Annotated in this window: 91 protein-coding genes (2 of these 91 cut by a window edge); 37 read left to right on the top strand and 54 right to left on the bottom strand. The window is 46.7% G+C overall.

What is annotated here, in order from left to right:
* Positions 1–123, top strand: the end of a protein-coding gene (locus DXD78_RS07225; protein ID WP_008664485.1) for a diacylglycerol kinase family protein. 249 nt of this gene lie to the left of the window's left edge; the window shows 123 of its 372 coding nt (coding positions 250–372); its start codon lies off the left edge, out of view; the stop codon is at positions 121–123.
* Here DXD78_RS07225 and DXD78_RS07220 read toward each other — a convergent pair.
* The 3 genes from DXD78_RS07220 to DXD78_RS07210 form a co-directional block, all read right to left on the bottom strand.
* Positions 99–1,076: an MFS transporter gene (locus DXD78_RS07220; RefSeq protein ID WP_009038365.1), complete on the bottom strand. Its 978-nt coding sequence runs from the start codon at positions 1,074–1,076 to the stop codon at positions 99–101. The genes DXD78_RS07225 and DXD78_RS07220 overlap by 25 nt on opposite strands.
* Positions 1,057–1,878 (bottom strand): 3-methyl-2-oxobutanoate hydroxymethyltransferase, encoded by an 822-nt coding sequence (gene panB / locus DXD78_RS07215; RefSeq protein ID WP_034523185.1) that lies wholly within the window; start codon positions 1,876–1,878, stop codon positions 1,057–1,059. The genes DXD78_RS07220 and panB overlap by 20 nt, the downstream gene beginning before the upstream one ends.
* Before the next feature lie 76 nt (positions 1,879–1,954).
* On the bottom strand, positions 1,955–2,602 hold the full coding sequence (locus DXD78_RS07210) for an HAD family phosphatase (protein ID WP_005837215.1): 648 nt from the start codon (positions 2,600–2,602) through the stop codon (positions 1,955–1,957).
* 118 nt (positions 2,603–2,720) lie between these two features.
* Here DXD78_RS07210 and DXD78_RS07205 point away from each other — a divergent pair, with 118 nt between their 5' ends.
* The gene (locus DXD78_RS07205) at positions 2,721–4,076 is read left to right on the top strand and encodes an MATE family efflux transporter (RefSeq protein WP_005827703.1); all 1,356 of its coding nucleotides are present in this window, start codon (positions 2,721–2,723) and stop codon (positions 4,074–4,076) included.
* Between the two features lie 151 nt (positions 4,077–4,227).
* Here the strand turns inward: DXD78_RS07205 and DXD78_RS07195 are convergent, their stop codons facing one another.
* From DXD78_RS07195 to DXD78_RS07180, 4 genes are read right to left on the bottom strand one after another with little or no spacing between them, the layout of a single operon-like run.
* Positions 4,228–6,531 carry an FtsX-like permease family protein gene (locus tag DXD78_RS07195; RefSeq protein WP_009038364.1) on the bottom strand — a complete coding sequence of 768 codons (2,304 nt, stop codon included), beginning with the start codon at positions 6,529–6,531 and terminating at the stop codon, positions 4,228–4,230.
* A gap of 19 nt (positions 6,532–6,550) precedes the next feature.
* Positions 6,551–8,854, bottom strand: coding sequence for an ABC transporter permease (locus DXD78_RS07190; RefSeq protein WP_009038363.1), 2,304 nt, complete (start codon positions 8,852–8,854; stop codon positions 6,551–6,553).
* A gap of 21 nt (positions 8,855–8,875) precedes the next feature.
* A complete protein-coding gene (locus DXD78_RS07185) occupies positions 8,876–9,559 on the bottom strand; it encodes an ABC transporter ATP-binding protein (RefSeq protein WP_008664472.1) in 684 nt (227 codons plus the stop codon).
* Between the two features lie 25 nt (positions 9,560–9,584).
* Entirely contained in the window at positions 9,585–11,900 is a 2,316-nt protein-coding gene (locus DXD78_RS07180; protein ID WP_009038362.1) for an FtsX-like permease family protein, read from the bottom strand.
* A 284-nt stretch (positions 11,901–12,184) separates the two neighbouring features.
* Here DXD78_RS07180 and DXD78_RS07175 point away from each other — a divergent pair, with 284 nt between their 5' ends.
* From DXD78_RS07175 to DXD78_RS07150, 6 genes are all read left to right on the top strand, one after another.
* Positions 12,185–12,991, top strand: a complete 807-nt coding sequence (locus DXD78_RS07175; RefSeq protein ID WP_034529839.1) for a metallophosphoesterase — start codon at positions 12,185–12,187, stop codon at positions 12,989–12,991.
* The gene (locus tag DXD78_RS07170) at positions 12,966–13,703 is read left to right on the top strand and encodes a hypothetical protein (RefSeq protein WP_005827685.1); all 738 of its coding nucleotides are present in this window, start codon (positions 12,966–12,968) and stop codon (positions 13,701–13,703) included. Before DXD78_RS07175 ends, DXD78_RS07170 begins: the two co-directional genes overlap by 26 nt.
* Before the next feature lie 307 nt (positions 13,704–14,010).
* A complete protein-coding gene (locus DXD78_RS07165) occupies positions 14,011–15,381 on the top strand; it encodes a sigma-54 dependent transcriptional regulator (RefSeq protein ID WP_009038360.1) in 1,371 nt (456 codons plus the stop codon).
* The gene (locus tag DXD78_RS07160) at positions 15,371–16,678 is read left to right on the top strand and encodes a PAS domain-containing sensor histidine kinase (protein WP_008664461.1); all 1,308 of its coding nucleotides are present in this window, start codon (positions 15,371–15,373) and stop codon (positions 16,676–16,678) included. The genes DXD78_RS07165 and DXD78_RS07160 overlap by 11 nt, the downstream gene beginning before the upstream one ends.
* Before the next feature lie 94 nt (positions 16,679–16,772).
* Positions 16,773–18,224 (top strand): potassium/proton antiporter, encoded by a 1,452-nt coding sequence (locus DXD78_RS07155; protein WP_009038359.1) that lies wholly within the window; start codon positions 16,773–16,775, stop codon positions 18,222–18,224.
* A 115-nt stretch (positions 18,225–18,339) separates the two neighbouring features.
* The gene (locus DXD78_RS07150; protein ID WP_009038358.1) at positions 18,340–20,007 is read left to right on the top strand and encodes a long-chain fatty acid--CoA ligase; all 1,668 of its coding nucleotides are present in this window, start codon (positions 18,340–18,342) and stop codon (positions 20,005–20,007) included.
* Between the two features lie 343 nt (positions 20,008–20,350).
* Here the strand turns inward: DXD78_RS07150 and DXD78_RS07145 are convergent, their stop codons facing one another.
* From DXD78_RS07145 to DXD78_RS07115, 7 genes are all read right to left on the bottom strand, one after another.
* Entirely contained in the window at positions 20,351–22,504 is a 2,154-nt protein-coding gene (locus tag DXD78_RS07145; RefSeq protein ID WP_009038357.1) for a glycoside hydrolase family 97 protein, read from the bottom strand.
* A gap of 21 nt (positions 22,505–22,525) precedes the next feature.
* Positions 22,526–25,024 carry a glycoside hydrolase family 31 protein gene (locus DXD78_RS07140; RefSeq protein ID WP_034529757.1) on the bottom strand — a complete coding sequence of 833 codons (2,499 nt, stop codon included), beginning with the start codon at positions 25,022–25,024 and terminating at the stop codon, positions 22,526–22,528.
* Positions 25,025–25,058: 34 nt separating this feature from the next.
* Positions 25,059–26,864, bottom strand: a complete 1,806-nt coding sequence (locus tag DXD78_RS07135; protein WP_009038355.1) for a glycoside hydrolase family 66 protein — start codon at positions 26,862–26,864, stop codon at positions 25,059–25,061.
* A 13-nt stretch (positions 26,865–26,877) separates the two neighbouring features.
* On the bottom strand, positions 26,878–28,374 hold the full coding sequence (locus DXD78_RS07130; protein WP_009038354.1) for a SusF/SusE family outer membrane protein: 1,497 nt from the start codon (positions 28,372–28,374) through the stop codon (positions 26,878–26,880).
* Positions 28,375–28,393: 19 nt separating this feature from the next.
* Complete coding sequence (locus tag DXD78_RS07125; protein WP_009038353.1) at positions 28,394–29,884, bottom strand: RagB/SusD family nutrient uptake outer membrane protein; 1,491 nt, start codon at positions 29,882–29,884, stop codon at positions 28,394–28,396.
* 14 nt (positions 29,885–29,898) lie between these two features.
* Complete coding sequence (locus tag DXD78_RS07120; RefSeq protein ID WP_009038352.1) at positions 29,899–32,901, bottom strand: TonB-dependent receptor; 3,003 nt, start codon at positions 32,899–32,901, stop codon at positions 29,899–29,901.
* Between the two features lie 249 nt (positions 32,902–33,150).
* The gene (locus DXD78_RS07115; RefSeq protein ID WP_008664452.1) at positions 33,151–34,809 is read right to left on the bottom strand and encodes a DUF6377 domain-containing protein; all 1,659 of its coding nucleotides are present in this window, start codon (positions 34,807–34,809) and stop codon (positions 33,151–33,153) included.
* Positions 34,810–35,015: 206 nt separating this feature from the next.
* Here DXD78_RS07115 and DXD78_RS07110 point away from each other — a divergent pair, with 206 nt between their 5' ends.
* From DXD78_RS07110 to DXD78_RS07100, 3 genes are all read left to right on the top strand, one after another.
* Positions 35,016–36,317 carry a GNAT family N-acetyltransferase gene (locus DXD78_RS07110; RefSeq protein WP_083790062.1) on the top strand — a complete coding sequence of 434 codons (1,302 nt, stop codon included), beginning with the start codon at positions 35,016–35,018 and terminating at the stop codon, positions 36,315–36,317.
* Between the two features lie 34 nt (positions 36,318–36,351).
* On the top strand, positions 36,352–36,819 hold the full coding sequence (locus DXD78_RS07105) for a hypothetical protein (RefSeq protein ID WP_005827650.1): 468 nt from the start codon (positions 36,352–36,354) through the stop codon (positions 36,817–36,819).
* Between the two features lie 245 nt (positions 36,820–37,064).
* The gene (locus DXD78_RS07100) at positions 37,065–37,508 is read left to right on the top strand and encodes an Hsp20/alpha crystallin family protein (protein WP_005827646.1); all 444 of its coding nucleotides are present in this window, start codon (positions 37,065–37,067) and stop codon (positions 37,506–37,508) included.
* Positions 37,509–37,588: 80 nt separating this feature from the next.
* Here DXD78_RS07100 and DXD78_RS07095 read toward each other — a convergent pair whose 3' ends face one another.
* The 6 genes from DXD78_RS07095 to DXD78_RS07070 all read right to left on the bottom strand — a co-directional run bounded on the left by DXD78_RS07095 (position 37,589) and on the right by DXD78_RS07070 (position 45,039).
* Positions 37,589–38,725, bottom strand: coding sequence for an acyltransferase (locus DXD78_RS07095; protein WP_005827644.1), 1,137 nt, complete (start codon positions 38,723–38,725; stop codon positions 37,589–37,591).
* A 312-nt stretch (positions 38,726–39,037) separates the two neighbouring features.
* On the bottom strand, positions 39,038–40,153 hold the full coding sequence (locus DXD78_RS07090) for an ABC transporter permease (protein WP_009038350.1): 1,116 nt from the start codon (positions 40,151–40,153) through the stop codon (positions 39,038–39,040).
* 112 nt (positions 40,154–40,265) lie between these two features.
* Positions 40,266–41,369, bottom strand: coding sequence for an ABC transporter permease (locus tag DXD78_RS07085; RefSeq protein ID WP_008664442.1), 1,104 nt, complete (start codon positions 41,367–41,369; stop codon positions 40,266–40,268).
* 47 nt (positions 41,370–41,416) lie between these two features.
* Entirely contained in the window at positions 41,417–42,874 is a 1,458-nt protein-coding gene (locus DXD78_RS07080; protein ID WP_009038349.1) for an ATP-binding cassette domain-containing protein, read from the bottom strand.
* The gene (locus DXD78_RS07075; RefSeq protein ID WP_009038348.1) at positions 42,852–43,742 is read right to left on the bottom strand and encodes an HlyD family secretion protein; all 891 of its coding nucleotides are present in this window, start codon (positions 43,740–43,742) and stop codon (positions 42,852–42,854) included. Before DXD78_RS07075 ends, DXD78_RS07080 begins: the two co-directional genes overlap by 23 nt.
* 34 nt (positions 43,743–43,776) lie before the next feature.
* The gene (locus DXD78_RS07070) at positions 43,777–45,039 is read right to left on the bottom strand and encodes a TolC family protein (RefSeq protein WP_009038347.1); all 1,263 of its coding nucleotides are present in this window, start codon (positions 45,037–45,039) and stop codon (positions 43,777–43,779) included.
* A gap of 191 nt (positions 45,040–45,230) precedes the next feature.
* On the opposite strand from DXD78_RS07070, the gene DXD78_RS07065 reads away from it, so the two are divergent.
* Entirely contained in the window at positions 45,231–46,124 is an 894-nt protein-coding gene (locus tag DXD78_RS07065) for an AraC family transcriptional regulator (protein WP_034529753.1), read from the top strand.
* A 2-nt stretch (positions 46,125–46,126) separates the two neighbouring features.
* On the opposite strand, the gene DXD78_RS07060 is transcribed toward DXD78_RS07065, so the two are convergent.
* From DXD78_RS07060 to glmS, 5 genes are all read right to left on the bottom strand, one after another.
* Positions 46,127–46,675 carry a methylated-DNA--[protein]-cysteine S-methyltransferase gene (locus DXD78_RS07060; protein WP_005837253.1) on the bottom strand — a complete coding sequence of 183 codons (549 nt, stop codon included), beginning with the start codon at positions 46,673–46,675 and terminating at the stop codon, positions 46,127–46,129.
* A 37-nt stretch (positions 46,676–46,712) separates the two neighbouring features.
* Complete coding sequence (carB, locus tag DXD78_RS07055; RefSeq protein ID WP_005837254.1) at positions 46,713–49,949, bottom strand: carbamoyl-phosphate synthase (glutamine-hydrolyzing) large subunit; 3,237 nt, start codon at positions 49,947–49,949, stop codon at positions 46,713–46,715.
* A 217-nt stretch (positions 49,950–50,166) separates the two neighbouring features.
* The gene (carA, locus tag DXD78_RS07050) at positions 50,167–51,243 is read right to left on the bottom strand and encodes a glutamine-hydrolyzing carbamoyl-phosphate synthase small subunit (protein ID WP_117652668.1); all 1,077 of its coding nucleotides are present in this window, start codon (positions 51,241–51,243) and stop codon (positions 50,167–50,169) included.
* Positions 51,244–51,251: 8 nt separating this feature from the next.
* On the bottom strand, positions 51,252–53,135 hold the full coding sequence (locus tag DXD78_RS07045) for an amidophosphoribosyltransferase (RefSeq protein ID WP_057256483.1): 1,884 nt from the start codon (positions 53,133–53,135) through the stop codon (positions 51,252–51,254).
* Between the two features lie 146 nt (positions 53,136–53,281).
* Positions 53,282–55,126, bottom strand: a complete 1,845-nt coding sequence (glmS, locus tag DXD78_RS07040) for a glutamine--fructose-6-phosphate transaminase (isomerizing) (RefSeq protein WP_057256482.1) — start codon at positions 55,124–55,126, stop codon at positions 53,282–53,284.
* A gap of 365 nt (positions 55,127–55,491) precedes the next feature.
* Here glmS and gltB point away from each other — a divergent pair, with 365 nt between their 5' ends.
* The 3 genes from gltB (at position 55,492) to asnB (ending at position 63,257) form a co-directional block, all read left to right on the top strand.
* Positions 55,492–60,045 carry a glutamate synthase large subunit gene (gene gltB / locus DXD78_RS07035; RefSeq protein WP_370448310.1) on the top strand — a complete coding sequence of 1,518 codons (4,554 nt, stop codon included), beginning with the start codon at positions 55,492–55,494 and terminating at the stop codon, positions 60,043–60,045.
* An 84-nt stretch (positions 60,046–60,129) separates the two neighbouring features.
* Positions 60,130–61,488 (top strand): glutamate synthase subunit beta, encoded by a 1,359-nt coding sequence (locus DXD78_RS07030; RefSeq protein WP_035449289.1) that lies wholly within the window; start codon positions 60,130–60,132, stop codon positions 61,486–61,488.
* 41 nt (positions 61,489–61,529) lie between these two features.
* Positions 61,530–63,257, top strand: a complete 1,728-nt coding sequence (gene asnB / locus DXD78_RS07025) for an asparagine synthase B (protein ID WP_057256479.1) — start codon at positions 61,530–61,532, stop codon at positions 63,255–63,257.
* Positions 63,258–63,325: 68 nt separating this feature from the next.
* Here asnB and DXD78_RS21040 read toward each other — a convergent pair whose 3' ends face one another.
* The 28 genes from DXD78_RS21040 to DXD78_RS06895 form a co-directional block, all read right to left on the bottom strand.
* Complete coding sequence (locus DXD78_RS21040) at positions 63,326–63,418, bottom strand: smalltalk protein (protein WP_005837261.1); 93 nt, start codon at positions 63,416–63,418, stop codon at positions 63,326–63,328.
* A 40-nt stretch (positions 63,419–63,458) separates the two neighbouring features.
* Complete coding sequence (locus DXD78_RS07020; RefSeq protein WP_005827604.1) at positions 63,459–63,962, bottom strand: HU family DNA-binding protein; 504 nt, start codon at positions 63,960–63,962, stop codon at positions 63,459–63,461.
* A gap of 165 nt (positions 63,963–64,127) precedes the next feature.
* Positions 64,128–65,432, bottom strand: a complete 1,305-nt coding sequence (locus DXD78_RS07015) for an FRG domain-containing protein (protein WP_117652666.1) — start codon at positions 65,430–65,432, stop codon at positions 64,128–64,130.
* A 259-nt stretch (positions 65,433–65,691) separates the two neighbouring features.
* Positions 65,692–66,978, bottom strand: a complete 1,287-nt coding sequence (locus DXD78_RS07010) for a DegT/DnrJ/EryC1/StrS aminotransferase family protein (protein WP_117652665.1) — start codon at positions 66,976–66,978, stop codon at positions 65,692–65,694.
* Positions 66,979–67,006: 28 nt separating this feature from the next.
* On the bottom strand, positions 67,007–67,660 hold the full coding sequence (locus DXD78_RS07005) for a sugar transferase (RefSeq protein WP_117652664.1): 654 nt from the start codon (positions 67,658–67,660) through the stop codon (positions 67,007–67,009).
* A complete protein-coding gene (locus DXD78_RS21035) occupies positions 67,638–67,811 on the bottom strand; it encodes a hypothetical protein (RefSeq protein ID WP_155270087.1) in 174 nt (57 codons plus the stop codon). Before DXD78_RS21035 ends, DXD78_RS07005 begins: the two co-directional genes overlap by 23 nt.
* Before the next feature lie 458 nt (positions 67,812–68,269).
* Positions 68,270–69,094, bottom strand: a complete 825-nt coding sequence (locus DXD78_RS07000) for a glycosyltransferase (protein ID WP_035448634.1) — start codon at positions 69,092–69,094, stop codon at positions 68,270–68,272.
* Positions 69,095–69,153: 59 nt separating this feature from the next.
* Entirely contained in the window at positions 69,154–70,068 is a 915-nt protein-coding gene (locus tag DXD78_RS06995; protein WP_227212643.1) for a hypothetical protein, read from the bottom strand.
* A gap of 392 nt (positions 70,069–70,460) precedes the next feature.
* Positions 70,461–71,258 (bottom strand): glycosyltransferase family 2 protein, encoded by a 798-nt coding sequence (locus DXD78_RS06990; RefSeq protein ID WP_035448638.1) that lies wholly within the window; start codon positions 71,256–71,258, stop codon positions 70,461–70,463.
* A gap of 32 nt (positions 71,259–71,290) precedes the next feature.
* Complete coding sequence (locus tag DXD78_RS06985; RefSeq protein ID WP_035448640.1) at positions 71,291–72,394, bottom strand: EpsG family protein; 1,104 nt, start codon at positions 72,392–72,394, stop codon at positions 71,291–71,293.
* Position 72,395: 1 nt separating this feature from the next.
* Positions 72,396–73,625: a glycosyltransferase gene (locus tag DXD78_RS06980; RefSeq protein ID WP_035448642.1), complete on the bottom strand. Its 1,230-nt coding sequence runs from the start codon at positions 73,623–73,625 to the stop codon at positions 72,396–72,398.
* Positions 73,626–73,649: 24 nt separating this feature from the next.
* Positions 73,650–74,147, bottom strand: a complete 498-nt coding sequence (locus DXD78_RS06975; RefSeq protein ID WP_051642924.1) for a DapH/DapD/GlmU-related protein — start codon at positions 74,145–74,147, stop codon at positions 73,650–73,652.
* Positions 74,125–75,270: a polysaccharide pyruvyl transferase family protein gene (locus DXD78_RS06970; RefSeq protein ID WP_117652663.1), complete on the bottom strand. Its 1,146-nt coding sequence runs from the start codon at positions 75,268–75,270 to the stop codon at positions 74,125–74,127. The genes DXD78_RS06975 and DXD78_RS06970 overlap by 23 nt, the downstream gene beginning before the upstream one ends.
* On the bottom strand, positions 75,267–76,772 hold the full coding sequence (locus tag DXD78_RS06965; protein WP_117652662.1) for an oligosaccharide flippase family protein: 1,506 nt from the start codon (positions 76,770–76,772) through the stop codon (positions 75,267–75,269). The genes DXD78_RS06970 and DXD78_RS06965 overlap by 4 nt, the downstream gene beginning before the upstream one ends.
* A gap of 14 nt (positions 76,773–76,786) precedes the next feature.
* Entirely contained in the window at positions 76,787–78,055 is a 1,269-nt protein-coding gene (locus tag DXD78_RS06960; protein ID WP_117652661.1) for a glycosyltransferase, read from the bottom strand.
* Positions 78,056–78,220: 165 nt separating this feature from the next.
* Complete coding sequence (locus tag DXD78_RS06955) at positions 78,221–79,120, bottom strand: hypothetical protein (protein WP_117652660.1); 900 nt, start codon at positions 79,118–79,120, stop codon at positions 78,221–78,223.
* Positions 79,117–80,010 (bottom strand): aldo/keto reductase, encoded by an 894-nt coding sequence (locus DXD78_RS06950; RefSeq protein WP_227201711.1) that lies wholly within the window; start codon positions 80,008–80,010, stop codon positions 79,117–79,119. The genes DXD78_RS06955 and DXD78_RS06950 overlap by 4 nt, the downstream gene beginning before the upstream one ends.
* Before the next feature lie 4 nt (positions 80,011–80,014).
* Positions 80,015–80,254, bottom strand: a complete 240-nt coding sequence (locus tag DXD78_RS06945) for an acyl carrier protein (RefSeq protein WP_117652659.1) — start codon at positions 80,252–80,254, stop codon at positions 80,015–80,017.
* Between the two features lie 12 nt (positions 80,255–80,266).
* Positions 80,267–80,734: an acyltransferase family protein gene (locus DXD78_RS21485; RefSeq protein ID WP_370448309.1), complete on the bottom strand. Its 468-nt coding sequence runs from the start codon at positions 80,732–80,734 to the stop codon at positions 80,267–80,269.
* A 50-nt stretch (positions 80,735–80,784) separates the two neighbouring features.
* Positions 80,785–81,243, bottom strand: a complete 459-nt coding sequence (locus DXD78_RS21430) for an acyltransferase family protein (protein WP_117652657.1) — start codon at positions 81,241–81,243, stop codon at positions 80,785–80,787.
* Positions 81,240–82,970, bottom strand: a complete 1,731-nt coding sequence (locus tag DXD78_RS06930) for an HAD family hydrolase (RefSeq protein WP_117652656.1) — start codon at positions 82,968–82,970, stop codon at positions 81,240–81,242. The genes DXD78_RS21430 and DXD78_RS06930 overlap by 4 nt, the downstream gene beginning before the upstream one ends.
* A gap of 5 nt (positions 82,971–82,975) precedes the next feature.
* Positions 82,976–84,790 carry a Coenzyme F420 hydrogenase/dehydrogenase, beta subunit C-terminal domain gene (locus DXD78_RS06925; RefSeq protein ID WP_117652655.1) on the bottom strand — a complete coding sequence of 605 codons (1,815 nt, stop codon included), beginning with the start codon at positions 84,788–84,790 and terminating at the stop codon, positions 82,976–82,978.
* A gap of 102 nt (positions 84,791–84,892) precedes the next feature.
* Complete coding sequence (gene gmd / locus DXD78_RS06920; protein WP_117652654.1) at positions 84,893–85,990, bottom strand: GDP-mannose 4,6-dehydratase; 1,098 nt, start codon at positions 85,988–85,990, stop codon at positions 84,893–84,895.
* Between the two features lie 33 nt (positions 85,991–86,023).
* On the bottom strand, positions 86,024–87,232 hold the full coding sequence (locus tag DXD78_RS06915) for a GDP-L-fucose synthase (protein WP_117652653.1): 1,209 nt from the start codon (positions 87,230–87,232) through the stop codon (positions 86,024–86,026).
* Between the two features lie 49 nt (positions 87,233–87,281).
* Positions 87,282–88,346, bottom strand: coding sequence for an NAD-dependent epimerase/dehydratase family protein (locus tag DXD78_RS06910; protein ID WP_117652652.1), 1,065 nt, complete (start codon positions 88,344–88,346; stop codon positions 87,282–87,284).
* Positions 88,347–88,349: 3 nt separating this feature from the next.
* A complete protein-coding gene (locus DXD78_RS06905; protein WP_117652651.1) occupies positions 88,350–89,693 on the bottom strand; it encodes a UDP binding domain-containing protein in 1,344 nt (447 codons plus the stop codon).
* Between the two features lie 32 nt (positions 89,694–89,725).
* Entirely contained in the window at positions 89,726–90,214 is a 489-nt protein-coding gene (locus DXD78_RS06900; RefSeq protein ID WP_117652650.1) for a UpxZ family transcription anti-terminator antagonist, read from the bottom strand.
* A 70-nt stretch (positions 90,215–90,284) separates the two neighbouring features.
* Positions 90,285–90,821 (bottom strand): UpxY family transcription antiterminator, encoded by a 537-nt coding sequence (locus DXD78_RS06895; protein WP_057089459.1) that lies wholly within the window; start codon positions 90,819–90,821, stop codon positions 90,285–90,287.
* A 615-nt stretch (positions 90,822–91,436) separates the two neighbouring features.
* Here DXD78_RS06895 and DXD78_RS06890 point away from each other — a divergent pair.
* The 11 genes from DXD78_RS06890 to DXD78_RS06840 all read left to right on the top strand — a co-directional run bounded on the left by DXD78_RS06890 (position 91,437) and on the right by DXD78_RS06840 (position 102,690).
* Positions 91,437–91,796 carry a hypothetical protein gene (locus DXD78_RS06890; RefSeq protein ID WP_034529745.1) on the top strand — a complete coding sequence of 120 codons (360 nt, stop codon included), beginning with the start codon at positions 91,437–91,439 and terminating at the stop codon, positions 91,794–91,796.
* 180 nt (positions 91,797–91,976) lie between these two features.
* Positions 91,977–92,342 (top strand): SH3 beta-barrel fold-containing protein, encoded by a 366-nt coding sequence (locus DXD78_RS06885; RefSeq protein ID WP_009038322.1) that lies wholly within the window; start codon positions 91,977–91,979, stop codon positions 92,340–92,342.
* A gap of 24 nt (positions 92,343–92,366) precedes the next feature.
* Positions 92,367–93,068: a Lin1244/Lin1753 domain-containing protein gene (locus DXD78_RS06880; RefSeq protein WP_005837302.1), complete on the top strand. Its 702-nt coding sequence runs from the start codon at positions 92,367–92,369 to the stop codon at positions 93,066–93,068.
* 59 nt (positions 93,069–93,127) lie between these two features.
* Positions 93,128–93,892, top strand: a complete 765-nt coding sequence (locus DXD78_RS06875; protein ID WP_005837303.1) for a glycerophosphodiester phosphodiesterase family protein — start codon at positions 93,128–93,130, stop codon at positions 93,890–93,892.
* 340 nt (positions 93,893–94,232) lie between these two features.
* Complete coding sequence (gene dapF, locus DXD78_RS06870; protein ID WP_117652649.1) at positions 94,233–95,081, top strand: diaminopimelate epimerase; 849 nt, start codon at positions 94,233–94,235, stop codon at positions 95,079–95,081.
* Between the two features lie 27 nt (positions 95,082–95,108).
* On the top strand, positions 95,109–96,341 hold the full coding sequence (locus DXD78_RS06865; protein ID WP_117652648.1) for an LL-diaminopimelate aminotransferase: 1,233 nt from the start codon (positions 95,109–95,111) through the stop codon (positions 96,339–96,341).
* 84 nt (positions 96,342–96,425) lie between these two features.
* Positions 96,426–97,151, top strand: coding sequence for a hypothetical protein (locus DXD78_RS06860; RefSeq protein WP_117652647.1), 726 nt, complete (start codon positions 96,426–96,428; stop codon positions 97,149–97,151).
* Between the two features lie 78 nt (positions 97,152–97,229).
* The gene (locus DXD78_RS06855; protein ID WP_005827548.1) at positions 97,230–97,586 is read left to right on the top strand and encodes a P-II family nitrogen regulator; all 357 of its coding nucleotides are present in this window, start codon (positions 97,230–97,232) and stop codon (positions 97,584–97,586) included.
* A gap of 58 nt (positions 97,587–97,644) precedes the next feature.
* Positions 97,645–98,913 carry an ammonium transporter gene (locus tag DXD78_RS06850; protein WP_117652646.1) on the top strand — a complete coding sequence of 423 codons (1,269 nt, stop codon included), beginning with the start codon at positions 97,645–97,647 and terminating at the stop codon, positions 98,911–98,913.
* Between the two features lie 108 nt (positions 98,914–99,021).
* Entirely contained in the window at positions 99,022–101,211 is a 2,190-nt protein-coding gene (locus DXD78_RS06845; RefSeq protein ID WP_117652645.1) for a glutamine synthetase III, read from the top strand.
* Between the two features lie 180 nt (positions 101,212–101,391).
* Positions 101,392–102,690 carry a S28 family serine protease gene (locus tag DXD78_RS06840; protein ID WP_117652644.1) on the top strand — a complete coding sequence of 433 codons (1,299 nt, stop codon included), beginning with the start codon at positions 101,392–101,394 and terminating at the stop codon, positions 102,688–102,690.
* 110 nt (positions 102,691–102,800) lie between these two features.
* Here the strand turns inward: DXD78_RS06840 and DXD78_RS06835 are convergent, their stop codons facing one another.
* Positions 102,801–103,385, bottom strand: coding sequence for an HdeD family acid-resistance protein (locus tag DXD78_RS06835; RefSeq protein ID WP_117652643.1), 585 nt, complete (start codon positions 103,383–103,385; stop codon positions 102,801–102,803).
* A 627-nt stretch (positions 103,386–104,012) separates the two neighbouring features.
* On the opposite strand from DXD78_RS06835, the gene trpB reads away from it, so the two are divergent.
* The 11 genes from trpB to DXD78_RS21465 all read left to right on the top strand — a co-directional run.
* On the top strand, positions 104,013–105,191 hold the full coding sequence (gene trpB, locus DXD78_RS06825) for a tryptophan synthase subunit beta (protein ID WP_171029006.1): 1,179 nt from the start codon (positions 104,013–104,015) through the stop codon (positions 105,189–105,191).
* Positions 105,192–105,250: 59 nt separating this feature from the next.
* A complete protein-coding gene (locus DXD78_RS06820; protein ID WP_117652641.1) occupies positions 105,251–106,651 on the top strand; it encodes an anthranilate synthase component I family protein in 1,401 nt (466 codons plus the stop codon).
* Positions 106,652–106,797: 146 nt separating this feature from the next.
* Positions 106,798–107,445: an aminodeoxychorismate/anthranilate synthase component II gene (locus tag DXD78_RS06815; RefSeq protein WP_117652640.1), complete on the top strand. Its 648-nt coding sequence runs from the start codon at positions 106,798–106,800 to the stop codon at positions 107,443–107,445.
* A gap of 64 nt (positions 107,446–107,509) precedes the next feature.
* Positions 107,510–108,505, top strand: a complete 996-nt coding sequence (gene trpD, locus DXD78_RS06810) for an anthranilate phosphoribosyltransferase (protein ID WP_005837316.1) — start codon at positions 107,510–107,512, stop codon at positions 108,503–108,505.
* Positions 108,506–108,509: 4 nt separating this feature from the next.
* Complete coding sequence (gene trpC, locus DXD78_RS06805) at positions 108,510–109,337, top strand: indole-3-glycerol phosphate synthase TrpC (RefSeq protein WP_117652639.1); 828 nt, start codon at positions 108,510–108,512, stop codon at positions 109,335–109,337.
* 96 nt (positions 109,338–109,433) lie between these two features.
* Positions 109,434–110,057 (top strand): phosphoribosylanthranilate isomerase, encoded by a 624-nt coding sequence (locus DXD78_RS06800; RefSeq protein ID WP_117652638.1) that lies wholly within the window; start codon positions 109,434–109,436, stop codon positions 110,055–110,057.
* A 154-nt stretch (positions 110,058–110,211) separates the two neighbouring features.
* Positions 110,212–110,991: a tryptophan synthase subunit alpha gene (trpA, locus tag DXD78_RS06795; protein ID WP_117652637.1), complete on the top strand. Its 780-nt coding sequence runs from the start codon at positions 110,212–110,214 to the stop codon at positions 110,989–110,991.
* Positions 110,992–111,132: 141 nt separating this feature from the next.
* On the top strand, positions 111,133–112,173 hold the full coding sequence (locus DXD78_RS06790; protein ID WP_117652636.1) for an asparaginase: 1,041 nt from the start codon (positions 111,133–111,135) through the stop codon (positions 112,171–112,173).
* Positions 112,174–112,353: 180 nt separating this feature from the next.
* Positions 112,354–114,636, top strand: a complete 2,283-nt coding sequence (locus DXD78_RS06785) for an LruC domain-containing protein (RefSeq protein WP_117652635.1) — start codon at positions 112,354–112,356, stop codon at positions 114,634–114,636.
* A gap of 25 nt (positions 114,637–114,661) precedes the next feature.
* Positions 114,662–115,021, top strand: coding sequence for a PleD family two-component system response regulator (locus DXD78_RS06780; RefSeq protein ID WP_005837322.1), 360 nt, complete (start codon positions 114,662–114,664; stop codon positions 115,019–115,021).
* Between the two features lie 18 nt (positions 115,022–115,039).
* Positions 115,040–115,343: the beginning of a sugar transferase gene (locus DXD78_RS21465; RefSeq protein ID WP_057089623.1), read on the top strand. Its footprint extends 863 nt past the window's final position; 304 of the gene's 1,167 nt are visible here — the first part of the coding sequence; its start codon is at positions 115,040–115,042; its stop codon lies off the right edge, out of view.

Here is a 115,343-nt window from a genome sequence, read left to right as displayed (position 1 = left end):
CAGCATCCCGTGGCAGGGCAAGTAAAAGACATAGCCGCCGGAGCAGTACTGGTATGTGCTGCAACGGCGGCCATTATAGGATTGATTGTATTTATCCCTTACCTCACCCGCTTCTTCTTATAATAAGGATAGGTCAGAAGTACAAAGAAAAATACGGCAAGCATAGCAGCAACAGACGCCACATGGTATATCTGCGCTTTGTCCATCAGGTGGCAAGCCACAGCCATGCCCACCAGCAGCCCTGCCTCCATGAACAAATGGCAAGTGGTGTTTGCCGTTCCACGCTGGCAATGGTGCGACAGCTTGACGAACATCTTCATGAACGGGACTGTAATGAACACCAATACAGCCAATGCCGCCAATGACCAGTAATCGCCCACAAACATCAGTGGCAGCAACGCTCCCGGTACAAAAGCAATCAACTGCATATTGATGGCAGGTACCCATGCACGCGGCAATAAGAAGCGGTCCATATTGCACAACGACACGCCTATCGGAGCACGGAAAGCCACATATACCCTCGATGCGAAAAATATGCTAGCCAGTCCGGCCGCTACGGACAGATAGGTCACCATACGGAAACCATACATCTTATACATTCCAATGCCCAACACAACACCCACCAGCATGCCCAAGCGTGCAGCCCATGCATATACCATGTTTCCTGCGCTGCGGCGCGCGGAAGTCGTTATGTCGATGGCCACCGTAATGCCCGCTGTGGTTGCCAGCCCGAAACATGCTCCCTGCACAGCGGCAAGCAGCAGAAATTTCGTATAACCATCCACAAAGGCATATCCCAGAACAGCCGCCAGCATAATGAGTGCGGAGTAAAGGAGCACGTGTTTCCTTTTATATTCATCGACCAGATAGGCATGGAAAGGACCGACAGCAAACATGGCCACCGCAAAGACCAGAAACATGCTGCCCGCCTGCCCGACGGAAACACCCAACTGCTCTCCCATCACAAAAGGAAGCAAAGGGAAAAGCATATAGACGGATATGAACAGCAACAGATTTGCCGTACACATCCGCCAAAAATTGAGTGTCATGAGTTTGTTAGTACTGTTCTTTCTCATTCGGGAAATCTAAATTCTTCACATCGGAAACATAACGGCTGATGGCATCCGTCATCACTGTATGCAGGTCGGCATAGCGACGCAGGAAACGGGGACGAAAACCGTTATTCATACCCAGCATATCCTGAACCACCAACACCTGGCCGTCCACATCGCCACCGGCACCGATGCCTATAACGGGTATAGTCAGCTCGCTTGCCACGCGGGCAGCCAATGCGGCAGGAATCTTCTCCAATACCAGTCCGAAGCATCCGGCTTCTTCCAGCAAATGCGCATCGCGTACCAGTTTCTCGGCTTCGGCATCATCCTTGGCACGGACCGTATATGTTCCATACTTGTTGATGGATTGGGGCATCAGTCCGAGATGTCCCATGATGGGAATACCGGCGCTGAGGATACGCTTCACCGTACCGATGATTTCCTCGCCTCCCTCCAGTTTGAGGGCGTCGGCATGGCTTTCTTTCATAATACGGATAGCGGAAGCCAATCCCTCCAGTTCGTTGCCCTGATAAGAGCCGAAAGGCATGTCGACAATGACCATGGCACGCTTCACACCTCGAACCACGGATTTGCCATGATAAATCATCTGGTCGAGCGTGATGGGAAGCGTGGTGACATTGCCTGCCATTACATTGGAAGCGGAATCTCCCACCAGAATCACGTCTACCCCGGCACCGTCCACAATCTGCGCCATAGTATAGTCGTATGATGTCAACATTGATATTTTTTCGCCTCTCTGTTTCATTTCGATAAGGCGATGTGTAGTCACTTTACGAGTGTCGTCTGAAATATAACCCATGATAGTATTTACAATTTGGCAATTTACAATTTACAATTACTCAATTTAATTTTCGGCGCAAAGGTAATCCTTTTTCTGATTACTTGTACAATTGAGTTAATTTATCGTAAGTGAATCCCTGAAAGTCATCCAATACATAATGACACAACGGAGCTATGTCTTCACGGGAATTGGTGGTTGCCAACCCTATAACGGTAGCTCCTGAAGCCATGCCGGCTTTCAGCCCGTTGAAGGAATCCTCGAATACATATGTGGTGTCGGGAGTTGTGCCGAAAACCTCCATACCCAACAGAAAACAATCCGGTGCAGGCTTGGAAGCCGTAAACATCTCGGCCGTAAGGATACGGTCGAAAAGAGTCTTTATTTCGGGATGAACCCGATAGACAGCTGCCATCTTCGCTTCGTTGGAGCTGGTCACTACGGCAGTCTTCACCCCATTCCGGTGTAGGTCGGCAATGAAGTCAAGCACTCCGGGAATAAAGTCGAATGACATTTCCTGTTCAAAGCGGTTCAGCCGTTCGGTAATTTCGGCCTGTTCCTTCGCCATGCCCGGAAAAAAGGTATCATAAATATAGACCAGCGTCTGGCCCTTCACCCTGCCTTCAATATCATCCATACCCAAATACTGCTTTCCCATTTCATGCCAGAAGTGACTGTACTGTGTTTCCGTGTCTACCACCACGCCGTCAAAATCAAAAAGTACGGCGGTTGCTTTTGTTGTGTCCATAAACTTTCTTTTACCTAAATCTGTTAATACCAAAACATTATAGTGTACAAAGGTGGGAATAATCTGCGAATCAAACAAATATTTCTTACCTTTGTGCTCCTTAATTGACTCATATCAAATGAACAACGCGCATATATTAGGAACCGAACGTATTGGCAAACTGCTTGTGCAGTACTCCATTCCGGCCATTATAGGCATGACGATTACTTCGTTGTACAACATCATCGACAGCATTTTCATCGGTCATGGCGTAGGTCCTATGGGCATTGCCGGACTCGCCATTACTTTCCCTCTGATGAATCTGGTCGTGGCTTTCTGTACGATGGTATCGGCAGGCGGTTCCACCATTTCGTCCATCCGTCTGGGGCAGAAAGACCTGGACGGAGCAACGGAAGTATTGGGAAACACACTGATGTTCTGCCTGGTCAACGCATTCATATTCGGCAGTGTTTCATTCATCTTTCTGGATGATATTCTGCGCTTCTTCGGTGCCAGCAATGATACGTTGCCATATGCCCGCGACTTTATGCAGGTGATATTACTGGGTACCCCCGTCACTTATACCATGATTGGCCTAAACAATATCATGCGTGCCACGGGATATCCCAAGAAAGCAATGCTCACGTCTATGGTAACGGTAGTCTGCAACATAATCCTCGCTCCCATTTTCATCTTCCAATTTGACTGGGGAATACGGGGAGCTGCAACGGCAACGGTCATCTCGCAGTTCATCGGCATGGTGTGGGTAGTGAGCCATTTCCTGCAAAAGACAAGTGTGGTACGTCTGCAACGGGGGTTCTGGAAGATGAAGAAACGCATCATCAGCAGTATATTATCCATCGGTATGTCACCGTTCCTGATGAACGTCACGGCATGTGTCATTGTGATTATCGTAAACAACAGCCTTCAACAGTACGGAGGAGATATGGCCATCGGGGCATATGGCATTATCAACCGACTGCTGGTACTCTATGTAATGATTGTATTGGGGCTGACGATGGGAATGCAACCGATTGTAGGCTATAACTTCGGTGCGCAAAAGCACGACCGTGTGAAGGCTACCCTGCGCCTGACCATCATTGCCGGAGTATGTATCACCAGTACCGGCTTCCTTATCTGCGAATTGTTCCCCCATGCCATATCTGCCATCTTTACCAGTGATGAAGAGTTGATAGATATTGCTTCCAGAGGCGTACGCATTGCCGTAGCCATATTCCCGCTGGTAGGTGCACAGATTGTCATCGGCAATTTCTTCCAAAGCATCGGGAAGGCGAAAATCAGTATCTTCTTGTCGCTGACACGCCAATTACTGTATCTGTTGCCGGGACTACTGATATTCCCGCATTACTTTGGGCTGGACGGCATCTGGATATGTATGCCGGTATCGGACTTCTTTGCTTTTGTAACGGCAGCGGTGGCATTGTGGATATATGTAAAAAGATTACCCACAGGAATTACCGAAAAAGCGAGGTGAAAGTGATTTATTCTACTGCAAATATTGCATTTTATGTTATAACAAACAAATTGTTCGAAAATATATCATTCATTCAGCCCAAACACATCATCTATTCGCCCCAAACAGATGGTCTGTCTACCCCAAACGCATGATGTATGTTGCGGCAACTTTATTCGCTCTTGATGCTCTTTACCGGATTTTCATTGGCAATGCACCATGCCTTCAATACCACGGTAGCAACGATAAACAACAGCAACAGACAACCTACAAGAATATATCCGCCTATAGGGAATGGCACAACATCAGAGAACTGGCTCGCCCAAAGCTTTCCGGCCCGGCATGCTCCCCCAATACCTATGGCGACAGACGGAATGGCCAGCCAAAGCACATCTCTTGACAATAACAGCAAAATACTTTCCGTCTCCGCTCCATTCACTTTACGAATGGCAATCTCTTTTGAACGCAGGCGGATTTCATCATTCACATAGCCTATCAGTCCCATCAGAATGATAAAGAGTATGGTCAATGAAACCAGCAGGGTGACATCACGAAATACCCGTACAGACTCGGCATAACTGCGCATTTCCTGCTCCACCGAACGGAATACGAGGCTTTTCTGAGGATAAATCCGATGCATCTCTTCATTGAGGCGGGCGAGATTTTCATCCAATGGCTCTTTGAGGCGAACATGCAGGGTGGCAGCTGTCTTCCCCGTCCATTCCACCATCACCGGCAAATTATCGTTGGGCATATCGGCAAAACTGAAACTGTCTAACAGCCCGACAACAGTGCCATAATCATTCACCCGCTTGCCTATGGGGCTGTCTGTCCAATTCATCTTCTCACAAAAGACACTGTTGACAAGCAACTGACCTTCTCCCGTCAAGTTATGCCCCTCTTTCAGTCTCAGACCAATGAAAGGAAGAAAATCACTGTCGAACCAGGTATTACGAGGATAGAAAAGCTCGTTACCCTGATTGTCAAGAATTGGCTGGTTAGAACCGAACCACAATATAGGGCGTTCTGCCGAAGCAACCCCTTCCACATAAGGCAAACTGCCGACAAGACTACGCAGGCTATTGCCATCCACTTCCCGCTGGGTGGTATATGCCACACGTTCAGGACGCCAACCACGGTCACGCGTCGTTACATAACTGTACTGTGAAACGACCATCAGCATCATCCCCAGAATGAATGCCGCTCCGATGAACTGAACAAAAAGCAGTACCCGTTTCCAGCCGCGGCGTCCGGAAGAGTAGCGGCGGAACACTTGTGTCACCGGAATACGAGCGAAAAGCATGGCAGGCAGGCAACCACCTAAAATAAACAGTAACAGTATCACCGACAATGGTGCCCAAAGATTCTGCCAGTCAAAAAGAGCACTGAGAGGTACAGCTGCCAATTCTTCCATTTTTTCGTGGAAAATATACACCAGCAGTCCAATGAGCAGCAAGGCAAGCCCTACTACTATAGCAGTCTCTACCATGAACATGGAAAAGATGCTACTTCCCGAAGCACCGCTGCATTTGTGTACACCGATGGCCTTGGCACGCTGTGTCAGCGAAGCCACGGAAACGAGTACATAATTCAATGCGGTCGTAAAAAGCAGCACGATACCCAGGAAGAACATAATCCAAATCATCTTCCGTACTTGAGGAGTCTCGACATGCAGATTATGGATAGGGACAATACGTACGCTCAATTCTAAACCACTTTCCGGTGGAATATGACGGGCAATAGCTATGGACATACGCTCATTCAGCCAATCAGCATCCTGCGGGCTGCGCAGCCTGAGATAACCGTCGTAGTTTCCGCCGCTTTGCCAACCTAGGTTCCACTTCAGATGCCGCCCTATAGTAGGAAAGGAAATGATTGCCTCTGGACGCCTCTCCAAAGAAGTGTTCAACGGAATATCGGCAAAGATACCCTTCACGAGCAGTGTAGTCTGATATCCCCCAAAATCATAACGCAGTGTTTTCCCTATCGGATTTTCGTCACCGAAGGCCTCCTTTGCTGACTTGGCAGAAAGGAATACGACATCCGGACCCGCCAAATCCTGTGGATTGCCTTCTATCATCTCCAAACCGAGTACAGAAAAATAAAGTGTATCTGCCATCACCGTGGACATATCTAATTGGCGCTCACCCAACTGGAAACTATTATCAAAAAGAGAACAGCTCACTGTGCTACTTTCCACTTGTTCCGGAAACTCTTCGGCAATGGCAGCCGGAATCGGAATGATGGTAAAGCGACTTTCGTTACCTTCCAACACTCCATTTTTCAACCAACCCGTCTTCACAATATAAAGGTTATCCGAATCATGATAAAAGTTATCAAAACTCAACTCGAATGCAATCCGTGCAAATAGAAATACAGACATCAGCAGTCCCAATGCCAAAGATACAATCTTAATGGCATTGGAACCTTGCTTGTGCAACAAGCTTTGTAATGTATAATAAATGTGCCGCCTCATAATTTCCTGAAGTTATTCTTTATTCACTCTTGATACTGTCTACCGGATTCTCATTGGCAATCCGCCATGCCTTGAATACTACACAACCGATGATGAACAATAGTACAATGCATGCAATAAGCAAGAATCCGCAGATACCAAAATCCACTCCCTCCACAAACTGCTCTATCCAGACACCGCCTATATACCAGGCTCCCAGCCCTCCAAGAAAAACGGCCGGCAAGGATATCCAGAATATATCCTTCGAGAAAAGCCGGAGAATGGATGACGCTTCCGCACCATTCACTTTACGGATGGCAATTTCCTTGCTGCGGCGTTGTATCTCGTCATTGATGTAGCCAATCAACCCCATTAACGTAACAAAAAGGATGGTTATGGCAGCCAGTAAAGCCGCATTACGGAAATCCGTGACGGTACTGTTCTGGTCGTCAATGACCTTTTGGAACGAGGAAAATACAATGTCACGGGTGGGAAACAGCTTCTCCATGTCTTCGTTCAAACGCTTGAGGTTATCGTCAAAAGGCTCTTTCAGACGTAATTGGATGTTTCCGGAAAATCGGTCAAGATAAGTTGCATACATAGGTTGCACCGCCACATAAGCGGCATTGGATGTGGCAAAGTCTTTCAGTACACCTACAATATTGCCCGCTATGCGATCGCCGTTGCGCACTTGCCTGCCTATCGGTTTATCTTCCCAATGCATCATTTTCAAAAATGTTTCATTGACCAATATCTGCCCAGGAGCATCCATATTCTTGCCTTCCGCAAATTCCAACTTCATAAACGGGGCATAGTCCTTGCCAAATTCCACCCAACGCATGCTCATCCACTGCCCGTTATCAGTCGTAACCCCTTCTCCACTCAATCCGTCTGTAAGAAGATTACCGCTACAAGCTCCATCTTCCACATAAGGCAAAGAAAGCATCACACTACGATTTGCATCGCTTTCCGCATCCGAGTCAAAGGATACGCCCGAAGCATAAGCCACCCGGTGGTAATCGAATCCACGTTCTTTATTGGTGATGTAATGGCTCTGCATAAGCACCAGCCCCAACAAGCCGAAAATAAAAGAGGTACCGGCAAACTGCACAAACAAGAGCGGACGTTTCCAGCCTTTCTTGCCTTCGGTGTACCGGCGGAAAACCTGCGTCACCGGAATGCGGGCAAAAAGCTGCCCGGGCAACATGCCGCCTATCATAAACAAAATGACTATCACTGAAAGCGGTGCCCAAATGTTTTCCCAAGAGAAAAGACCGGCAAGACTAACGTCGAGCATGTCCTCCAACGGCTCACGGAAATTAAATAGAAGCAGCGCTACGAGCAGCAAGGAAGAAAGCATGATGACTCCGGTCTCCCATAAGAACATACCGAAAATAGTTCCCGTATTTGCCCCACTACATTTATGTACGCCTATAGCTTTGGCACGACGGTTCATGGCTGAGATGGAAATAAGCACATAATTCATCGCCACAATAAAAAGTATGGCGGTTCCCAGCGTCAACAGAATCCATACCATACGCATGGTACTGATACCAAATTCCATACGGTAGTCCTTTATCGGAACCAGACTGATAAACACATCATCGCTCTTGCGCACCTGCTCGGCAAGTTTCTCTATTCGGGTGTTCACATCGTCCAATTGCACCCCCGGGCGCAGACGGACAAAGGACATATAGCTGTCTCCACCTCCCCACCCCCAGTATCCCCAATGATGCTTGAAGGAGGTAGCCAGAGACATCACGACACCACTTCCATAGAAACTGGAGTTTTCGGGAAAATCTTCAAAAATGCCCTTCACGGTCATTGGCATCTGTTTGTTATAGACCACCGTCTGCCCGATGGGATTCTTATCGGCAAACATGCTGCCGGCCAGCTCCCTGCTGATGAAGACCACCTCCGGATTATTCAGCTCGCGAGGGTCTCCACTGACAACATCAATGCCCATAGTGGCAAAGAAACAAGAATCGGCCGTCATGGCATTGGTCTGGAAACGGCGTTCATTGGCAAACCAAGCCGAATTGCTCCACCATTGCTGGGTGACGGTAACACTCTCCACCTCGTCAGGCAGGTTTTCGGCAATGGTACCAGCCACCGGTCCAAGAGTTATATGCGAAGGATGATACTCGTTGTTGTAATACCATACTGTTTTGACAAGACACAAACGTTCATGGTCCTTGTAGCAGGTATCATAATTGAGCTCGAATGCCTGACGGGAAAAAATGAGGATACTGACTGCCAACCCCAGTCCCAAGGAAATAATCTTGATGAGGTTGGAGCCTTTTCCTCGTATCAGTGTCTGAAGAGTGTAATATAGTTGTCTCATGGAAGTTGTTTTAAAAGTCTGTTACAAATCCTGCGCTGCCACACTTGCCACCACACTACCGTCGAAAAGATGTATCGTGCGGTGTGCAAACGAGGCGTCGTGCTGGCTGTGGGTCACCATAATAATCGTAGTACCCTCTTTATTCAGTTCTGTCAACAGATTCATCACCTCAGCTCCGTTCTTGGAGTCCAAGTTACCGGTAGGCTCATCGGCGAGTATCAGCTTGGGATTGGTTACGACCGCACGGGCTATCGCCACACGCTGCTGCTGACCGCCGGAAAGCTGTTGCGGGAAGTGTTTGGCACGGTGGCTGATGTTCATCCGCTTCAGAATATCCTCTACCATGCGTTTGCGCTCACTTGCCTTCACGCCGAGGTACGTAAGGGGAAGTTCCACATTCTCGTAGACGTTCAGTTCGTCTATCAGGTTGAAGCTCTGGAACACGAATCCCAGCTTGCCCTTGCGCACACGGGTACGTTCCTTTTCCTTCAAGTCCGCTACTTCCTGACCGAGCAGCTTGTAACTGCCCTCCGTAGGATTGTCCAGCAGCCCGAGGATGTTCAGCAAGGTGGACTTGCCGCAACCTGACGGTCCCATAATGGCTACAAACTCCCCCTCCTTTACATCGAGGCTGACGTGGTTCAATGCTACTGTCTCTACTTCCGAAGTACGGAATACTTTGCTGATGTTGTTAATTTCAATCATGATATTCTATGTATTAATATTATTATCATTCGCTCTTAATGCTGTTTACCGGGTTCTCGTTCGCTATCCGCCAGGACTTCCAAAGTACGCAGGCTACGATAATCACCAAATTGGCCATCACTACCAGTACGTATACTGCCCAACTGACGGGAATACGCTCCGCGAACTGTTCCATCCACATTCCGTTGACATACCATGCCAATACCGTACCGATGACAACTGCCGGAGCTGCCACAACGAGTATATCCCTTGACAACATTTCCAAGATGCCAGAAGCCTCTGCGCCGTTCACTTTGCGGATGGCAATCTCCTTGCTGCGGCGGCGCACCTCATCGGTGGTATACCCAATCAGCCCCATCAGCATGATGAAGAACATGGTCACTGCCGCCATCAAAGTGGCATTGCGGAATACACGGACAGAATTATAGCTGTTCTCTATCCTTTTCTCATAACCGGTAAAGTCAATAGTCTGGTCATGGAAAGCCTCGGCTACATCGTGGTTCAACTTCTGCAGATTTTCGGTAAAGGGTTCTTTCAAACGGACATGTACCGTTCCATAAAAATTCTTGTTTCCCCGGGCTATGAAAGGCATCTTCTCGGTTCTGAAACTCTCTATCTGGAAATCCTTCAACTGCCCTACGACCTTGAATGTATTCCCTTCGGTATATACCGTACGGCCCACGACGTCGTCTCCCCAACGCATCATCTCGGCAAAGGTCTCGTTCACCACGACTTCCTCTTTATCGCGCGCCATACGTCCCGTCTTCATAGTCATGCCCATCAAAGCAGGAAAGTCCTCGCGCATGAAATAAGAAGAACGACAAGAGAACAGTGCCTGCCCGCTCTCACTATGAATCATCGAACCGCTATATCCGCTAATGGGCGTGCTGTTGGCGCTGGACACCGCTTCCACGTAGGGCAATCCCTTGAAGAACTGATAAGCCGCATCACGCGTCGCTTCATTATCCCAGTAGGCATTGCCTATGGCTATCTGCTTGGGATTATACCCCATATCCTTTTTCAGTACATACTGGTATTGCGACATCACCACACACATCAATCCACTAATGAATGCCACGCCTGCAAACTGGACAAACAGCAACGGACGCTTCCAGCCCTTCTTCCCCTCGGTATAGCGGCGGAACACCTGCGATACGGGAATACGCGCAAAGAGCCGGCCCGGCAATACGCCTCCCACTATAAACAGCAGAAGCACTACCGACAACGGTACCCAGATACGCTCCGGAGCCAACAAGGTGGAGAGCTTTACAACGACCGTGTCTTCCACAAAATCGCGGAAGTTGAGCATTATCAACGCCATCAGCAGCAATGCCGCCACAATGATGATACCCGTTTCCAGCAAAAACATGCTGAAAACCGTGCCACCGCTCGCACCGCTGCATTTATGTACGCCTACCGACTTGGCGCGGTAGCTCAAAGAGGAAATGGAAATCAGCACATAGTTCAACGCCGCAATGAAAAGAATGGCAAAACCAAGAATGCTCATGATGACACGCATCCGCTGCACATCATCATAATTGCGGTATGTATCACGGATGGGCTGCACAAAAGCCGTGTAACCGTACTCTTTCTTATCTTCTGCCGGGCGATATTTGTCTATCATGGCATCAATACGCGCATTGACAACAGATTTGTCGGCACCGGGACGGAAACGGATAAACTCTACCCAACTGTCTCCCCCGCTCCACGAGTAGTTATTCCAGTTGCGGCTCCACAAGGTAGGCATCGAGATAACCGCTTCCGGATTGATTGTGGCGTTCTCAGGCAAATTGGCATAGATTCCCTTCACCGTCAGGTCAAACTGATGGTCATAATTAAGCGTTTTCCCTATAGGATTCTCCTCACCGAACACTTTCCTTGCAAAGCGTTCACTCAAGAAAATAATATCCTTCTGCACCAAGTCCTTTTCGGGATTGCCGTTCAGGACGTCGATGCCCATAGTACGAAAGAACAGCGAATCGGCTGCAATCTTCCTGTCATCAAGACGCACGCTTCCATTGTAAAGAGGAGCAGATACCATAGACGTGCTCAAACTTACTGCCGACTCCACCTCTTTGGGGAAGTTCTCCAAAATGGCCCCTGCCACGGGACCGCAATTCCACTCTTGAGGCTCAAACTTCTCTCCTTTCACCGAGAATATCGACCATACCTGATACAAGTTATCATAATCCTTAAAGCAAGTGTCAAAACTCTGTTCATATGCCACGCGGGAGAAAAGCAGAATACTCATCGTCAATCCCAATCCCAAAGAAATGACCTTGATGATATTCGAACCGCGTCCCCGCAGTAAAGTCTGAATTACATAATAGATTTGTTTCATTCCGTTTATCGTTTATTAGATTTATTTTCTTGCTTTTCATATTGCAGAAAGCGTGCCAAAGAATACACAAACCTGATTATCAGCGCATATCGTATTTCAGAAGAAGACAAAGGTGTCTAATTTTTAGACACTCCCGTCTAAAAATTAGACAGAGGCCGAATCTCTGTTCAGCCTCATAGAACAAAAAAAAGGGAAATTAGAAAAGAATCCATAAGAATGAAAACTTTACCTTTGCCCACAGTTTTCTAAAGATAGAGTATAAACGTAAAATGAAGCACCTGCACATGAAATTCCCCAAACTCTTATATCCTTCATTCCTATGCCTGCTTATAGCCGGCTGCGACATGATAGATTATCACCCTTACGATGTACACATCAGCGGTGAAACCGATGTCAATGCCCACAACATTGCCCAAATAGAGCAGAACTGCCAGAACAAGACAACAATCCGGTTCGTAACAATGGGTGATTCCCAGCGCTGGTATGACGAGACCGACGACTTTGTAAGCCACCTCAACAAGCGGGACGACATAGATTTCGTCATTCATGGCGGAGACGTCAGTGACTTCGGTGTAACAGACGAGTTCCTTTGGCAACGGGACATTATGAACAAACTCAAGATACCCTATGTGGTACTTCTCGGCAACCACGACTGTCTGGGCACGGGCGAAGAGACTTATCGCGTAATATTCGGAGACCCCAATTTCTCCTTCATTGCAGGACGGGTAAAGTTTGTCTGCCTGAATACCAACGCCATCGAATTTGACTACTCCCGCCCCATTCCCGACTTCGAGTTTCTTGCCGCACAGATACGCGACCATGAAGAGGAATTCGATAAAACCGTTGTGTCCATGCATATACGCCCGTTCTGCAACGAGTTCAACAATAATGTGGCACACGTATTCCAGCGTTACATCAAGGAATTTCCCGGACTGCAGTTCTGTACATCCGCACACGAACACCATCGCTTCGAGAAAGACCTCTTTGAAGATGGGATAATGTATTACATGAGCGACTGCATGAAGAACCGCAATTACTATATATTCACCATAACCCCCGACGGATATGAACGCGAAGTGGCATATTATTAATCACCTGGCATGCGCCGTCGTCTTCTTGTCGGTATGCTCTTTTTCTGCTTTTTCACAAGAGAGAGATACCATCTTCATCATAGAACACGATACCGTATGGATGGACCTGCAACCGGATGCCGTCATTGAAAGCCAGACCAGAGAGAACCGTTATGACCGCCGCGTACACCGCTACCGCAGGCATTGGGAGGCCTTGATTCCGACGCACACCAAAATTCAGTTTGCCGGCAATATGGGGTTGCTGTCATTCGGTACCGGATGGGATTACGGCAGAAGAAACCAATGGGAAACAGACGTATTCTTCGGAGTATTGCCCAAATATGACTCCAAACGTACCAAGCTGACATTCACTGTCAAGCAGAACTACCTTCCCTGGAGCCTGCAAATAAAACAGAGCCGTTTTTCTGTAGAACCGCTGGCTTGCGGTATGTATCTGAACACGGTATTCGGCGATGAATTCTGGGTCAATGAACCGGAACGCTACCCTAAAGGATATTATGGTTTCTCCTCTAAGGTACGCATCCATGCATTCTTAGGACAGCGCATCACTTACGACATCGACCCGCAACGACGGTTCACGGCCAAAGAAATCACTTTCTTCTATGAAATAAGTACATGTGACCTATATGTAGTCAGCGCCTTCACCAACAAGTATCTGAAACCCAAGGATTATCTGAGCTTGTCATTTGGCATCAAACTGCAACTGCTATAAATTTTTTCAGTACCGCCATGAGCTCTTACTGAAGTTGCTACAAACTAATTTCTGTTTTACTTAAATCTATTCGTCCCACAATCGTTATATTATCGTCCGACAGCTGTTGAATTATCGTCCAACAGTTATCGGACGATAATTCAACAGCTGTCGGACGATTAATTCTTAGTAAGCAAAAATATAGAATAAAGCGGCATAAGGATTTGCTAAATGAGAAGGAGAATCTTAATACTTTGAAAACTGAGAGATTTACCGAATATAATACAGATAAATCATTAACTTTGCCTGCAGAAAACAGAAATAGTTTATGGCAAAAAAAAATGGAAACATCCTGATTGTCGATGATAACCGAGGCGTACTTACCGCCTTGCAGCTTTTGTTAAAGCCATATTTTGAAGGGATAATCACACTTCCCTCTCCCGTAACCCTGCCCAGCGTATTGCGAGAAAGGTCATGGCAAGTGGTTCTTCTTGACATGAACTTCACCTCGGGCATCAACACCGGCAACGAGGGACTATACTGGCTCCATGAAATAAAGAAGCTATGTCCCACCCTGCCCGTAGTGCTGTTTACCGCTTATGCCGACATTGACCTTGCCGTACGGGGAATCAAGGAAGGAGCCACAGACTTCGTCGTGAAACCCTGGAACAATCAGAAACTGGTGGAAACCTTACTGAATGCCGTATCAGCTTCTGAAACAAAATCTCCGGCCAACGGCCCAAATGCCGGACGTACGGCAGAAAGCAGCCACCTGTTTGCAGATACCCGCAACATGTATTGGGGAAACAGCCCCGCCATGCAGCAACTTCGCCTCTTGGTGGAAAAAGTGGCCTCTACCGATGCCAATATCCTTATTACGGGCGAGAACGGTACCGGTAAAGAGATGCTGGCACGCGAAATTCACTCCCTTTCACCGCGCAACCGGCAGGAGATGGTAAGTGTGGATATGGGTGCAGTCACCGAAAGCCTTTTCGAAAGCGAACTGTTCGGCCACGTGAAAGGCTCTTTCACCGATGCCCATGCCGACCGTGCCGGCAAGTTCGAAGCAGCCAGCCGCAGCACCCTCTTTCTCGATGAAATAGGCAATCTCCCCTACCACCTGCAAGCCAAACTGCTGACCGCCATCCAACGCCGCAGCATTGTCCGTGTAGGCAGCAACACTCCCATTCCCGTAGACATACGGCTGATTTGCGCCACAAACCGCAATCTGCCCGAGATGGTGGCAAAAGGCGAATTCCGCGAGGACTTGCTGTACCGCATCAATACGATACACCTCGAGATACCCTCGTTGCGCGAGCGGCCCGAAGACATCATCCCCCTTGCAGAACTTTTCATCGCCCGCTTCTGCAAGCAATATGACAAGCCCCCCGTCAAGCTGACGGACGGCGCCTGCGAGAAGCTTACGCTCCACCCCTGGTACGGCAATATCCGCGAACTGGAACATGCCATCGAAAAAGCCATTATCATCTGTGACAACGAAACCCTTCCTGCAGAACTGTTCCAGCTGGCACGGCGAACCGGCACTCCCGAAGCAGCCGCATCCACGCTCGAAGAAATGGAAATGCAGATGATACGGAAGACGCTCGACAAATGTAGCGGAAATCTCTCTGCCGTCGCCGCACAACTGGGTATCACCCGCCAGACGTTGTACAACAAAATGAAGAAGTATGGCCTTTAATTATTCATTCCGCGTTGCCGTCAGTCTGGCAGTAGCACTCCTTGCAGGGGTGATGTGGACTGTAGACGTATTTTGGGGCGCGCTCTGTACCGCGCTGCTTCCCATAGCCTTGTACTGGCAGCAGAAGCTATACCGCCATCATGTGCGGAAAGTGCTTTTCATGCTCGACGCCATCGAAAACAACGACAATGCCATCCACTTCTCCGAAACGGAAAACACTGCCGACGCACGACTCGTGAACCGTGCATTGAACCGGGTTGCCCATATACTTTATAATGTGAAAAGTGAAACAGCCCAGCAAGAAAAATACTACGAACTCATCCTGGACTGCGTGAATACCGGTATCCTTGTCCTGAACGACAATGGTGCCGTATATCAGAAAAACAGCGAAGCCCTCCGTTTGCTGGGCCTCAATGTCTTTACCCACGTCAGCCAGCTGAACCGCGTGGATCCGCGTCTTTCGTCCCTTCTTGCCAATTGCCGCCCGGGAGACAAATTGCAAATGCCTTTCAACAACGAGCGAGGCACTGTCAACATGTCTGTCCGCGTCAGCGACATCACAGTCCGTAAAGAACATCTGCGCATCCTCGCCTTGAACGACATCAACAACGAGCTGGATGAAAAGGAAATAGATTCCTGGATTAGGCTTACCCGCGTACTGACGCACGAAATAATGAATGCCGTCACTCCCATAACCTCCCTGAGCGATACACTGCTGGGACTGACCGAAGCGCAAGTTTCCAAAGAAGAAATCAGAAACGGCCTGCAGACTATCAGCAGTACAGGCAAGGGCCTGCTCTCTTTTGTGGAATCATACCGGAAATTCACCCGTATTCCCACCCCCGAACCATCCTTGTTCTACGTAAAAAGCTTTATCGAGCGGATGGTCGAACTCGCCCGTCACCAGCACCCCGATGTCCGGGTCACCTTTCATACGGACATCGCGCCAAGCGACCTTATTCTATATGCCGATGAAAACCTGGTATCACAAGTGGTCATCAACCTACTGAAAAATGCCATACAAGCCATCGAATCGGATAAAAATACAGATAAAGAAGGACATATCAACATACGTGCCTACTGCAACGAAGCGGAAGCCATACTGATAGAAATTTCCAACAACGGACCTGCCATTCCCAATGACATTGCCGAACACATATTTATCCCCTTCTTTACGACCAAAGAGGGCGGAAGCGGTATTGGATTGAGTATTTCCCGGCAAATAATGAGGCTTTCCGGCGGAAATTTATCCTTATTGCCTGGTAAAGAAACCACCTTTATTTTAAAATTCAATTGAACTATTTTAGATTTGTATTTGTTAAACACATTGCATATCTTTGTACTATTAGACATAAGAAACATCACATTTCAAACTATATAGCATAGAATTTATGATATTTACAGCAGGAAACATACTACTTATAGGTTCCATATTACTTTTCGTCAGCATCATTGTCGGCAAGACCGGCTACCGTTTCGGAGTGCCTGCGTTATTGCTTTTCCTTGTCGTCGGTATGCTGTTCGGCAGTGACGGATTGGGATTGCAGTTCCACAACGCCAAGGAAGCACAGTTCATCGGCATGGTTGCACTCAGCATCATTCTGTTCTCCGGTGGCATGGACACCAAGTTTACGGAGATAAAGCCCATATTGACTCCCGGCATTGTTTTGTCAACTGCAGGAGTGCTGCTCACGGCCCTCTTTACCGGATTATTTATCTGGTGGCTGTCCGGCATGAGCTGGACCAACATCCACCTGCCATTGATAACCTCCCTTTTGCTTGCATCCACCATGTCATCTACCGACTCAGCCTCTGTATTCGCCATTCTGCGTTCACAAAAAATGAACCTGAAGCATAATCTGCGCCCCATGCTGGAACTGGAAAGCGGTAGTAACGACCCGATGGCATATATGCTGACAATCGTGCTGATTCAATTCATCCAGTCCTCCGGAATGGGAGTTCCCCAGATATTGGGCTCTTTTGCCATACAGTTCATTGTCGGTGCCGCAACCGGTTATTTCCTCGGAAAGCTGGCCATCCTTATGCTGAACCGGCTGAATATAGACAACCAAGCACTCTATCCTATCCTGTTGCTGTCCTTTGTATTCTTCACCTTCTCCATCACCGACCTGCTGAAAGGCAACGGTTACCTGGCCGTGTATATCGCCGGAATGATGGTAGGCAATAACAAAATCATGCACCGGAAAGAGATTTATACTTTTATGGATGGACTGACCTGGCTTTTCCAAATCATCATGTTCCTCTGCCTCGGTCTGCTTGTCAACCCCCATGAGATGCTGGAAGTTGCAGTCGTGGCATTGCTCATCGGCGTCTTCATGATTGTCGTGGGACGCCCTCTCAGTGTTTTTCTCTGCCTGCTGCCTTTTGGCAAGAGAATCACCCTCAAGTCACGGCTATTCGTATCGTGGGTAGGATTACGTGGCGCAGTACCCATTATCTTTGCCACCTATCCCGTGGTGGCTAATGTGCCCGGTGCCCATGTCATCTTCAACATCGTATTTTTCATAACCATCGTCTCACTGATCATCCAGGGTACCACAGTCTCCTGGGTAGCCCGGCTGCTGGGCCTCTCCACCCCGCTGGAAAAGACCGGAAATGATTTCGGAGTTGAACTGCCCGAAGAGATTGACTCCAACCTGCACGACATGACCATTACACAAGAAATGCTGGAGCAGGCAGACACCCTGAAAGACATGAACCTGCCCAAAGGCACACTGGTGATGATTGTAAAACGTGGCGATGAGTACCTCATTCCGAACGGAACATTAAAACTTCATGCCGGTGACAAGCTGCTTCTTATTTCGGAAAATAGCAAGGAATAAGAATTACAGATAAGTTTCTATCCGTTTCAGGGCAAGAAAAAAGTGGAAACTATTTGCTTTGCATCACTATAAGACCTATCTTTGCGCAGTTTTAACTAAAGTGTGCAACAGCTGAATGGAACAAGAACAAGGGTTCATCGATTATATAGAACAAAGCATTATTAAAAACTGGGATCGCAACGCCCTGACAGACTACAAAGGAATTACACTGCAATACAAAGATGTAGCACGGAAAATAGCCAAATTCCATATCGTATTGGAAAGCGCCGGCATCAGGCCCGGTGACAAGATTGCCGTTTGCGGACGTAACAGTGCACACTGGGCAGTCGCTTTTCTGGCGACGGTTACCTATGGAGCTGTCATCGTTCCCATTCTGCATGAGTTCAAAGCCGACAATATCCACAACATCGTCAACCATTCCGAAGCCAAGCTGCTGTTTGTCGGCGACCGGGCATGGGAAAACCTCAATGAAGAGGCAATGCCCCTGCTGATGGGTATCGTACTGCTGACGGACTTCACTCCGGTGGTTTGCCGCAACGAGCAGCTGATGGAGGCTTTCGAACATCGCAACGTCCTCTATGGCACACGTTTCCCCAAGAATTTCCGCCCCGAGCATATCAGTTACCGCAAGGAGGAATCCCCCGAAGAACTGGCTGTCATCAACTATACTTCGGGCACGACGGGATATTCCAAAGGGGTCATGCTTCCCTATCGCAGCCTTTGGTCCAATGTTGCATATTGCCATGAGATGCTTCCTGTACGTCCGGGCGACCATATTGTATCCATGTTGCCTCTGGGACATGTATTTGGTATGGTGTACGATTTTCTATACGGTTTTTCCGCAGGCGCCCATCTGTATTTCCTTACCCGTATGCCGTCTCCCAAGATTATTGCACAGTCATTCTCCGAAATCAGGCCACGGATCATTTCGTGTGTACCGCTTATCGTAGAAAAGATTATCAAGAAGGATATCCTGCCCCGGATAGACAATAAAATAGGCAAGCTGCTATTGCGGATGCCCATTGTCAACGATAAAATCAAGGCTGACATGCGCAAAAAGGCAATGGAAGTATTCGGCAGTAATTTCGATGAAATAATCATCGGAGGAGCACCGTTCAATGCCGAAGTGGAACGCTTCCTGAAGCAGATAGGCTTCCCCTATACCATTGCATACGGAATGACGGAATGCGGCCCCATCATTTGTTCCAGCCGCTGGGAAACATTGAAACTGGCCTCTTGTGGCAAGGCAACCACCCGCATGGAAGTAAAGATAGACTCTCCCGACCCTCAGAACGTGGCAGGAGAAATAATCTGTAAAGGTGCCAATCTGATGCTGGGCTATTACAAAAATGCCGAAGCGACTTCCCAAATCATCGATGTAAACGGCTGGCTGCACACCGGCGACCTTGCAACGATGGATACCGAAGGATATGTCACTGTCCGCGGACGCAGCAAAAACATGTTGCTCACAGCCAGTGGTCAGAACATCTACCCCGAGGAGATTGAAAGCAAACTGAACAACATGCCCTATGTGTCCGAATCACTGATCGTATTGCAGAAAGACAAGCTCGTGGCTCTTATCTATCCGGATTTTGACGATGCATTCGCCCATGGTATGGAACAATCGGACATCGAAAAGGTTATGGAGGACAATCGGAATGAATTGAATCTGCAATTACCGGCCTACTGCCAGATAACAAAAGTCAAGATACACTTCGAGGAGTTCGAGAAAACGGCAAAGAAGAGCATTAAAAGATTTATGTATCAGGAAGTAAAAGGGTAAGGGGAATGTGTCAAAACCTTCTTTAACGCTTTATTTTAGGCGCGGATGACGCAGATTTCACGGATTTAGTTTATTGAATCCGCATTATTCCGCGTAATCCGCGCCTAATATTATAACATTATAAAAGTCTTCATGTGCTTTTGACACATTCGCATCCTTTTTGTTAACAAAAATAGAAGCAAAGGAATAAACGGCTAATAAGTGTTATAAAACATACTTTTTTAGTTGGATAATTTGCAGATTTATCAAAAGTCCGTATCTTTGCAATGTGTTTTTCATAGTATTAGATTTAAGGTTAATAAAGGTTGGAGTACAGCGGTACTCCTTTTTTTATGCCCGTAAATCAGATATTCCCGGAAAGCCTCTTCAGTCCCTTCAATACAGATTTATCTTTCACCTCCATGATGCTGATGGCATAGCCGCCACCGGAAGCAGCTTTCAGTTTCAAGACCGTTTTGGGAGAAACGATACCTTCACGGATAACATAAGCTTGCGGATTTGTCTTATAATCGGCATCTTTTGCATCGGCATAGACGGTTGCAATATACTGCTTGTCTGCATCCAGGAAGTCCAGTTTCAGAGTTGAAGCATGTCCGTGCTCACTGCTGGTACAACCGATAAACCAGTCATTCGTACCTTTTGCCTTACGGGCAACAGTGATGTAACGTCCCGGCTCAGCTTCCAGATAGCGGCTGTCGTCCCAATCCACAGCCACATCTTTGATGAACTGGAAAGCATCCATGAAACGCTCATAATTCTCAGGAAGGTCGGCAGCCATTTGTAGAGGGCTGTACATAGTGACATAAAGTGCCAGCTGACGCGCCAAGGTAGTATTGGCATGCGTATGGCTGTTCGGATTCAACTTATTGATGTCCATTTCAAAGATACCGGGCGTATAGTCCATCGGACCACCCTGCAAACGGGTAAACGGAAGTACCGTTGTGTGGAAGGGCTTGTTACCGGCAAAAGCCTCGTACTCCGTGCCTCGGGCAGATTCATTGCCTATCAGATTGGGATAGGTACGGCATAAACCGGTCGGACGTACCGCTTCATGGGCATTGACCATTATCTTGTGTTTGGCAGCTTCGGTCACGGCGTATAGGTAATGGTTGTTCATCCATTGTCCATAGTGATGCTCGCCACGGGGAATCATATTGCCTACGTAGCCACTCTTTACCGAATTATATCCATATTTATTCATCAGACGGTAGGCGACCTCCATGTGCCGCTCATAGTTACGAACGGAAGCCGATGTTTCATGGTGCATCATCAGACGGACGCCCTTGGAATGGGCATATTCATTCAGATACTTGATGTCAAAATCGGGATAAGGAGTCACGAAATCGAAAACATAATCCTTGGAATTACCGAACCAGTCTTCCCAACCCGTATTCCAACCCTCCACCAATACCTGGTCAAAACCGTGTTCGGCAGCAAAGTCTATGTACTTCTTCACATTAGCCGTGTTGGCCGGATGAATGCCGTTCGGTTTCATCTTGGAATAGTCCGTATCATCCAGTTTCACAGAAGGGAGGTCAAAAGTATATGCCCAGGGCTTTCCCCCTGCAATCATTTCCCACCATACGCCGACATATTTCACCGGCTTAATCCAGGAGGTATCATCATACTTGCAAGGCTCATTCAGATTGAGAATCAAATTGGAGGCCAGTATCTCGCGGGCATCATCACTGACTATGACCGTACGCCAGGGAGTATGGCAGGGAGACTGCATATACCCTTTATTTCCTTGGGCATCCGGGGTCAGCCAGGATTCAAAAACGAGGTTCTTGTCATCCAGGTTGAGATGCATGCAAGAGTAGTCTACCAAGGCTGCCTCGTGCAGGTTAAGGTACACTCCATCAGCTGTTTTAAGCTGTATGGAAGTCTGGACACCCGTCGGCGAAAAGACAGTTTGTGACGCATTGTCACTCACAGCTCCCTGCAGCAGTCCACGGATTTCAGAGAGTTTGGACTCCGTGTAATCATATTCCTGGGTATCATAATCTCCCGGAATCCACCAGGCAGTATGGTCGCCGGTCATGGCAAACCGGGAATGCTCTTCCTTTATCACAAAATAAACCAGATTCTTCTGTTGCGGAAACTCATAACGGAATCCCACGCCGTCATCATATACCCGAAAACGGATATTCATAAAACGAGTGGTAGACGGTTGTTCAAGTTCTACCAGCAATTCGTTGTAGTGGTTGCGGATATCTTTTGTTTCCCCCCACACCGGTTGCCAGGTTTCATCGAAAGTGGAAGTAGAAGTCCTTACTACTTTGAAACCATCCATCAGGCTGGTAGCTCCTTTCAGTTCCAATCCCAACGTACTGGGATTGATGACAGGAGCCCCTTTATAATCCACCTGATAGGCTGGTCTCCCGTCTTTTGTCAGTTCAAAATCCAGCTTCACCATGCCCGAAGGGGATGAAATGCCTTCAGCATTCCCCGCCAGGGCAGAAAAAAGCAAAGCTGCGCTAAGTACAAATTTCTTCATAATAATGATATGTTTTTTGTGTTAATAGACAAACTCAATGATATGTTCCTTTCCATCATCCGGCAACCTCAGCAGGCAGGTCCCCTGCTTCTTGTCGGGACACCAGGCAGTTATCGTAAACTCTGTCTCCCGATTTTCTTCCAGCTTTCCGACATTCGTTTTCTTGATTTTCTGACCGTCCAGCAAAGCTGTTTTCGGCATCTGTTCCGTATAGATGCAGAACATCAGGTTTCGTTGGCCGGGTAAGCTATATTTCTCACCAGTCCGTGTACCTACTTTCAGCGTATAGCCTTTGTCGGTAGTCTGGCAAGTAATAGGAGTGCGCATGAACTCTCCACGCAAATATCCTAAATCAGTTCCTGCATCTTCATAAAGCGAGAAGGTAGTTTCACTGCCCGCTGCAGCAGGAAATATCTCAAACGTAACCGGATAGACCGGTTTCTCATCCGTATAGTTCATGACCGGCATTTGAGGTATGATACTTCCCTGCTTTACAAACATAGGAATAGTATTGAGGGGAGCATCCACCGTCATCCATTGCTCACCGCTATATGCTGTGTGTTTGTTGTTGTAGTCAATCCAAGTTCCTTCAGGAAGATACACATTCTTGTTTCGCGCTCCTTTCTTTACCACCGGAGCAACCAGCAGTTCGCTGCCAAACATGAACTGGGCATCCGTAGAGAACGTTTCCATATCTGCCGGATATTCCAGAAACATCGGTCGCATGAGAGGCAACCCCGTTTCGTGTGCTTCGCGGGCATACGTATAGATATAAGGCAAAAGACGATACTTCAATTCGATGGCTGCCTTGGCATTCTTCTCGGCCTCTTCGCCGAACAGCCACGGCTCCACAGCCACGTTGCCCTCATGATGAATGCGGCTCAGGGGATTGAAAGCGCCCATCTGTATCCACCGCGTATAAAGTTCAGCCATCGCAGGATAATTCTCTATATCTCCGCAATAACCGGTAATGTCACAAGTAGTAAAAGGAATAATTCCCAAACCGGCAGACAACAGTACCGGAATCTGATTGGCCATCTGTCCCCAGCCCTGCGTCACGTCATCACCGTTTCCACAGTCACCGGTCCAGCCGAAAGTATAGCGTTGCAAGCCCGCAAAAGCGGCACGTGTCATCTGAAATACGCGACGGTTAGGATTCCGTTTTTCAAACTGCTCCTTCACCACCTTATCCCACGTAAGACCATAAACATTGTGAATCTCATCATGCATGCCCAAATGGTGTTTCATCACCAGGCGTTCCGTCTGCTCCTCATTGCTCCAGGCAGGTTCACCCATATCAGTCCAGAAACCGGCAATGCCATCATCAATGGGCTTCTGCTGATAAGCTCCCCACCAGTCTGCCACAGCAGGAAGGGTGAAGTCCACTACTCCACAATTACCACCCCAGGGCCAGGGCATGTCATAACTCCTGCCGTTGGTGGAGTCCTTTACCAGATACCCTAACCTATCAGCTTCCTCCCATTGCCGCTTATTGGCTTGTGAAATGACCGGATCTTGCGAAACCACCACCTTGAAGCCCATATCCTTGAGGTCTGCAAGCATCTTTTTCGGATTCTCGTAGTTCCCTTTCCGCCACTCAAAATCCTGCAAATACTGTGTCCAGCCTATGTCCTGGTAAATAACATCACAAGGAATTCCACGCTTACGATAGCCTTCAGCTATTTCATAAGACAATTTCTCGCTCGTCAGCAGTCCCCGGCATTGTGCAAAGCCCAATGCCCATTTAGGAGGCATTATGGGTTTTCCCGTTAGGTCGACATATTGTTTCATGATTTCCTTATAATCCTTCCCGAAGATGAAATAATAAATCATCTCTCCCCCAGGAGCCTCGAAACTGTAGTAATCGCGGCTTTCCGTACCAAACTTAAATTCGGTTTTATACGTATTGTCCAGGAAAATACCATAACGATAACTGCTCATAAAGAACGGAATACTCTTGTAGAGCGGGTCCTCAACGGCACTATAACAAGGCTTGTCACTGTTCCACATCTTGTAGGCTTCGCCGCGACGGTCCAGCTTGCCGGTCTTTTCTCCCAAGCCGAAGAAGTGTTCGTCACGACGGAGGGTCTTGTATTCCAATTTGCGCTGCCCGTTACTGATATGCCCCTTATCGGCATAATCACTGAACAGCAGTTTCTGATACTTGTCGAATATCTGTAAGTTAAACGGAGACTTGTTTACCCGGATACGGAGTTTAGGGGTAAAAATCTCGTAGCAGGCATTCTGTTCGTCCACATGGACGGTACCGACATCCTCCAGGTCCTCATTGACGACGGCAAAGGAAGGATTATTCCGCTGGAAACTACCGTCGGGAGAAAACCATATACGTACCGTAGACTGACTACACAGACGTAATTGTATGGCAGAACTGTCATTTAAATAGAAGGTCACACTGCGGTCGTCACTGGTATAAGAAGTGCAGTCTCCGGTGCGGTTCTGTGCATTCGCATATACTGAAAATGCACAGACGGCAAAAAATAAAAATATATATTTCTTCATTACCATAATCTGTTTGTTCCTTTATTGGATATTCTTATTCCATCACAAGCATGCTCCAGTACTTCAGCAAGGGCAAGGTAAAGGTAACCGTGCCGTCCTTCTGTTCGAATGACAGTTCCTGCGAAGCACCGGCATGGAAATCGGGCGATGCAACCCATATCTTGTTCACTTTACCGGAAACATTCATCTTCAACGGCACGTCGGACACCAGACGCGGTTCGGGCATTGTTCCGTTCAAATCCCTCCAGCTTAAGTTATCCGCATTGAGGAAGTTGAGCAGATGAATGACTTGCCTGCCATTTACATTCTTGGCATATACAGTGATGGCAGACTTCTGCGGCGGCCATGCATTCAGAGAAAGATTCCGCGCAGCATCCGTACAGTTCAGAGAAACGGAAATCTCCGCCTCCGTATCTTTATCACGAAGCAGGTTCTGATAAGCCGTCATAAAGTCATAATAACGAATCATGGCTGTTTTCAGTACATCGTTCATCTGCAAAGCCGTGCTTGGAAAGTACTCGCGGCATAGCATGTGGTCACCCAATTCCAAATGAGAGCCTCCCAAAGCAAATATCACAGCATCCGTCAGCAGCACACCCGGTGTATTGAACTCACCGGTACTGCTACCTGCCTTGTCATAGTTCATATATGCGGCAAACACCGTTTTCAAGGCATGGTTGCCATACTGGTCGTTCGCTTTGATAATGGTGTGCAGATCCTTGAAGCCTGCCTCATCGCCCCATACTTCATTATAAAGGAAATCCACTTTACCCGTACCAGCTATCTGGGAAGCTCCATAGCTGGAGACGGCATTCATCACCAAACGCTTGTCCGGATGCTTCTGTTTCATGGCTTCGATGAACGAGGCATATCCCTTAGGCAGATTTACCTTATTGCCATCATAGTCATAGCGGTCACCCCGGTTTCCCAGTTGGTCTATCTGATAACCGTCAAAGTCCAGATTGGCATAAACATCATCGTTTTTCTGGGCAATATATGCCTGCCATTCCGTATTGGCGGGATTGAGCAGGAAGATATTACTTTTCCAACTGGAGGGCAAGTCATGCGAATCCTTATCCATGCGTCCCGTGTTCTTGAATATGTACCATTCTTCCTTTACCCCGTCGGAAACGGCATCGTCCAAAGCTCCGAAACATAGATTGTAAAACATGGACTTCATGCCCAGGCTGTGTTGTGTAGAGATATACTTCTCCACTACCTCGGTATAGACCTCCCGGTTGGCAATGTCCTTATAGACCTCGTCCAGATGCTCACGCGTACCGCCCAACGGCCAATGATGCTTGTTGTGCCAATCCTGAAACTGTACTCCGTTAATGTGGCAACGGTTCAGGAAAGCCATCTCCTTCTCTATCACTCCATCCACCTTTTTCGAAGCATCAAAAGTGGCAACGAAACCATAACGTGGAAAACGTGTCCAGTCACTGGATACATCTACGGCAATAGTACCAAGAATAACCTCTGTTCCATTCTCTTTCGTACGGTACACATCCACCAGATAACCGGTATAATCGGTTGCCGGAGCAGTCCAAGTCCAAGTAGTACCGGCAGCAGCCTGCTCCGATACAACCTTGTCCATTGTCCGGTAGCGGATTTTAGCTCCGGCAGGAAGGGCGTCAGCTGTAAAAGAAACACTCTCGCCCGGCCGGTAACATGCCTTGTCGGTAGTGAGGTTGACCGTCAAGTCCGAGGTGACTGGGGTTACTTCCGTAACCCCTCCACTCTCTCCGCCTCCACCGGTACCGCTGCCGGTATCATCACTCTCCTTGCTGCATGCAACCAGCAGCAAGGCTACCAGTGTTGTATAAACTATCTTCTTCATCTATTGTAGATACCTATTGTTTCACGATTGAAATTGTCTCTTCCAGCTGATTCAAAGTAATCAAATAGGAACCTGCTGTCGTAATCTTCCACTTCTGGTCGATGCCGCCTACCATCACGTCCAGATATTGCGCTTTGAACGCTTCGTCTGATTTATCAAGGAAAAGCATCGGTTCTGTTTCTCCTGCAGGCTGTTTGTCTGCTACAGCCGGCATGAACCAGGCTCCATTCCAATCTTCCTGCTTATCACAAGTAAATTTCAACTCACCGGCATTCAGCGTACCTTTCCAAGTAAACACATACGGATTATCCGTTGTCTGCATCGGCGTAGCATCACCAATCGTCCAACCGGCCGGAGTAGCATCACCTACCATATAAATCATCTCATACGGAGTAAATTCGCTCATCATCATGCGTTCCTTACCACTACGGATATCCATGCAAATCTTGTAGGCCTTGCCGCATTCCCCATCTTTCAGCACCCATTTATTGTCCGGGTCGAACCCTTTCACAAACACCACTTCTGTATCGGTATAAGCAGCATCGGCATTCTTGGCCTTATACATGTTCTCCCAACTTCCATCGGAGGTTCCGAACTTGAATTCCCCTCCTTTGCCCACTTCAAAGAACTTGCCGAAGCGGAACAAGTATGGATCGAGCACATCTTGTTTCATCTTCACGAATCCCCAATCCGTAGCGTTACCCACAAAATAAAGCTGGTCGTAGGCAGGTGCCAACGTCTCTGTCTGGGTCAATGTAAGAACACCGGTAAACAGATTGGCTTCGACGATGTAATTATGGTCTTCTTCGACAACAAAAGGTTCATCCGGCTGGTCATCACTGCTACGAAGAACCAGCAATCCATCTGTTCCTTTGTTGTAAGAGGGCAGGAATAAGCCTAAGGTCGTGATGAACTTAAATTCACCGGCCACAAGCCGGCCCGTCCATGTAAAGATACCATTGTCCTTGCGGGTCATCTCTGTCGCATCATCGGCACTCCAGCCGCCCGGAGTGGCACTACCTATCAGATAAAGGGTGGATGTGAGCGGTTTATAGGCTGTAACACTGAAAGCAGTGGTAGACACCTGTTTTTCGTCCCGTTCTGTTACAGTAGCTGTCAAGCGCGCTTCCAACGAAATGTTCTCCCCGGCAGTTGCCCCAAAATGGTTGCGCAGGATGTCATTCAATTCCTCCACGCTCTTTTTCCATGAGTATTCTTGTACGGCATTCTCCACAGCTACATAAGAATCTGCAAAATCACTGCCGGTCTTGGTCAATTCCAGCGTATAGGAAATTTTATTACCCGTCCCATAATTGGTTCCCGTAGTCCAGGAAAGCTCCAGGGCATCATCGGCATGTGCCTGCTCATTCAAAACAACTTCCGTCTTGCTGGCCGTCAGTACAAGTTCATTCTGTCCTTTATCCAATTCCATGTAATCATCATCTACACAAGCAGATAAGGCTGCACAGCCCAGTAAGGCAAATACAAGGTGTGAAATATATTTCTTCATATTCTTCTGATTAAATTAATTAATAACCCGGGTTCTGCACCATTAAGGTATTAGCATCCATCTCCGTCTGCGGAATAGGGAACAGCAAGCGGTTCTTGTTCACGTTGCTCTTTCCAATGGAATGCAGGAATTTAATGGCATACTCTCCATTGTTGACACGAATCATGTCGAACCAGCGATGCCCTTCGAAAGCTAGTTCCATGCGGCGCTCATGGATAATCTTTTCACGCATGGTTTCCTGTGACAAGCCCGAAACCTCCGGCAGTCCGGCACGCTTACGTACAATATTCAAAGGCACGGCAGCCTGGTCAGGGCGTCCCATTTCATTCAAAGCTTCGGCCTTCTTCAGCAGGACGTCCGCATAACGATAAATCACGAAGTTGGCAGGATTGGTATTGTATTCCGGAGAAACCGTTTTCGACACCAGAAACTTGCGTACATTGTATCCCGTATTGGAATAAGAGCTTTTGTAAGCCTTACCGTCAAAATCCGGACATCCGGCATAAAGCACGGTCAAATCCTTACGTTTGTCACCGCTCTCATATTGACCCACAAATTCTTCTGTAGGCTGGTTCCAGCCATAACTGCCGGCAACAAAGTCCGAATTACGGGGACCCATGAAAGTTGAAAGCCAGGAAGACTGCGGATTGTTTCCCCAAAAATCATATTCCGTATTGCCCGAATACTGGACCTCGAACAAAGATTCCGGCCCGTTATTGACCAATGCATCGAAATTGTCCTCATACTTGCAGGAAGAAAGGTCATACCCCAAATTTGTTATCTCATCACACAAATCAGACACCTCCTGATAATATTCCGTATGATTAGGAGCCAGCGTCAGATAAATATCTGCCAACATGGCCAAAGCTGCATCTTTGCAGGCACGTCCCACGTTCTCGTCGTCGTAAGAAGACTTGGCAGGAAGCAGGTCAACCGCATTCTTACAATCGGAAATTATCTGGGCATAAGTCTCTTCGACTGTAGCGCGTGCAATGTCTGTCGGTTCTCCCGGATTATAAGGAGCCAAACGCAGTGGAACACCACCGTACAGACGTACCAATACATAGTAATAATGTGCACGGAGAAAATAAGCCTCTCCCAGACAGCGGTTCTTGATTTTCTCTGACACGGCTTCAGCCTCCAGAAGACTATTCAACACAATGTTGCATTGTCCTATCCCCACCCAGGGAGAACGCCACATGTACAATGCCATGCCATTGTCGCTCTGCGTTATGAAGTTAGAAGCTTGTATCGTTTCAAGGCCGTCGGTACCGCCACCGGCACCCACCAGACTGTTACCCGCCACAATATCCAGTGTCCAGATACGCTGGTTGTACATATTGGAAGACTGAAGGGTGCGATAGCAGGCATTGGTCAGAGCAATGGCCACATCATCGGTCACCGTCGTTTCCGGGTCAACCGTATTTTTAGGAGACTTGTCCAGAAAGTCGCTGCAGGAAGCCAGCAGCAATACTGCCAGCATATATAGTAAATTTGTTATCTTTTTCATATCCGAGTCAATCATTAAAAGTTAAAGTTTAATCCTAAGCTGAACGTACGGGAAATGGGGTAACGGTTCTGGTCTATTCCGTTAATACCCACTTCGGGGTCGAAACCGGAATATCCGGTGATGGTAGCCACATTCTCACAAGATAGGGAAAGGCGTGCATTCTCAATCTGGGCTTTCTGTAACCACTGCTTCGGGAAAGTGTATGAGAGTGTGATATTCTTCAAACGCAGATAAGAACCATTCTCCACAAAGCGGTCTGACACGCGTGTATTCTGATTGGGGTCGCCGAACACGGCACGCGGCATCGAATTGCTGGTCCCCTCTCCTTGCCAACGCTTCAGTACGTCGGTAGTCTGGTTATAGGCAGCTGCCATACCGGTATTGTCGATATTGTTGGCATTGTATATCTTATTTCCGGCTATACCTTGTAAGAAAACAGAAAGTTCGAAACCCTTATAGGAAAGGCTATTGTTCATAGAGAACAGCCAACTTGGGTTCGGGTTACCGATGACGGTACGGTCACTATCATTGATGACACCATCGTTGTTCAAATCCCTGAAACGGATATCACCCGGCTCAGCTCCCGGCTGCACGGCATGTGTATTCACTTCAGACTGGTTCTGGAAGATTCCGTCCGTAACATAGCCGTAGAAGACATTAATGGGATAGTCCTTTGCCAGCATCGTTACATAGGAGTTATTGATTTGGTTAATGTAATAAGGAACGTCGCTGTTCAAATCCTTAATTTTATTCTTGTTGTAAGTGGCGGTCAGGTTCGTTTCCCATCCCAGTTCACCGGTAAGATTGATGGTATGCAGACTCATTTCAATACCTTGATTACGTACTTTTCCGGCATTGGTATACGTGGTTGTAGTATCTTCAAATCCCGATGTGATGGGGATAGACGCCTTTACCAGCATGTCTCTCGTCTCCTTCAGATAAGCATCGAACGAGAACATAACGCGTGAATTGAACAGTGAGGCATCAAAACCGATGTTGGTTTGTGCCACCTCTTCCCAATGGATATACGGGTTGGCGAGAGTAGAAGAAACCAGCGCTGTCTGATTGCCGCTCGAAATGCCAAAAGGATATACACTGGTATTGTAGGATGCCAGATAGCTGTAGTTTCCAACACTTGCCTGGCTACCGGTCACACCGTATCCCGCACGCACTTTCAGGTCATTGATATAGTCGTTTTTTGGAAACCACTTTTCCTGAGAGGCACGCCATGCCACAGATACGGAAGGGAAAGTACCCCAGCGATGTTTCTTACCGAAACGGCTGGAACCGTCACGACGAATGGTTGCAGTCAGCAAATAGCGGTCTTCGTAAGAGTAGTTGACACGTGCCATGTAAGAGAGCAATGCCCACTCTGTCTCGTTTCCACCGATGGCATACATTTCCTCGCCATTATCCATTTCGTGCACATTGTCGAACATAAACACATTCTTCTGCGCATTCAGGTAGTCATTGGTGTTCCATTGGGCAGACATACCGGCCATCAATCCCACACGATGTTTTTCTGCAAAAGTATGGTCGAATAGGAAATAGTTGTCCCACAAATAAGTGAACGACTTGTTATCGCTCTTATAACGTGAAGTCTCCTCTGTGGGAGTGGGTTTCCAGTTATACTTGGGGGTAAAGTTGTCTATGAACCAGAATTTGGCATCGTAGCCGAAAGTACTTTTAAACTTAAGCCATTTGGTAAAAGTAAGTTCTGCCGTCAAGTTGGCCAGGAAGTTATATCCATCAGTCTGACTCTTGTTCAGTTCCGTCGGTCCAATGGGGTTGCGCGTGCTGCCATACCATTCCGAGTTACCATCAGGGCCACTCCAACTGCCATCTTCATTCTTCACCGGATAAATGGGGAGCGCTTTCAGCGCATCACCTATATTATAGCTGCCCGACTTCTTCGTATCGGCACTGAACGTAATGTTATTGGAGAACTTCAACCATTTCAAGACTTGCGCATCACTGTTGGACTGGAATGTGAAGCGACGGTAATTCACACTCTTCACGATACCGGACTGATCCAGAAAACCACCGGACACATAATAATGGGATTTCTCGTTACCGCCGGAATAACTTACCGTATAGTTCTGCATCACACCCGTACGGAGCAATTCATCCATCCAGTCGGTACCTGCACCCAATTCAGAAGGATTGGCCCATTCCGGATTAGGATTGCGTCCACTGTTCACCATCATGTCATTACTCAACTCGGCATACTGCGCCGCGTTCAATAAAGAAGGTACGTTCGTAGCATTCTGGAAAGAGTAATTGGCAGATACAGCAAGTTTTCCTTTTCCTTCCGTACCGCGTTTGGTGGTAATCATCACAACTCCATTAGCTCCCCGGGAACCGTAGATGGCTGTGGCCGAAGCATCCTTCAATACATCCAAACGTTCCACATCGGCCATATTTAAGGAAGACAAGCCCAAGTCGGTAGGCACTCCGTCAATCACGACCAGCGGGTCGCAGTTGTTGATAGAACCCAAACCACGAATCTTGATGGATACATTGTCTCCCGGTTTACCGGCATCTACAATCTGCACACCTGAGATTTTTCCCTGGATGGCTTGTCCCAAATTGGATACGGGGGAATCCTTGATATCCTTGTTACCGATGGAGGACACTGCTCCTGTAAGGTCGCTTTTCTTCATGGTGCCATACCCTATCACCACCACTTCATCCAGCATTTCGGCATCTTCAGACAAAACTACCTGAAGCTGTTTCTGTCCCTTCACCTGCACCTCTTGAGTCTTATAGCCTACAAATGAAACGACAAGAGTACCGTTCGAAGACATGTTCAAAGAGAAATCACCGTCAATACCGGTTATTGTCCCATTTGTGGTTCCTTTTTCCATTACACTGGCGCCAATAACCGTTTCACCGGTCTGGTCTTTCACTACACCTTGTACTGTAATTTGCTGTGCGAACATGCACATCGGAAGTAACATTCCTATCAGACAAACCATCATCCGTAGCCTGCTGATTGGCATTTTGTACTTTTGCATAATATAAGAATTTAAAGTTAATAATAAAAACATAAATCACATGTGTCACTCTTTCCGAAGAGGAACAATGCAAATGTATCAGATAAGAGAAGCCAATAGTGGAGGAAAGAGTAAAAAAGTAGTGGTTTACATCATTCAAAAAGGCTTAAACCACTATATATCAATAATATATAAAATTATTACCCAACTAAAAAAGTAGTGAAAATATAAGGGTAAAAGAGACACTTCCAAGCTTCAAAACCCCTATTCTCAGTTCTTCGACTTGCCAATTGTCATCACTTCCTGTTCCAACAAGTCGCGGTCACCGGCAGCCTTGTTGCGAACCTTCGTACGATAGTTATAAATGGTGGTAACAGAATACCGAAGGAACTGGGCTATCTTCACGCTGTCAGTAATGCCCAAACGTATCAATGCAAAGATGCGCAACTCTGTATTCATCCGTTCGCCGGCTTTCAAGGATATTTGCTCATCATCGGCAAGCAGGGCATTGAAGTCTTCTACAAAAGTAGGAAACAGCTGCAGGAAGGTATTATCAAAGTTGGTATAGAATTCCTTTAATTCCCCCTCTATGAATTTAGAAGACTTGATGTTCTTGTAGAGTTCCTCCACATTTCCGGTAGCGGCAATCTTTCCCAGCGACCGGCGGTAATTGTCCATCTTTTCCAAATAGACCGAGCACTGGTCCATATAACGGCCGATATACTCCTCCTTCAGATAGGAGTTTTCGGCAATGCTGTGGTTGGCCTCCTTGAGTTGTGCATTGGAAAGGTGAAGCTCATCATTCAGCTCCTTCAACCGTTTGTTGGCGTCAATCACTTCCCTGCGGGCGGCAGCCACTTTCTTCATCTGCTTGTATACATAAAATATGGCAAGTAACAGAAAAAGTGAAAGCAGGCTGATAGATACCAGTGCCCATTTCATCTGCTCCTGCTGCTTCTCCGTCTTTTGCTGGTAAGCATCATTAATGATGGGAAAGATTTCCAGAATCTCCAGCTTGCGCAACCGGGCATTGCAGGCGGCTGCATCTTCCATACATATCTTTACATAAGAATAGGCACGCTCGATGTCTCCTTCCTGGTAAAGCAGTACGGCGAGCTTGCGTAAAGAGATATATTCACGGACAGCGGTTTTCATATCCGCCATAGCAGAAACAATCAGGTATTCCTTTTCCTTCTCTTTGTCCCCTTTCAGCCGGTAAGACTCTGATAAAGTATAGGCACAAATCGCAACGTCGTGTTCATAGTCCTTCTGCAGCGCCAGATAATCCGTCAGCAAACGGATGGCCTTGTCATATTCATTGCGTACATTATACTGGTCGGACTGAATCAAGGTATGTATCAGAAGATTATCTTTATTGACCAACAGCAACGAATCACGATATTTGTCCGTAAGCTCCGTATAAAGCTTCTTTTCATATGCCGTCACGGCATAATCGGCCATAAGGCCATAGACCGTACGGTAGATATGGTAATAATATGGATGGATATCCACCGGCAACCGGTCTATATGGATATTCCGCATCAAATCCATAACTTCCTTATACATACCGGTCATTCCCAAAACATCTGCTTTATTCATGCGGGCATTGTCTATGTATTCCCGGTTTCCAAGACGTATGGCTATCTGTTCCCTTTCCTCGGCCATGTGCAATGCAGAATCCGTATTGAACGAACGGTACTCATCCAGCAATGTGCCAAGAATGGCAAAACGTTCTTCATCCGGTATCTGTCGATGCAACTGTCTTTTCAGTTCCACCAGTTTCAGCTCTTTCTGCTCCATATATATGGGACGCTCCTTTATCGCCTGGTCCAGTTTCAGCAGCAAAGAATCCGCCCGGCTGCTGTCTGCAGCATGAAGGCGGCACATACAGATGGTACAAAGACACAAGAATATGATTATATTTTTCATCCGGCTTTCCGATTAGTTAAAGGCAATACTTTTTGAGAATCCTCATGCAAAAGTAATTAAAATACCATAAAAACCTATTCTACTATCATTAAAAGCTCGAAAGCAGAGTGATAAAAAGGCATACTGCAAGCAAAAGAATCAAAATATTGAATTACCTTTACGGAAAATCCAAAGAAAGACCATATCATAAATATCATCCGAGCATCATGGATATACACACATTTATTGCCAATTATCAGGAAGCTTTCGGCCAACACGCCGAACTCCCCATCGCCTTTTGGTATTCAGACCGAATGGAGGCATCTACAGAGAAAGTAACCGGTTGTCTCTTCAAATGCATGAAACAAGTCAGAGACGGCAAAACCGTCAGTCTCAGCAACGAAACAATCACCTGCGGAGGAGGCAAGTTCTATACCGGATTTACAGAAATGCCCGAGCGCGTCCCGGGTTTTGTCTCCTTGAAAGAGAAATACAAGAAAACTCCCGAAATGGTGGTAGATTTTGTCAATGAGCTACAGATTTCCAGAACTGACAAAGCCTATCTGCATTTTGCCCGCATAGACAAGATACCTTCCTTTGATGAAGTGGAAGGACTGCTGTTCCTGCCAACTCCCGACATTCTATCCGGACTGGCGACATGGACCTTCTTCGACAACAATGCATCGGATGCCGTAGCAGCCCCATTCGGCTCCGGCTGCTGTTCCGTCATTACCCAAACCATCATTGAAAACCGGAAACAAGGGAAACGTACTTTCCTGGGATTCTTCGACCCCTCCGTCCGCCCATACTTCGAAGCGGACTTATTGAGCTTCACTATCCCCATGTCCCGATTCAAGGAAATGTATCACACCATGCGCGAAAGCTGTCTGTTCGATACACATGCCTGGGGAAAAATCAAGGAAAGGATACAGCTGTCCCAATCAGGAGACGTACATATCCTCCCCTCTCCCATTTCCTTCCCCATCCTTCCGGACATTTATCTGCAGGAAATCAGAATAGAAGATGCCGCAGCCATCTACCATGCCATCGACACACACCGGGACTACTTAAGAACATGGCTGCCATTTGTGGATAATATGCGCACAATAGCTGATGAAGAAGCTTTTTTACGTCAGGTATTATCTGCTCCTGCCGAACGAAATGAGCCAATATTCGGTATTTGGAACCAACAACATGAAATCTGCGGACTGATAGGTTTCCATTTCTCCGATTTCGACAACCACCGTACAGAACTCGGCTATTGGCTACTGCCGGAATACCAGCATCGGGGCATCATTACTGAAAGTGTCCGCAAGCTGTGTCTGTGGGCCGTACAAGAAAAAGAGATAAAGCGGATACAAATTCGCTGTGCCGTGGGCAATGCAGCCAGTAACGCCGTACCGGTTCGCCTCGGTTTCGTCCATGAGGGAACAGAACGTTGCGGAGAACTGCTGGCTTCTGGAGAATATACAGATATACATATATACAGCATCCTGAAAGAAGAAGTGCTGGCCAACCTCAAACGATAAAATATCAAATATATATCAACTATTGAAATTATACATGGAACAACAACCTCATCTCAATGACCACAACAAGCAGGAGTACCCTCCTATGCACACCACGGAGCACATCATCAACCAGACCATGATAAGGTTATTCGGTTGCGGCCGCTCCATATCAGCACACATAGAACGGAAGAAGAGCAAGCTGGACTATCTCCTTGCCGCCTGCCCCACAGAAGAAGAAATAAAGAAGCTGGAAGAGGCCGTAAACGAGGTAATCGCCCGACAGCTGCCCGTCACAACAGAATTCATTACGCAAGAGGAAGCGCAAGGACGTTTCGACTTGGAACGCCTGCCCGATGGTGCTTCGGAAACGGTACGTGTCGTGAAAGTAGGCGATTACGACGAATGCCTCTGCATCGGAGTACATGTGGAGAATACATCAGAAATCGGAACCTTCAAAATCATCAGTCACGATTGGGACGAAGAAGCCAAGCGTTGGAGAATGCGTTTTAAATTAGTCTGAAAATCTATCAATTTTTAATAAATAAGATAGCAAAATGGCATTAAACAAGCAAATAAGTCAGTTTTTCAATGACAAATAGTCAATAAAGTCAGTGAAAACTGGTTGGCATAAGGTTTGCAATATTGTTAGCGAACGACGGTTCAAGAAACGGATGGTGAAAACCCAAAAGGCAGACACCCGAAGACAAAGAACCGGAGTTCAAAACTAAACAGCATGTTTAACTTAAACAATAGGAGACTATAACTATGATGCCTGTAAGAAGAAACCAAAATTGGTTACCGAGTATTTTTAATGATTTCTTTGACAATGATTGGATGGTAAAAGCAAATGCCACCGCCCCTGCCATCAACGTATTCGAAACAGCAAAAGAGTACAAAGTTGAATTGGCTGCTCCCGGTATGACAAAAGAAGACTTCAACGTTCACATCGATGAAGAAAACAATCTGGTCATCAGCATGGAAAAGAAAACAGAAAGCAAGGAAGAGAACAACAAGGACGAAAAGAAGGAAGGCCGCTACTTGCGCCGCGAATTCTCATACACCAAGTTCCAGCAAACCATGATTCTTCCGGACGATGTCGATAAGGAAAAGATTGGCGCCCATGTAGAAAACGGCGTGTTGAACATTACATTGCCTAAGTTTACAGAAGCAGAAAAAGAAAAGGCCAAGAAATTCATCGACGTAAAATAACGCCCGGCCATTAAAAAGAAAATCTCCCGCTGCACAAGATAATGCAACGGGAGATTTTTTATATCCATAGCCATACGGAACTATTTCTTCTTCCCTTTCAGAAAACGGTCTGTCAGCCACTTGCGCACCGGTTCGTCGTACAGTTTCAAACAAGCATAAGCAAGGACAACGGCTCCCACGAAAGTAAGTATCATATAAGGGATACCTTCCGCCATTGTAGCGTTATTGTTGCATACCCAAGCCGTATAAGTATATACCAGCGGATAATGGGTGATATAAATCGGATAGGAAATATCTCCCAGGAACTTGCATACGGCAGTAGAGCGCTTACCGGTCACCTTGCCGCCCGCTCCCATCGAAACAATGACCGGGAAGATGCAGATAATACAGAAAGCCTCGTAAAGCCCGTTCATCCAGTAACCATCCTCACCTCCGATACGGGGAATGGAAAGAACCACCACAATCAGCAGGCTGCACCACCAGAAAGCACGCTTTTCAAGCCGTATCAGCCAGCCGAGGCGTGACAGAAGCAATCCGCCGAAGAACGGATACATCAGCCGGACCATACCCACATACTGCTGTTCCCAGTTCAAGGCCCAACCACCCACAATATCGCCGGCAGGAGCAGTCAGACAACGGTACACCGTAAAACACCCTGCCACAAATACCAGCACCGACAGGGCCACCTTATTGAACTTGCGTACAAACAACGCATACAGGATATTACCGATATATTCATAATAGAGCGACCATGCCGGGCCATTCAACGGATGCATTTCCGTCCAGCCGCGAATGTCGAACTTCAGCGGAAGAGGAAGCAAGGTACAGCCCAGCAACATCACCAGCAGCATTGTTCCGATGGACGTATTCTCGATAGGTGGAAAACAAGGCGACTCCTGAAAATAGAAAAAGGCAGCGCCCACAATGCTTCCCATAATCACCATAGGATGCAGGCGGATGATACGGCGTTTGAAGAAAGTGCCCACGGTCATCCGGTTCCAACGGTCATCATAAGCATAGCCGATAACAAAACCGGAAAGCATGAAGAAGAAATCCACTGCCAGATAACCATGATTGATAATTTGAGTAAGATGGCTGCCACCTGCATGTGCTTCAAAAAGATGGAAGATAATAACCATGACAGCCGCCACGCCACGAAGTCCGTCAAGAATCTCATAATGCGGTTTCGAGGCAAGATAAGTAGTTCGTGTATTCATTTTGGTATAAGATATTTATTTATTCGCGTACAAAGATAAGAGTTTTTTCCAATAAGGGAACTGATAGATATCATATAAACTCTATCAATTAATTGACAAGTATAACAGTTGTCTTTATCATTAGATACATATCACTACTTGCACCTTTTTTTCCGCACAAAAAACAGCTTTTATTATCCATAATAAAAGGGCTACACCTTTTCCTCCTCATGGTGTAGCCTTAAACACAAAAGGGTGTAGCTATCCAAGGCAAATGGTGTAGCCCTTCTTCAAAAAAGAGAGCCAAATAGGATAATAATAAAGAAAAATCAGTTAACTACTTTTCTTATAACTTTTTACCGCCCACAGATTGAAGACCAATGCAAAGACCAACACGGCTCCCAGTTGCGGAAGCAGTTCGGCAAATCCGCCACCACGGAGATAGATGGTACGCATCACCTCCACAAAATAGCGTAGCGGATTGATGCGCGTAATCCATTGCGCCCACTCAGGCATACTGTGGATAGGGGTGAAAAGACCACTCATCAGAATAAGGATAAGCATGAAGAACCACATGACAAACATGGCCTGCTGCAACGTGGTCGAATGATTGGATATGACCAGCCCGAACCCCGACACCACCGGTAGAAAAAACAGCGCCATGCCGTAGATAGTGAGGAAATGTCCCGCCGGCAGAATGCCGTAAAGTACCCATGCCAGAACGAAACAGATGGTCAGCACCACAAAACCTATCAGCCAGTAAGGTATCAGCTTGGCGGCAATGAAAGTGAACTTGCCGACGGGGGTGACATTTATCTGCTCGATGGTGCCCGCCTCCTTCTCGCCCACCACATTGAGGGCAGGGAGAAAACCGCAAATCAGCGTCAGCAGCATTACCATGAGGGCAGGAATCATGAAAAGCTTGTAGTTCAGCGTGGGGTTGTAAAGATTCTGCGTAGTGATGTCCACCCGGGGAAGCGGCTTCCCGGCAAGCCCTTGCGAAGACGACTCCGAACCCAGTTCACAGGTATAGTCACTGATGATGGAAGACAAGTAGGATCCTCCCAGACTGCCCTTCGTGCCGTTCACGGCATTGGCCGCCACCAGCAGGCGGGGCGCCTCTCCCTTCACCCAATCCTTTTCGAAATCACGGGGAATCTCCAGCACGACATCTGCCGAACCTGCTTCAATGGCCAGCAAAGCCTCATCATATGTATCGGGAAGCGCTGTCAGGCGGAAATAAGTGGATGCACCGATTTTATCTACCAGACGGCGAGACAAGACGCTGTGGTCATTGTCCACTATATTCAGATTGATGTTCTTTATCTCCAGATTGGCGGCCCAGGGCATCAGTATCATAATCATGCACGGGAAAATGAAAATCAGCTTGGGCAGGAAGGAGTTGCGGAACAACTGCTTGAATTCCTTTTCAATGAGAAACTTTATCATAAGACGATATTTTAAAGATTTTAGACATAAGAACAAAAGAACAGATTTCCCGTATCCTTTTGTCCTTATGTTCTTCTGCCTGAATAATTAATATAAAATTCATATCCGCTCTTTACTCAAGCCGATGCTTGAATTTCTTGAAACTCACCGTTATCAGCAATACCGCCATCGTGGCAAGTATGCCGACCTCCATCAGCACAAGCGAAACATCCACTCCCTCAATCATCAGCTTACGCACCGCCTGGATATACCAGCGTGCAGGAAGCACAGCTGAAATGGCCTGCAAGATAACGGGCATACTCTCAATGGGGAATATCATGCCCGAAAGCAACATGGTGGGCATCATCAGCATCAGTCCGGACACCAGCATGGCGGCAACCTGCGTCCGGGTGACCGTGGAAATCAGCAGCCCCAGCGCCAGGGAGACAAAAATGAATAGCAGCGACACCACCACCAGCCAGAACAAGCTGCCCGCCACGGGAACATCGAGCACATAGACCGAAAGTAGAAGAATGGTGGTCAAGTTGACAAACGACAGCACAAAATAGGGCACCGCCTTTGCCAGAATGATGAAAAGCGGTTTGACGGGAGAAACCAGCAGGACCTCCATCGTCCCCGTCTCCTTCTCGCGCACAATGGAGATGGAGGTCATCATGGCGCAAATCAGCATCAGAATAAGCCCCATGACACCCGGCACGAAGTTGTAGGCACTCTTCATCTGCGGATTGTACAGCAGCTTGAGCTGGGGTACGATGGCAGCGGCATGCACTCCCGGCAGAAGCATCTCCTGCCCGGCAGAGGAGATGATGTTTGCGGCATAGCCTGCCTGCATAGTCGCCATATTGGGGTCTGTGGCGTCGGAGACAAGCTGCACGCGCGCCTCGCCGGTATAAAGCTTGTCCGAGAAACGCTCGCTGAAAACAAGCGCCATGTCAATCTCCCCTCTTCCGAAAGAAGCCTCCATATCGGCGGGAGAATGCAGGCGGCGGATGACGGTGAAGTATTCGCTTGCATCCATGCGGTCGATGATACGGCGGGTAACTACGTCATTCGACGGGTCGAGCACCGCCACACGCACGTTCTTCACCTCGGTGGTGATGGCAAAACCGAAAAGGATTATCTGCACGATGGGCATGCCCAGCAGAATCAGCATCGTGCGCCGGTCGCGGAAGATATGGAAGAACTCTTTTCGGATGAAAGATATGAATTGTTTCATTGTCTATATTTATATTTAGGCTCGGATAATGCGGATTTCACGGATTTTCAGTCGGCGGTTCGCACAGCTTGACGAGCCAGTTGTTGGAATACATCGTCCATCGTAGTGGCATTGAACTGCCGTTTCAGCTCCCCGGGAGTGTCGAGTGCACGGATGACGCCGTCTACCATGATGGAGATGCGGTCGCAATACTCCGCCTCGTCCATAAAGTGGGTGGTGACAAAGACGGTGATGCCCTCGTCGGCAGCCTGGTAAATCAGCTCCCAGAACTGGCGGCGCGTGGCAGGGTCCACCCCACCCGTAGGCTCATCCAGAAAGACAATCTTGGGACGGTGGAAGATGGAGACGGAGAAGGCCAGCTTCTGCTTCCAGCCCAGCGGAAGGCTTTTCACCAGTGTATCCCGTTCCTTTTCCAGCCCGAGGTGGAGGAGCAGCTCATCCGTCTTGGGGGCAATCTCCGCTTCGGGGATGCCGTAGATACCGGCAAAGAGGCGGATATTCTCCCACACCTTGAGGTCTTCGTAAAGGGAAAATTTCTGGCTCATGTAGCCGATGTTCTTCTTCACTTCTTCGGGTTGGGAAGCCACATCGAAACCTGCCACACATGCCTTGCCGCCGGTGGGGCGGCTAAGTCCCGTAAGCATGCGCATGGCGGTGGTCTTGCCTGCCCCGTTGGCTCCCAGGAAACCGAAAATCTCGCCCCGATGGACTTGGAAGGAGATGTGGTCTACAGCGGTGAAATTACCGAACCGCTTGGTCAACCCTTCCACTTCAATCACCTTGTTTTCGTGGTTTTCCACCCGTTCGTGCTGCAAGCCCGGAGGGCAGAGGATGCCCGCAAAGCGTGTCAGGATACGGTCGGGGGTATCGATGCCTTTTATCTCTCCTTCGTTGATGAAGGCGATGCGGTCGCATTGGCGCGCTTCGTCGATGATGGGGGTGGAAGCAATGATGGTGATACCCTGCTCCTTCAGTCGGCGAAGCATTCCCCAGAATTCCTTGCGGGACACGGGGTCGACGCCCGTAGTGGGTTCGTCCAGAAAGAGGACATCCGGTTTATGGATAAGGGCACAGCTAAGGGCGAGTTTCTGCTTCATGCCGCCGGACAACGCTCCGGCGCGGCGCTTGCGGAAAGGTTCTATCTGCCGGTAAATGTCGCGCACCAAATCATAATTCTCCTCGATGGTGGTGTGGAAGACGGTGGCGAAGAAATTGAGATTCTCCTCCACCGTCAAGTCCGGATAGAGGGAGAAGCGTCCGGGCATATACCCCACCCGCCTGCGGATGGCTTTGTAGTCCTTCACCACATCCAGACCGCAGACCGAAGCCGAGCCTCCGTCGGCAAGCAGCAAAGTGGTGAGGATGCGGAAAAGCGATGTCTTGCCCGCACCGTCCGGCCCGATGATGCCGAAAAGCTCACCGGGAGCCACTGACAGAGAGACACCCCGCAGGGCTTCCACGCTGCCGTAACGCTTGGAGATATTAGTTAAAGTTACAGCCTCCATACATTCCTATTTTCAGCATCCCGTCATTCTTCACGGCAATCTTTACAGCATAGACCAGATTGGCACGCTCGTCTTTCGTCAGGATAGTTTTTGGAGTGAATTCGGACGTATCGGAAATCCAGGTAACGATGCCGGGGTATTCTTTCCGCACTTCCTTTCCATAATCCGCATAAACCTTCACTTGCTGTCCCAGCTTGATTTCGGCAAGCTGCTCGGAGGTGATGTAGGCACGGAGGTAAATCTGCTCCATATCCGCCACTTTGAAAAGAGGGGTGCCGGGAGCAGCCAGTTCTCCGGCTTCGGCATATTGGGCAAGGACGGTTCCCGTCAGCGGAGAGGTGATGTGGCATTTGCGCAGCTGGTCTTCTATCTGCGCCACCTGGATGCCGACAGAGGAGCTTTGCCACGTCAGGCTGCGGTCACTGTTGCGCAGGGTGGAGTTCTGTGCGTCGAGCTGCTTGCGGAGGACTTCGAGAAGGGACTCGGCATCATCGAGCTGCTTCTGGTTGGCGGCACCCACACGGAGCAGGTTGGACACGCGGTCGCGCTCGCGCCGTGCCTGCACAATCTGTTCCTGAGTGGCGGCTACTTGCTTCAGGATATCGGGCCGCTGGCCTTCCACGGACTTGACACTGGCCTCCAACTGGAGTTTCTTCAGATAGAGTTGGACGGTATCTATAATGCCTACTTCCTGCCCGTCTTTCAGTGTCGTGCCTTCCTCGATGTCGAAACTCAGCAGTTTTCCGGACGCCTCGGCAGAAACGATGACTTCGGTAGCCTCGAACGTTCCCGTCGCATCATATTTCGGAGTACCGCCGGTACAGGCGGCAAGGAGAAATAAAAAAGGAAATAATTTCAATGATTTCATACTATTTCAAGTTATAAATTACGGATTATAGTCATTAATTGTTCAGCGTATATTTCAGCTGCCAGATGTTCATCAGCAACTGCACCTCATGCAATGCCTTGGTCTGTCGTGCCATACTTTCGTTGGTAATCTCCCGCAGCATATCGGTCACGGTCATTGTCCCGTTCTGCACCTTGGCCTCGGCTGCACGGCGGATATTCCCACGCAGACGGATAATCTCGTCATCATCCGCCATCTGGCGGCGCATGGATACAATGCCCGCATCCTGCTGCGTAGCCTGCAGGCTAATGTTGAAAAGGAACACATCCCGGCCGGTCTCTATCTGTTGGCGGGTATTGTCTATCCTGCGGCGGTCGTTCTTCAACGTATACAGACTGCCGAAATTCCAGGACATGCGCACCCCCGCCATGTAATAGGCGTTGAATTCATCTTTCAGCATATTCAATCCCGGATTGCCGTATGCCCCTTGTACAAAAAGGCCGAAACGCGGCATCAACCGGGTGTTCAAGGCTGCCTCCTGCTGGTGGAGTTGCTCTCCCTGCGCATCGTACCAACGAAGTTCGGGGCGGTTGTTCATCTGCCGGTCTATGTTTTCTTCGGCAGCCGGTTTCAATAAAACCGTTTCGGAAGAGAGATCCTTGCCCGTAAAGGCAGCAAGCATGCTGAGGTATGCACGGCGGGTGGTCTCCAATTCCACACGGTGCTGCCTGGTGTTCAGTTGCTCTACGCTGACTGCATCCAGGTCGCTCAGGGTGGCGATGCCATTGGCTATATAGTCGGCTACCTGCTTGTGGGTTCTTCCTAAATCTTCTTGCAAGAGGCTGTTCTGTTTCAGCTGTTCGTCCAACAGCAGGATGCCGAAAAAGAGCTGGTTCACCCGGTCAGTCAAGGCATACATGTCTACATGCTGTTTTTCCAGTTCCACTTCCGAGGCGGCACGCGTCAATCGTTTTCTGGAACGTATATCCCCACCATCCCAGAGGACCTGCTGCACTTCGAGCATCACCTGATATTGGTCTTTCGAAGCAGTCTTGATGTCGAGATTAGGGATTTCGACCGGTAGCCGGGTGATGTCACTCTGGTACGTGGCCTTGCCGGATAGGGAAAACTGGGGCAAGTAACCTTTTCCGGCATTGGAGAGGTCGTACCCGCGTGCCTTTTCTATCAGTCCGTATTGCCTGACCAACGGATAATTGTCTTGCGCCCGGCGCTGGCACTCTTCCAACGTGAGCTGGGCATGTGCCAGCATGGCGGCAAGAGAAAGGGTAAAAAAGAAAACGGTTCGTTTCATATCCATTCTGTTTCTTGTTTATTCTACATGGTTTTGTTCTATACACATGCAAAGATAAAGGCATAACCCTATAACCTTACAATCCATTTGTGCGCAAAGATGTTCTAATAGTACGACATTTCGTAGAAAAAGACAAATAATAGGAACACTTTATTATCTTTGCGGTGGAAATATACATTATTCATAAAGGGAAAGATATGGAAAAGAACAAACCGATAAGCGTCGCATTCGAGGACATCCGCAACAATCCGGATTTTATAGAACATTCCGAATACAGATTTATAAACGACGATTTGGGAATGGTCATCAGTTTTCAAGCAATGGGATTCAGGCTATTCCGCACCCAGCAACCTTATCGTGCCAAAGAAGGAAGGATTGTACGCATCATGCAAGGTAAGGGCCGAATCTCCATCAATCTTATCGAATATGAAGCTACAGCCCACGATATTATTATCATCCCTGACAATTCGCTGATAGAAATATCGGAAGTCAGTCCCGACTACGAATTCCAAGTCATCATGCCCACTGCCAATTTTCTGCCCGTACTACAGAATTCCATTCTTTCGGAAGCTTATACACGAAACGGAATCCGCCTTTCATGCAACAACGAGGAATGGGCACACATCAGCAGCTTCTTCTCTTTATTGTGGAATATACTACATTGTTTGCCCTACCGCCGCGGAGCTGTACAGCACTTGATTGTCTCACTTCTCTATAACCTTAAGTATATCCACGAGCACACATGCAAGTCAACTCCGGCACGCCTTTCACGCCAGGAAGAGCTATTCCGCCGCTTCATCGCTTTGGTGAACCAACACAGCAAGCACGAACGCAGCGTCAACTTCTATGCCGACAAACTATGCCTGACACCGCACTATCTGAGCTCGGTGATACGTGAAACAAGCGGACAAACCGTGATGCAATGGATTAATCAAGCAGTTATCCTCGAAGCCAAAGTATTGCTGAAACACAGTAATCTACTGGTGTTTCAAATATCAGACGAACTGAACTTTCCCAATCCGTCGTTCTTCTCGAAGTTCTTCAAACGTATGACGGGGATGACACCGGCGGAATACCAGAAACAAACCTGACCTCAAAACAGCTGTCCTATACGGGAGCCTGACGGTCCGTCGCAAGAGTCCGCTTCCAATGCCAGCATCCCTTGTTTGGCTGCCAGTCCACCGGCATAGCCTATCAGCGTATGGTTGCTGCCCACCACACGATGGCAGGGGATGAGTATGGAGAGGGCATTTGCCCCATTGGCAGCCGCCACCGCACGTACGGCTTTCGGATTGCCCAGCTTTCGTGAAAGCTCGCCGTAGGACACTGTTTTTCCGTAAGGGATGTTCTGCAACTCCTGCCACACCGTCCGCTGGAATTCTGTTCCGACTGCAAGCAGTGGAACATCGAATATGGTCCGCTTACAGGCAAAATACTCATCCAACTGAATGATTGCCCTTGCAATCACTTCCGAAGTGCCTTCCTCATAATCGGCATGCAGCGCCTGCCGTATACGCTTATCAACGGGTACTCTACGTTTCTCGTTCAGCATCCAGTCGCATAGGCAGAGTTTATCGCCGAAAGAGCCGAGGAGCAACTCGCCATAAGGAGATTGATAGTATTGGGTCAAAATTGTTTCCATCGAACTTAGTTTTCAGCAAAGATAGCAAATTAAATCATCATTTGTACTCCGCCCACGACTTGATAGCCAAATCATCCGGCATCATCGTGCAGAATGCATTGATGAACGCACTTGCCAGACGGGCATTCGTTATCAACGGAATATTGAGGTCGATGGCGGCACGGCGTATCTTGTAGCCGTTATCCAACTCGCCTGCGGTGAGGTTCTTCGGAATATTGACCACCATGTCTATCTCCTTGCGGTGCAGCATGTCGAGTGCCTGCGGCTGGCGTTCGGGTTCGCTGGGCCAGTAGACGCGCGTATTCTCCACACCGTTCTCCGTAAGGAAGTTGCTGGAACCACCCGTGGCAAATATCTTATACCCCTTCTTCTGAAGCATACGCGCGGCAGAAAGCATGTCCACTTTCTGCTTCGGAGTACCGGTAGAAAGCAGGATATTTTTCTCTGGAATACGATATCCCACGGAGAGCATCGCCTTGAGAATGGCGCAGGAAGTATCGCTGCCGATGCAACCCACCTCGCCCGTGCTTGCCATATCCACACCCAGTACCGGGTCGGCCTTCTGCAGACGGTTGAAGGAGAACTGGCTCGCCTTGATGCCTACGTAATCCAAATCGAACAGATTCTTGTCCGGCTTCTGTACCGGAATGCCGAGCATCACCTTCGTGGCAAGTTCAATAAGGTTTATCTTCAGCACCTTGCTGACAAACGGGAACGAACGGCTGGCACGGAGGTTGCACTCAATCACCTTGATGTCGTTCTCGCGTGCCAGATACTGGATATTGAACGGACCGGAGATGTTCAGCTCACGGGCAATCTCGCGGCTGATGCGCTTGATGCGGCGCACCGTCTCCACATACAACTTTTGTGGCGGGAACTGGATAGTGGCGTCACCGGAATGCACTCCGGCAAACTCGATATGCTCACTGATGGCGTACGCGATAATCTCTCCATCTTGCGCCACAGCATCCATCTCCACCTCCTTGGCATGCTCAATGAACTGGCTCACCACTACGGGATGTTTCTTGCTGACATTCGCCGCCAGCTTCAGGAAGCGTTCCAGCTCCTCCCGGTTGGAACAGACGTTCATCGCAGCGCCGGACAATACGTAGGAAGGACGGACCAATACCGGGAAGCCCACCTTATCCACAAAGGCGTTGATGTCCTCCAGGGAGGTCAGCGCCCGCCATTCGGGTTGGTCTACACCAATGCGGTCGAGCATGGCGGAGAACTTGTCACGGTCTTCGGCATTGTCGATGCTCCTGGCGCTTGTGCCGAGAATAGGTACCTTCTGCGCATCGAGGCGCAGGGCAAGGTTATTCGGTATCTGACCACCGGTAGAGACAATCACCCCGTGGGGATTCTCCAGTTCGAGAATATCCATCACGCGCTCGAAGGTGAGCTCGTCGAAGTAAAGACGGTCGCACATGTCATAGTCCGTAGACACGGTTTCGGGGTTGTAGTTTATCATGACACTGCGGTAGCCTTCCTGGCGAATGGTGTTCAGGGCCTGCACGCCGCACCAGTCGAACTCTACGGAAGAACCGATGCGGTAGGCGCCGGAGCCCAATACGACGATGGACTTGCGGTCGCCGAGGTAACGGACATCATTTGCCGTGCCACTATACGTTAGGTAGAGATAGTTGGTCTGTGCGGGATATTCGGCGGCAAGGGTATCTATCTGCTTCACTACGGGCAGAATGCCTGCACTCTTGCGGAAATTGCGGACGGCAAGGATGGCTTCTTCGCCGTCCATTGCTTGTTCCAAGCCGAGGGCACGGGCTATCTGGAAATCAGAGAAGCCTTGTACTTTGGCTTTACGCAATAAGTCCACGGGAATCATTGGCAACTCTCCATCAGCCATAAAAGAGTGCAGTTCCCTGCTGGTATCCATGATGTTCATCAACTTCTCCAGGAACCAACGGTCTATCTTGGTCAATTCGTGCACCTGGTCCACCGTATACCCGGCACGGAAGGCTTTGGAGATGACAAAGATACGTTTGTCGGTAGGTTCGCGCAGAGCCTTGTCCAAATCGGCAATCACCAGTTCCTTGTTCTCTACGAAGCCGTGCATGCCCTGGCCTATCATGCGAAGCCCCTTCTGGATGGCTTCCTCGAAAGTACGGCCGATAGCCATCACCTCGCCTACCGACTTCATGCTCGAACCCAGCTCTTTGTCCACCCCGTGGAACTTGCCCAAATCCCAACGCGGTATCTTGCAGACCACATAGTCCAGGGCGGGTTCGAAGAAAGCGCTTGTAGTCTTTGTCACAGAGTTGTTCAAGTCGAACAAGCCATAGCCCAAGCCGAGTTTTGCCGCTACAAACGCCAACGGATAACCCGTTGCTTTAGAGGCAAGTGCAGACGAACGGCTCAAGCGTGCATTTACCTCGATTACCCGGTAGTCCTCGCTCATCGGGTCGTAGGCATACTGCACGTTACACTCTCCCACAATGCCGATGTGACGGATAATGCGGATAGCGAGTTCACGCAATTTATGATAGTCCGTATTGCTCAACGTCTGTGACGGGGCAATAACGATGGACTCACCCGTATGGATGCCCAGGGGGTCGAAGTTCTCCATATTACAGACCGTGATGCAGTTGTCGAAGCGGTCGCGCACCACCTCGTATTCCACTTCCTTCCATCCCTTCAGCGATTTTTCCACCAACACCTGCGGGGAGAAGGAGAAGGCTTTCTCCACCAGCACATTCAGCTCTTCTTCATTGTCGCAAAAACCCGAACCCAGTCCACCAAGCGCGTATGCGGCACGGACAATGACCGGATATCCCAGTTCCCGGGCTGCGCGACGGGCATCTGCCGCATTCTCCACAGCTTCGCTCTTGATGGTCTTCACATCAATCTCATTCAGTTTCTGCACAAAGATTTCACGGTCCTCCGTGTCAATGATGGCCTGCACGGGAGTGCCGAGAACCGTCACACCGTACTTCTCGAAAATCTTGTCTTTATAGAGGGAAACACCGCAGTTCAGTGCCGTCTGCCCACCAAAAGCAAGCATGATGCCGTCCGGGCGCTCCTTCTCTATCACCTTCTCCACGAAGTAAGGAGTGACGGGCAGGAAGTAAATCTGGTCGGCAACTCCTTCCGAGGTCTGTACCGTGGCAATGTTCGGATTGATGAGAACCGTGTAGATGCCTTCCTCCTTCAATGCCTTGAGCGCCTGCGAACCGGAGTAGTCAAATTCTCCTGCCTCACCGATTTTCAGTGCGCCGGAACCGAGCAGCAGGACTTTCTTTATATTGTTTTCTTTCATTTGCATATCTGTTTATTAAAAATGTAATAGTAGTAATAAAACCTTATCTTTCTCTTACCTTACACAATCAGTCACTAATTGAATGGCATTCAGTATAGGACTGAAAGGTATTCACTCTGGGACTGAATGACATTCAGTATGGGACTCATTATACCGTCTTTTACATACTGATTATCAAGAGATTATGAACGCAATCATTCTTGATAAAATTCTCTTACTAAAGCAACTTCACAAAGTCATCAAAAAGAAACTCCGTATCCGTCGGCCCGCTGGCAGCTTCGGGATGAAACTGTGCGGAGAACCAGGGATTGCATTTGTGGCGGATTCCTTCATTAGAACCATCGTTCATATTGATGAAAAGCGGTTCCCAGTCTTCTGTCAGCGTGTTGTTGTCTACGGCATACCCATGATTCTGTGAGGTGATGAAGCAACGTTCCGTACCCACCATACGCACCGGTTGGTTATGGCTGCGGTGACCGTATTTCAATTTGTATATCTTGGCGCCCCCAGCTTTGGAAAGCAACTGGTTTCCCATACAGATGCCGAAGATGGGCAGTTTCTCGTTCTGCATTGCCTTGCGGATATGCTGCACGGCAGCATCGCAGGTATCGGGGTCGCCGGGGCCGTTGGAGATGAACAGCCCATCGAACTCCATTCCGGTATAATCATAGTTCCAGGGAACGCGAATCACTTCCACGTCACGTTTCAGCAGGCAGCGGATGATGTTATGCTTGACGCCGCAATCCACAAGAAGCACTTTCTTCTTACCGGTTCCTTCGTTGTAACGGATAACCTCCTTGCAGCTGACTTTATCCACATAATTCACATCGGCATAAGAGGCCTCAGGCATTTCATCCGATTCATCATCAAAGGCGATACGTCCCATCATCACCCCATGCTCGCGAAGCACCTTTGTCAGTTCGCGGGTATCGATGCCCGTGATGCCCGGAATCTGTTCGCGTTTCAGCCAGTCACCGAGGCTTTCCACCGCATTCCAATGGCTATAATTTTCACTATAATCGCTTACAATAATGGCTTCGGCATGGATATGTTCGCTCTCCATAAAAGTGGCAAGCCCATTCGGTTCGAGAGTAAAAGGCGGCACACCGTAATTGCCCACCAACGGATAGGTGAGCGTCATCAGCTGTCCGGCATACGAAGGGTCGGTCAGGCTTTCGGGATAACCCGTCATGGCTGTGTTGAAGACCACCTCTCCCGCTACCGGTTTTTCAAAGCCGAACGACTTGCCGTGGAAGCGGCTCCCGTCGTCGAGGATTAGAGTTACATTTCTCATTGATTCAATTAAAATTGATAAACTTGTTCTATATAATCAATAAATGCCTTATTCAGCAGCTTCACACCGCCCGGCGTAGGATAATCGCCGCTGAAGTACCAGTCACCCGGATGCTTGGGGCAGGCCTCATGCAGCCCCTCGAGAGGCTGGTAGACAATCTGCACTTTGGCTTTCGTCCCTTTCGGAGTAAGAAGCTCCACCATCTTGGCAGAGATTTCCTCATCAGTGAAAGGAGCATAAATCTCCTTCACGTAATTCACCATCTGTTCTTTGGGCAGGCCTACCTGCTCCTTAGACTTGCGGTAGGCGGCGGCAATTACATCGCGCATCTCACGCTCCTTCAGCAGTTCCACAGCAGCCTTGAAGGCAATGAATTCACTCATCTTAGCCATATCGATGCCGTAGTAGTCGGGATAGCGTACCTGCGGTGAAGAGCTTACAATGACTATCTTCTTTGGCTCCAGACGGTCAAGGATGCCGATGATGCTCTGCTTCAGGGTGGTTCCACGCACTATCGAGTCGTCGATGATGACCAGATTATCCACTCCCGGGACAAGGCTTCCGTAAGTGATGTCGTACACATGGGCGGCAAGGTCGTTCCGGCTGTTTCCTTCGGCAATGAAGGTACGCAGCTTGATGTCCTTGATGGCTACCTTCTCGCTCCGTATGCGCCGCGACAAGATATGCTCCAGTTCGTCGTGGCTGGGACTATGCCCCAAGGCGGCAATCTGCTGCACCTTCTCCTCGTTGAGGTAGTCGTCCAATCCCTGCAACATACCGTAGAAGGCGACTTCTGCCGTATTGGGGATGAAGGAGAAGACGGTATGGTCCACATCGTTGTCGATGGCTTTCAATATGTTGGGTACAAGTTTCTCACCCAGCAGTTTACGTTCCCGGTAAATGTCCACATCACTGCCCCGACTGAAGTAGATGCGCTCGAAGGAACAAGGCTTCACCTCGCGCGGCTTGTTGATTTGCACGGTGCGCACCTTGCCGGCCTTGTTGATAAACATGGCTTGTCCGGGTTGCAGCTCCTTGATGGATTCGACAGGAACATTAAGGGCTGTCTGTATCACGGGACGTTCGCTGGCAAGCACCGCTATCTCGTCGTCCTGATACCAGAAGGCTGTACGGATGCCCCATGGGTCGCGTACGGCAAAAGTCTCTCCGCTGCCGGTAAGTCCGCACATCACGTATCCCCCGTCCCACTCCTTGCTCGAAGTGCGCAGCACGTTGGCAAGGTCGATGTGGTTTTCTATATAACGGGTGATGTCCATGCCTGCCAGCCCTTCCGCTTCGGCAAGGTTGAAGAGGCGCTCCACTTCGCGGTCGAGGCGATGTCCCAACTGCTCCAGCATGATGTAGGTATCGGCATATTTGCGCGGATGCTGGCCGATGGCGGTAATGCGTGCGAAGATTTCATCCACATTCGTCATGTTGAAGTTGCCGCAGAGGGCAAGATTCTTGGCACGCCAGTTGTTTCTCCGGAGGAACGGGTGCACGTACGAGATGCCGGACTTTCCGGTAGTGGAGTAACGCAGGTGTCCCATATAGACCTCCCCTGCAAAGGGCAGCACACGCTTGGCATATTCCGCATCGTGCAGCTGTTCCTTGGTCAAGTCCTTGAAGTTGCCCTGCACCGTACCGAAAATTTCGGTAATGGCGCCCGAACCGAGCGCACGTTCACGGAACATATATTCCTCACCGGGATTGGCTTCCAGTTTCACGCAGGCCAGTCCGGCACCTTCCTGCCCACGGTTGTGTTGTTTCTCCATCAGGAGATAGAGCTTGTTGAGTCCGTACATCCATGTTCCGTACTTCTCTTCATAGTACTCCAAAGGTTTCAGCAGGCGTATCATGGCGACGCCGCATTCATGCTTCAGTTGTTCCATCTATTTATTTACTATTTACCATTTACAATGTACAATTTTAAGTGTACAATTTTCTTTTCCTTATTATAGCATACAATTACCATTTACATTTACCCCTCCCAAGCGCAGCCCCATTGTACATTGTAAATGGTAAATTGTACATGTCCTCATTCTACAGTCACCGACTTAGCAAGGTTCCTCGGCTGGTCCACATCCATTCCCTTGCACACGGCAATGTGATAGGCAAGCAGTTGCAAAGGTACCGTAGTTATTAACGGATCAAGGCACTCCATTGTTTCGGGAAGCTCGATACAAGTGTCGGCTATTTTACTGATGACCGTATCTCCCTTTGTCACAATGGCGATAACCCTGCCTTTACGCGCCTTTATTTCCTGGATATTGCTCAGCACCTTTTCATAAAGCCCATTCCGGGTGGCAATGACCACTACCGGCATTTCGGTATCCACCAGAGCAATGGGGCCGTGCTTCATTTCGGCGGCAGGATAGCCTTCGGCATGGATATACGAAATCTCCTTCAACTTCAAGGCGCCTTCCAAGGCTACGGGATAACTGTATCCGCGTCCCAGATAGATAAAGTTGTGTGCATAGGTGAATATCTTGGAAAGTTCCGCTATGCGGTCGTTCAATTTCAAGACCTCTTCCATCTTGTCGGGAATATGCCCCAGCTCCTTGACAATTGCCAGGTATTGCCCTTCGTCCATCGTCTTTTTCTCTTTGGCAAGTGTCAGGGCCAGCATGGTAAGCACCGTTACCTGCCCCGTGAAGGCTTTGGTGGATGCCACCCCTATTTCCGGTCCCACGTGGATATAGGAACCCGTGTGCGTGGCACGGGGAATGCTGGAACCGACGGCATTGCAGATGCCGTATATAAATGCCCCACAGCTTTTGGCAAGCTCCACGGCGGCCAGCGTATCGGCCGTTTCTCCGCTTTGCGAGATGGCAATCACCACATCGTTGCTGTCAATCACCGGGTCGCGGTAACGGAACTCACTGGCATACTCCACCTCTACCGGAATACGGCAGAAGCTTTCAATCAAATGCTTGCCGATGAGGGCGGCATGCCATGACGTACCGCATGCCACGATGACGAAGCGTTTGGCCGCCAGCAGACGTTCCTTATAATCAATCACTGCAGAAAGAACCACGTTCGTACCCTCCACATTGATACGCCCGCGCATGCAGTCGTGAATGCAGCCGGGCTGTTCGAAGATTTCCTTCAGCATGAAGTGCGGATAACCGCCCTTCTCCAGCTGGCCGAGATTGAGCGCTACCGTCTTTACCTCGTGCGGACATTCCACATTCTTCAGGTTAACAACCTTCAGCTTCTCTCCCCGACGGATGAGGGCAATCTCTTCGTCTTCCAGATACACCACCTTATCCGTGTATTCCACAATCGGCGTGGCATCCGAAGCCAGGAAAAACTCTCCTTCACCGATGCCCACCACCAGCGGACTGCTCTTGCGTGCAGCGATTATCCCATCCGGATTGTCCTTGTCGAGCACCGCAATGGCATACGCCCCAATCACTTCCTGCAAGGCAAGTTGCACCGCCGTCAGCAGGTCAATATGGTTTGTCACCTGAATGTATTCAATGAGCTGTACCAGCACCTCGGTATCAGTGCTGCTTTTAAATACATAACCTTTGGCTTGAAGTTTTTCTTTAAGGACGGCGTAGTTTTCAATAATGCCGTTATGGATGAGGGCGAGGCGTTCGGAAGAGGAATAATGGGGATGGGCATTGACGGAACAAGGTTCTCCATGAGTGGCCCAACGTGTATGTGCAATACCAATGCTACCGGAAATATCTTTTTGAGCAACGAAAGTTTCAAGTTCCGAAACCTTACCTTTCGCTTTGTACACGTTCAACTGTCGGTTATCACTGATTAATGCTACCCCCGCACTATCATATCCACGGTACTCCAACCGCTTCAGACCCTTGATAAGAATGGGGTAGGCTTTCCTTTGACCTATATAGCCTACTATTCCACACATAATGTATCAGTATTTGATTTTGCGTTGCAAATATACATATTCTTAAGAACATAAAGTTAATCTTTCCACTATTTATTTATCAAAAGAATAGAAAAAAGTTGTTTTTACATCAAAAAGTTAAAGAAAGTATTATTTTAAAAGCAAAAGGCTCAATTTATAAATCCAAATCAAACCGTCTGATTTTGATTTAGGATTAAAAGAAAACAGAGGGTGTTTTCTATCAATTCATAACTTCATCTTCTATCGCAGGAATTTTGCAAGAAAGAAGGCAGGAACACATATTATCATTTTGCAATTAATACCATATATTTGCCGAACATTTTGAAACCACAAACAATATTATACAGCAATAAAGAAAGCTTATAATCATGAAACAAGAACTTTTTAACAACAAAACAAAAGCAGAGGATTACCAGCGACAGCCCAAACAGTTGGGCTTGTATGAGGCATCCCATGAGCACGATGCCTGCGGAGTAGGCATGCTGGTCAATATCCAGGGAGGAAAATCACATGAACTGGTAGAATCGGCATTGAAGGTACTGGAAAACATGCGCCACCGTGGAGCGGAAGGGGCGGACAACAAAACCGGAGACGGTGCCGGCATCATGCTGCAGATACCGCACGAATTCATTCTGTTGCAGGGCATTCCCGTTCCCGAGAAAGGAAAATACGGCACCGGCCTGCTTTTCCTTCCCAAAGACGGAAAAGACCAGGCTGTCATCTTGAGCGTCATTATCGAAGAGATTGAAAAGGAGGGATTGACCCTGATGCATCTGCGCAACGTGCCCACTTGCCCCGAAATATTGGGAGAAGCGGCTCTTGCCAACGAACCGGACATCAAGCAAATTTTCATCACCGGATTTACGGAAAGCGAAACCGCCGACCGCAAACTCTATATAATAAGGAAAAGGATAGAGAACAGAATACGCAAGTCGGACATCCCCACCCGCGAGGATTTCTACATCGTCTCGCTCTCTACGAAGAACATCGTCTACAAGGGCATGCTCTCTTCCTTGCAGTTGCGCAACTACTTCCCCGACCTCACCAACAGCTACTTCACCAGCGGACTGGCATTGGTGCACTCCCGTTTCAGCACCAACACTTTCCCCACCTGGGGACTGGCACAGCCTTTCCGCCTGCTGGCACACAACGGCGAAATCAATACCATCCGCGGCAACCGCGGCTGGATGGAAGCCCGTGAGAGTGTACTCTCCTCTCCCGCCCTGGGAGACATCCGGGAGATACGCCCCATCGTGCAACCGGGCATGAGCGACAGTGCCTCGCTGGACAATGTGCTCGAGTTTCTCATCATGTCGGGCCTGAGCCTGCCGCACGCCATGGCCATGCTCGTACCGGAATCCTTCAACGAAAAGAATCCCATCAGCGAAGATTTGAAAGCTTTCTATGAATACCACTCCATCCTGATGGAGCCGTGGGACGGACCGGCGGCACTGCTTTTCAGCGACGGGCGCTATGCAGGCGGCATGCTCGACAGGAACGGACTGCGCCCTGCACGCTACCTGATTACGCAGGGCGGCATGATGGTAGTGGCCAGCGAAGTCGGCGTGATGGATTTCGAGCCGGGAGACATCAAGGAAAAAGGACGCCTGCAACCGGGCAAGATACTGCTTATAGACACCGAGAAAGGCGAAATATATTATGACGGCGAACTGAAGAAACAACTTGCCGAAGCCAAACCATACCGCACTTGGCTGGCCGGCAACCGCATCGAGCTGGACGAACTGAAAAGCGGTCGCAAAGTCTCCCATAGCGTGGAGAACTACGACAGCATGCTGCGCATCTTCGGCTACTCCAAAGAAGACGTGGAACGGCTGATTGTCCCGATGTGTACCACCGGTGCCGAACCCATCAACTCCATGGGCAATGACACCCCGCTGGCAGTACTCTCGGACAAGCCGCAACTACTGTACAACTATTTCCGCCAGCAGTTTGCCCAAGTCACCAACCCTCCTATCGACCCGATACGCGAAGAACTGGTAATGTCGCTGACCGAATACATCGGAGCCGTAGGCATGAACATACTGACACCCAGCGAAAACCATTGCAAGATGGTGAGGTTGAACCATCCCATCCTGAACAACGCCCAACTGGATATTCTCTGCAACATCCGGTACAAAGGCTTCAAGACCGTGAAACTGCCCCTGCTCTTCGAAGTGGCAAAAGGGTGCCAGGGATTGCAGGAAGCATTGGCAACCCTCTGCAAGCAGGCGGAAGAATCCGTCAACGAAGGAGTGAACTACATCGTGCTTTCCGACCGCGACGTAGACGCCGCCCATGCCGCCATTCCGTCACTGCTTGCCGTGTCGGCGGTACACCACCATCTTATCTCCGTGGGCAAACGGGTGCAGACGGCACTGATTGTAGAAAGCGGCGAAATCCGCGAAGTGATGCACGCCGCACTGCTGCTGGGCTTCGGAGCCAGCGCACTGAATCCGTATATGGCTTTTGCCGTCATCGACAAACTGGTGAACGAAAAGGAAATACAGCTCGACTACGCCACTGCCGAAAAGAAATATATCAAGTCCGTCTGCAAAGGCTTGTTCAAGATTATGAGCAAGATGGGCATCAGCACCATCCGTTCTTACCGGGGCGCGAAAATTTTCGAGGCCGTAGGACTGAGCGAGGAGTTGAGCAATGCCTACTTTGGCGGACTGAGTTCACGCATCGGAGGCATACGCCTGGATGAAGTGGCACGCGACGCCATCGCCTTCCACAAGGAAGGGATGGAGGTTCTTAAAAAGAAGGGGGAAGCGGAGCTATTGCCGAACCGCGGACTGTATGCCTTCCGCAAGGATGGTGAGAAGCACGCCTGGAACCCGGAAACCATCAGCACACTGCAACTTGCCACACGCCTGGGAAGCTATAAGAAATTCAAGGAGTTCACTGCCATGGTAGACAGCAAGGAATCTCCCATCTTCCTGCGCGATTTCCTCGACTTCCGCCGCGCTCCTATCAGCATAGACCGGGTGGAACCGGTAGAGAACATCGTACAGCGCTTTGTCACCGGCGCCATGTCCTACGGCTCCATCAGCCGCGAAGCCCACGAAGCCATGGCTATTGCCATGAACAAGCTGCATGGCCGGAGCAATACGGGCGAAGGAGGCGAAGACCGGGCACGCTTCATGCCGCGCGAAGACGGCACCAGTCTGCGCAGCGCCATCAAGCAGGTGGCCTCAGGACGTTTCGGTGTCACCGCAGAATATCTGGTGAATGCGGACGAAATACAGATAAAGATTGCCCAAGGCGCCAAGCCGGGCGAAGGTGGGCAGCTGCCGGGCTTCAAAGTGGATGAAGTGATTGCCAAGACACGCCACTCCATTCCGGGCATCTCGCTGATTTCCCCCCCGCCCCACCACGACATTTACTCCATCGAAGACCTGGCACAGCTCATCTTCGACCTGAAGAACGTGAACCCACGGGCAAAAATCAGCGTGAAGCTGGTGGCAGAAAGCGGTGTGGGTACCATTGCCGCCGGTGTGGCAAAGGCAAAGGCCGATTTGATAGTCATCTCGGGTGCAGAGGGCGGTACGGGAGCCTCTCCTGCATCATCCATCCGCTATGCCGGCATCTCGCCCGAACTCGGTTTGAGCGAAACGCAGCAGACACTGGTGCTGAACGGCCTGCGCGGGCAAGTGATGTTGCAAGTGGACGGACAACTCAAAACCGGCCGTGACATCATACTGATGGCAATGCTCGGAGCCGAGGAATTCGGTTTCGCCACCAGTGCCCTGATTGTACTGGGTTGCGTAATGATGCGCAAATGTCACCAGAACACCTGCCCCGTAGGGGTGGCGACACAGAACGAAGAACTGCGCAAGCGCTTCCGCGGACGCAGCGAGTATCTGGTGAACTTCTTCACGTTCCTGGCGCAGGAAGTACGCGAATACCTGGCGGAAATCGGTGTGGAACGCCTGGATGACATCATTGGACGCACAGACCTTATCGTCCGCAAGCCGGATGACGGAATCAGGAAACATCAGTTGATAAGCTTCGACAAACTACTGGCACGCGTAGACAATGAAGCCGCCATCCGCCACGTCACCGACCAACAGCATGGCATCGACCATGTGAAAGATGTAGAGATGCTACATGCCGCCGCCGAAGCCGTAGAAAACCAGAAGGAAATCTCGCTGGAGTACACCATCGCCAATACCGACCGTGCCTGCGGCGCCATGCTCTCTGGTGTCATTGCCGCAAAATACGGAGAAAAAGGGCTGCCCGAACATACGCTGAACGTGAAGTTCAAAGGCTCCGCCGGGCAGAGTTTCGGGGCATTCCTTGTCCCGGGTGTCAACTTCAAGCTGGAAGGCGAGGCCAACGATTATCTGGGCAAAGGTCTGAGTGGCGGACGCATCGCCGTCCTGCCCCCGGTACGGAGCAACTTCGAGGCGGAGAAAAACACGATTGCAGGCAACACCCTGCTTTATGGCGCCACAAGCGGTGAAGTTTACATCAACGGCCGTGCAGGCGAGCGCTTTGCCGTCCGCAACTCCGGTGCCACAGCCGTAGTGGAGGGTGTAGGTGACCACTGCTGCGAGTATATGACCGGCGGGCGCGTGGTAGTACTCGGACAGACGGGACGCAACTTTGCCGCAGGCATGTCCGGCGGTGTGGCCTACGTATGGAACCGGGACGGCAACTTCGACTATTTCTGCAATATGGAAATGGTGGAGCTGAGCCTCATCGAAGAGGCCTCCTACCGCAAGGAACTGCACGAGCTCATCCGCCAGCACTACCTGTACACCGGTTCCAAACTGGCACGCACCATGCTCGATGACTGGCCACGCTATGCCGACCAGTTCATCCAGGTAGTCCCTATCGAATACAAAAAAGTGCTGCAAGAGGAGCAGATGCAGAAATTGCAACAGAAGATTGCAGAAATGCAACGCGATTATTGAATCGCGAATTAATAATGAAAGAATGAAAGACTGAGGAAATTCCCCTTTCATTCTTTAATTCTTTAACTTTTTAATTTGTTCATCATGGGAGATCCAAAAGCATTCCTCAATATCCCCCGCCAAGAGGCGGGTTACCGTCCGATACACGAACGTATCACAGACTTCAGCCAAGTGGAACAGACACTGAACAGCCACGACCGCAAACTCCAGGCCTCGCGCTGTATGGACTGCGGCGTACCCTTCTGCCACTGGGCATGTCCGCTGGGCAATAAAGACCCGGAATTCCAAGACGCGCTCTACCGGGGCAAATGGCGCGAAGCCTATCAAATACTGAACAGTACGAATGATTTTCCGGAATTTACGGGACGCATCTGCCCTGCACTTTGCGAGAAGTCGTGCGTACTGAAACTCTCGTGCAACGAACCGGTCACTATCCGCGAGAACGAAGCCGCCATTGCCGAGGCTGCTTTTCGCGAGGGCTACATCACCCCCCTCCAGCCCGAACGCAACGGAAAGAAAGTAGCCGTCATCGGCGCCGGCCCTGCCGGATTGAGCGTTGCCGTACGGCTGAACGCCAAAGGTTACGAAGTTACCCTATTCGACAGCAAACCGATGCCGGGAGGACTGCTGCGCTATGGTATCCCCAACTTCAAGCTGGACAAAGCCGTCATCGACCGCCGCATGAAAATCCTCGAGGCCGAAGGTATCTTGTTCAAGATGGGAGTCCATGTCGATGTGCAGAAACTGCCCGCCGGATTCGATGCCTACGCCATTTGTACCGGTACGCCCACCGCCCGCGACCTCTCCATTCCGGGCAGGGAGCTGAAAGGCATCTACTTTGCCCTCGACATGCTGGCACAGCAGAACCATATTCTGGATGGAGATACCTTCCCGAAAGACCAACTCGTCAACGCCCGCGGCAAACGGGTACTCGTCATCGGCGGCGGCGATACCGGGTCCGACTGCATAGGCACCAGCATCCGACAGGGAGCCGTCAGCGTAACCCAGATTGAAATCATGCCCCAACCGCCCATAGGACACAACCCAGATACTCCCTGGCCTCAATGGCCCGTCGTACTGAAAACCACCAGCAGCCACGAAGAAGGCTGTACCCGTCGATGGTCCCTCGCCTCTACCCGGTTCATCGGGAAGAATGGCAAGGTATGCGGTGTGGAAGTGGAAGAAGTGGAGTGGCTTCCGGCAACAGACGGTAACCGCCCTACCATGAAATCTACGGGTAAGAAAGAGGTCATCGAAGCCGATATGGTGCTTCTTGCCATGGGTTTCCTCAAGCCCGAGCAACCGAAGTTTGCAGAGAACGTATTCGTGGCAGGCGATGCCGCCCACGGCGCCAGCCTCGTAGTACGTGCCTTGGCCGACGGACGACGAGTGGCAACAGAAATAGATCGTTACCTCGAACCTCTAAAAGAAAACAAGAAATGATTTCCCTTTCTTTAATTTTTAACCTTTAATTTTTAATTCTCATGTGTGGAATAGCAGGAATCTTCAACATACAGTCTCAAACTCCTGAGTTGAGAAACAAAGCACTACGGATGGCGCAGAAAATCCGTCATCGCGGACCGGACTGGAGTGGTATCTACGTAGGCGGCTCCGCCATCCTCGCCCACGAACGCCTCTCCATTGTCGACCCGGAATCCGGTGGACAACCCTTGTATTCACCCGACCGCAAACAGGTGCTTGCCGTCAACGGCGAGATTTACAACCATCGCGACATCCGTGCCCGCTATGCCGGAAAATACGCCTTCCAGACAGGTTCCGACTGCGAAGTCATCCTTGCCCTTTACAAAGACAAAGGCATCCGCTTCCTCGAAGAGCTGAACGGCATCTTCGCCTTCGCCCTCTATGATGAAGAAACGGACGATTACCTCATCGCTCGCGACCCCATCGGCGTAATCCCCCTTTATATAGGACGCGACAAGGATGGACACATCTACTTCGGCAGTGAGCTGAAAGCCCTTGAGGGTTTCTGCGACGAGTACGAGCCTTTCCTTCCCGGCCACTACTACCGTGGGCGCGAGGGCAAGATGCACCGCTGGTACACCCGCGACTGGATGGACTATGCCGCTGTGAAGGACAACTACACTCCTGCCGCCGAACGTAATGCCGCGCCGGCTTCGATAGGCCGGACAGCCTACAGCACACAAGTCACGGCTGTGCACGACGCACTTGAAGCCGCCGTACAGCGCCAGTTGATGTCCGACGTCCCCTACGGTGTCCTGCTCAGTGGCGGACTCGATTCTTCCGTCATCTCTGCCATCGCCAAGAAATATGCCGCCAAACGCATCGAGACAGACAACAAGGCAGATGCCTGGTGGCCGCAGCTCCATTCCTTCGCCGTCGGCTTGAAGGGTGCTCCCGACTTGATTAAAGCCCGCGAAGTGGCCCGTCATATCGGTACCGTGCATCACGAGATAAACTATACCGTTCAGGAAGGCCTCGATGCTGTCCGCGACGTCATCTATTTCATTGAGACTTACGACATAACCACTGTCCGCGCCTCCACCCCCATGTATCTGCTGGCACGTGTCATCAAAAGCATGGGCATCAAGATGGTACTCAGCGGCGAAGGTGCAGACGAGGTGTTCGGCGGTTACCTTTACTTCCACAAGGCGCCCACACCGCAAGCCTTTCACGAAGAAACCGTGCGCAAGCTCTCCAAACTGCATCTGTACGACTGCCTCCGTGCCAACAAAAGCCTTGCAGCCTGGGGAGTGGAAGGACGTGTCCCCTTCCTCGACAAAGAATTCCTGGATGTTGCCATGCGCATCAATCCGGCAGTCAAGATGTGCCCCGGCAAGGAGATAGAAAAGAAAGTAGTCCGCGAAGCCTTTGCCGACATACTCCCCCAGAGCGTTGCCTGGCGGCAGAAAGAACAGTTCTCCGACGGTGTGGGCTACAGTTGGATTGATACGCTGAAAGCCGTCACTGCCGCTGCCGTCAGCGACGAACAGATGGCACATGCCGCCGAACGCTTCCCGATACATACCCCGCAAAATAAGGAAGAGTATTACTATCGCACCATCTTCGAAGAGCATTTCCCCAGTGAAAGCGCGGCCCGAAGCGTTCCCAGCGTGCCCAGTGTGGCATGCTCCACCGCCGAAGCGCTGGCATGGGACGCCTCTTTCCAAGGAAAGAACGACCCCAGCGGACGAGCAGTAGCGGGGGTACACGAAGAAGCATACAAGGATTAAAAAAAGAGCTGCCGACAGATTTCCTGCCAGCAGCTCTTCTCATTTTTTATTTATCAAATCCTATCGGACTAAAACATCATTGTCTGTCCACCAATCACACCTGCCACAGCACTCGCTACGGCAATAATAAGTTTCAAAATCACATTCCACGTTTTCTTCATAAAGATTATCCATTATCTGATTAATAATTCATAGCTACTGTTATCCCAGTGGATTCTCACCTTGGTCTCCATCCGAATCCGAGCCTCCTCCTTCCGAACCGGAGCCGCCATCTGTAGAAGTCTTCCCCTTAAGATAATCATCCAAACTCACCAAATCCAGCCTCTCTCCAGCGCGGGTAGCAGCCTTCGATATCTTCAGTTCCCTATTCGCCTGAAAACAGATACGGACGCTCTCCACACTCTTGGCTGTCACGTCATCAGCCTTTTCCTCACCTTTCGATTTGGCTGCCAGTATAAAAACACCCAGCCCGGCTATATTAACCGTCTTTCCTTCCAGCAACTGCTCTTTCAGCTTTTCCACAAAGTTCTGCATCGTACTCTTGATGTCACCGATAGACAGAGAAGAGCGGTCCTGCATCTTCTGTGCAATAAACGCCAAATCCACGCTTTGCCCCAATGTTACCAACTGCGGATAATACTTCTTGGGAGAGTTTTCAACCCTGGGGTCCGACGGTCTCTCCACCGTCCTAAAAATTACACTCATACTTTTTTTCTTTAGAGATTTAAATTCGTTTTCCTATTCACACGTTTCGTTGATCAACGATGCAAAGGTGAGGATTAAAAACTATGTAGCCAAAGAAAAAAGGTGCTTGGGAGTAGTTTTTCTGAGAAAAGTGCATATAGTTGAGATAGAATGTCACTATTTACTTCATATCCACCAATCCTTTTCCGTCAGATACGGATTACCAAACATATCCTCCATTCTTGCTGGAACTTTTGTCCATTGGGTATTGTCGGGGGCTTTCATCTTTTTTCTCGTACATGGAGTATTGGTGTAGTTTTTCCACTCAGCACCTTTAGGACCATCAGGACATGCTATCATCAAAAGCATTTGCTGGGTTTCCAACTGCTTCAAAGATCTGAATGCATGCTCATTATGTATGCCTACAATACGTTGCTGCCCGTCGTTGCTATCTTCAACACCTTCATGTTCAAACCATTGCTTTCGGAAAATGGTAGAAGCCATCGATTTACCTAAATCGTTGTTCCATCGTTCGATTATTTGAGTACGTTCCTCTGCGGTAAAGACCACATCTTCAACTTTTGTTTTTAACTTGATGCCGTTTGGCAAGCACTTCTTCAACTTATTGCCAGAAAATCCTTTAGGTCTGTAGTCGCAAAATGTTTCGTTGAACACATCGAATGAAAAGACTTCCTGCTTAGTAATTGACTTTGCTTTATCCACTAATTCATCTTTTATCCAAAGTCCATCACCATCAGCAAATTTTCTGTAGTAAGCTTCCGATTCCTCACATGTGAACGTAAACCTATACATATACGCTTTCAAGCTTTCCTCCTTTGACAGATGCAAGCCATACCCTTGCTGTGCTCCAGGACGTCTGAATGCCTGCAAACCAATAGGCTTGATACTTCCATTTAAGAATCCGTTCCCATCCAACATAGGGATTGGTTCATTATCGAATATCGGCAGAAAGACATATAGAACAGCCTCATGCTCCTTGCCATCATTATGATAGCAGTACCTGTCATGTTCGCTGTCGTAAGGACACATTGCAAAGAACAATGCCACCTCCAAACTACTTGTCAAATCCAGAACCGAGGTCTTTAAACCATAATGTTGCGCCAACCCTTCTTCATCTACAAGAAATCTATGTTTCCGGAAAAACTGCTCCACTACAGGGTGGGATGCCAATAAACGTCGGAACACCACAAGGCGCATCCTCTCCACGAACACTTCTACATCTGTCGGATTACCACGATAAAGCGAAGGCGAACAAGGAATATACTCTTCACCTTGACCGCGGAAGAGAAAATGCAAAGTTCCTACTTGAGGAATTAAACACTTCGTATCCCCTTTCCCTGTTAGTACAGCCTCAAAAGTTCCACCGCACTTCTGCTCGAGAATAGCTTTATTCGCAGGTGTATGCTCATACATTAAATCCCGCTTTACTATCTCGTTGTGGATAGTTTGTATTAGTTCTGATAAAATCATAATCCTGTTCTTAGAATTCCTGTCTCAGCTACATGATTTTTAGGATATGTAGTTCGCAAAAAACTTTTTGTCGTTCGTCGCGAATCCTCAATATTTTTTATAGTAACAGACTTTATTTATTGATTGCAATTTTCGACAAAGATATTTGATATCCTAATAATAATCAACTATTTAAGCATCATACCTTGATTTATCTGTCTTCTGAGGCCAGAACAAATAACTAATGAACTGCCAAACACCAATAAAAAACTGTTTCATATTAATTGATAATCGCCTCCTTGATGCAATCAACAATATAACGTACATCATCATCCGTCACATACGGACCAGCTGGCAAACAGAAACCAATCTTAAAGATTTCTTCCGACACACCACTCACGTATGCCACAGCATCAGCGTATACCGGTTGCTTATGCATCGGCTTCCACACAGGGCGACATTCAATCTTCTTCGAGAACATGAACATGCGAAGAGCCTCCACATTGGCGTTAGGCTGACAATCCGTAACAGCCGAATTTACCTCTTTAACCACACCGGCAGCACCACCTACGGCAGTTTTGATGACTTCCTTGTAAGCTTTCTCCTGACCTTGGATATAAATGTCCTCATCAAGAGTAGCTGCACAGAGCCAGAAGTTTGAGTCGTAACGAGAATCGGCAGGCTGTTCATGCAGATGTATACCTTTAACGTCTTTCAGCAGCTCCTTATATAGTTTTTGCACATGCTTGTGATGCGCAATATGATTATCGAGCACCTTCATCTGACCACGACCAACACCTGCACACACGTTACTCATACGGTAGTTGTAACCGATTTCCGTATGCTGATAATAAGAGTACGCATCGCGCGCCTGAGTAGCGTGCCACATAATATTGTTTGCATCCTCCTCGTTACGGCAAATCAACGCACCACCGCCCGAAGTCGTAATCATCTTGTTGCCGTTGAACGACAACACACCAAAACGACCGAACGTACCCAGCACCTGACCATTGAAGCGAGAACCCAGCCCTTCGGCGGCATCCTCAATCACAGGAATACCATACTTGTCTGCTATCGCCATAATGCGCTCACAGTCGTAAGGCATACCATAGAGTGCCACAGGAATTATTGCCTTCGGATACTTACCTATAGCCGCCTTGCGCTCAATGATAGCTTTTTCCAACAGCTCCGGATCCATATTCCAAGTTTCTCGCTCCGAGTCGATGAACACTGGCTTTGCACCAAGATAAGTAATAGGATGCGAAGAAGCACAGAAGGTGAACGACTGCACGCACACCTCATCCCCCGCCTTTACGCCACATGCAATCAATGCTAAGTGAACAGCAGCAGTACCGGCAGAGAGGCACACCACCTTTCGGGCAAGCTTTGAGCCATCAGAATTCGCATTTGCAAAATCAGCAAGATTCTGTTCAAATGCGTTAACATTTGGCCCCATCGGAACCACCCAATTGGTGTCAAATGCCTCTTTGACATATTTCTGTTCATAGCCTTCCTCACTCATACGAGCAAGGCAAAGGTATATTGTTTTTCTTTCTTCCGTAGACATAATATTTTGATTAGTTGTTTTCAATCAATTAGACTTCCTCACCGGCAAATTTCACTTTGAATCCAAGTAGCGTAGCAAAGATTATCTCAATATCCTTGATAAAGCTATAATGACGATAATAATAGCAGTTTAGGCGTACCTTATCTGGATAGATAACAGTATCATTATATTCTGTAGCAATTTCTTGCATCGGACGAACATCACCCTCTGCCTGACGTTTCGCTACAAATTCACTAATCATTTCGTCTTCCAGTCGATACTTCAACGTCGCCGGGCCAGTAATACCTGGGCGAAGTTTCAATACATCCTTATCATTGCCTGTCAGTTTATCGGCATACCCAGGCACATCAGGGCGTGGCCCCACGAAAGACATATTGCCAATCAGTACATCCCAAAGACCGGGAAGTTCATCCAACTTATAGTGACGAAGAGTTGCGCCAAAGGGAGTAATACGGCTATCGCCTGCCACAGAAACAGTAGAACCATTATGTTTGACAGTCATCGTACGAAACTTATGGCAATTGAACAGCTTACCATTTTTCCCCACGCGCTTCTGAACAAAGAGTACTGATCCTCCTGGCATCTTTACCTTTACCATTATTGCCACTACAAGTAATACCGGCCAAAAAAAAAGTAATCCCCAAAGCGCTACGATTCGGTCAAATAGCCATTTTAGTATCATTTTTCTTGTATTTATTCAAATTTTGAAACTTCGCCAGTAAGCACTCATCTGTAATATCTACATCTGCAATTCTTACATCAAGTTTTCTATCATGAATCTCCTGCTTATACGCATCAAAAAGTTTTTTACGTGTTCCAAACAGCTCTTCCAATGCATATTTAAGAGGTTCGGATATCTCAACGACGTAATATAGAGGCTACAATCTTACTGCCAAGATGAAACACATCTAATATAAGTTTCAGGAACCGAGATATGCCCATGTACTGTATCTAAAAATTTCTTTTCTCTCATAATTCAAAGATGTTTTTAACGATTTCAGAAAGTGAGTCTCGTGTTTCGAAGACGATAGAACTGACGTTCAAAGCAATCTTGTATAGCCTTGTTTTTTGGGAGAACAATGTATTACATTATCAACCTCCACCATATCCATTATATGTTGAATGACTTGTTCTTGCTTCCAATGCTGATAAACTGGTCTTTCTGTGAATCCACTTCAATTTCTTCAAAAGTAAACTAAGTATCTGTTCTTCCATGAGAGAGTGCACTACCTATGATATCAGCTATTTCAATATTCTTTTACATACTATTTCGCTAAATTTTCAAGACTTGTCATCTGAACACTTTATATGCAATCTTTTTCACCCATGCAGGACTTACCAGCACGATGAACATCATATAACCGAAGACTGTTGCTCCAAAGCCATAACCCAGAGTCTTGTTGATCTTCTTGCGATCTTTGAGTTGCTTCTTGGCAAAAGCCCAACCATTGCGTCTCTTCTTGAAGAGAGCATTGGTGAAGCGGAAGCGAAGAACAACATCTGGAATGTTAGCATGCTTCGTTCCCTTGCTCATACCATCCACCCAAAGCATCGTGTCTTGATTTTGGCGATACTCTGGACGATACTTGCATCCAGCCTTATCGAAGAAACTCTTGCGGAACAGAACCGCCGGATGCGCATGAGGATTTCTACGAGCAAAGAACTCATAGCACTCCTTCGAACCTTCAGGATAGACAATCATCTTACCACGGCTCTCGCTATTCTCGTCAATCTCCTCAATAGCCCCTCCCACTACATCTATCTCAGGATGAGCCAATAAGTATGCCATCTGTTTCTTTAAACGCTCAGGCATTGAAATGTCATCCGCATCCATACGAGCGATATATTTATAGCCTTCCTTGAAGCAGATGTCAAGTAGGTCGTTCAGCACAATAGCCAAGCCTCTGTTCTTGGAGAACCACTGTACGGATACATTGTCCTTGGTTTCATAGTCTTTTAAACAAGAAACCAGTTCTTCTCCCACAGGCCCATCTACTCCAATGATAAGTTTGAAATCCCCCTTGTAAGTCTGATTTAAGATACTATTAAGAGACAAGCGTACATGAGGCGCTTTATCGTTCTTGTATACTGGTAATATTACCGCTATTTTTTCCATTATTGAAGTATTTGATTCGTTCAACTCATTTATGCTGAGTTAATCGAAATATATTCGCCTTAATCCAAGTTCACGATATATAATCCACGGTGACCTTCGAAAATTGAATCAAAGCAAACCGCCTTACCATCTTGCCGCCAACGTGGATGAAGGTCACAACGAGTATCATTGTCATACTTGAAAGGCGCAAACACACGAGCAATCACCTTCATATCCTTTGCGTCAGAATCGGTATCTCTGAGCAACTTGATATCAGCTACACGTGCACGATTAGGATATGAGTCCGTCACCACCAAACTGCTATCCGTAGGACAGTAACTTGGATGACCGTCGTTGCTCAACTGCCCCCACAGGTGCTGCCACTCTTGAGTCTTGTCTTTCATTAGATAATATCCAGGACCCCACTCCTTCTTACGTTCGAAGGCGATGATTTCCTCATCATTCTTCCAATAACAGTGACTCACCATATCATCGTCAGACAGCACGTACATACCCGTACCATCCACATTGCAGGTCACCAGACGAGTGTACTTTCTCTGACCGCAGAACCAACGGTACAACACCATAAAGCGCTTGCCGTTAGGTGACAGCATCAGGTGGTTCACCTTATGTACGCTTCCTTTCTCCAACATTTCTGGTCGAAGTTGGAAGTTGGCAAAGTCGGTATATTTCAACAATTCTGTTACCTCACCAGTTTCAATATCCATTTTCCATATAGCAATAGTATCAGGAAGCGCTACCCCCTTTGTTACCTCAGGAAGTTCTGCATAGCCATAACCCAAGCGAAGCGAATGTAGGCGAGAAAAATCCAAACTCAAGGCTGTCTTACCATCAACTGAAACTGTATAGCAAGGCATTGGCAATACACGCTCCTCCATGGTATCAATGTTCAAGATTACTGAACAGTACTTACCATCACGCATATCATTATACAGAATGCGACTTTTGAAATCAGGTCCCAACCACTGAGCCATACAACCTTGCTGAACATTCCATGTGTGAGTAGTCGCAATCCTCTTACAATACCTTTCATTGTTAGAATCAAAATTCAGGTTGAGTAAACAAATATCTGCTTTTCCAATTGGATCAGGATTAGACCAAGTATCTTTAGCCCTCATGCAAATCATATAACGCATACTTGCATCCCAAGGCGACTTATCGTAATAACCAAAGAAATACTCATGATTAGGGTCGTTAGGCGATACACGTACAATATTTCCCTCCGACTTAATTTTCGAGCTCACAGCGTAGCACCCCAACTGGTATACACGCTTGATATATTTCTTCACAGCTGGATACTTGTTCAACTGATAGTTGATTTTCTGTTCTATCCCCATTTCTACAACAATATATAATATATAGAAAACTAACTCTTTTTTATGTCTCTGATTATCTCAATAATTCTTATGGGTAAAAGTCCTTTAATATATCTTTTGGTACACCATTTGTAATAAAGCAAAAGATATTTCCCTCCCACTACATTGCGTTTTTTTAAAATTATAGAATAATCTCTACAAGCTTTCATCAATCCAAGATTTGAAGCACCTCCATCACTCATATTTGTGATAATTCTATTCGGAAAAATAAAATTCACGTCATTCTCTACAAACCTTAAGATCAAATCAGTGTCTGCCATTATTCGTATTGAGATGTCAAACAACCCTATTTTTTCATATAAGGACTTTGGAACAAATGTTGCAGGATGTCTAATACCACCCATCTCATATACTTTCGCCATTGATTTCATCAATTTCTCATCTGTTTTAAGAACCTGAATGGCACCATTGTCATAATAAAAGTTCATCCAACCACAACAAATAGACATGTACTTGCTATCATTATTACGATAACAATCCTCCACAAGACATAAAGCATCTGGTTCTAACCAGTCGTCACTATTCACAATACCTATGATTGTACCAGAGGATTGCATGATACCCTTGTTCATGGCATCATATATTCCTCTATCAGGCTCGCTTTTCCATTTCATACGACCTTCAAACAGAGGTTCATATTTCTTGACTATATCAAGAGTTAAGTCCTTCGATCCTCCATCTACAATGATATATTCATAGTCTTTAAAAGTTTGCACCAATACCGACTTTATTGTACGTTCAATAGTTCTTTCGCTATTAAAGCAAATTGTTATTATCGAAAAAAGCATTCAAAAAAAATTATTGGAAATTCAAATTTTATTCATTTGGGGTATATTAATTCCCAAAAAAACATATACGGAACAACATTGTAAAATTCCTTAGATGTATCATAATAAAAAAAAGCTATAAACGATATTGTTATACATAGATATATTAGTGATTTGAATTTTGTACGTTTGAAGATTATCGGTATATATAGTGGTAAGAAAACGCTAAAATAAAAAGCAATACGAGTTATTGAATCTCCACCTATCAAACCTAAACTCTGAAATAAAAAAGAACAATATGCCATCCACCTTATAAAATTTTCTATTTGAAGCTCAACGTTATTTTTGTAAACCTCATTTTTAACAGAAAAATCGTTAGACTTAATAAATAGTGGCAATAGATATATAAATAAATATAAAATTATAAGATTAATAGCGCTTCCTCCATTCATGTACATAAGGTATTTTTCTCTAAATAATAATGGTACGATAAACGAAAATATTGCACCATAGAAAGGTAACAAAAGAAGCGTAATACCTAATAAACTAATTGTGAGTTTATTCGTATGCCTTATATTCCATAAAGGCCACACAAAAAAGTAAATAATAGCTGAAGAATGAAGAGAAAAAGCTAAAAATACACTAACTAAAAAATATTTAATTTTTCTCTCTACAATAAATTTAAATGAAAATAGTGTTATTGAAAATGCTATAGTTTGTCTTAAGCCTGTAAAGCTAAACACATAAAGGCCAAAACACACGAAAATGATTATTGACAAATAAACATTAACAGAGAAACGATAATATATATAACCAATCAAAGAAAAAATAAATAACGACGTTACAGCCAAAAATATCTGAGGATTATCAGATATAAAAGATATCAATTTATTAAAAACAACATAACCTTGTTCAAAACTATTTATTTTTTCAGTGAATATTGCGTTTAATGGTATTTCACTTATTAATGTAAATTTCTGATAGTAACCATAACCATTACCCCATACATCTGTACCACAAGTTGGAGATCTTAAGGACTGTACTAAAACAGGTCCAAGACATAATAATATAATTTTTGAGACTTTCTTCTCGTTGCTAACGAACGAACCAACTAAAATAAGATATAGAAACAGAAAAAAAAATATATCAAAACTCATATTACTGATTCGTTTTATATAAAGAATTATATATACTTAAATAGTTACTTAGCATTGTAGAATTTGCATATACCTTTTTTGCTTCATGTTCAATATCTGTTTTTTGTATATTAGCAGTAATAATTTTACAGATTGATGCTTTTATTGCTTTTAAATCACCATACTCAACGAAGGCACTGAACTTCTCTATTGCTATACTCTCTGGCCCTCCTGCCAGAAATCCAACAACTGGCGTTCCACAACAAAGAGACTCTGCTGTTACCATAGAATAAGTTTCTCTTTTTGACAACATCAAAGTAACATTAGCAACACTGTACAAAGAAGCTAATTCTTCTCGGCTTTTTGCAGCTCCCCATAAATGAATATTATTTGGTAATTTGCCTTCTTCTACTTGATTATTCAAGCAAACCACAACAAAACGAATGTCAGGCATCATTTTTGCTAGTTGAACAATCATCCACCCTCCCTTAAGATCTTTCCTATCTAGAGAAAATGATGACGTTACATGCAAGATTGTTGTATCATAATCACCTTCAAAATGTAATTTTCTTGTCGGGCTGTATTTGAATATATCTGTATCAACGCCATTATTAACTACAACACAATTTAGTCTTTTTGCAATAATTGATAGTTTTATTCTGCTTTTCACCCAAGGAGATACTGCAACATTTATACATTTGTCTTCTTGAAAAGAATCAAATGCTTTCTTCATTTTTAACCAAGATATATGGGATCTATCTATTATCTTAGTACCTGTGGCTTCCTCCAAATTATTACAATCAAAACATCCATTAGGTTTCTGCCATTTATTACAGTTGTATGCATGAGGGCAATTGCCCGTATAAAGAAACTCCGCATGATGCGTAATAACTGTTTTGATGCCATTCGAACCAAGATAATACAACAGTCTATATATATTTATACAATAACAATTAATGCAATGAATATGTACTATATCCGGTTTCTGCTCTTCAATCGCTTTTATTACACGATAAGTTGATATAAAATTACCTCCATATCTTAATATTCCACAATACTTAACAAAAAAATGATGAATATGAGCTTCTATTTCATAACAGAATTTTCTTACATTATCGCTTTGGGAGGATGCTCCTCTACCATAGTAAACTAAATCGTGATACCCTTTTGATAACAATTCGTTATGTAAATCAAATACAATTTTACCTGTACTTCCCCTTTTATACATACAGTTAACTTGTATTACTTTCATACTATCATTTATTACACTGTTAATTTATTCATTAATTTGCTTGATTATCCTTGCAGGACATCCAGCCAAAACAACATTGGATTCACTAAAAGACTTAGTAACAATTGAGCCGGCTGCAATGACTACATTACTACCAGTAATATTTACCCCCCCTAATATCAATGAGTTAGCACCTATCCACACATTATTTCCTATCTTAATCGTTGTATTGTGCAAGTGTTTGTCACCTGTTTCTTTGCGTAGCCATGACTGAATATTTATACCTGTAGCAACAAGCATTGAGTTTGCAGAAATAGTAACATCATCTCCTATAATAATAGGATTATATGCATTTAAATACACGCCATGATTAATGCTACATCTATCACCTATGCTTATATTTTGAGGATACAAAACTTTTATACTTCCCCAAATTCTAATAGAACCGACCTGTCCGAAAATATTCTTATACAAAATAGTCAACAAAAGGGATTGAAAGTTAGAGACTCTATTATATATCTTAATCAAAATTTTCTTTATCATTAACGCTTAATGATTTAGTTAAAAAATATTTAGATTGGGCTATCATTGAAATAATAGATGAAAAATCCACATCATCATAATTTATTGAATTTTCCATCAATTCAACAATATTATTTATTGATGCTGTTCTGTTCTTTAGTTTAACACAATCCAATAGATCAAACACTCTGTCATTACCAGAACCATTAGTTTGTAATGGCAAATAAATAAATTGTTTTTTTAACATCAGTGCGAAAACTATACCATGAAATGATGTGGTAAAAAAAATACTTGAGTATAAAATATTACTTAACCATTCCTCTACCGATGCATAATCATAGACAACTCCTTCATAAATCTCTTTTGCTGGACTATAACCAGAAGCTGTCGTACAAATGGCTTTATAGCCTTTTTTATTAATTTCTTTGAGAACCTCATTGAAATGGATTTCGTTTGGAGTCCCTACGTTTAATAAATAAAGGTATGCGAAATCAGATTGATATTTCCTATTTGTCGCTAACCCTATATAATGATCTGCTGACAAAAGAAAAGTTGAGTCTATACATCTTTCTGCGTTTATACCTCTTTCTCGACAGAATCGAATTCCGTTTATCTCTCTTGTAGAAACATAGGAAAATCTACTTACCAATTGTTTAAATAATACATCATCTTCTACTGGGCAATAGCTATGTCCAAAACTTACAGCATAGGCAATTCGAATTGTATTCTTTAATCCAAAATCCAAATACCATGCTCTTTCATTTATAGATTTTTTCAAAGATCTGGCCCAAACTTGATCACTACCTGTTATATAAGCGTCTGCGGTAGGAACATTCGTTTGAAGTTCTTGTAGAGAGACGTAGGCCTCTTTACTTAAGTTTATGTATTTTCTTCTAAAATCACCAAATCGTCTTTTTTTTGCATCATATTCAGCACGATCCACATCTCTCAATCTAATATGTAAAAAAGATATTATTCTTTTAATGTAGAATTTTAAACGTACATTTTTTCCTTCTATTTTTGTGAACCGAATGTCATAGGCATCATGTCCCAAATCTCGCAAATATCGTTGAAGTGCATATGTTTGTAGAATGCCACCATAATTATCAATAGCATTCCACATTGTCATAATACCTATTTTCATATTTTTACTTTAGACAAAAAATTACTGGCTATTCTTTTTTCGTCTTCATTCATAACAACAAACGAACAGACTGAAAATAATATGCAGTAGAGCAAACTCTCTACAGCAAATAGTAACCAACCACTACATTCAAATATTGTATTGATGTATATGCTTATTCCCATGGCCAAGAGAAGAGGTGCCGTTTGTTTTATAAATGTAGATTTAAAGAACTTAAAAACATCTATTTTAAGGCTCCTGTACATTATTATATCTAGTCCTATTGTCCTCACAAAGGAAGAGATAAATATAGATAGACACATACCTAAAACATCAAACAATGAAGTTAATATAACCCCAAATACTATATTTAGCAATCCCATGATTATAAAAACCTTCGCTTGTTCTTTAACCTTATTTTGAACTATTATCGCGTGAGATCCTACTTCTTGTGGTAGTTGAAATACACATGGAAGAATTAACAATATTATACAAATATACGAATCGGCAAACTGTTCGCCTAACCATAAATTTAAAAAATCTTGACCAAGGACTATAAATCCAAAAACAATAGCGGAAACTATATAAAGTTGTATACGCCCAACCTTTATCATCAGAGGCAGAACATTTCCATGTTCTTTAATATATACCCTAGAAACTCGTGGCAATAACAATCCACTTAAAGCGTCTGCAAAATAAAACACATACCCTTCTATGGCATTAGCAATCCCGAATATTGCAATACTGGCTGAACCGCAAAAAAAACCCAATATCGTAGGAGCTATAGTGAAAATTAACCTTTTACATATAGATACAATTGTAATCCAACCAGAAAATTGGAGTATTTCCTTAATTTCCAATCTATTAAAATAGTGTAAATCAATTCTTGTATCTGTAAACCTATATATACACCACAATTTTGCCAAATATGCAATCATCCCAGACCAAATATTAACCATAACAAGGGTATATAAACCGCCATTATATAGCAATACAACTGTCATAGTCAAAACAACTAATATTTTGTGAATTATGTCACACACCTTATTTTGCACAAATTTCTCATTAGCTGTTAAAATTCCATTTGCAGGAATAAATGGCAGAGAAAAAATAGAAAATGAAGCTGCCATTATATAGATAACCTTGAACTTTTCTATCTCTTCCAAGGTTAACTCTTTGTATATATATGGAATAAAAAAATATACACTACATAAAACTAAAAACAAGAATATGTCAATAACAAGATATATACGAAGTACAAGTCCAAGACACTGTTCTATTTTCTCTTTCTTTCCATCAGCTATATAGATAGACAAAAATCGAGTAATCGCAGAACTTAACCCGAAATCAAATACAAAAAGAGAAATTACAGAGAGGGCTAATGTAAACAGTCCATAGTTCTCCTTTCCAATAGAATGAATCATCCAAGGAGTAAACACTAATCCTGTAACAATATTTATTCCTATAGATATGTACGACATAATAGCTCCCAAAGCTATCTGCTTTTTACTATCTAACTTCATTGAATAGCAAATTACTAGATAATAGACGAATTTCCTACTGGCACTTTATATTGTGCTTGATCCACCTTATTGGGATCAAAAGTACCATTGATAATATCCATGAATATATCATAGATACAATCGTTAAGATGATGAGTTGAGAAACAATGTTCTGCTCGCCATTTCATTTTAAATCCAATTTTTTTTGCTTCATCTTGATTATTAAGCACCCAAAGCATTTTATCTTTTAAAGCTATAGTGTCTCTTTCTTTAACAATTAATGCATCAGGACCTAACTGATAAGGTACAGATCCTGAATCTGATCCTATAACAGGAAGCCCTGTTGCCATCGCTTGAACAAGAGCGACAGAAAAGGTCTCAACCCAATCAGCAGTCCTAGGTGTGTGTAATGCACAATCCATTGCATTCCAATATTTGCACATTTCTTGCTGATTAATATGTCCTGTCATAACAACCTTGTCTTTAATACCTCTCGCTTTTAAATGTTGCAATAAACGGTTTTCATCAGATTTGAGACCGCCACCAATCATCAGATATTTCCAATCCTTGTCTTTCGGCAATGCGTCGATTATATCATCAAGTCCCTTGTCAGCAGTGAATCTTGTTGCACTCCCAAATACAAAAGAATCCCCTAATCCGTATTTTTCCCGGATTTCAGTTCTAAAGTCATCATTAGGTTTATATACGTCAGTATCAACACCAACTTGTGTGCACATATAAATTGGACCTTTATAACCCTCCTTCTTAAAACTTTTTATTGCGTCTGGATAATGACATATAATAGCATCACTATTACTATTTAAGCACCTTAAATGATTGAAGTGGTAAAAGAATTTAAGCATAGATTTTATTGGATGTTTTTCCCAATTATAAAAAACATCCCAATTTGGCCCCCTCATGCTAAAAGTTACAAACTTAGTATTGGGTAGTATTTTGGATAACTTCAAAACTGGGAATAAAGATGATTGAAGATGAGTTCCTATATGATATACTAATTGAGGTTTTATTTTCTCGATTTCGCATAACATTTCAGTTGACAGCCAAGAACCAGTTCTATCAATTGAATAACTTACAGGCAATACATGATAATTATTATCGTCAATTTTTGGACAATAAAACAATTCTTTACCGCCAGTTGCCATTGCACCTACTCCTCCATATTGCCAATCTTTGGGCGCAATTAAAGTCAAATCAATATCTTTATGCTCTTTAGCAAATAACAACCAACGTTTTCTAACATATTCACTTGTGAAAACATGGTTTATAATAACTATTTTATTCATATCAACAATTACTACTGCCCAGTAAAATGCTCCAAATTGTTACAATTAACCAAAGAATGAAAGTATGCGAGTTCTCATCTTTCTCCTTGACAGATTTTTGCAAATAATGAATGCTTACCAACAGTCGCTTAACATTAATGATTTTTAATGGTACAGTATGAAATATTAGATTATTCTTAAATCTTCAAGGACAAGTTTAGTAAACTTTTTTGCACCAGAATTATTCAGAAGGAAACTATCTCTGAATAGAGAAATATCATTAGTAAAATGCTTTGAATCCATATAATTTAAAAAAGGAACAGACTTATCATCAATCTTACCAAGCAATTTATCAAACAAAATAGTTTTAATTTTAGGAGAGAACATTTCATTAAGTGTATGATAAACAGGAGGTATAACAATAACAGGCGATGCACCATTATCTCGGCAATAACCAATTATATTATTTAAATATCCTGCAGCATCTTCTATTGCATCCTTATTCTTCAATGATAATTCTAAAGAAAAATCTTTTATAGAAAATTCGTGCATCCAACTTTTCATTCGATATTCTGCATCTCTTTGCAACTCTTCTTCAGTGATTTTCTTTTTTCTTCCTCTGATGAATATATGCCAAATATCCAAGAATAGTGCAAATATTGGATAAGTTAATAAAGGATTATTCCACCTTGAACGTACTTGTAATTCATGACTATAACAATAATTTGGAATAGTAGTAGGATATAAAATTGTATAAAATCGATCATCTAAATAATCATAACTTCCAGAAAAAGCACTGAACGGACATAAAGAAATAATAACTATGGATCCCTTTTTTTTTAAGAAACTACTATAATTCCTTAGTATAGCGTAATCACCAAGAAGCGGATTGCGAGGCATAGCCCAATTACCACCTTTTATTCCCATACCTTCATAATTAAAAGCATGTACTGCTGAGGTTGATCCAAGATTCACAACATCTGTATTAAAAACTTTATATTTTATTAGCCTACTGCATCCATCAAAAGATACATTGTTGAACCAGTATCCTTTGCGGATAACACTGTTTATTATATGTTTTATCATATCTCTGGACATGTTTTTGATTCAACAATATATTGATAATCAAAGTTGAGTGATGAGATAGCATCAACCTCCTCACCAGTCAGTTCAAAATCGAACACTTCAAAGTTCTCTTGCAATCTTTGAACATTCTTTGTTTTAGGAAGAGGCAAACAACCTCTATCAATATTCCATCTTAGAATAATTTGAGCAACGCTTTTTCTGTATTTTTCTGTCAAGTTATTGATTGGTTCGGATTGGACTCTTCCAGCCGCCATATCCATCAATGGCGAATACGTCATAAAAAGGCACTGAATACTATTACAATAATCTACTAATGTTTGCTTCGTGCCAATTGGACTGATGTAACACTCGTTAATATCAGGGACTACGTTTGTCGCGTCAATAAGCTTTTGAATATGCCTTTCATGAAAATTGGAAACTCCAATGTACCTTACCAATCCTTCTTTCTTCAACTCTATCATTACTTTCCAGATATCAACAATATAACCAGGAAATGGATAATGAATAAGAAGAGAATCTAGATAGTTCGTCTTCATTTCACGAAGTGATGTTGCAATCTTCTCTCGTACAATTTCGTCAACAGTATGACGTTTCATAAACTTACTGTTGGGATTAAAGAAAATACCTTTTAAAGGTTCATCTGTATGAGCATTATTATCTGAAATTTTAGTTTGGAGAAATAAATCTTCTCGTGTAAGGCCAATGGAATCAAGTTCAGAAACTGCTAGACCGATTCCTGATTCGCCTCTGTAGTCATCAGCTGTATCGAAGAGCCGATAGCCAATTTTTGAAGCATTGAGTACCATATCAGCCATAACTCTCCCTTGAAAAGGAAAAGTACCAAGACCAATCATAGGAATTTCAACACCTTTTATGTTTGTAAGCTTCATATGATTAACGTTTAGCCTGAATAGCGTCAACCATTTCTCCAACATTATCCCACGAAAGAATCTCCTTTGATGTGAGTTTAATGCCAAATACAGACTCAAGCTCCTTGATGAGCTGTATATGTGCAAGACTATCCCATTCTTCGATATCTTCAGCTACAGTATCATTAGATATCACGATATCTTCATTATCAAAAACGTCACGGAAAATCTCCTGCAATCTTATCAAAAGTTCATTCTTTTTCATTGTAAAAATATTTTAGTTTATTCCAAAAAGTTTAATATATTGCTTTGGCAGTATTCTGCCCATCAACCAAACTAATAAAAATGTCGCAATTGTAACAAATAGCCAATCAACAAACCAATAGGTTTCTATAGGCAGTTTATTAAGCACTATCAAAACATATACATGGCTGAGATAAATACCAAAAGAGTACTTACCTAGGAACGCGAATGGAGTAAACTTATTCTCGTGATTCTTAAACCATTCTCTCAACTTATTACTGAATAAGACAACTATGATTAAAAAGGCCCAAGCCCATGAAGTCACTTTTATTCCAACACCTATGTGATAACATTCTAACAACTGAAAAGTAAATAATACCATAATTGCCCAAAGAATCATCTTTCGACAGATAATTACATCTTGGTTCTGAGAAATATACAGACCAAGATAATAAAATGACATCCAATAGAAAAATGGACCAACCAGAAAAACAAAAGGCATTTCAAACTTGCCGATAATAAAATAATTAAGAAAGATTACAGCTATCGTGTTCATAAACAAGACGCTACCCCCCATAATCGTAACCAACTGATTATTAAAAACTTAAAAAACACTGTTAAGATATAAAGCTGAATAATCAATGCAATAAAGTAATAAGGTGCAAATGCGGAACAAGAAAATAATATTGCTGCAGCACTAATAATAGAGCGTCCAGCATATATTCCATAAACTAATATTGGTATAGACCATAAAATACAAGGAAAATACACTCTTGGAATCTGTTTCTTTAGAAAAGAAATGTATTTACCTCTTGTACTTAAATCTTTTTTCCCAATAAAGTAGCCAGATATTGCAAGAAAAAGAGGTACTGCCACATTACAACATTCCCTTAAGCATATATTGACAAAACCTTCTGCAGTCTCAAAATCTCCTCCTGGATAAGTATGAATTGCAATCACAAGAAGTATGGCAATGCCACGAAGTATATCAAAATAAGAATCTCTTGTCATATATTACTTTTTTCAACATAACATTCTCTATCTTGATACTTTTCAACTTCAAGTACCCACTGAGCAGTCTCTACCCCTTCAATTGTCTCAAAGCCAAGATTAGGATAATGTTCCTTCACCATACCGTTCTTTGCTGTTGGAAGGTACTCTCCAACAATCTTCCTAATGCCATTCTGGCGAGCATATTCAACAAGAGTATTAAGAGTGAAATTCTCCATACCTCTCTTTAACACACGACAACTCATAAGCCATGTATCAATAAAGAGAGTTTCAGAGTCCTTTTTCTCCAGAATAATGACAGCAATCAAGCCATTATCTCCAAACTTATCTTTGAGAGTAAAGCTGAAGGTAGCATACTTGTCGCTTTGCCCAATGGCAGTTATCTGATCTTCTGTATAGCGAATTGTACGAAGGTTGAACTGGTTGCTTCGCTGTGATAGTTGAGCCACACGAGGGGTGTTAAACTTGTCAAAGTTCTTCACTTCACTCACCATATTGAGTGACTTGAGAAAATCCACCTCATTCGTGAATGCCTTGGCTGCTGTCACACGCTTTGCCTCTACCTGATACTGTTTTGTGCGGTCTTTATCGGCATTGCTGTAGGATGCTGTCTCGAACAAATTCTGCGTGTAAAGGAATTCAAGGTATTCTCCCGGATCTTCTGGAAGTTCAGGAACCGTCACCTCAGGAACATTCTCACGAACCATATTACGCTCAAAAGGATTGTCATCAAGGAAGACCATAGAATCAAAACCGATATTCAATATGCTCTGAATGGTACGGATGTTGTCTGCCTTGTTCTCCCAATTAGCAATAAAAACCGAAATATCGTCCAGTTTCAAGACCATCTCAGGATTCTTTTCGAATGGTTCCTTTGCCTTATCCTCATCGTTCTTTGAACACACGCACACAATGATTCCACGGTTTTTCAACTTCTTCACCCACTCCTGGAACTCAGTAAAAGCCTTACCGATACCCAACCCGTGACCAACTTGAATATTCTCCCAACCATCATCACCTACGACACCGCCCCATACGGTATTGTCAAGATCTAAAATCAAGCACTTCTTGAACTTTCCCTCAATGGAACTAATGATATCCATTGTGCGAGAGGCAACATATGGAAGCGCATCAAGCGAGAGAAGCATTTCAGTGCCAACATAAACGGTAGAGTCGAACATCATATCGCGACCAAACTTGTTCTGTAATCCACAAAGATCGCAGATAAAAAGATTCTGACACTCCTGGGCCAAATTCATCAACTCATAATTGAGTTTGCGAAGCTGATAGGTGAAGCTGTTCTGTACCTTGTTGGCATACGAGCCAAAGACTGTATCTTCAATCTCAGGATAATTGTAGTAGATGATATGCCCCGGGACCTGCGCACAAATGGTACGGATAAAATCAAGACGATTGTCTGCCATATGATCCTGCTCATCGGCAGACATCATTGCATACTTCTCCAACAGCTTGTGAGTCGATTGAAAAACGATGGTGTACTTCGCCCCATATTGATAAAGGTCACTTGTCGGATCGAGTACCTGACGCTCCACCTGATTGTATTCCGCTTCAAAAAGGTGGATATTGTAACCTCTCTCAACGCCCATGCCCTTAATGGAAGTAGCAAGGAACTGAGTAGCCGAATCACCGAGAAGTGACACCTTGACGGGAGAGAGGTCAGAAACGTCCTTCTTCAAGTTGCGTTTAAGTTCTTTGAATGTTATCATTTTGATTATACTTTCCAGTAAATATCTTCGTCAACGACCTCAGCCGGAGAACCTATAACAAGAGTAAAATTGGGAATTTTACCTGACACCATAGAGTTAGCACCAACTATTACACCTGCTCCTATTTTGGCTCCTGGCATTACAATACTATGTTCGCATATCCACGTATGAGTACCAATAGTTACAGCTCGTTTATCTTTAAATGTTCTTCGAGATATAAAGTGTCCACCATTATTATCGCGGATAGTTACATCACGACCTAAACATACTGCATCTGCTATAGTAGTTTTGAAACCGCAAATAATTGTTGTGTTCAAATTAAAAGCAATTCCTTTTCCAAGGGATAATTCTGCATTTGGTAAAATTTCAATATCTGCCCCATAATTAATCGTTCCTCCTTTTACATTTAACGTTGCACCTCGGCGAACAGCCAATAAAGTCTCTTTCTTAGAACCTTTGATTTCCTTTCTTCCTAAGAATAAGATTCCAGAAACGTTAATTTGGGCAGTTTTATCAATATTTAATATACAATATTTATTAAATACCACAAATTCACCTCTAATAATATTACATTTAAACTGTCTAGAAAACAAATTGTAAAACACATTTTGAAAGAGCGTTTTACAATTTAATCCCGATGCTTTAGCTATATAATAAACGTATTTCGCAACATTCTTACATACAAATTTGAATGTAGTTTCTGAATCAGGCAATTTTATATATTTCTTTGCAAATTCTTCAAAGCGCATTGTGTTTAAATCATTATAAAACTGATTTCTGTCAATATCAGGTTTAGGGACAGAACTTACTAATGCTCTGTTTCCTGGTAATATAGTTTCAAAGGGTATTTCTTTATCTTTCATTGAAATCTTTGAACTATCATAAAACCGTTTTCCTTTCGCTGAATTGATCATAATTACTGATGTACCTAAATCATAATCATAACTTGGTCCAACAATCTTCTCAGCACCCCATAAATCACCAATTGTTATATCTGCTATTCTTGGGAATCCTTTGAATTTACATTCATAGCATGAAGGACGTTCGTAAGCATGAGTAGCAATGAATCCATGAGTAAAATAGTTAGTATCTTTCTTATCATACTCAACATCACCATTTTCAAAAACGATCTTAGTAGTAAGTTGTCGCCATCCCAATTCCTTGTTTTTAGCTTTATAGTATATTATCCTACTTTGATGTTTTTCCTCCATATAATCAAGGTAACCACGGAGAATCTTTGGAGAATTAATGCCTAAACAAATTAAATCTATGATTATCAAGTTTTCATAATCAATACGCAAGAAAGAGCGAAGACCTGCCATCTGGCAAGGCAAACCACAAACAAGAACTTTTTCACCAGCTTTAAGTAAGTCACGAACTTGTTTATAAAAACCTTGAGAATCACTTTGTACATACTTGGAATTTCGTAGTTTTTCTAAATCCGCCTTATTTGAAGATATAAACTGCTTTACAGAATAGTCATCATTAAAAATTGCACCACCTACATATCCACCCAATTTGTACATCTTTTCGGCTAATGTTGCAAAAGCACTACCGGAAGTACTATTAAACAACGACTCCAAATTTTTAGTTTGTGCAGCATAACATAATGGCTTTTCGTAGTCATTTTTTTTAAGTTCCTTGATATTTAAAATTGGACAAATTTTTTCACAAAGATGACAATCGGTACATAGCTCATTATTGATTTCTGGATACCCAAAACCCTCTTCATCATTCTTGAAAGTTATAGCCTTTTGTGCACATATATCACCACATGCATTACACCCACAGCAATCTACTTTATCAATAATTTCAATCATAACATCTTAAATAGTACATTTCGTTTTAGAAAAAGAAGTGCTTCATTACCTGTTTAAAAGATTGCAAGCGAATTGTTGCAAATTATATATGAACTATAGATATTATTTGACTATACCTTTCTCAAGATATTCAACAAGATTCATCTTGCGAACATCTGCAGCAGCATTATCAGCAGCAATTTTGGCCATATCATGCTTTACCATAAGTTCAACAAGCAGTTCAAAAGAGGTTGTTTGTGGATTCCAACCGAGTTCTTTCTTTGCTTTAGTTGGATCACCCCACAAGTTCACCACATCAGTAGGACGATAAAAGTCCTCAGACACTGCTACAACGACCTTACCTGTAGCTACATTGATTCCTTTCTCGTTCACGCCTTCGCCCTCCCAACGGAGTTCTATGCCTGCGTGATGGAAAGCAAGTGTAGCAAACTCACGAACAGTATGCTGAACACCGGTAGCAATAACAAAGTCCTCAGGCTTATCATGCTGGAGGATGAGCCACATACACTCTACATAGTCTTTGGCGTAACCCCAGTCACGCAACGAATCGAGGTTACCAAGATAGAGGCAATCCTGCTTGCCCTGAGCGATGCGTGCAGCTGCAAGGGTAATCTTACGAGTTACAAAAGTTTCACCTCGACGCTCAGACTCATGATTGAAGAGTATACCTGAGCAGCAGAACATGTCGTAAGCCTCACGATATTCCTTGACAATCCAAAAACCGTAGAGTTTGGCTACAGCGTATGGTGAATATGGGTGGAAGGGAGTATTTTCGTTCTGAGGCACTTCTTCTACCTTACCATAAAGTTCCGAGGTAGATGCCTGATAGATTTTGCAAGTCTTTTCCAAATGGTTGGTACGAACGGCCTCAAGGATACGGAGTACGCCAACAGCATCAACGTCAGCTGTAAACTCTGGAGCATCAAACGATACTTGAACGTGAGATTGCGCTGCAAGGTTATAAATCTCAGTAGGTTGCACCTTACCCACAAGTTTAACAAGTGACATAGAGTCTCCCATATCAGCATAATGCAGGTGAAAGTTAGGAGCGCCTTCAAGGTGAGCGATGCGCTCACGATAATCCACAGACGAACGACGGATAATACCATGAACCTCATACCCTTTGGCAAGAAGGAATTCCGAAAGGTAGCTGCCGTCCTGACCGGTAACACCGGTGATTAATGCTATGTTTTGTTTCATAAATATGCTATGTTTCTTTGTTACTGATTATATTTAAACCTTCAAGCTCTCTGTGTACCAGGAGAACAGGCGTTGCACACCTTCCTCAATCTCAACTTTGTGCGTCCAGCCGAGAGAATGGAGCTTGCTGACATCAATGAGTTTACGCATGGTACCATCGGGCTTGGCAGTGTCGAACTCCACGATTCCTGTAAAGCCAACGACCTTCACTACAAGTTCGGAGAGATTACGAATGGTGAGCTCTTTACCTGTACCGACATTAATGTGACAATTGCGAATTTCACCAAGGCTTGGAATGGCACCTCCTCGGCCTGTGGAGTGGTTGCGGTCAACGATGCCATCTGCTTTGTTACCATAATGAACACTTGAATATTTTTCGACACCTATGATGTCTGAGAAATTGACGTTAAGGAGAACATGAACAGATGCGTCAGCCATATCCTCGCTCCAAAGGAACTCGCGGAGAGGTTTGCCTGTGCCCCAAAGAGATACTTTATTATTCTCAATACCATAAAAGGCTAGGATTTTGAGAATCTCAGTCTCTGAACTATTGCCATTAATCACATAACGAACAGCTTCGCCATTCTTCTTGATATTGGCTCCTACAGGACGGATAGTGAGATCTTGGCGAATTGCTTCCCAATTGCTATCATTAATAAGCTTAGCTAAATAAATCTTACGCATCATAGCAGGCATTACGTGCGAGTTCTCCAAGTGGAAGTTGTCGTTAGGGCCATAGAGATTGGTAGGCATTACGGCAATGTAGTTGGTACCATATTGTAGGTTATACGACTCACACATCTTGAGCCCCGCAATCTTGGCAATGGCATACTCCTCGTTAGTGTATTCGAGTTCACTGGTAAGAAGGCAATCTTCTTTCATAGGCTGAGGTGCACTCTTTGGATAGATACAAGTAGAACCAAGAAAGAGAAGCTTCTTTACATCATGTGCATATGCCTCGGAAATGACGTTACATTGGATTTTCATGTTCATCATAATGAAGTCGGCACGATAGAGTGAATTAGCCATTATGCCACCAACGAAAGCTGCGGCAAGGACTACAGCATCAGGCTGCTCCTCATCAAAAAAATTCTTAACAGCTACTTGGTTAGTGAGGTCGAGTTCTTTATGAGTGCGGCCTACAAGATTAGTATAGCCTCTCTGAAGGAGGTTGTTCCATATTGCTGATCCTACAAGCCCTCTATGGCCTGCAACGTATATTTTCGAATTTTTCTCTAACATATATTAACGCAGGGTTCTTCCCGTATATCTATAAATCTTAATCAAATGTTTATTCGCACGTACCATAATACTTAACGTACCACTCAGCAAACGCCCTCAAACCAACTCGAAGCGAAGTTGATGGTTTAAACCCAAAATCTTCCTCCAGCGGAGTAGTATCTGCAAAAGTCACAGGCACATCACCCGCCTGCATAGGTACCAATTCCTTATGTGACTTAAAATCATAATCCGTAGGCAGCACACCCACACGAATCAATTCTTCCTGAAGAATAGTCATAAAATCCAAAAGATTCTCCGGATTATTGTTACCGATGTTATATATTTTGTATGGCGGGATTGGCAGTCCGTCCTCCCCACTCTGTTTCTCAGGAGCATGTTGCATCACACGAACCACACCCTCCACTATGTCATCCACATACGTAAAATCACGCTTGCAGTTACCGTAGTTGAATATCTGGATCGTCTTGCCTTCACGCAACTTATTTGTAAAGCCAAAGTATGCCATATCAGGACGACCTGCGGGACCATAGACTGTAAAGAAACGCAGACCCGTACTCGGAATATTATACAGTTTTGAATACGCATGCGCCATCAGTTCATTACTCTTCTTCGTGGCCGCATAAAGCGACACCGGATTGTCCACCTTATCGTCAGTAGAATATGGTACTTTCTTGTTCGAGCCATAAACCGAACTCGAAGAAGCATATACCAGATGCTCCACCTCATGATGACGGCATGCCTCAAGAATATTATAGAAACCGATGAGGTTGCTCTCAATATAGGCATCGGGATTAGTAATGCTATAGCGCACCCCTGCCTGAGCTGCGAGATTTACAACGACGGAAATCTTATGCTCTGTAAAGATATTCTCCAATGATGTTCTATCAGCAATCGAAGCCTGATAGAACTGCCAGTCGCACCCCAAAGCTTCAATCTCCTTTAAACGTCCATACTTGATATTCACATCGTAGTAATCGGTAATGCTATCAATGCCGATAACTTTGATGTCATGTATATCTTTGAAAAGGCGCTTTACCAAATTAGAACCTATAAAACCGGCAGCACCTGTTACGAGGACTGTCTTGCCCTCCAAATTCACATTATATGTCACCATAGATTAATCGCGCTTAAAGATGTCACGAGTATATACTTTCTCCAGCACGTCATCGAGGCAAGAGTCATAGCGGTTGGCAATGATAGCCTTCGATTTTTGCTTGAATTCATAAAGGTTGTTGACAACCTGACTGCCGAAAAAGCTGGTGCCGTTCTCAAGGGTAGGCTCGTAAACAATAACCTCCGCACCTTTCGCCTTTATGCGTTTCATGATGCCTTGAATGGCACTTTGGCGAAAATTATCGGAATTGGATTTCATGGTCAGGCGATAGACACCTACTACGCACTCGTGCTCTTTGTTCGCATCCCATACGGCGTTCTCATTGTAATAGCCAGCTTTGCGAAGAACAGCATCGGCAATATAGTCCTTACGGGTACGATTCGATTCCACAATAGCAGTCATCATGTTCTGAGGAACATCTGCATAATTGGCAAGGAGCTGTTTGGTGTCCTTTGGCAAGCAATAACCGCCATAACCAAATGATGGGTTATTGTAGTGAGTGCCAATACGAGGATCAAGACCAATGCCCTGAATGATGGCAGCTGAATCCAAACCCTTTACTTCGGCATAGGTATCAAGCTCATTGAAATAACTTACACGAAGGGCAAGATAAGTGTTCGCAAAGAGCTTTACTGCCTCGGCTTCCTTTAATCCCATGAAGAGTGTATCGATGTTCTCTTTAATGGCACCTTCCTGCAAAAGCTTAGCGAATATCTCAGTAGACTCTTTCATGTGATTGCCTTGAATCTTGCGGATTGCTTCATTCTCCTCCTCCCATTCAGCAGACATCATTTTGGGATAGCCTACGATGATGCGTGAAGGATAGAGATTGTCTTCAAGTGCTTTTGATTCGCGAAGAAACTCCGGTGAAAACAAAAGACGGAACTCACGACGCTTGCCATCCGCTAATGGTGGCATCTGTGCGAACTTCTGAGCATACTTCACATAGAGGGAACGGCAGTAACCAACTGGAATGGTGGACTTGATAACCATTGTTGCTTCAGGATTCACTGATAGTACAAGGTCAATGACGTCTTCTATATGATGTGTGTCGAAAAAGTTCTTTGCCGGATCATAGTTGGTGGGAGCTGCAATGACCACAAAGTCGGCATCCTTGTAAGCTGATGCCCCATCAAGAGTGGCAGTAAGATTCAGTTCTTTCTCCGCAAAATACTTCTCAATGTATTCGTCCTGAATTGGAGAGATACGATTATTTATCTTCTCTACCTTTTCAGGTATCACATCGACGGCTGTCACCTTGTGATGCTGTGACAACAAAGTAGCAATGCTCAAACCTACATAACCGGTACCGGCTACTGCTATTTGCAAATCTTCAAAGTTTCTCATATTTCTGTCTTTCTTCCGCTTTATCTCTGCTTTTACTCCTCTATTTCTTCCCATGGATAAGGATTATCCACCACATTCTGAAACTCATCAACTGCTTCCTGCTGCTCGGCAGTCAGTGATGCAACACTCCAGGAAGCAATGATAGAACGGCCCTCGTCGGCCAAAGGCTCATCGAAAACCTCTCCATAACAAGCCGTAAGCAAACGGAGTTTCAACAAAGAGGAAGGAAGGGTATCAAGGGTATCCCAGCAACGCCTCAATACCTCCTGCACATGCTGTTGTTTTTCACCATGGTCAATGAACGAGGCACTATACCCCTTCAAGAGCGCAAGACATACATTTGCCTGCTCCTCCACCGTGGTGCCCCAAGTGCCAGAATTATACAAAGTTGTGGTCAAGCGATAGACTTCGCTGTTACGACGAGACAAGTCATCGCTATAGATAGGACTGCCGTCCATACCCAAATACATCAGATCGTGCGCGGCACGCTGAAGGAGGAGTGCTTCTTCTAAAAGAGACATGCTATTTTGATTTATGATTTCAGAGTTATGATTTATCTATCACCAATGACTAATCATTGATTATCGACGATTATTTGATTACTTCGATGAAGTCTGGATGGATGGTCGCCATGGCAACGGCGATGATACCTTGTATCGCAATCACTACACGACGATCACGGGCACCTTTTACCTTTAGAAAAACACCTTCTTGACCCTCGAAGTCGCCACCGGTGATACGGACTTTCGTACCTTTGGAGAGATTCAGTTCTTCGGGCTGGAAATAGAGAAGATGGTCATTGTAGGTACCGGCGACGGCTATGAAACGCTGCATATCATGATCGGGAATGATTATTTTCTGACCGCTACGGGTATCAGTAATATATTGCAAATAAGTAATTTGAGACTTAAATCGCTGCACTTCGGAAGGACGTGCGTGGACAAAAACCAGATTACGGATGACGGGAACCAAAGCACGGACTTTCCTGCCCCTACAGATACTTATCTTATATTGCATGGGAATGAAACAGCCAATATTTGCCTTTTCGAGAAGATGCATAGCTTCAAGCTCCCTGCGGTATGTGGCACGCATGGCAAACCAAACTTCGGTCTCTTTATCCATTTCTATTCTTGCTAATTTTACTTAGAAAAAGGTATTCCTTGGGGGCTTTGAACTACTATTACAGAACTGTAGTTCAATCACTTGCGAGCATTTTATGGGAAGTTTGACAAGCACTATGCCCTTCTTGTCAACAGATTCTCTGCGGTTGTTCATTACCTTCTGGTAAGAGACTATAAACGAACGTATTAGAAACAAAAAAGCGTTTTTTAATCGTACGTTTAAAAAACACCTATTTCGAACTTATACAAGACATACTCAAAGAGCTAAAAATAAGAAGATTTTAACTGATTACATATATTGCATATACTACTGAAATTCAATGTAATATACTTATCATTATTTATTATTAGGAACATTTTTCTATCAAACATTTTGCCATTACAAAAAACGTCTCTATCTTTGCGTTCATTAAACGTACGTTTTTTAAACAGCATATCATCTTATATATCAACTATTTACAACTCGCCCTTCACATTTCCCTCCAAAATTCCCTTATTTCTCCCTCACTTTTTATACTTTCGCATTTTTTAACCAGAATAAAAAACAGTTAAACGAACAAAGAATTACACAAATGAAAGAACTCAAAAAAAGAAGCATCTCAACAGTAACGAGCAGAGAAGCATGTCGTATCAATCTGATACACAGAAACTAAGAGCAACAAAAGTAAAGGAACACAGTTCCATAGTGGATGAAAAGCTATTGTCAGAACGGGTTTACTACGGAGACCAGACCCATGTTTATGTAGGTTACTTAAGAGCCTTTAAATCAGGCTATTTTGAAGGCACAAAAATTAGAAAAATAACGGATATAGCCAAACTGCTCGTAGCATCCGAAAACTTCACAAAGAGAGCCAGAGGAGAGCAAAAGCCTTTGACTTACAGTACGATAATCACCGAATTGGAGAAGGTATGGGCCATCATAAAACGGGAAGACACCACACTGATTGACCCATACGGATATGATGTAAGGATAAATCACTGATAGTTCAGTACCTGGAAAGGCAGTAATTTTGCCGCCGTCAGCAACCGGACAGAAGGGCTACACCTTTCTTGTCGGATGGTGTAGCCTCAACAAGGCAAGGGCGTAGCCATCCGTACTGAAAGGAGTAGCCCTTTTTCATTGCTGATTATCATACATTTACTAACCCTAAAAACATAAAAAATGGGAAAAGAAAAAACTGAATTTGAGGAGAAATTTGTATCCAAAACAGAAAAAACAAAAAAGCTATGGGAAAAACGGATTACGGAAAACACGACATTGAGCATGGAGTCTGTACAATGGATGGCACAACGCATAAATTCCCTATTGGAATACATGCGATACGGATATGCATTGATAGCCTACCGAAAGCAGGACGGCAGCTTCTACATGGGAAGAGGAACCCTTGTTTCCTACGAAAGCGACTTCAAAAAGAAACATGACATGACAAGCATTAAAGCTCACGTAGCCTATTGGGACGCGGAACAACAAGGCTGGCGGACTTTTCTGATTGAGAATTTTATGGAGTGGAGACCGATAGTAAACTAACAAAAAACACCAATATCAAAAGCTATGGAGGCTTATTTACTACATGATGCCAATGCCGGCAGCAACTTAAAATTAATGATTATGATACAAGAAGAAGGTATGAAAGGATATGGCATTTACTGGACAGTGCTCGAATTCCTCAGATTGCAGAACGAATATAAAGCCAGCCTGAAAGTGATTCCCATACTGGCACAAAAAGCAAGGGTGACAACCGCCACACTGAAGCGAATCATCTATGACTATGCGCTGTTCGAGGTGAATGAGACAAGCTTCTCATCCCCCGGACTAAGCCGCCGCATGGAGCCATGGGACGCCCAACAAGAAGCTAAAAAGGAGGCCGGACGTCGCGGTGGACTGGTTAACCAGCAGAGAATCAGGGATGCCAAGACAAGCAGCGCTTTAGCAAATAAACTAAATAAAGAGAATAAAGAAACCCCCTCTCTATCTCCCCAAGGGGAGACGGGAAGAAGGAAGGAGGAGATTCTTCTGACTCCACCGGAGTACACGCTCAACAGACAGACGCATAATTACCAAGGCCTGATGGAAGAGCTGGCAAGGCAGAAAGTAACCGACATCCACGATTTGAATGCCATCCTGAGACTGACAGATTTTGGAAAACTGGGAGGGAAAATCTGGAAAATCCTATATGAGTTGAACAGCTCACCCCAACTGAAAGCCCGCATCGTGATGCCCGGAAAGTACATACTGAAATTACTCAGGGGTTAGATTTAATAAAAGAAATATAATACTTATCTTTGCGTTCAAAACAAAACACCCTAATCATTATGAATCTAAAAAAACTATTTTTTGCTTCTGCCCTGCTCTTTGCTGCATGCGGCACTATCCAGGCCCAGGAAGTCATTGCCCACCGTGGTTTCTGGACTACGGACGGCTCGGCCCAGAACTCCCTTGCCGCACTTGTAAAGGCTGATTCTATCCACTGCTACGGCTCCGAGTTCGACGTTTGGCTCACCACAGACAATCAGCTGGTTGTCAATCATGACGCCACCTTTAAAGGCGTGACTATGCAAGATGCCACAGCCAAGGTATGCACCGCCGTACAACTGGACAACGGCGAACAACTCCCTACCCTGCAACAGTATCTGGACAAGGCAAAAAGCCTGAAAACCCGCCTTATCCTCGAACTGAAAGCCCACAAGACTCCCGAACAGGAAACACGAGCCGTAGAGGGTATCGTAAAAATGATAAAGGACAAAGGGCTGGAGGACCGTACGGAATATATCACCTTCTCCCAACATGCCACCAAGGAGTTTATCCGTCTGGCACCCAAAGGCACCCCCGTCTACTACCTGACCGGTGACCTTACCCCCAAGGAGCTGAAAGCATGGGGTTGTGCCGGTCCCGACTATCACTTCAGTGTTTTCCAAAAACATCCTGAATGGATAAAGGAATGCCACGACCTCGGCATGAAAGTAAACGCCTGGACCGTAAACGAAGCCAAAGACATGGAATGGCTCATCAGCCAAGGAGTAGATTTCATCACAACCAATGAACCGGTAGTGCTGGAAGAAATTTTAAAGAAAAAATAGCCGCTCCTTATACATTTAGAAACAAAAACCAAACAAACCGCTTCATTATGTCCGCAATGGAGCGGTTTTTTGTTTTCAAAAAGATAGCAATTAGTCTTATAAAAAATCTTTTTTCTTATTTTGAATCAAACTAAACTTTCACATGGATTACAATTTATATAAAAACAAAGCCATATGCTTTTAAATTGAAAGCCTGACAGTAGATATTCTCATTGAATGAAAGTTTCGCTAAAAAATAATAGAAAATAGATATGCTTTACAGTTAATTATAAAACAAAACGTCGTATATTTGCATCGAAATAGAACAAAAGGACATACTAACCAACCAATAAAGGACAAAATGACAAGAGCTATAAAATTCACCAAGATGCACGGTGCCGGAAACGACTACATTTATGTAGATACGACCCAATATCCTATCAGCCATCCGGAAGAGCTTGCGAGGGCATGGAGTGCACCGCATACGGGAATTGGAAGTGACGGTCTAGTACTTATCGGTTCTTCAGACAAGGCCGATTTCAGCATGCGGATATTCAATGCCGACGGCTCGGAGGCCCGGATGTGCGGCAACGCAAGCCGCTGCATCGGAAAATATCTTTTTGACTACGGACTGACCTCCAAAACAGAAATCACACTCGATACACTGTCAGGTATAAGGATGCTAAACCTGCACTTGGCAGACGGAAAGGTCAACTCTGTAACCGTAGACATGGGCATACCTGCCGACGAACCGGCAGATTACGACGGCAAAGGAGCCAAACCGATGAAAGAACAGCCCATCGAAGTGGACGGAGAACGATATGTAGGGACCACCGTATCCATGGGAAACCCGCATCTGGTAATCTTTGTCAATGATATTGAAGCCATCGGCCTTACAGTCATCGGTCCCAAACTGGAGAATCACCCTCTCTTCCCCGGACGCATCAATGTAGAATTTGCCCAGATATTGGGAGAAGGAAAAATAAGGATGCGTGTCTGGGAACGAGGCTCGGGCATTACCCAAGCCTGCGGAACCGGAGCTTGTGCCACCGCCGTGGCAGCCTTCCTCACCGGACGCGCAGGAAGGGAATCCATCATCATCATGGACGGAGGCTCACTCACCATCCGATGGGACATCGCCACCAGGCATGTACTGATGACGGGAGAAGCCACCAAAGTATTCGACGGCAAAATTGAATTAATTGACTAACCACCAACTATCAACCAAGAAAAGATTATGGCATTAGTAAACGAACATTTTTTAAAGCTACCGGGCAGTTATCTGTTTTCAGACATAGCCAAGAAGGTAAATACTTTCAGGATAACACATCCCAAGCAAGAGGTCATCCGTCTGGGTATCGGAGACGTTACCCGGCCACTGCCACCGGTCTGCATCGAAGCGATGCACAAGGCAGTGGAGGAGATGGCTGACGTACGGACATTCCGTGGATATGGTCCCGAGCAAGGATACGACTTCTTGATAGAAGCCATCATCAAGCACGATTACCTTCCACGCGGCATCCACTTCGGTCCTACGGAAATCTTCGTGAACGACGGAGCAAAGAGCGACACGGGAAACATCGGTGACATTCTCCGCCACGACAACAGTGTAGGCGTGACCGACCCTATTTATCCGGTCTATATAGACAGCAACGTGATGTGCGGACGTGCCGGAGTATTGGAAGGAAACGGTCAGTGGAGCAACGTCACCTACATGCCTTGTACCGCCGAGAACGACTTCATCCCGGAGATTCCGGACAAGCGCATCGACATCGTCTACCTCTGCTACCCCAACAACCCCACGGGCACCACCCTGACCAAGCCCGAGCTGAAGAAATGGGTGGACTATGCGCTCGCCAACGACACGCTGATTCTGTTCGATGCCGCCTACGAAGCCTTCATCCGCGAAGACGACGTGCCCCACTCCATCTATGAGATAAAGGGAGCAAAGAAATGCGCCATCGAGTTCCGCAGCTTCTCGAAAACTGCCGGATTCACGGGAGTACGCTGCGGCTACACCGTTGTGCCGAAAGAACTCACTGCCGCCACGCTGGAAGGCGAACGCATCCCGTTGAACAAGCTCTGGAACCGCCGCCAATGCACCAAGTTCAACGGCACCAGCTACATCACCCAACGGGCGGCGGAAGCCATCTATACACCGGAAGGACAACGGCAGATAAAGGAAACGATAGATTATTATATGAACAATGCCCGGACCATGAAGCAGGGCCTTGAAGCGGCCGGGCTGAAAGTCTACGGCGGTGTGAACGCTCCTTACATCTGGCTGAAAACGCCTGACGGAACGGGCTCCTGGCGGTTCTTTGAACAGATGCTGTACGAAGCCAATGTAGTGGGCACACCGGGTGTAGGTTTCGGTCCCAGTGGTGAAGGATATATCCGGCTGACGGCCTTTGGAAAACACGAAGATTGCGTGGAAGCCATGAAGCGCATCCGGAAGTGGCTGAAATAAAAAACAATTGAATTAGTGAAGTACTTGCTATAATCGAGTCGGACTGATCATCCGGAATTTTTCTAAATTTAAAGGTAAAAAGGTATGAAAACAAGAAGTGTAAAATGGGTAATAATGGCAATGGCGCTATTATCAATGGCAATGCCTTTCACGGCAAAGGCTCAGGATAAAGTGGAAGCATCGGTAGGCGTCGACCTCGTAAGCGGTTACGTGTGGCGTGGCCAGGATTTGGGAGGGGTAAGCCTCCAACCGAACGCATCCATCGCCTACAAAGGTTTCTCTCTGGGAGCTTGGGGCTCCGTAGGCATCGAGAGTTCGGACACGAAAGAGTTCGACCTCATACTGGGATATTCAACCGGAGGCTTCAGCATATCAGTGACGGACTACTGGTACAACGTGACCGGAGATGGGGTGACAGCCAAATACTTCCAGTACGGTGCACACAATGTTGCCAACTCACATCTGTTCGAAGCGCAAATCGGTTATGATTTCGGCCCCGTAGCCGTAAACTGGTACACCAACTTTGCAGGCGACGACGGTGTTGACAAGGACGGTGACCGTGCTTATTCATCCTACATCTCCGTGGCAGCCCCCTTCACACTGGGCGGACTGGACTGGACGGCAGAGATAGGTGCTACCCCTTGGGCCACGGACTTCTATGGAGCCAACGGCTTTGCCGTATGCGACGTCAGCCTGGGAGTATCAAAAGACATCAAAATCACCGATTCCTTCTCCCTCCCGTTGTTTGCCAAAGCAACCTGGAATCCAAGGTCTGAAGGTGCCTATTTCGTAGTCGGACTAAGCTTCTAAAAGCAAAGAACTATGATTTACACACGCCGAAAGGCAAATAGTAAATTGTAAATTGTCAAATCGTAAATTATTTAAGGTATGAAAAAGATTGAAGCTATTATCCGAAAGACCAAGTTCGAGGACGTGAAGGACGCGCTGCTCGAAGCGGACATCGAATGGTTCTCCTATTATGATGTACGGGGCATCGGGAAATCCAGACAAGCCCGTATCTACCGTGGTGTCATGTACGACACCAGTTCCATCGAGCGCATCCTTATCTCCATCGTGGTGCGCGACAAGAATGCGGAAAAGACCGTACAAGCCATCATCAAATCTGCACAAACCGGTGAAATCGGCGACGGACGTATCTTCGTCATCCCCATTGAGGATGCCATACGCATACGTACTGCAGAGAGAGGCGACATCGCACTCTACAATGCCGAACAAGAAAGATAACGGGCAGCTACAAACCACAACCAAGAAAATACAATACAACTAAAAGCAACAAGAAATTATGGATAAACTTATTTTAAGTGAACTGACCAACGGACTGAACACCGTATGGATGCTGCTTGCAGCCATGCTGGTATTCTTCATGCAGCCGGGCTTTGCACTGGTCGAAGCCGGTTTTACAAGAGTAAAAAATACGGCCAATATCCTGATGAAGAACTTCGTTGACTTCATGTTTGGCAGTCTGCTCTACTGGTTCATCGGTTTCGGACTGATGTTCGGTGCAGGCGGATTCATAGGAATGCCCCATTTCTTCGACCTCTCGTTCTACGACGGAGGCGGACTTCCAACAGAAGGTTTCCTCGTATTCCAGACTGTATTCTGCGCAACGGCTGCCACCATCGTGTCCGGCGCTATGGCAGAACGTACCAAATTCTCCATGTACCTGGTTTACACCATCTTCATCAGTGTGCTGATTTATCCCGTTTCCGGTCACTGGACTTGGGGCGGCGGCTGGCTGATGAACGGTGAGGCAGGTTCCTTCATGATGGAAACATTCGGAACAACTTTCCATGACTTCGCAGGTTCCACCATCGTCCACTCCGTAGGAGGCTGGATTGCCCTGGTAGGTGCGGCCATCCTCGGCCCGCGCATCGGGAAATACGGCAAAGACGGCAAGTCAAGAGCCATTCCGGGACATAACCTCACGATTGCGGCACTGGGTGTATTCATCCTTTGGTTCGGATGGTTCGGCTTCAACCCCGGTTCACAGTTGGCAGCAGCCACTACGGACGATGCAAGGGCCATCTCGCATGTATTCCTCACCACCAATCTGGCAGCCTGCGCAGGCGGTTTCTTTGCATTGGCGGTAAGCTGGATGAAATATGGCAAACCCTCCTTGTCTCTGACACTGAATGGCATTCTGGCCGGATTGGTAGGCATCACGGCCGGTTGTGACATGGTTTCTCCCTTCGGGGCGGTAATCATCGGCACCATCTGCGGCATCCTGATGATTTATTCGGTGGAATTCATCGACCGGACACTGAAAATTGACGACCCCGTAGGGGCCAGTTCCGTACACGGTGTCTGCGGTTTCACGGGAACCATCCTCACCGGACTGTTTTCCACCAGTGAGGGACTGTTTTACGGTGCAGGCTGGGGATTCCTCGGAGCGCAGGTATTCGGTGCACTCGTAGTAGGCGCATGGGCAGCAGGCATGGGATTCATCATCTTCAAAGGACTCGACAAGATCCACGGTCTCCGCGTTTCCAAACGTGTGGAGGAAGAAGGACTCGACATTTACGAACACGGCGAATCAGCCTACGGTGCATAATGATTTTATCCCGGGCAGGTCTGGCCGCCTTCCCGGGAACAACGAAACAAGAAGTTTTTTCACTCTAACATAGTTTTATTAAACCAACAATTACAACTCTAAGGTATTATGTCAAAATTGAGATTCAGAGTAGTAGAAACGGCGTTCAAGAAGAAACCCGTTGCAGTGGCAGTCCCGGCGGAACGTCCGTCAGAGTATTTTGCCAAGTATGTATTCAACAAGGAGAAGATGTTCCGCTATCTGCCAAGCAAGGTGTATGCCAAACTGACGGATGTGATTGACAACGGAGCTCCGCTGGACCGCAGCATAGCCGACGAGGTTGCCGCAGGTATGAAGAAATGGGCGGTTGAAATGGGGGCGACCCACTATACGCACTGGTTTCATCCGCTGACCGAAGGTACTGCCGAAAAGCACGATGCTTTTGTGGAACACGACGGCAAAGGCGGCGTGATGGAGGAATTCACCGGCAAACTGCTCGTGCAGCAGGAACCGGACGCTTCCAGTTTCCCGAACGGCGGTATCCGCAATACGTTCGAGGCACGTGGCTACTCGGCATGGGACCCCTCCTCCCCGGCATTCATCGTAGACGACACGCTCTGCATCCCGACTATTTTCATCGCCTATACCGGTGAGTCTCTGGACTACAAGGCACCGTTGCTGAAAGCCCTGCGTGCCGTAGACAAGGCTGCCGTCGACGTATGCCACTATTTCAATCCGGAAGTAAAGAAAGTGGTTGCCTATCTGGGCTGGGAGCAGGAATATTTTCTGGTTGACGAAGGGTTGTACGCCGCACGTCCCGACCTGCTGATGACCGGACGCACGCTGATGGGCCATGACAGCGCCAAGAACCAGCAGCTGGAAGACCATTACTTCGGGGCCATCCCCAGCCGTGTGGCCGCTTTCATGAAGGAACTGGAAATCGAAGCGCTGAAACTCGGCATCCCCGTCAAGACCCGCCACAACGAAGTGGCTCCCAACCAGTTCGAGCTGGCTCCCGTCTTCGAGGAATGCAACCTGGCGGTAGACCACAACATGCTCATCATGGCCTTGATGCGTAAAGTGGCACGTAACCACGGTTTCCGCGTACTGCTGCACGAAAAGCCCTTCAAGGGTGTCAACGGTAGCGGCAAGCATAATAACTGGTCGCTGGGTACGGACACCGGTATCCTGCTCCACGCACCCGGCAAACTGCCCGAAGAGAACCTGCGTTTCATCACCTTCGTAGTGAATACGCTGATGGCCGTATACCGTCACAACGGATTGCTGAAAGCCTCTATCTCCAGCGCCACGAACGCCCACCGGCTGGGTGCCAACGAAGCTCCTCCGGCCATCATCTCTTCCTTCCTGGGCAAGCAGTTGAGCCAGGTGCTGGAACACATCGAAGAGAGCACCAAGGACGATCTCGTCAGCCTCAGCGGCAAGCAAGGCATGAAGCTGGACATCCCGCAGATTCCGGAACTGATGATAGACAATACCGACCGCAACCGCACCAGCCCGTTCGCCTTCACCGGCAACCGCTTCGAGTTCCGCGCCGTGGGTTCCGAAGCCAACTGCGCCAGTGCCATGATTGCGCTGAACTCCGCCCTTGCCGAGCAGTTGGTGGAATTCAAGAAAGATGTGGACGAACTGATTGAAAAGGGTGAGCCGAAAATCTCCGCCATCCTCGACGTTATCCGCAAGTACATCAAGATTTGTAAACCCATCCACTTCGATGGAAACGGTTACAGTGACGAATGGAAAGCTGAAGCTGCCCGCCGCGGTCTGGACTGCGAGACAAGTGTCCCCGTCATCTTCGACAACTACCTGAAACCGGAGAGCATCCGGATGTTCGAGTCCATCGGTGTCATGACGAAGAAGGAACTGGAAGCCCGCAACGAGGTGAAATGGGAAATGTACACCAAGAAAATACAGATTGAAGCCCGCGTGCTCGGAGATTTGGCCATGAACCACATTATCCCCGTAGCTACACAGTATCAGTCGGATTTGATTGACAACGTCTACAAGATGAAAGACCTGTTCCCCGCAGAGAAGGCTGCAAAACTGTCTGCCAAGAATCTGGAACTCATCGAAGAGATTGCCGACCGTACCGCCTTCATCAAGGAGCATGTGGATGCCATGATCGAGGCGCGCAAAGTGGCCAACAAAATTGAGAGTGAACGTGAAAAAGCCATCGCCTACCACGACAACATCGTACCGATGATGGAGGAAATCCGTTACCACATCGACAAGCTGGAACTCATCGTCGACAATCAGATGTGGACGTTGCCTAAATATCGCGAGTTACTGTTTATAAGATGAAAAATGAAGGATGAAGGATGAATCCTTAATCCCTATCTCATTCTTTTGTTGGTTGTTTTAAGTTTGCAGGGGGGAGAGGTGCCGCGAGGCAGTTCTCTCTCTTTTTTCGTCCATGCCAACTGTTGGCGGTAAGCGGGAAATAACCTATCTTTGCCCGTCAGATAAAACAATCCTGTCATCATGAAGAATTTACGTAACTGCTATGCAGCGTTCCTGCTGTTTGCCTTGCTGTTCGTTTCGGCTGCTGCCCCGGCACAAACCGATCTGCAGCAAAAACTGGGTCGGATTTCCGCCATTACGGAAACCCGTCCGTTGGAGTCCACCCGGTTCTCCGAGAAGTATGTAACCTATTTTACCCAGCCGTTGGACCACCGTCATCCCGAAAAGGGCAGTTTCCGCCAGCGCGTGATTGTCTCCCACGTCGGCTTCGACCGTCCCACGGTGATTGTAACCGAAGGCTATGGAGCCGCCTATGCCCTCAATCCCAAGTATCGCGAGGAACTTTCAGAGCTGCTCGATGCCAACATGATTTTTGTGGAATACCGTTATTTCCTGGAATCCACCCCTGAGCCTAAAGACTGGCAATACCTCACCGCCGAGAATTCTGCCGACGACCTGCACGCCGTCCGCAACGCCTTTAAAAGCATCTATCCCGGCAAATGGATTGCGACCGGCATCAGCAAGGGCGGACAGACTACCCTGCTCTACCGCACGTTCTATCCGGACGACGTGGATATTTCCGTGCCTTATGTAGCTCCGCTCTGCTACGGGGTGGAAGACGGACGCCACGAGCCTTTCCTCAGGAAAGTGTCTACTCCGGAGGACCGCAAACGGATTGAGGACTTCCAGTTGGAAGTGTTGAAACGGAAAGCCGCACTGCTCCCCCGCTTTGAGAAATATTGCGATGAAAAAGGACTCAAGTTCCGTGCGCCCGTTGAAGAGATATACGACTATTGCGTGCTGGAGTATTCTTTTGCCCTTTGGCAGTGGGGAACTCCCGTCAGCAGCATTCCCGCAACCACGGCCTCGGACGATGAGATATTTGCCCATCTGCTCGACATCAGTAATCCCGACTACTTCATTGCCGACAGTCCCACAGCCTCGTTCTTCGTACAGGCCGCCCGCGAGCTGGGCTATTATGGCTACGATACGAAGCCTTTCAAGAAGTATCTTTCCATCCAATCGAGCAAGGGTTACCTGCATCGCCTGATGCTTCCCGAAGAGCTGAAAGACATGCCCTTCGACAAGACCCTAAGCAAGAAAATCACGAAGTTCCTGAAAGAGAATGACCCGAAAATGATATTCATCTACGGACAGAACGACCCGTGGACGGCTGCCGGAGTGACCTGGCTGAAAGGAAAGAAAAACATCCATGTATTCGTAGAGCCCGGCGGAAGCCATCGGGCACGCATCGGCACACTGCCCGACGCTCAAAAACGAGAAGCCATTTCACTGATAAACAAGTGGCTGCAAGAATAAAAAGAACAGATGGTCCGCTTGATTGAAACAGGCCATCTATTCAATGCCAACAGACCATGCGTTCAGGGCAAACAGACCATCTGTTTACAACCAACGCATGGTCTGTTTTTTTATTCTACGATTTCAGCATCTTCAATGTTATTGATTTCTCTTGAAGAGGAGTCCTTTGTACCCGGTGCTTTGGGACGGCGACGCGTAAACTTGAACCAGTTCAGCAGTTCCGAAGCCGCATAGACCAGACTGCTGATGCCGATAATGATAAATGCCGTGGAGCGTACTCCCGTAGGATTAAACAGCGCCACCAGTCCGGCAATCAGAATCAATACAGGCACCGCATAAAAGCCATACGGCACCGGCATCCAGCGACGGGCAGCAGAAAGCGAGGCAATCTGTTGCACTCCTCCCATCACCAGGATAAATCCCAATACAAATGTCAGCAGGTCGGCAAAGAAACCGGGCATGATAATCAGCCACAAACCAAACAACAGACTGCCTACTCCCTCGATAGGGAAACGGCGGCGCATCTCCGTGCTCTGTGCAAAGTAGCCTATGATGCTGATAAGCGAAGGCACCAGAAAGATGACGCCTATCGTAATCACCAAGTAATCACCGGCCTGGTCGGGAAACATCACCAGCACCAAACCGATAACCAGCGCACATATCGCGCGCAAAAATGAATAACTTAATCCTTTCATGAGTCTATGTTTTTTGCGAAGATACATCTTTATCCGAATAACTCCACACGAAAATCCCGAAAAATCAGTTTACATTCAGCCAGGCATTCATATCTTCGGCCACAAAGAGCCAGTATAATAACAACAGTACAGCAATAAACACGCCTATGGCAACTAAATGTTTTCTATTCATAGTTTGTTCCTTTCTTTTTTTGAATGAATATTCGTTTTTACTACACCTATAAGAACAATATTTCAAGAAAAATGTTTTAATCCGGAAAAAAAGTCATATTTATTTTGGCAGTTAAAACAAAGTGCTTATATTTGTCGCGAAAACGAAGACAGGCTGCACCTCAGCATAAAAAATGAACAAGTTCATTTTATTATACATTCGGTTTGCACTGTCTTTGCCCTCGATAAAACAAAAAAAGTCAATGAAAACAATGTTAGTAAATACATATTGGTGGTGGCACCCGTTACAACTCCGACAGTCGTAAGGGAGCAGCGCTCGTATGTATATATGTAATATATAGTAAAAAACAAAAAGAGCCCTGTCGCACCAAGCGACGGGGCTTTTTTCGTTTAAGCAATAATGCGTTTTGATTTCTGAAATAGTAAATAGTAAATCGTCAAATAGTAAATAACATGATGAATTTCTTAGTTGACAAAGAAGGTTATTACGGAGAGTTCGGCGGGGCATACGTTCCCGAAATCCTCCACAAATGTGTAGAAGAGTTGCAGAACACCTACCTCAAGGTGCTGCAAAGTGAGGACTTCAAGCGTGAATACGACCAGTTGCTGCGCGACTACGTGGGACGCCCTTCCCCACTCTACTTGGCACACCGCTTGTCCGAGAAGTACGGTTGCCGGATTTACCTCAAGCGTGAAGACCTGAACCACACCGGTGCCCACAAAATCAACAACAGCATCGGGCAGGTATTGCTGGCACGCCGCATGGGCAAGCGCCGCATCATCGCCGAAACCGGAGCCGGACAGCACGGTGTGGCCACAGCCACCGTCTGCGCCTTGATGAACATGGAATGCATCGTCTACATGGGTAAGACCGACGTAGAGCGCCAGCGCGTCAATGTGGAGAAGATGAAGATGCTCGGCGCCACCGTCGTTCCCGTCACCAGTGGCAATATGACGTTGAAGGACGCCACCAACGAAGCCATCCGCGACTGGTGCTGTCATCCCTCGGACACCTACTACGTGATAGGTTCCACCGTCGGCCCGCATCCGTACCCCGACATGGTGGCACGCCTGCAGTCCGTCATCAGCGAAGAAATCAGGAAGCAGCTCCTTGAACACGAGGGACGCGAATGCCCCGACTACCTCATCGCCTGCGTAGGTGGAGGAAGCAATGCAGCCGGCACCATCTATCACTACGTCAACGACCCGCACGTGCAAATCGTCCTCGCCGAAGCCGGCGGAAAAGGCATTGAAACGGGAATGACAGCCGCCACCATCGCCCTCGGCAAGATGGGCATCATCCACGGCTCGCGCACCTACGTCATCCAGAACGAGGACGGACAGATAGAAGAGCCCTATTCCATCTCTGCCGGACTGGACTATCCGGGCATCGGCCCCATGCACGCCAACCTTGCCAAGCAGAAGCGTGCCATCGTCCTCGCCGTCAACGACGACGAAGCCATCCGCGCCGCCTACGAACTGACCCGGCTCGAAGGCATCATCCCCGCATTGGAAAGTGCCCACGCACTGGGTGCGCTGGAGAAGATGAGGTTCAAGCCGACGGACGTGGTGGTGCTGACGGTGTCGGGACGGGGGGATAAGGATATAGAGACGTATTTGAGTGATGAGTTATAAGTGATAAGTGATGAGCTATTTGAAAATACGAGATGCAATGAAATAAAATACAAGATACAATGAAACAATATGATTATAAAACAATCAGCTGCACCATGCTCGGTGACTTGCATACGCCGGTGAGCACGTATCTGAAGGTGCGCGACATCTTTCCGCAGAGCGCACTTATGGAGAGTTCCGACTATCATGGCAGTGAGAACAACCGCTCGTTCATCGCTCTGTGTCCGCTGGCAAGTGTCAGCATAGACCACGGCACGGTTATCTTCCGCCTGCCGGACGACAGCCGCGAAGAGCATCCCATAACCGATGCATACCGCGTGGAGAATGCCTTGAACGATTTCCGCGCCCGCTTCCGCGTGGAGGGCGAATACAGCAATTACTGCGGACTCTACGGATACACCTCCTTCAATGCTGTCCGCTACTTCGAGAATATCCCCGTGAAGGACAGCCGCGAAGCTACCAACGATGCGCCGGACATGCTGTACATATTATATAAGTACCTCATCGTCTTCAACGACTTCAAGAATGAGATGCTGCTCCTCGAGATGCTGGCGCCCGGCGAGACCAGCGAACTGGACCAGGTGCAGAAGGCCATCCATAACCGCAACTACACCGCCTATGATTTCCGCGCCGTCGGCCCCACCACCTCTCCGCTTACAGACGAGGAGCACAAGGCGAATATCCGCCGCGGCATCGCCCACTGTCTGCGCGGCGACGTTTTCCAGATAGTCCTCTCCCGCCGGTTCGAGCAGCGTTTCACGGGCGATGACTTCAAGCTCTACCGTGCCCTGCGCAGCATCAACCCTTCTCCCTATCTGTTCTATTTCGACTTCGGAGGCTTCCGCATTTTCGGCTCGTCTCCCGAAACCCATTGCCGCATCGAAGGCCGCCATGCCTATATCGACCCCATTGCCGGAACCACGAAGCGCACCGGCGATGCAGAGCAGGACGCCCTCAATGCCCGGTACCTGCACGACGACCCCAAAGAGAACGCCGAACACGTGATGCTTGTGGACCTTGCCCGCAACGACCTCTCCCGCAACTGCCACGATGTAAAGGTGGACTTCTATAAGGAGACGCAGTATTACAGCCATGTCATCCACCTCGTCAGCCGTGTCAGCGGAACGCTCCGCGAAGAGGCCGACCCCGTCAAGGCCTTCATCGACACCTTTCCTGCCGGTACCCTGAGCGGCGCCCCGAAAGTACGCGCCATGCAGCTCATCAGCCAGCTGGAACCGCACAACCGTGGAGCCTACGGCGGCTGCATCGGTTTCATCGGACTGAACGGCTCGCTGAACCAGGCAATTACGATTCGTACTTTTGTCAGCCGCAACGGTGTCCTCTGGTTCCAGGCAGGCGGCGGCATCGTAGCCAAGAGCAACGACGAGTACGAACTGCAAGAGGTGAACAACAAGCTCGGCGCACTGAAAAAGGCGATTGAGATGGCAGAAAAAATGTGAGTTTATGTACGATTTGACGATTTACGATGTACGATTTGCCATGCGGCGTACATTGCGTAGCCAAATCGTACATCGTAAATAAAGTAACTTCAATCGTACATCGTAAATCGTCAAATAGTAAATAAAATAGATTGTAAATACAAAAGATGAAAACAGTTATCATAGACAATTACGACTCCTTCACCTACAACCTTGCCCATCTGGTGAAAGAGCTTGGCGCAGAAACGGATGTGCTGCGCAACGATAAATTCCGGCTCGAAGAATTGGAGCCATACGATAAAATCATCCTCTCACCCGGCCCCGGTGTCCCCGAGGAAGCCGGACTGCTGCTGGATGTCATCCGCACCTATGCCGGACGGAAACCCATACTCGGTGTCTGTCTGGGCGAACAAGCCATCGGACAAGTGTTTGGCGGAAAGCTGGTCAATCTGAAAGAGGTATTCCATGGGGTACAGACGGAGATAAGGATTAGGAGTGAGGGATTAGGGACGAGGGAGGAAGGATTAGGGATTAGTGATGAAGGATTGGGGGGAAAGGATTATGAAGGTATTTCTCTCGAAGAAGACTATATCTTCTGCGGTTTACCCAATAGGATTCCCGTCGGACGATACCACTCCTGGGTAGTGGATACGAAGGACTTTCCCGAAGCGCTGGCCATTACCGCCATCAGCCCCGAAGGACAAATCATGGCGCTGAAACATCGGGAGTATGACATACACGGCATCCAGTTCCATCCTGAATCGGTACTGACACCCGACGGAAAAACAATCGTAAAAAACTGGCTTTTCAAATGAGGCACTTCAGAAAAAGAGTAAATTCAATCGTCAAATCGTAAATCGTCAAATCGTAAATAAAAAGATGAAAGCAATACTCACCCGTCTCTTCAATCACGAAGAGCTTACGTCGGAGGAGACCAAACAAATCCTCCTCAACATCACCAAGGAAATGTATCCTGAGGCGCAGATAGCAGCCTTGCTCACTGCCTTCCAGATGCGGAGCATCACTGTGGACGAGCTTATCGGTTTCCGCGAAGCACTGATGGAGACACGCCTTCCCATCGACTTCGCCCCCTATCGCCCCATCGACATTGTAGGTACGGGCGGCGACGGAAAGAACACCTTCAACATCTCCACCTGCGCTTGCTTCGTGGTGGCGGGAGCCGGCTACAAGGTTGCCAAGCACGGCAACTACGGAGCCACTTCCGTGAGCGGAGCCAGCAATGTCATCGAGCAGCACGGCGTACGCTTCACCAACAACCCCGACACGCTGAAACGCAGCATGGAGGAGTGCAACATCGCTTACCTTCATGCCCAGCTTTTCAATCCGGCGATGAAGTTTGTCGGTCCCGTACGCAAGACGTTGGGAGTGCGCACCTTGTTCAATCTGCTCGGCCCGTTGGTGAATCCATGCTGTCCGGCATATCAGCTGCTCGGTGTGGCAGACCTCTCGCAGATGCGCCTATACACCAACGTATTCTATAAGCTCGGCATTGACTTTGCCGTGGTCAACAGCCTCGACAGCTACGACGAAATCTCCCTGACGGACGAGTTCAAGGTGATGACCCGCAACTACGAGCGCATCTACCGTCCGCAGGCTCTCGGCTTCAAGGATGCCCGTCCCGAAGAACTCTTCGGCGGCGCATGCAAGGAAGATGCCGCCCGCATCTTCGACAATATCCTTACGGGGCATGCCACACCTGCACAAACGCAATGCGTCATTGTCAACGCCGCCTTTGCCATCCAGGTGATGGAGCCGCAGAAAGAGATTGAAGAGTGCATCGCCATCGCACGCGAATCACTGGATAGCGGACGGGCGCTGGCGACACTGAAAAAATTTATCGAGATTAATAAATGAAGCAATGAAAGATATACTGTCCGAAATCATCGCCCATAAGCAAACAGAGATTGAACTGCAAAAGCAGACCGTCTCTCCGGAACAGTTGCAGGAGCAGGCCGGAGTCATCATCCGGGAGAATGCGGCCCACCGCCGCAGCATGAAGCAGGCCCTTGCCGCTTCTTCTACAGGAATCATCTCCGAGTTCAAACGCCGTTCACCCTCCAAAGGCTGGATAAACGAGGCTGCCCGGGCAGAGGAAATACCCGCCTCCTACGAAGCCGCCGGCGCCGCCGCCCTCTCCATCCTGACGGATGAGAGGTTCTTCGGCGGTACGCTGCGCGACATCCGCACGGCCCGTCCGCTCGTCCGCATCCCCATCCTGCGCAAAGACTTCATCATCGACGAGTACCAGCTTCTGCAAGCCTGCATCGTAGGTGCCGACGCCGTATTGCTCATTGCCGCCTGCCTCAGTCCGGAGCAGTGTAGCACCCTCACCGCCCAAGCCCACGAACTCGGGCTGGAGGTATTGCTCGAAATCCACAGCCCTTCGGAACTCTCCTATATAAATAAGGAGGTCGACATGGTGGGTGTCAACAACCGCAACCTCGGCTCTTTCGTCACCGATGTGGAGAACTCCTTCCGGATAGCCCGGCAACTGCGCGAAGCCACCCACGGACCGGCATCCCCGCTCCTTGTCTCCGAAAGCGGCATCTCCGACCCCGAAACCATCTGCCGCCTGCGTGCCGCCGGCTTCCGCGGTTTCCTCATCGGCGAAACCTTCATGAAAACAGCCAATCCGGGCGAAACCCTGAAAGAGTTCATCCAAGACAGTCTCTTAATTGATAATTAAAAGTTGAAAGTTGATAATTGTAAATACAAAAGTCTCTCATACAGCGTTACATCGCGCAGCCAAATTGTAAATCGTAAATTGTAAATCGTAAATAAAATGTCTCCTCTCATCAAAGTATGCGGAATGACCGAAGCAGAAAACATCCGCAATGTAGAACTGCAAGGTGTAGATATGATTGGTTTTATCTTCTACCCCAAATCTCCCCGTTGTCTGTGCCAAATGCCCGGGTATCTGCCAGCCTGCGCCAAGCGTGTCGGCGTCTTTGTCAACGAAAGTAAGGAAAACATCCTGATGTATACCGACCGTTTCAGCCTGGACTACATCCAGCTGCATGGCAATGAGGCTCCCGAGTACTGCCGTTCCCTGCACAATGCAGGCCTGCACCTCATCAAGGCTTTCTCCATCTTGCTGCCCAAGGACCTGCTTTCCGTTTCTGCCTACAATGGTCTGTGCGACTATTACCTCTTCGACACCAAGACCCCGCAGTACGGCGGTTCCGGCAACCAGTTCGACTGGAACCTCCTGCACCGCTACAACGGACCCACCCCGTTCCTGCTCAGCGGTGGTATCAACCCCTACAGCGTAAAAGCCCTCCGGGAGTTCCGCCATCCCTATTTCGCAGGTATCGACATCAACAGCCGCTTCGAAACGGCACCGGGAATAAAGGATGTGGAACGCATCGCAAACTTCCTGAAAGAACTGAAGGGAGGTACGATTTGACGATTTACTATTTACTATTTGGCTGCGCAATGTACGCCGCATGGCAAATAGTAAATAGTAAATTGTAAAATAGTAAATAGTACCATGCAGCGTTATTGCGCAGCCAAATAGTAAATAGTAAATAGTAAATTGTAAAATAGTAAATAAAAATAGTATGTTGAACCGCATTAACCAACTTTTCCAGGACAGCCCCAAGAATCTGCTGTCCATTTACTTTTGTGCAGGCTGTCCCAACCTCGACGGTACAGCCGACGTTATCCGTGCCCTCGAAAGAAACGGAGTCAGCATGATTGAAATCGGAATTCCGTTCAGTGACCCCATGGCCGACGGCATTGTCATCCAGAATGCCGCCACCCGCGCCCTGCATAACGGCATGTCCCTCCGTCTGCTTTTCGAACAATTGCGCGACATCCGTCGCGATGTCCGCATCCCGCTTGTCCTTATGGGATACCTCAATCCCATCATGCAGTTCGGCTTCGAAGCCTTCTGCCAGAAGTGCGTGGAATGCGGCATCGATGGCGTCATCATTCCCGACCTCCCTTTCCGCGATTACGAAGAGAGTTACAAAGCCATCGCCTCGAAGTATGACATCCGTGTCATCATGCTCATTACCCCCGAAACCAGCGAAGCCCGCGTCCGCGAAATAGACGCCCACACCGACGGCTTCATCTATCTGGTGTCCAGTGCCGCTACCACCGGTGCCCAGAAAGACTTCGACACCCGGAAGCAAGCCTACTTCAAGAAGATAGAGGATATGAACCTGCGCAATCCACGCATGGTAGGCTTCGGCATCAGCAACAAGCAGACATTCGATGCCGCTTGCGCCCACTCATCCGGTGCCATCATCGGCAGCCGCTTCGTCACGCTGCTCAACGAGAAGGAAGGAGATGCGGAAAAGGCTATCAGGCAGTTGAAGGAAGATTTGAAACAGTGAGCTTATTCAAATTTCATACAATATATTTTTCGCAATGAAAAAATAAAAGAGACAAAATCTGCAAAGACTTGTCTCTTTTATTTTCTCCCCATCTCATATTTCACTATCTTTGTACCCGAAAAAAGCTCTAATACGAATATCATGAAAGTCGATTGCCCTTCCGTACTATTGATTTACACTGGCGGAACTATCGGAATGATAGAAAATCCCGAGACCGGTGCGCTTGAGAACTTCAACTTCGACCAACTGCTACAGCATGTTCCCGAACTGAAGCGCTTCAACTACCGCATCTCTTCCTATCAGTTCGACCCACCGATCGACTCTTCCGACATGGAGCCTTCCCTCTGGGCAAAGATTGTAAAAATCATCAACTACAACTACGACAATTTCGACGGCTTCGTCATCCTGCACGGTACCGATACGATGGCCTATACAGCCTCCGCCCTCAGTTTCATGCTCGAGAACCTTTCCAAGCCGGTCATCCTCACCGGTTCCCAGCTTCCCATCGGCACCCTGCGCACCGACGGGAAAGAGAACCTCATCACCGCCATTGAAATAGCCGCCGCCAAGCATCCGGACGGTACTCCTATCGTCCCTGAAGTGTGCATCTTCTTCGAGAACGAGCTGATGCGGGGCAACCGTACCACCAAAATCAATGCCGAGAATTTCAATGCTTTCCGCTCCTTCAACTATCCCGCACTGGCAAAGGCAGGCATCCATATCCGTTATAACGAGCACCTCATCCACCGTCCCGACCCGTCACGCCCCATGAAGCCGCACTACCTTTTCGACACCAATGTCGTAGTGCTCACCCTCTTTCCCGGCATCCAGGAAAGCATCATCAACTCCGTGCTCCATGTTCCCGGCCTGAAAGCTGTTGTCCTCAAGACCTTCGGTTCCGGCAATGCCCCCCAGAAAGAATGGTTCATCCGCCAGCTGAAAGAAGCCAGCGAACGTGGCATTGTCATCGTCAACATCACCCAATGCCAAAGTGGCGCCGTCGAGATGGGACGTTACGAAACCGGTCTGCAACTTCTCCAGGCAGGTGTCATCAGCGGCTATGACAGTACCCCCGAATGTGCCGTCACCAAACTCATGTTCCTCCTGGGGCATGGACTGAACCAAGCCGAAATCCGCCACCGCATGAATTCCGACCTGGCAGGAGAAATCACCAAGATTTAGTAAAGCGGCAATACAGAGGGCATTTAGTAATATTGATAATTTTCAAGACAAACTTGCATTATCTATCCATGCAAAATTGTTAAAAAGCGTTAACTAACACGCTTTTATCCCCCATTAATAAAGCTTATTAGTTTAAATAAACGTACTTTTGCTTACAATCAAGCAAAACAAATGTAAAATATGGGAGAAAATACCCTATACAAACGCTTTCTGCCGCTTGTTATTCTTACAGTAGGCATACTGCTGCAGGGTTGTAAAGACGATGTTTTTAACCCCGAAAAAGTGAAAGCAGCCTATCAGGATAGGTTTCCGGTCAAGAACATAGATCCGGCTATGGATTGGAAAATGACTCAGCAGGTCCGGGTCAATGTTTCTGTATCCGAAGATACCGGCATCGACTATACCATACGTATTTACGACAAGAACCCCTTAATCAGCCGGTCATCTGCCAAACTGCTGGCAGAAGGCACCGCCAATAATACAACAGTATTTACTACCGTCATGGACTGCCCTTCTGTGCTGACGAGCGCTTTTGTGTGCCGCACCGATGCACACAGCCGCAACATAGTAAAATACGTATCCATCCAAAACGGTCAGCTCCACGCCGCTTTCGGCAGTTCCCCTGCAACTACACGTGCCGCATGGACACGCAGTGTCAGCATCGAGACCTATTCACCGGAAAAGTCCGAGGCGGAAATCACTGCAATGCTATCAAGTGCCGAAGAAATAAGGCCGAATACCGATTTTCAAAACGGAAAAGCCTACAAAATCTCCAAAGACAATATATATAGGAATAAAATCAGCAAGGACGGCATGGGAAGTGACAATCCGGCCATCATCATCATTGAAGGCAGCTGGGAACCCAATGGAAACAACATGACCGTTGAACGAGGCTTCGAATTCTATGTGATTGACGGAGGGGAAATCGTGATACCGGACGAGCACACCTTCACTTTAGTGCAATCCAGCCGGTTTATCGTCTACGCGGGTGGAACCATCAAAGGGAACGACATCGAATTGACCAATGCATCCGGAGGCAGCTACAACTACAATGCCGGTATCATGGAAATAGACGATTTCCATGTCAGCCGGGGAGGAGCATTCTATAATTGCGGAACCGTTCGTGTCGATGAAATGAATTTCGACAGCGGATGCAAATTCATCAACCAGGGCAAAGCCTATATCGGAGAAACCGACAGCAACATCACTATAGACAACGGATGCTATCTATATGCGGAAGAATTTGTCGGCACACTGAACATGGGAGACAACTCCTCTGCAGAAATAGAAGATTTTGGAGATAAAAGCAATAATTACAACACCCATGTCACAATGGGTGACAACTCCATGATAACCGTACTGGATGAAGCCGAATTGTCACAAGCACAATTTATGGGCCCAAACAATGAATATGCACTGGTAAAAATCAATAAAATTGAAGATATAGGGAATTTTTCCAGCCAGGGAAACATTCATTATGAAGTGAAAGAGATTGACGATGATATCACCGAGGACATCTGGTGGAAAGCTAAATTCCTTGATGCCATCAAGAACACTGAAGGAACCATATCCAAATGGGGAGAATCCCCCATCACCATTCCTGCCGGAGACTGTACGGGCGAAGGCAATACTCCGGACGAGTCCGGCTCAGAAACCCCTACAGACCCGGTCTCCTATACGTACGTATTCGAAGACAACTTCCCGTTGGTAGGCGACTATGACTTCAACGACGTGGTCTTGGACGTGGAGACCTACTATCACCGCGAGAAAAAGACGAACCACATCAAGCGCATACAGCTCGACGTGACCCTTGCTGCAGCAGGAGCAAGCAAGCCGTTGGGCGTAGGGCTCCGGATTACCGGAATCAATAAATCCGATATCCGGGAAGTCAAGACCGGAGGCGACGATTCGCGTTTCCAGGAGTCATTCAACAGCTCGTACAACAAATTCAGGTACAATAACGTTACTTATATGGAAGATTCCGATCCGAGTGTCGTAATCCCCATTGCAGGCGAAGTACACAATGTATTTGGAGTCGAACCGGGTGAGATGGTAAACACCGGCATTGGAGTAACCGCCAAAGAGTATACTTATGAAGTCATTATTGAACTGACAGACCAAACTCGGACAGAGCCCCTATTCTCAAAAGACAATCTGGACTTCTTCATCTGTTATCAATATAAAAGCATGGAACAACGCATGGAAGTCCATCTTTACGAATTTTGGGGATATGGCGCCACTGCCGCCGGAACCATACAGCAAGAGAATCTTGACTTGGCAGGCAACAACACGTGGGCAATCTGCGTGCCGTATGGCTTCCGCTATCCCAAAGAAACCATCAATGTGTCACGTACTGATATCCCCGAGGCAAGCGCATATCCGGAATTCATCTATTGGGCCCAAGACAGAACCCAGTATACGGAATGGTACGAACACCCGGTAGAAGAAAATGTATATAGATAAATATAGCAAACAACTATCATAAACAATGAAACAAATATTATTTGTAGATGACAAACCTGCCATAGGCAAGGTACTCTCGGTCTATTTAGGGAAAGAGAATGAGCTGGTTTATTTCGAAGATCCCGTCAGGGCCATAGAATGGCTGAATGAAGGGAACGAGCCCGCTCTCATCATTTCGGACATACGCATGCCCAAGATGACCGGCAGTGAATTCCTGGCATATCTGAAAGGCAATTCACTTTTCAAGGACATTCCGGTTGTGATGCTTTCCAGTGAGGAAAGTACCACCGAGCGCATCAACCTGCTCGAAGCCGGAGCCGAGGATTTCATACTGAAACCTTTCAATCCTATGGAACTGAAAGCCCGCATCAAGAAATTCCTCTAAACAACAAAATCAATGGATATGTTATATTATATCTACATAGGTAGCAATCGCGTCACCATCGACCACTTGAGCAAAATTGCGGGAGGCATGTTCATGGCTGTTTCATCCTGCAACAAAGCGGCGAAAGTCATCGACGGTATCCGCGAACGGTACAACACATCCATTCTTTACGAAGAAAGCACCCCTCAAAAGGACAGCCAGAATATCACTTTCCTGCACAAGCGCTTCCCCCGTGTCTACATCATCCTCATCACCGAAGGACTGCAGAAGGAACACCGCAAGCTCTATCTGCAGGCAGGTGTCAACAACACCCTTTCCCCCA

This window comes from Bacteroides sp. D20 (assembly GCF_003436255.1).
In the GTDB taxonomy this organism is placed as follows: Bacteria; Bacteroidota; Bacteroidia; order Bacteroidales; family Bacteroidaceae; genus Bacteroides; species Bacteroides uniformis.
This window is presented reverse-complemented; position numbering and strand designations above follow the sequence as displayed.

What these genes read in the sequence shown, in the direction of transcription:
- DXD78_RS07220 (WP_009038365.1), bottom strand. Translation starts at nt 1,076, where the DNA reads ATGAGAAAGAACAGTACTAACAAACTCATGACACTCAATTTTTGGCGG.
- DXD78_RS07210 (WP_005837215.1), bottom strand. Translation starts at nt 2,602, where the DNA reads ATGGACACAACAAAAGCAACCGCCGTACTTTTTGATTTTGACGGCGTG.
- DXD78_RS07205 (WP_005827703.1), top strand. Translation starts at nt 2,721, where the DNA reads ATGAACAACGCGCATATATTAGGAACCGAACGTATTGGCAAACTGCTT.
- DXD78_RS07195 (WP_009038364.1), bottom strand. Translation starts at nt 6,531, where the DNA reads ATGAGGCGGCACATTTATTATACATTACAAAGCTTGTTGCACAAGCAA.
- DXD78_RS07190 (WP_009038363.1), bottom strand. Translation starts at nt 8,854, where the DNA reads ATGAGACAACTATATTACACTCTTCAGACACTGATACGAGGAAAAGGC.
- DXD78_RS07185 (WP_008664472.1), bottom strand. Translation starts at nt 9,559, where the DNA reads ATGATTGAAATTAACAACATCAGCAAAGTATTCCGTACTTCGGAAGTA.
- DXD78_RS07180 (WP_009038362.1), bottom strand. Translation starts at nt 11,900, where the DNA reads ATGAAACAAATCTATTATGTAATTCAGACTTTACTGCGGGGACGCGGT.
- DXD78_RS07175 (WP_034529839.1), top strand. Translation starts at nt 12,185, where the DNA reads ATGAAATTCCCCAAACTCTTATATCCTTCATTCCTATGCCTGCTTATA.
- DXD78_RS07170 (WP_005827685.1), top strand. Translation starts at nt 12,966, where the DNA reads ATGAACGCGAAGTGGCATATTATTAATCACCTGGCATGCGCCGTCGTC.
- DXD78_RS07165 (WP_009038360.1), top strand. Translation starts at nt 14,011, where the DNA reads ATGGCAAAAAAAAATGGAAACATCCTGATTGTCGATGATAACCGAGGC.
- DXD78_RS07160 (WP_008664461.1), top strand. Translation starts at nt 15,371, where the DNA reads ATGGCCTTTAATTATTCATTCCGCGTTGCCGTCAGTCTGGCAGTAGCA.
- DXD78_RS07155 (WP_009038359.1), top strand. Translation starts at nt 16,773, where the DNA reads ATGATATTTACAGCAGGAAACATACTACTTATAGGTTCCATATTACTT.
- DXD78_RS07150 (WP_009038358.1), top strand. Translation starts at nt 18,340, where the DNA reads ATGGAACAAGAACAAGGGTTCATCGATTATATAGAACAAAGCATTATT.
- DXD78_RS07145 (WP_009038357.1), bottom strand. Translation starts at nt 22,504, where the DNA reads ATGAAGAAATTTGTACTTAGCGCAGCTTTGCTTTTTTCTGCCCTGGCG.
- DXD78_RS07140 (WP_034529757.1), bottom strand. Translation starts at nt 25,024, where the DNA reads ATGAAGAAATATATATTTTTATTTTTTGCCGTCTGTGCATTTTCAGTA.
- DXD78_RS07135 (WP_009038355.1), bottom strand. Translation starts at nt 26,864, where the DNA reads ATGAAGAAGATAGTTTATACAACACTGGTAGCCTTGCTGCTGGTTGCA.
- DXD78_RS07130 (WP_009038354.1), bottom strand. Translation starts at nt 28,374, where the DNA reads ATGAAGAAATATATTTCACACCTTGTATTTGCCTTACTGGGCTGTGCA.
- DXD78_RS07125 (WP_009038353.1), bottom strand. Translation starts at nt 29,884, where the DNA reads ATGAAAAAGATAACAAATTTACTATATATGCTGGCAGTATTGCTGCTG.
- DXD78_RS07120 (WP_009038352.1), bottom strand. Translation starts at nt 32,901, where the DNA reads ATGCAAAAGTACAAAATGCCAATCAGCAGGCTACGGATGATGGTTTGT.
- DXD78_RS07115 (WP_008664452.1), bottom strand. Translation starts at nt 34,809, where the DNA reads ATGAAAAATATAATCATATTCTTGTGTCTTTGTACCATCTGTATGTGC.
- DXD78_RS07110 (WP_083790062.1), top strand. Translation starts at nt 35,016, where the DNA reads ATGGATATACACACATTTATTGCCAATTATCAGGAAGCTTTCGGCCAA.
- DXD78_RS07105 (WP_005827650.1), top strand. Translation starts at nt 36,352, where the DNA reads ATGGAACAACAACCTCATCTCAATGACCACAACAAGCAGGAGTACCCT.
- DXD78_RS07100 (WP_005827646.1), top strand. Translation starts at nt 37,065, where the DNA reads ATGATGCCTGTAAGAAGAAACCAAAATTGGTTACCGAGTATTTTTAAT.
- DXD78_RS07095 (WP_005827644.1), bottom strand. Translation starts at nt 38,725, where the DNA reads ATGAATACACGAACTACTTATCTTGCCTCGAAACCGCATTATGAGATT.
- DXD78_RS07090 (WP_009038350.1), bottom strand. Translation starts at nt 40,153, where the DNA reads ATGATAAAGTTTCTCATTGAAAAGGAATTCAAGCAGTTGTTCCGCAAC.
- DXD78_RS07085 (WP_008664442.1), bottom strand. Translation starts at nt 41,369, where the DNA reads ATGAAACAATTCATATCTTTCATCCGAAAAGAGTTCTTCCATATCTTC.
- DXD78_RS07080 (WP_009038349.1), bottom strand. Translation starts at nt 42,874, where the DNA reads ATGGAGGCTGTAACTTTAACTAATATCTCCAAGCGTTACGGCAGCGTG.
- DXD78_RS07075 (WP_009038348.1), bottom strand. Translation starts at nt 43,742, where the DNA reads ATGAAATCATTGAAATTATTTCCTTTTTTATTTCTCCTTGCCGCCTGT.
- DXD78_RS07070 (WP_009038347.1), bottom strand. Translation starts at nt 45,039, where the DNA reads ATGGATATGAAACGAACCGTTTTCTTTTTTACCCTTTCTCTTGCCGCC.
- DXD78_RS07065 (WP_034529753.1), top strand. Translation starts at nt 45,231, where the DNA reads ATGGAAAAGAACAAACCGATAAGCGTCGCATTCGAGGACATCCGCAAC.
- DXD78_RS07060 (WP_005837253.1), bottom strand. Translation starts at nt 46,675, where the DNA reads ATGGAAACAATTTTGACCCAATACTATCAATCTCCTTATGGCGAGTTG.
- carB (WP_005837254.1), bottom strand. Translation starts at nt 49,949, where the DNA reads ATGAAAGAAAACAATATAAAGAAAGTCCTGCTGCTCGGTTCCGGCGCA.
- carA (WP_117652668.1), bottom strand. Translation starts at nt 51,243, where the DNA reads ATGAGAAATGTAACTCTAATCCTCGACGACGGGAGCCGCTTCCACGGC.
- DXD78_RS07045 (WP_057256483.1), bottom strand. Translation starts at nt 53,135, where the DNA reads ATGGAACAACTGAAGCATGAATGCGGCGTCGCCATGATACGCCTGCTG.
- glmS (WP_057256482.1), bottom strand. Translation starts at nt 55,126, where the DNA reads ATGTGTGGAATAGTAGGCTATATAGGTCAAAGGAAAGCCTACCCCATT.
- DXD78_RS07030 (WP_035449289.1), top strand. Translation starts at nt 60,130, where the DNA reads ATGGGAGATCCAAAAGCATTCCTCAATATCCCCCGCCAAGAGGCGGGT.
- asnB (WP_057256479.1), top strand. Translation starts at nt 61,530, where the DNA reads ATGTGTGGAATAGCAGGAATCTTCAACATACAGTCTCAAACTCCTGAG.
- DXD78_RS21040 (WP_005837261.1), bottom strand. Translation starts at nt 63,418, where the DNA reads ATGAAGAAAACGTGGAATGTGATTTTGAAACTTATTATTGCCGTAGCG.
- DXD78_RS07020 (WP_005827604.1), bottom strand. Translation starts at nt 63,962, where the DNA reads ATGAGTGTAATTTTTAGGACGGTGGAGAGACCGTCGGACCCCAGGGTT.
- DXD78_RS07015 (WP_117652666.1), bottom strand. Translation starts at nt 65,432, where the DNA reads ATGATTTTATCAGAACTAATACAAACTATCCACAACGAGATAGTAAAG.
- DXD78_RS07010 (WP_117652665.1), bottom strand. Translation starts at nt 66,978, where the DNA reads ATGTCTACGGAAGAAAGAAAAACAATATACCTTTGCCTTGCTCGTATG.
- DXD78_RS07005 (WP_117652664.1), bottom strand. Translation starts at nt 67,660, where the DNA reads ATGATACTAAAATGGCTATTTGACCGAATCGTAGCGCTTTGGGGATTA.
- DXD78_RS07000 (WP_035448634.1), bottom strand. Translation starts at nt 69,094, where the DNA reads ATGGAAAAAATAGCGGTAATATTACCAGTATACAAGAACGATAAAGCG.
- DXD78_RS06995 (WP_227212643.1), bottom strand. Translation starts at nt 70,068, where the DNA reads ATGGCTCAGTGGTTGGGACCTGATTTCAAAAGTCGCATTCTGTATAAT.
- DXD78_RS06990 (WP_035448638.1), bottom strand. Translation starts at nt 71,258, where the DNA reads ATGCTTTTTTCGATAATAACAATTTGCTTTAATAGCGAAAGAACTATT.
- DXD78_RS06985 (WP_035448640.1), bottom strand. Translation starts at nt 72,394, where the DNA reads ATGAGTTTTGATATATTTTTTTTTCTGTTTCTATATCTTATTTTAGTT.
- DXD78_RS06980 (WP_035448642.1), bottom strand. Translation starts at nt 73,625, where the DNA reads ATGAAAGTAATACAAGTTAACTGTATGTATAAAAGGGGAAGTACAGGT.
- DXD78_RS06975 (WP_051642924.1), bottom strand. Translation starts at nt 74,147, where the DNA reads ATGATAAAGAAAATTTTGATTAAGATATATAATAGAGTCTCTAACTTT.
- DXD78_RS06970 (WP_117652663.1), bottom strand. Translation starts at nt 75,270, where the DNA reads ATGAAAATAGGTATTATGACAATGTGGAATGCTATTGATAATTATGGT.
- DXD78_RS06965 (WP_117652662.1), bottom strand. Translation starts at nt 76,772, where the DNA reads ATGAAGTTAGATAGTAAAAAGCAGATAGCTTTGGGAGCTATTATGTCG.
- DXD78_RS06960 (WP_117652661.1), bottom strand. Translation starts at nt 78,055, where the DNA reads ATGAATAAAATAGTTATTATAAACCATGTTTTCACAAGTGAATATGTT.
- DXD78_RS06955 (WP_117652660.1), bottom strand. Translation starts at nt 79,120, where the DNA reads ATGATAAAACATATAATAAACAGTGTTATCCGCAAAGGATACTGGTTC.
- DXD78_RS06950 (WP_227201711.1), bottom strand. Translation starts at nt 80,010, where the DNA reads ATGAAGCTTACAAACATAAAAGGTGTTGAAATTCCTATGATTGGTCTT.
- DXD78_RS06945 (WP_117652659.1), bottom strand. Translation starts at nt 80,254, where the DNA reads ATGAAAAAGAATGAACTTTTGATAAGATTGCAGGAGATTTTCCGTGAC.
- DXD78_RS21485 (WP_370448309.1), bottom strand. Translation starts at nt 80,734, where the DNA reads ATGCCTTTTGTTTTTCTGGTTGGTCCATTTTTCTATTGGATGTCATTT.
- DXD78_RS21430 (WP_117652657.1), bottom strand. Translation starts at nt 81,243, where the DNA reads ATGACAAGAGATTCTTATTTTGATATACTTCGTGGCATTGCCATACTT.
- DXD78_RS06930 (WP_117652656.1), bottom strand. Translation starts at nt 82,970, where the DNA reads ATGATAACATTCAAAGAACTTAAACGCAACTTGAAGAAGGACGTTTCT.
- DXD78_RS06925 (WP_117652655.1), bottom strand. Translation starts at nt 84,790, where the DNA reads ATGATTGAAATTATTGATAAAGTAGATTGCTGTGGGTGTAATGCATGT.
- gmd (WP_117652654.1), bottom strand. Translation starts at nt 85,990, where the DNA reads ATGAAACAAAACATAGCATTAATCACCGGTGTTACCGGTCAGGACGGC.
- DXD78_RS06915 (WP_117652653.1), bottom strand. Translation starts at nt 87,232, where the DNA reads ATGTTAGAGAAAAATTCGAAAATATACGTTGCAGGCCATAGAGGGCTT.
- DXD78_RS06910 (WP_117652652.1), bottom strand. Translation starts at nt 88,346, where the DNA reads ATGGTGACATATAATGTGAATTTGGAGGGCAAGACAGTCCTCGTAACA.
- DXD78_RS06905 (WP_117652651.1), bottom strand. Translation starts at nt 89,693, where the DNA reads ATGAGAAACTTTGAAGATTTGCAAATAGCAGTAGCCGGTACCGGTTAT.
- DXD78_RS06900 (WP_117652650.1), bottom strand. Translation starts at nt 90,214, where the DNA reads ATGTCTCTTTTAGAAGAAGCACTCCTCCTTCAGCGTGCCGCGCACGAT.
- DXD78_RS06890 (WP_034529745.1), top strand. Translation starts at nt 91,437, where the DNA reads ATGTCGTATCAATCTGATACACAGAAACTAAGAGCAACAAAAGTAAAG.
- DXD78_RS06885 (WP_009038322.1), top strand. Translation starts at nt 91,977, where the DNA reads ATGGGAAAAGAAAAAACTGAATTTGAGGAGAAATTTGTATCCAAAACA.
- DXD78_RS06880 (WP_005837302.1), top strand. Translation starts at nt 92,367, where the DNA reads ATGGAGGCTTATTTACTACATGATGCCAATGCCGGCAGCAACTTAAAA.
- DXD78_RS06875 (WP_005837303.1), top strand. Translation starts at nt 93,128, where the DNA reads ATGAATCTAAAAAAACTATTTTTTGCTTCTGCCCTGCTCTTTGCTGCA.
- dapF (WP_117652649.1), top strand. Translation starts at nt 94,233, where the DNA reads ATGACAAGAGCTATAAAATTCACCAAGATGCACGGTGCCGGAAACGAC.
- DXD78_RS06865 (WP_117652648.1), top strand. Translation starts at nt 95,109, where the DNA reads ATGGCATTAGTAAACGAACATTTTTTAAAGCTACCGGGCAGTTATCTG.
- DXD78_RS06860 (WP_117652647.1), top strand. Translation starts at nt 96,426, where the DNA reads ATGAAAACAAGAAGTGTAAAATGGGTAATAATGGCAATGGCGCTATTA.
- DXD78_RS06855 (WP_005827548.1), top strand. Translation starts at nt 97,230, where the DNA reads ATGAAAAAGATTGAAGCTATTATCCGAAAGACCAAGTTCGAGGACGTG.
- DXD78_RS06850 (WP_117652646.1), top strand. Translation starts at nt 97,645, where the DNA reads ATGGATAAACTTATTTTAAGTGAACTGACCAACGGACTGAACACCGTA.
- DXD78_RS06845 (WP_117652645.1), top strand. Translation starts at nt 99,022, where the DNA reads ATGTCAAAATTGAGATTCAGAGTAGTAGAAACGGCGTTCAAGAAGAAA.
- DXD78_RS06840 (WP_117652644.1), top strand. Translation starts at nt 101,392, where the DNA reads ATGAAGAATTTACGTAACTGCTATGCAGCGTTCCTGCTGTTTGCCTTG.
- DXD78_RS06835 (WP_117652643.1), bottom strand. Translation starts at nt 103,385, where the DNA reads ATGAAAGGATTAAGTTATTCATTTTTGCGCGCGATATGTGCGCTGGTT.
- trpB (WP_171029006.1), top strand. Translation starts at nt 104,013, where the DNA reads ATGAATTTCTTAGTTGACAAAGAAGGTTATTACGGAGAGTTCGGCGGG.
- DXD78_RS06820 (WP_117652641.1), top strand. Translation starts at nt 105,251, where the DNA reads ATGAAACAATATGATTATAAAACAATCAGCTGCACCATGCTCGGTGAC.
- DXD78_RS06815 (WP_117652640.1), top strand. Translation starts at nt 106,798, where the DNA reads ATGAAAACAGTTATCATAGACAATTACGACTCCTTCACCTACAACCTT.
- trpD (WP_005837316.1), top strand. Translation starts at nt 107,510, where the DNA reads ATGAAAGCAATACTCACCCGTCTCTTCAATCACGAAGAGCTTACGTCG.
- trpC (WP_117652639.1), top strand. Translation starts at nt 108,510, where the DNA reads ATGAAAGATATACTGTCCGAAATCATCGCCCATAAGCAAACAGAGATT.
- DXD78_RS06800 (WP_117652638.1), top strand. Translation starts at nt 109,434, where the DNA reads ATGTCTCCTCTCATCAAAGTATGCGGAATGACCGAAGCAGAAAACATC.
- trpA (WP_117652637.1), top strand. Translation starts at nt 110,212, where the DNA reads ATGTTGAACCGCATTAACCAACTTTTCCAGGACAGCCCCAAGAATCTG.
- DXD78_RS06790 (WP_117652636.1), top strand. Translation starts at nt 111,133, where the DNA reads ATGAAAGTCGATTGCCCTTCCGTACTATTGATTTACACTGGCGGAACT.
- DXD78_RS06785 (WP_117652635.1), top strand. Translation starts at nt 112,354, where the DNA reads ATGGGAGAAAATACCCTATACAAACGCTTTCTGCCGCTTGTTATTCTT.
- DXD78_RS06780 (WP_005837322.1), top strand. Translation starts at nt 114,662, where the DNA reads ATGAAACAAATATTATTTGTAGATGACAAACCTGCCATAGGCAAGGTA.